The organism is Amorphus suaedae (assembly GCF_053629675.1).
This window is the reverse complement of the sequence record NZ_JBRJIT010000001.1, coordinates 2612568-2727244: the sequence shown is the minus strand read 5'-3', so window position 1 is coordinate 2727244 and position 114677 is coordinate 2612568. Positions and strand designations below refer to the sequence as shown.

At 69.0% G+C, this 114677-nt stretch carries 95 protein-coding genes, 1 tRNA gene and 2 pseudogenes (2 of these 98 cut by a window edge); 39 read left to right on the top strand and 59 right to left on the bottom strand.

The annotated features are described in order from the left end of the window. Positions 1–703 carry the end of a BCCT family transporter gene (locus tag AB7M35_RS12150; RefSeq protein ID WP_453960101.1) on the top strand. Its footprint begins 914 nt before the window's first position, so the window shows 703 of its 1617 coding nt (coding positions 915–1617); the start codon falls outside the window, past its left edge; the stop codon is at positions 701–703. A gap of 61 nt (positions 704–764) precedes the next feature. On the opposite strand, the gene AB7M35_RS12145 is transcribed toward AB7M35_RS12150, so the two are convergent. The 6 genes from AB7M35_RS12145 to AB7M35_RS12120 form a co-directional block, all read right to left on the bottom strand. Then, complete coding sequence (locus AB7M35_RS12145; RefSeq protein WP_453960099.1) at positions 765–2087, bottom strand: mechanosensitive ion channel family protein; 1323 nt, start codon at positions 2085–2087, stop codon at positions 765–767. Positions 2088–2251: 164 nt separating this feature from the next. Continuing rightward, the gene (locus AB7M35_RS12140) at positions 2252–2740 is read right to left on the bottom strand and encodes a DUF3237 domain-containing protein (RefSeq protein WP_453960097.1); all 489 of its coding nucleotides are present in this window, start codon (positions 2738–2740) and stop codon (positions 2252–2254) included. After that, positions 2737–4032 carry a TRAP transporter large permease gene (locus AB7M35_RS12135; RefSeq protein ID WP_453960095.1) on the bottom strand — a complete coding sequence of 432 codons (1296 nt, stop codon included), beginning with the start codon at positions 4030–4032 and terminating at the stop codon, positions 2737–2739. Before AB7M35_RS12135 ends, AB7M35_RS12140 begins: the two co-directional genes overlap by 4 nt. Further along, positions 4025–4558, bottom strand: a complete 534-nt coding sequence (locus tag AB7M35_RS12130; RefSeq protein ID WP_453960094.1) for a TRAP transporter small permease — start codon at positions 4556–4558, stop codon at positions 4025–4027. Before AB7M35_RS12130 ends, AB7M35_RS12135 begins: the two co-directional genes overlap by 8 nt. A 149-nt stretch (positions 4559–4707) precedes the next feature. After that, entirely contained in the window at positions 4708–5721 is a 1014-nt protein-coding gene (locus tag AB7M35_RS12125) for a TRAP transporter substrate-binding protein (protein ID WP_453960093.1), read from the bottom strand. Between the two features lie 310 nt (positions 5722–6031). Beyond that, complete coding sequence (locus AB7M35_RS12120; protein ID WP_453960091.1) at positions 6032–6361, bottom strand: hypothetical protein; 330 nt, start codon at positions 6359–6361, stop codon at positions 6032–6034. A gap of 472 nt (positions 6362–6833) precedes the next feature. Here AB7M35_RS12120 and ctrA point away from each other — a divergent pair, with 472 nt between their 5' ends. Beyond that, positions 6834–7535, top strand: a complete 702-nt coding sequence (ctrA, locus tag AB7M35_RS12115) for a response regulator transcription factor CtrA (protein WP_453960089.1) — start codon at positions 6834–6836, stop codon at positions 7533–7535. Positions 7536–7605: 70 nt separating this feature from the next. On the opposite strand, the gene AB7M35_RS12110 is transcribed toward ctrA, so the two are convergent. After that, positions 7606–8241, bottom strand: a complete 636-nt coding sequence (locus AB7M35_RS12110; protein ID WP_453960088.1) for a histidine phosphotransferase family protein — start codon at positions 8239–8241, stop codon at positions 7606–7608. 272 nt (positions 8242–8513) lie between these two features. Here AB7M35_RS12110 and AB7M35_RS12105 point away from each other — a divergent pair, with 272 nt between their 5' ends. The 3 genes from AB7M35_RS12105 to AB7M35_RS12095 all read left to right on the top strand — a co-directional run bounded on the left by AB7M35_RS12105 (position 8514) and on the right by AB7M35_RS12095 (position 12437). Then, positions 8514–9167, top strand: coding sequence for a DUF1134 domain-containing protein (locus AB7M35_RS12105; RefSeq protein ID WP_453960086.1), 654 nt, complete (start codon positions 8514–8516; stop codon positions 9165–9167). Between the two features lie 353 nt (positions 9168–9520). Further along, on the top strand, positions 9521–11293 hold the full coding sequence (locus tag AB7M35_RS12100) for a hypothetical protein (protein WP_453960084.1): 1773 nt from the start codon (positions 9521–9523) through the stop codon (positions 11291–11293). A 511-nt stretch (positions 11294–11804) separates the two neighbouring features. Continuing rightward, positions 11805–12437, top strand: coding sequence for an HD-GYP domain-containing protein (locus AB7M35_RS12095; RefSeq protein ID WP_453960082.1), 633 nt, complete (start codon positions 11805–11807; stop codon positions 12435–12437). Between the two features lie 176 nt (positions 12438–12613). Here the strand turns inward: AB7M35_RS12095 and AB7M35_RS12090 are convergent, their stop codons facing one another. The 8 genes from AB7M35_RS12090 to AB7M35_RS12055 all read right to left on the bottom strand — a co-directional run bounded on the left by AB7M35_RS12090 (position 12614) and on the right by AB7M35_RS12055 (position 20601). Further along, positions 12614–13099, bottom strand: coding sequence for a F0F1 ATP synthase subunit B (locus AB7M35_RS12090; protein ID WP_453960080.1), 486 nt, complete (start codon positions 13097–13099; stop codon positions 12614–12616). A gap of 4 nt (positions 13100–13103) precedes the next feature. Continuing rightward, on the bottom strand, positions 13104–13667 hold the full coding sequence (locus AB7M35_RS12085) for a F0F1 ATP synthase subunit B (protein ID WP_453960079.1): 564 nt from the start codon (positions 13665–13667) through the stop codon (positions 13104–13106). Positions 13668–13859: 192 nt separating this feature from the next. Continuing rightward, complete coding sequence (locus AB7M35_RS12080; protein ID WP_018700796.1) at positions 13860–14087, bottom strand: F0F1 ATP synthase subunit C; 228 nt, start codon at positions 14085–14087, stop codon at positions 13860–13862. 61 nt (positions 14088–14148) lie between these two features. After that, a complete protein-coding gene (locus tag AB7M35_RS12075) occupies positions 14149–14910 on the bottom strand; it encodes a F0F1 ATP synthase subunit A (protein ID WP_453960077.1) in 762 nt (253 codons plus the stop codon). Between the two features lie 35 nt (positions 14911–14945). Then, positions 14946–15329 (bottom strand): AtpZ/AtpI family protein, encoded by a 384-nt coding sequence (locus tag AB7M35_RS12070; protein ID WP_453960075.1) that lies wholly within the window; start codon positions 15327–15329, stop codon positions 14946–14948. Between the two features lie 387 nt (positions 15330–15716). After that, positions 15717–19175, bottom strand: coding sequence for a chromosome segregation SMC family protein (locus tag AB7M35_RS12065; protein ID WP_453960073.1), 3459 nt, complete (start codon positions 19173–19175; stop codon positions 15717–15719). A 96-nt stretch (positions 19176–19271) separates the two neighbouring features. Next, positions 19272–19919, bottom strand: a complete 648-nt coding sequence (locus tag AB7M35_RS12060; RefSeq protein ID WP_453960072.1) for a DsbA family protein — start codon at positions 19917–19919, stop codon at positions 19272–19274. A gap of 127 nt (positions 19920–20046) precedes the next feature. Then, positions 20047–20601 carry a DUF721 domain-containing protein gene (locus AB7M35_RS12055; protein ID WP_453960071.1) on the bottom strand — a complete coding sequence of 185 codons (555 nt, stop codon included), beginning with the start codon at positions 20599–20601 and terminating at the stop codon, positions 20047–20049. Positions 20602–20705: 104 nt separating this feature from the next. Between AB7M35_RS12055 and mutY the strand changes: the two genes are divergently transcribed. Beyond that, positions 20706–21797, top strand: coding sequence for an A/G-specific adenine glycosylase (gene mutY, locus AB7M35_RS12050; RefSeq protein ID WP_453960070.1), 1092 nt, complete (start codon positions 20706–20708; stop codon positions 21795–21797). Between the two features lie 184 nt (positions 21798–21981). Here mutY and AB7M35_RS12045 read toward each other — a convergent pair whose 3' ends face one another. Then, positions 21982–23124 (bottom strand): DNA methyltransferase, encoded by a 1143-nt coding sequence (locus tag AB7M35_RS12045; protein ID WP_453960068.1) that lies wholly within the window; start codon positions 23122–23124, stop codon positions 21982–21984. Between the two features lie 228 nt (positions 23125–23352). On the opposite strand from AB7M35_RS12045, the gene AB7M35_RS12040 reads away from it, so the two are divergent. The 3 genes from AB7M35_RS12040 (at position 23353) to AB7M35_RS12030 (ending at position 26446) form a co-directional block, all read left to right on the top strand. Continuing rightward, positions 23353–24864, top strand: a complete 1512-nt coding sequence (locus AB7M35_RS12040) for an AMP nucleosidase (protein WP_453960066.1) — start codon at positions 23353–23355, stop codon at positions 24862–24864. A gap of 288 nt (positions 24865–25152) precedes the next feature. After that, positions 25153–25524, top strand: coding sequence for a hypothetical protein (locus AB7M35_RS12035; protein WP_453960065.1), 372 nt, complete (start codon positions 25153–25155; stop codon positions 25522–25524). A gap of 148 nt (positions 25525–25672) precedes the next feature. Then, positions 25673–26446 carry a DUF2092 domain-containing protein gene (locus AB7M35_RS12030; protein WP_453960063.1) on the top strand — a complete coding sequence of 258 codons (774 nt, stop codon included), beginning with the start codon at positions 25673–25675 and terminating at the stop codon, positions 26444–26446. A gap of 115 nt (positions 26447–26561) precedes the next feature. Here the strand turns inward: AB7M35_RS12030 and AB7M35_RS12025 are convergent, their stop codons facing one another. Together AB7M35_RS12025 and AB7M35_RS12020 are read right to left on the bottom strand one after the other, a co-directional pair. After that, positions 26562–27197: a hypothetical protein gene (locus AB7M35_RS12025; protein ID WP_453960062.1), complete on the bottom strand. Its 636-nt coding sequence runs from the start codon at positions 27195–27197 to the stop codon at positions 26562–26564. A gap of 312 nt (positions 27198–27509) precedes the next feature. Next, positions 27510–32342, bottom strand: a complete 4833-nt coding sequence (locus AB7M35_RS12020; protein WP_453960060.1) for an NAD-glutamate dehydrogenase — start codon at positions 32340–32342, stop codon at positions 27510–27512. 393 nt (positions 32343–32735) lie between these two features. Between AB7M35_RS12020 and AB7M35_RS12015 the strand changes: the two genes are divergently transcribed. After that, positions 32736–33257 carry a peroxidase-related enzyme gene (locus AB7M35_RS12015; protein WP_453960716.1) on the top strand — a complete coding sequence of 174 codons (522 nt, stop codon included), beginning with the start codon at positions 32736–32738 and terminating at the stop codon, positions 33255–33257. 86 nt (positions 33258–33343) lie between these two features. Beyond that, positions 33344–33949, top strand: coding sequence for a 3-isopropylmalate dehydratase small subunit (gene leuD, locus AB7M35_RS12010; RefSeq protein WP_453960058.1), 606 nt, complete (start codon positions 33344–33346; stop codon positions 33947–33949). Positions 33950–33952: 3 nt separating this feature from the next. On the opposite strand, the gene AB7M35_RS12005 is transcribed toward leuD, so the two are convergent. From AB7M35_RS12005 to AB7M35_RS11980, 6 genes are all read right to left on the bottom strand, one after another. Next, the gene (locus AB7M35_RS12005) at positions 33953–34255 is read right to left on the bottom strand and encodes a type II toxin-antitoxin system RelE/ParE family toxin (RefSeq protein WP_453960056.1); all 303 of its coding nucleotides are present in this window, start codon (positions 34253–34255) and stop codon (positions 33953–33955) included. Continuing rightward, positions 34252–34482 carry a hypothetical protein gene (locus tag AB7M35_RS12000; protein WP_453960055.1) on the bottom strand — a complete coding sequence of 77 codons (231 nt, stop codon included), beginning with the start codon at positions 34480–34482 and terminating at the stop codon, positions 34252–34254. Before AB7M35_RS12000 ends, AB7M35_RS12005 begins: the two co-directional genes overlap by 4 nt. 120 nt (positions 34483–34602) lie before the next feature. Then, a complete protein-coding gene (gene leuB / locus AB7M35_RS11995; RefSeq protein ID WP_453960054.1) occupies positions 34603–35718 on the bottom strand; it encodes a 3-isopropylmalate dehydrogenase in 1116 nt (371 codons plus the stop codon). Between the two features lie 140 nt (positions 35719–35858). Then, entirely contained in the window at positions 35859–36812 is a 954-nt protein-coding gene (locus AB7M35_RS11990; protein ID WP_453960052.1) for a threonine/serine dehydratase, read from the bottom strand. A 40-nt stretch (positions 36813–36852) separates the two neighbouring features. Then, positions 36853–37620, bottom strand: a complete 768-nt coding sequence (locus AB7M35_RS11985) for a sulfite exporter TauE/SafE family protein (protein ID WP_453960050.1) — start codon at positions 37618–37620, stop codon at positions 36853–36855. Positions 37621–37676: 56 nt separating this feature from the next. Continuing rightward, positions 37677–38312, bottom strand: coding sequence for an arylesterase (locus AB7M35_RS11980; protein ID WP_453960048.1), 636 nt, complete (start codon positions 38310–38312; stop codon positions 37677–37679). Between the two features lie 119 nt (positions 38313–38431). Between AB7M35_RS11980 and AB7M35_RS11975 the strand changes: the two genes are divergently transcribed. Then, entirely contained in the window at positions 38432–39133 is a 702-nt protein-coding gene (locus tag AB7M35_RS11975; protein WP_453960047.1) for an ABC transporter ATP-binding protein, read from the top strand. Positions 39134–39137: 4 nt separating this feature from the next. Beyond that, positions 39138–41696 carry an ABC transporter permease gene (locus tag AB7M35_RS11970; RefSeq protein WP_453960046.1) on the top strand — a complete coding sequence of 853 codons (2559 nt, stop codon included), beginning with the start codon at positions 39138–39140 and terminating at the stop codon, positions 41694–41696. 211 nt (positions 41697–41907) lie between these two features. Here the strand turns inward: AB7M35_RS11970 and AB7M35_RS11965 are convergent, their stop codons facing one another. The 6 genes from AB7M35_RS11965 to AB7M35_RS11940 form a co-directional block, all read right to left on the bottom strand. After that, positions 41908–42324: a DUF302 domain-containing protein gene (locus AB7M35_RS11965; protein ID WP_453960045.1), complete on the bottom strand. Its 417-nt coding sequence runs from the start codon at positions 42322–42324 to the stop codon at positions 41908–41910. Continuing rightward, entirely contained in the window at positions 42321–42665 is a 345-nt protein-coding gene (locus AB7M35_RS11960; RefSeq protein ID WP_453960043.1) for a nitrile hydratase, read from the bottom strand. Before AB7M35_RS11960 ends, AB7M35_RS11965 begins: the two co-directional genes overlap by 4 nt. Next, positions 42662–43330, bottom strand: coding sequence for a nitrile hydratase subunit alpha (nthA, locus tag AB7M35_RS11955; protein ID WP_453960041.1), 669 nt, complete (start codon positions 43328–43330; stop codon positions 42662–42664). Before nthA ends, AB7M35_RS11960 begins: the two co-directional genes overlap by 4 nt. Continuing rightward, the gene (locus tag AB7M35_RS11950; RefSeq protein ID WP_453960039.1) at positions 43331–43672 is read right to left on the bottom strand and encodes an SH3-like domain-containing protein; all 342 of its coding nucleotides are present in this window, start codon (positions 43670–43672) and stop codon (positions 43331–43333) included. A 314-nt stretch (positions 43673–43986) separates the two neighbouring features. Next, positions 43987–47139 (bottom strand): efflux RND transporter permease subunit, encoded by a 3153-nt coding sequence (locus AB7M35_RS11945; protein WP_453960037.1) that lies wholly within the window; start codon positions 47137–47139, stop codon positions 43987–43989. A gap of 3 nt (positions 47140–47142) precedes the next feature. Next, complete coding sequence (locus tag AB7M35_RS11940) at positions 47143–48348, bottom strand: efflux RND transporter periplasmic adaptor subunit (RefSeq protein WP_453960036.1); 1206 nt, start codon at positions 48346–48348, stop codon at positions 47143–47145. A 398-nt stretch (positions 48349–48746) separates the two neighbouring features. Here AB7M35_RS11940 and pcaF point away from each other — a divergent pair, with 398 nt between their 5' ends. Next, positions 48747–49952, top strand: a complete 1206-nt coding sequence (gene pcaF / locus AB7M35_RS11935) for a 3-oxoadipyl-CoA thiolase (protein ID WP_453960034.1) — start codon at positions 48747–48749, stop codon at positions 49950–49952. Positions 49953–50067: 115 nt separating this feature from the next. On the opposite strand, the gene ggt is transcribed toward pcaF, so the two are convergent. After that, positions 50068–51813, bottom strand: coding sequence for a gamma-glutamyltransferase (ggt, locus tag AB7M35_RS11930; RefSeq protein ID WP_453960033.1), 1746 nt, complete (start codon positions 51811–51813; stop codon positions 50068–50070). 219 nt (positions 51814–52032) lie between these two features. Between ggt and AB7M35_RS11925 the strand changes: the two genes are divergently transcribed. After that, positions 52033–53415, top strand: a complete 1383-nt coding sequence (locus AB7M35_RS11925) for a mechanosensitive ion channel family protein (RefSeq protein ID WP_453960032.1) — start codon at positions 52033–52035, stop codon at positions 53413–53415. A gap of 209 nt (positions 53416–53624) precedes the next feature. On the opposite strand, the gene AB7M35_RS11920 is transcribed toward AB7M35_RS11925, so the two are convergent. The 7 genes and pseudogenes from AB7M35_RS11920 to lepA all read right to left on the bottom strand — a co-directional run bounded on the left by AB7M35_RS11920 (position 53625) and on the right by lepA (position 65953). Continuing rightward, a complete protein-coding gene (locus AB7M35_RS11920; protein WP_453960030.1) occupies positions 53625–54329 on the bottom strand; it encodes a DUF1194 domain-containing protein in 705 nt (234 codons plus the stop codon). A 614-nt stretch (positions 54330–54943) separates the two neighbouring features. Continuing rightward, a pseudogene (locus tag AB7M35_RS11915) lies at positions 54944–56458 on the bottom strand (helix-hairpin-helix domain-containing protein); the annotation flags it as partial. 237 nt (positions 56459–56695) lie between these two features. Then, positions 56696–58360 (bottom strand): annotated as a pseudogene (locus tag AB7M35_RS11910) (PHP domain-containing protein); the annotation flags it as partial. Positions 58361–58559: 199 nt separating this feature from the next. Then, the gene (locus tag AB7M35_RS11905) at positions 58560–60113 is read right to left on the bottom strand and encodes a Y-family DNA polymerase (RefSeq protein WP_453960029.1); all 1554 of its coding nucleotides are present in this window, start codon (positions 60111–60113) and stop codon (positions 58560–58562) included. Positions 60114–60129: 16 nt separating this feature from the next. Continuing rightward, positions 60130–61011 carry an ImuA family protein gene (locus AB7M35_RS11900; RefSeq protein ID WP_453960027.1) on the bottom strand — a complete coding sequence of 294 codons (882 nt, stop codon included), beginning with the start codon at positions 61009–61011 and terminating at the stop codon, positions 60130–60132. 762 nt (positions 61012–61773) lie between these two features. Beyond that, positions 61774–63753, bottom strand: coding sequence for an autotransporter outer membrane beta-barrel domain-containing protein (locus tag AB7M35_RS11895; protein ID WP_453960026.1), 1980 nt, complete (start codon positions 63751–63753; stop codon positions 61774–61776). Between the two features lie 394 nt (positions 63754–64147). After that, entirely contained in the window at positions 64148–65953 is a 1806-nt protein-coding gene (gene lepA / locus AB7M35_RS11890) for a translation elongation factor 4 (RefSeq protein ID WP_453960714.1), read from the bottom strand. 342 nt (positions 65954–66295) lie between these two features. Between lepA and AB7M35_RS11885 the strand changes: the two genes are divergently transcribed. Further along, a complete protein-coding gene (locus AB7M35_RS11885) occupies positions 66296–67111 on the top strand; it encodes a DUF2927 domain-containing protein (RefSeq protein WP_453960024.1) in 816 nt (271 codons plus the stop codon). Between the two features lie 239 nt (positions 67112–67350). Beyond that, a complete protein-coding gene (locus AB7M35_RS11880) occupies positions 67351–67992 on the top strand; it encodes a L,D-transpeptidase (protein WP_453960023.1) in 642 nt (213 codons plus the stop codon). 146 nt (positions 67993–68138) lie between these two features. Here the strand turns inward: AB7M35_RS11880 and AB7M35_RS11875 are convergent, their stop codons facing one another. The 3 genes from AB7M35_RS11875 to AB7M35_RS11865 all read right to left on the bottom strand — a co-directional run bounded on the left by AB7M35_RS11875 (position 68139) and on the right by AB7M35_RS11865 (position 70574). Beyond that, positions 68139–68780 (bottom strand): DUF2076 domain-containing protein, encoded by a 642-nt coding sequence (locus AB7M35_RS11875; RefSeq protein ID WP_453960021.1) that lies wholly within the window; start codon positions 68778–68780, stop codon positions 68139–68141. A gap of 123 nt (positions 68781–68903) precedes the next feature. Next, entirely contained in the window at positions 68904–69524 is a 621-nt protein-coding gene (locus tag AB7M35_RS11870) for an alpha/beta hydrolase (RefSeq protein WP_453960019.1), read from the bottom strand. A 120-nt stretch (positions 69525–69644) separates the two neighbouring features. Further along, on the bottom strand, positions 69645–70574 hold the full coding sequence (locus tag AB7M35_RS11865; RefSeq protein WP_453960018.1) for a ring-cleaving dioxygenase: 930 nt from the start codon (positions 70572–70574) through the stop codon (positions 69645–69647). Positions 70575–70905: 331 nt separating this feature from the next. On the opposite strand from AB7M35_RS11865, the gene AB7M35_RS11860 reads away from it, so the two are divergent. The 4 genes from AB7M35_RS11860 (at position 70906) to AB7M35_RS11845 (ending at position 74795) form a co-directional block, all read left to right on the top strand. After that, on the top strand, positions 70906–71952 hold the full coding sequence (locus AB7M35_RS11860) for a type III polyketide synthase (RefSeq protein ID WP_453960017.1): 1047 nt from the start codon (positions 70906–70908) through the stop codon (positions 71950–71952). Next, on the top strand, positions 71949–72455 hold the full coding sequence (locus AB7M35_RS11855) for an isoprenylcysteine carboxyl methyltransferase family protein (RefSeq protein ID WP_453960015.1): 507 nt from the start codon (positions 71949–71951) through the stop codon (positions 72453–72455). The genes AB7M35_RS11860 and AB7M35_RS11855 overlap by 4 nt, the downstream gene beginning before the upstream one ends. Positions 72456–72462: 7 nt before the next feature. Next, positions 72463–74001: a DHA2 family efflux MFS transporter permease subunit gene (locus AB7M35_RS11850; RefSeq protein WP_453960013.1), complete on the top strand. Its 1539-nt coding sequence runs from the start codon at positions 72463–72465 to the stop codon at positions 73999–74001. An 89-nt stretch (positions 74002–74090) separates the two neighbouring features. After that, positions 74091–74795: a Crp/Fnr family transcriptional regulator gene (locus AB7M35_RS11845; protein ID WP_453960011.1), complete on the top strand. Its 705-nt coding sequence runs from the start codon at positions 74091–74093 to the stop codon at positions 74793–74795. 131 nt (positions 74796–74926) lie between these two features. On the opposite strand, the gene AB7M35_RS11840 is transcribed toward AB7M35_RS11845, so the two are convergent. Then, positions 74927–76573, bottom strand: a complete 1647-nt coding sequence (locus tag AB7M35_RS11840) for a cisplatin damage response ATP-dependent DNA ligase (protein ID WP_453960009.1) — start codon at positions 76571–76573, stop codon at positions 74927–74929. A 125-nt stretch (positions 76574–76698) separates the two neighbouring features. After that, entirely contained in the window at positions 76699–77403 is a 705-nt protein-coding gene (locus tag AB7M35_RS11835) for an SAM-dependent methyltransferase (RefSeq protein ID WP_453960007.1), read from the bottom strand. A 195-nt stretch (positions 77404–77598) separates the two neighbouring features. On the opposite strand from AB7M35_RS11835, the gene AB7M35_RS11830 reads away from it, so the two are divergent. Then, positions 77599–77991, top strand: coding sequence for a DUF423 domain-containing protein (locus AB7M35_RS11830; protein ID WP_453960005.1), 393 nt, complete (start codon positions 77599–77601; stop codon positions 77989–77991). Positions 77992–77997: 6 nt separating this feature from the next. Here AB7M35_RS11830 and AB7M35_RS11825 read toward each other — a convergent pair whose 3' ends face one another. Further along, positions 77998–79011, bottom strand: coding sequence for a ligase-associated DNA damage response exonuclease (locus AB7M35_RS11825; RefSeq protein WP_453960003.1), 1014 nt, complete (start codon positions 79009–79011; stop codon positions 77998–78000). A 211-nt stretch (positions 79012–79222) separates the two neighbouring features. Between AB7M35_RS11825 and aceB the strand changes: the two genes are divergently transcribed. Further along, positions 79223–80833, top strand: a complete 1611-nt coding sequence (aceB, locus tag AB7M35_RS11820; RefSeq protein ID WP_453960001.1) for a malate synthase A — start codon at positions 79223–79225, stop codon at positions 80831–80833. 81 nt (positions 80834–80914) lie between these two features. Here the strand turns inward: aceB and AB7M35_RS11815 are convergent, their stop codons facing one another. From AB7M35_RS11815 to AB7M35_RS11790, 6 genes are all read right to left on the bottom strand, one after another. Next, positions 80915–81154, bottom strand: coding sequence for a hypothetical protein (locus AB7M35_RS11815; RefSeq protein ID WP_453959999.1), 240 nt, complete (start codon positions 81152–81154; stop codon positions 80915–80917). 183 nt (positions 81155–81337) lie between these two features. Next, entirely contained in the window at positions 81338–81580 is a 243-nt protein-coding gene (locus AB7M35_RS11810) for a cysteine rich repeat-containing protein (protein WP_453959997.1), read from the bottom strand. Positions 81581–81749: 169 nt separating this feature from the next. Further along, positions 81750–81998 (bottom strand): hypothetical protein, encoded by a 249-nt coding sequence (locus tag AB7M35_RS11805; RefSeq protein WP_453959995.1) that lies wholly within the window; start codon positions 81996–81998, stop codon positions 81750–81752. Positions 81999–82254: 256 nt separating this feature from the next. After that, on the bottom strand, positions 82255–82731 hold the full coding sequence (gene greA / locus AB7M35_RS11800) for a transcription elongation factor GreA (protein ID WP_453959993.1): 477 nt from the start codon (positions 82729–82731) through the stop codon (positions 82255–82257). 114 nt (positions 82732–82845) lie between these two features. Then, complete coding sequence (carB, locus tag AB7M35_RS11795; RefSeq protein WP_453959991.1) at positions 82846–86100, bottom strand: carbamoyl-phosphate synthase large subunit; 3255 nt, start codon at positions 86098–86100, stop codon at positions 82846–82848. 232 nt (positions 86101–86332) lie between these two features. Further along, positions 86333–86662, bottom strand: coding sequence for a helix-turn-helix domain-containing protein (locus AB7M35_RS11790; protein ID WP_453959989.1), 330 nt, complete (start codon positions 86660–86662; stop codon positions 86333–86335). Positions 86663–86991: 329 nt separating this feature from the next. Between AB7M35_RS11790 and ypfJ the strand changes: the two genes are divergently transcribed. After that, positions 86992–87915, top strand: coding sequence for a KPN_02809 family neutral zinc metallopeptidase (gene ypfJ / locus AB7M35_RS11785; RefSeq protein ID WP_453959987.1), 924 nt, complete (start codon positions 86992–86994; stop codon positions 87913–87915). Between the two features lie 60 nt (positions 87916–87975). Here the strand turns inward: ypfJ and AB7M35_RS11780 are convergent, their stop codons facing one another. After that, positions 87976–88257: a hypothetical protein gene (locus AB7M35_RS11780; protein ID WP_453959985.1), complete on the bottom strand. Its 282-nt coding sequence runs from the start codon at positions 88255–88257 to the stop codon at positions 87976–87978. A 150-nt stretch (positions 88258–88407) separates the two neighbouring features. After that, the gene (gene carA / locus AB7M35_RS11775; protein WP_453959984.1) at positions 88408–89631 is read right to left on the bottom strand and encodes a glutamine-hydrolyzing carbamoyl-phosphate synthase small subunit; all 1224 of its coding nucleotides are present in this window, start codon (positions 89629–89631) and stop codon (positions 88408–88410) included. Between the two features lie 271 nt (positions 89632–89902). Here carA and AB7M35_RS11770 point away from each other — a divergent pair, with 271 nt between their 5' ends. The 5 genes from AB7M35_RS11770 (at position 89903) to AB7M35_RS11750 (ending at position 97408) form a co-directional block, all read left to right on the top strand. After that, a complete protein-coding gene (locus AB7M35_RS11770; protein ID WP_453959982.1) occupies positions 89903–90352 on the top strand; it encodes a GatB/YqeY domain-containing protein in 450 nt (149 codons plus the stop codon). A gap of 371 nt (positions 90353–90723) precedes the next feature. Then, positions 90724–92679: a DNA primase gene (gene dnaG, locus AB7M35_RS11765; RefSeq protein WP_453959980.1), complete on the top strand. Its 1956-nt coding sequence runs from the start codon at positions 90724–90726 to the stop codon at positions 92677–92679. A 300-nt stretch (positions 92680–92979) separates the two neighbouring features. Next, a complete protein-coding gene (gene rpoD / locus AB7M35_RS11760) occupies positions 92980–94965 on the top strand; it encodes an RNA polymerase sigma factor RpoD (RefSeq protein WP_453959978.1) in 1986 nt (661 codons plus the stop codon). A gap of 266 nt (positions 94966–95231) precedes the next feature. After that, on the top strand, positions 95232–95819 hold the full coding sequence (locus AB7M35_RS11755) for a nucleoside 2-deoxyribosyltransferase (RefSeq protein ID WP_453959976.1): 588 nt from the start codon (positions 95232–95234) through the stop codon (positions 95817–95819). 254 nt (positions 95820–96073) lie between these two features. Further along, entirely contained in the window at positions 96074–97408 is a 1335-nt protein-coding gene (locus AB7M35_RS11750; protein WP_453959974.1) for an adenylate/guanylate cyclase domain-containing protein, read from the top strand. 77 nt (positions 97409–97485) lie between these two features. Here AB7M35_RS11750 and AB7M35_RS11745 read toward each other — a convergent pair whose 3' ends face one another. Then, positions 97486–98202, bottom strand: coding sequence for an SIMPL domain-containing protein (locus tag AB7M35_RS11745; RefSeq protein WP_453959972.1), 717 nt, complete (start codon positions 98200–98202; stop codon positions 97486–97488). Positions 98203–98358: 156 nt separating this feature from the next. On the opposite strand from AB7M35_RS11745, the gene AB7M35_RS11740 reads away from it, so the two are divergent. Further along, on the top strand, positions 98359–98970 hold the full coding sequence (locus AB7M35_RS11740; RefSeq protein ID WP_453959970.1) for a DsbA family protein: 612 nt from the start codon (positions 98359–98361) through the stop codon (positions 98968–98970). On the opposite strand, the gene AB7M35_RS11735 is transcribed toward AB7M35_RS11740, so the two are convergent. Then, complete coding sequence (locus AB7M35_RS11735) at positions 98971–100893, bottom strand: AMP-binding protein (RefSeq protein WP_453959967.1); 1923 nt, start codon at positions 100891–100893, stop codon at positions 98971–98973. Between the two features lie 105 nt (positions 100894–100998). Here AB7M35_RS11735 and AB7M35_RS11730 point away from each other — a divergent pair, with 105 nt between their 5' ends. The 9 genes from AB7M35_RS11730 (at position 100999) to AB7M35_RS11690 (ending at position 110234) form a co-directional block, all read left to right on the top strand. After that, entirely contained in the window at positions 100999–101949 is a 951-nt protein-coding gene (locus tag AB7M35_RS11730) for a LysR family transcriptional regulator (RefSeq protein ID WP_453959965.1), read from the top strand. Between the two features lie 325 nt (positions 101950–102274). Beyond that, the gene (locus AB7M35_RS11725) at positions 102275–103252 is read left to right on the top strand and encodes a TAXI family TRAP transporter solute-binding subunit (protein WP_453959962.1); all 978 of its coding nucleotides are present in this window, start codon (positions 102275–102277) and stop codon (positions 103250–103252) included. Between the two features lie 31 nt (positions 103253–103283). After that, entirely contained in the window at positions 103284–105242 is a 1959-nt protein-coding gene (locus tag AB7M35_RS11720) for a TRAP transporter permease (protein ID WP_453959960.1), read from the top strand. A gap of 152 nt (positions 105243–105394) precedes the next feature. Next, a tRNA-Ile gene (locus AB7M35_RS11715) sits at positions 105395–105470 on the top strand. Positions 105471–105767: 297 nt separating this feature from the next. Continuing rightward, complete coding sequence (locus tag AB7M35_RS11710) at positions 105768–106325, top strand: MarR family winged helix-turn-helix transcriptional regulator (protein ID WP_453959959.1); 558 nt, start codon at positions 105768–105770, stop codon at positions 106323–106325. Then, positions 106322–106879, top strand: a complete 558-nt coding sequence (locus tag AB7M35_RS11705) for a flavin reductase family protein (protein ID WP_453959958.1) — start codon at positions 106322–106324, stop codon at positions 106877–106879. The genes AB7M35_RS11710 and AB7M35_RS11705 overlap by 4 nt, the downstream gene beginning before the upstream one ends. Before the next feature lie 40 nt (positions 106880–106919). Then, positions 106920–108395, top strand: coding sequence for a 4-hydroxyphenylacetate 3-hydroxylase family protein (locus AB7M35_RS11700; RefSeq protein WP_453959955.1), 1476 nt, complete (start codon positions 106920–106922; stop codon positions 108393–108395). A 102-nt stretch (positions 108396–108497) separates the two neighbouring features. Beyond that, a complete protein-coding gene (locus AB7M35_RS11695; protein WP_453959954.1) occupies positions 108498–108878 on the top strand; it encodes a cupin domain-containing protein in 381 nt (126 codons plus the stop codon). Between the two features lie 9 nt (positions 108879–108887). Continuing rightward, the gene (locus AB7M35_RS11690) at positions 108888–110234 is read left to right on the top strand and encodes an amidase (RefSeq protein ID WP_453959951.1); all 1347 of its coding nucleotides are present in this window, start codon (positions 108888–108890) and stop codon (positions 110232–110234) included. 104 nt (positions 110235–110338) lie between these two features. On the opposite strand, the gene AB7M35_RS11685 is transcribed toward AB7M35_RS11690, so the two are convergent. The 5 genes from AB7M35_RS11685 to AB7M35_RS11665 form a co-directional block, all read right to left on the bottom strand. Next, a complete protein-coding gene (locus tag AB7M35_RS11685; protein ID WP_453959950.1) occupies positions 110339–111016 on the bottom strand; it encodes an ABC transporter ATP-binding protein in 678 nt (225 codons plus the stop codon). Then, complete coding sequence (locus tag AB7M35_RS11680) at positions 111016–111762, bottom strand: ABC transporter ATP-binding protein (RefSeq protein WP_453959948.1); 747 nt, start codon at positions 111760–111762, stop codon at positions 111016–111018. Before AB7M35_RS11680 ends, AB7M35_RS11685 begins: the two co-directional genes overlap by 1 nt. Then, on the bottom strand, positions 111759–112691 hold the full coding sequence (locus AB7M35_RS11675) for a branched-chain amino acid ABC transporter permease (RefSeq protein ID WP_453959945.1): 933 nt from the start codon (positions 112689–112691) through the stop codon (positions 111759–111761). Before AB7M35_RS11675 ends, AB7M35_RS11680 begins: the two co-directional genes overlap by 4 nt. Before the next feature lie 5 nt (positions 112692–112696). Beyond that, on the bottom strand, positions 112697–113593 hold the full coding sequence (locus AB7M35_RS11670) for a branched-chain amino acid ABC transporter permease (protein WP_453959943.1): 897 nt from the start codon (positions 113591–113593) through the stop codon (positions 112697–112699). A 102-nt stretch (positions 113594–113695) separates the two neighbouring features. Continuing rightward, on the bottom strand, positions 113696–114677 hold the 3' portion of the coding sequence (locus tag AB7M35_RS11665; protein ID WP_453959941.1) for an ABC transporter substrate-binding protein. The gene runs 302 nt beyond the window's last position; only the last 982 of its 1284 coding nucleotides appear in the window; its start codon lies off the right edge, out of view — the gene reads right to left on this strand; the stop codon is at positions 113696–113698.

Genomic DNA, 114677 nt, shown 5'->3' with positions numbered 1-114677 from the left:
GCTGGCCGCCCTGCTGCTGGCCTTCGTCATCGCCGTCGGCCCGACGCTGATCATCTTCAAGGGCTTCTTCGCCAACCTCCTCGCCTACGCCGAGTACATGCCAGCGCTCGCCAATCCGTTCGGGCGGTCCGACACCAACTTCAGCCAGGGCTGGACGTCGTTCTACTGGGCCTGGTGGATTTCCTGGTCGCCGTTCGTCGGCATGTTCATCGCCCGCATCAGCCGCGGCCGCACGGTGCGGGAGTTCATCCTGTGCGTGCTGCTCATCCCGTCGCTGGTCTCGGTGCTGTGGATGACGGCCTTCGGCGGCACGGCGATCACCATGCTGAATTCCGGCTACGCCGAGATCGCCGAGGCCGACCTGCCGCTCAAGCTGTTCACCATGCTGAACGACCTGCCGCTCGCCAGCATCACTTCGTTCATCGCCATCGTGCTGGTGATCGTGTTCTTCGTGACCTCGTCGGATTCCGGCTCGCTGGTGATCGACACCATCACCGCTGGCGGCAAGGTCGACGCGCCGGTGCCCCAGCGGGTGTTCTGGGCGACGTTCGAGGGGCTGGTGGCGATCGCGCTGCTGCTCGGCGGCGGGCTGACGGCGCTGCAGGCTGCGGCCGTCTCGACCGGCCTGCCATTCGCGCTCGTGCTGCTGCTTGGCTGCGTGGCGCTTGTGAAGGGGCTGCTGTCGGAGCCTCGCGGCGCCTAACGCCGCGGCTCATGCCCTTGCTCCGTCCCGGTGCAGCTGTGCCGGGACGGCGCGAGATGCCCTAGCCCGGCTGCTCGACGCCGACGATGCGCGAGCCGGCCGGCACCACGAGCTGGCGATGCGGGAACGGGATCTCGATCCCGTTCTCCTTCAGCACGTCCCACAGCGCCAGAAACACGTCGCCGCGCACGTTGGTCAGGCCGTTCTGGGCGTCGGGGATCCAGAAGCGCAGCACGAAATCGACGGAAGATTCGCCGAAGCCGGTGATGTGGCACACCGGCGGCGGGTCCTGCATGACGCGCGCGACCTTCGCCGCCGCCTCGCGGGCGATGACCCGCACCTGGTGGGGATCGCTCGTGTAGCTCACCCCGAACGTCACATCGAGCCGGGCGCGGGTGTCGGTGTAGTACCAGTTGACCACCCGCTCCTTCACGAAGTGATCGTTGGGCACCAGGATCTCGCGGCCGTCGCGCGCCACGATCGACACGAAGCGCGCCCGGAGCGAGCGCACCCAGCCCACCATGTCGCCCATCTCGACGACGTCGCCCGGCTTGATCGACTTGTCGACGAGGATGATCAGCCCGCTGATGAAGTTCGAGACGATCGTCTGCAGGCCGATGCCGATGCCGAGCCCGAGCGCGCCGGAGAACACGGTGAGCGCGGTCACGTCGATGCCGACGGCCGCCAGCGAGGCGAAGATCGCCACCGCCACGAAGGCGATGCGCACCAGCTTGCCGACCAGCACCTGCACCGACGGCGTCAGGTCGGCGGTCCGGTCGACCCGGCGCTGGATGCCCTCGGCCATCAGCTTCGACAGCCACAGCATCACCACCAGGATGATGATCCCCTTGGCCAGCGACAAGAGCGAGATCCGCGTCGAGCCCAGCGAGACGGCGCGAGCATCCAGGATCATCGACAGCGGGTCGAGGATGCCCAGCAGTTCCAGCGCGAGCAGGCTCCAGCCGATGAAGGCGACGGTTCGCGCGGCGGTGCGGTTGCGCACCACGCGCGAGGCGATCGAGATCACCACCCAGGCGCTGACCAGCGTCGCGGCGAGCCGCAGCAGGAACACCGCCTCGACGCCGCCGATGCGCAGCGCCGCCGCGTAGGCGATCCACAGCAGCACGGCCATCAGGATGAAGCGGGTCCGGCGCAGCACCAGCGCGAGAAAGCGCAGCAGCCGGGGCCGGTCGCGCACCCGCCGCAGCCGCGCCTCCAGCAGCGGCTCGATCAGCCGGCCGATGAGCAGGGCGAGCGGGACGGCGACGGCAAGCAGGACGAGCTGGAGAACGGCCTCCGGCTCGGTCGAGCGCGCGAGCAGCTGCTCGAGGGGGCGCTCGACGGCGTCGAGCATGCCGCTTGCGGTGTCTTGGATCTCATCCATCGGGAAGGGTTCGCCGGTTCACGGGTTGGGCCAACAGATCATCGGCGCCACCCGCCGGACGTTTCCGTCCCGCCGGCATGGCCTCCGCCGTCAATGCCCCCAAATCGGCAGCCCCAGGCGCAACAGTAGCGCGGCGCGCTGGCGGAGGAAACGCCGCCGTCGGCTCAGAGCACTTCGTAGACGGTCAGCACGACGGCGCTGGCCAGCCGCGCGCCGGTCCCCACCAGGATCATGCCCGACAGCCAGCCGTAGCGCGGGTCGGCGGTGATGAAGCGCGCCTTGGTGCGCATGTAGTAGTCGGCGGGGTCGACCGGCTCGCCGCGGGCCACCGCGGCCAGCACTTCGGGCGGCCCGTGGCGCAGCCCGAAATTCTGGATCTCGATTGTCGCGCCGTCGTCGGTCTCGAAGGCGTAGCGCGCGTCGAGCTCGGCGATGCCGTCGGTGCGCACCAGCTGCCAGTCGGCGCCGATCGGCAGGATTCGGCCGTTGAGCCGCGCGCCGCGCACCGTGCCGCCGACGATCGGAATGATCCGGTGCTTGCCCTTGGCGCCGTCGCCCATCTCGTGGGGCGGCGACAGCTCGATCCTGAGGTCGCAGAGGTGGCGCAGCCCGGGGGCCGGAAGCGTCGGAAAGTCGGTGATGGCGTCGCTCATTGCATCGTCTGCGGCAGGAACAGCACGATCGCCGGGAAGGCGACCAGCAGGATCAGGCGGAGGATGTCCACCAGCACGAACGGCATCACGCCCTTGTAGATCTGGTAGAGGCTGACCGTCGGCGTGATGGAGTTGATGACGAAGACGTTCATGCCCACCGGCGGGGTGATCAGGCCGAGCTCGACGGTCATCACCACGATGATGCCGAACCAGATCGGGTCGAAGCCCAGCGCCTGCACGACGGGGAAGACGATGGGCACCAGGAGGATGATCATCGCCATGGCGTCGAGGATGCAGCCGAGCAGCAGGAAGAACACCAGGATCAGCGCCAGCGTCGGATAGGCGCCGAGATCCAGCGAGACCAGGAACGTGGTGATCTTCTGGGGCGTCTGGGTGATCGTCAGAAAATAGCCGAACAGCAGCGCGCCGATCAGGATCGTGTAGATCGAGACGGAGGTCCGGAGCGCCTCGGCGAGGCTGGAGAGCAGCGCCTTCGGGCCGAGCCGGCCGCGCGCGATGCCGATGATGGCGGTCAGCGCGGCGCCGGCGGCGGCGGCCTCGGTCGGCGTCACAACGCCGGCGTAGATGCCGCCGATGATGGCGATGAACAGCAGCCCGACCGCCCATACGCCGCGCAGCGACGCAAACCGCTCGCCCAGGCTCTGGCGTTCGCCGGAGGGCAGCCGTCGGCCGTGCACGATCTGCACGGTCAGCATGTAGAAGACGATCGCCAGGATGCCGGGGATGATGCCGGCGACGAACAGCTTGCCGACGTCCTGGTTGGTGATGAAGGCGTAGACGGCGAGCACCACCGACGGCGGGATCAGGATGCCAAGCGTGCCGCCGGCGGCGATCACGCCGGTCGAGACGTCGTCCGGGTAGCCGAAGCGCTTCATCTCCGGCAGCGCGATGTTGGTCATCGTGGCGGCGGTGGCGACCGACGATCCGCAGATCGCGGCGAAGCCGGCGCAGGCGCCGATCGTCGCCAGCGCCAGGCCGCCGCGCAATTGCCCGAGCCAGGCGTTGCCGGCGCGGAACAGCTCCCGCGACAGGCCGGAGTTGGTGGCCAGCACGCCCATCAGCACGAACATCGGAACGAGGCTGAGGTTGGTGTCGGTGACGGTGCGGATCGGGGAGCTGGCGAGCAGGTTGAGCGCCGGGCCCCAGCCGACGATGGCGGCGAAGCCGCAGACGCCGACGACGCCCATGGCGATACCGACCGGCACCCGCACCGCCATCATGCCGAAGAGCGAGATGAAGCCGAGGACGGCGACGAGGTCGCGTTCACTCATATCCGGACTCCGCGGGCTGGTGGATGTCCGGATCGGCGGCGGGCTGCTCCGCGCCGGTCAGCAGATAGAGGAGCCGCGCCGCGACGGTGAAGATCGACACCACCACGCCGGCCCAGGCGAGCGCCAGCCACGGCCACACCGGCCAGCGCAGGTCGAAGGTGGATTCGTAGGAATTGTAGGCGCTGTCGACCCGCTCGAAGAGCTTGTAGGCGAGCGCGATGGTGAACACGAGCAGGACGGCCCAGCCGAACGCTTCCATGATCCGGGCGACGCGCGGCGGCACGATCTGGGCGACGATGTCGACGGCGATGTGGCCGCCGCGGAAGCCGATGGAGGCGAGCCCCCACATCACCGCGACGCCGAGCAGCAGCCGGGAGAGATCGAACGAATCCGGGATCGGGAAGGAGAACAGATACCGGCCGATCGCCGAGACGAAGACCAGCATCGTGACCACGCCGAGGCAGATTCCGGCGATCACGTCGACGCCCTTCGAAAAGCGTTCGAGGTTTCGGAAGATCGGTCGCATGGGTGCGGCTCGGGCTTGGGAGGGTGGGTCGGCGATGGCGATCGCCGGCGGGATCGCGGCGGTTGGGGCGGGATCCGGGCCTCAGGGCCCGCCCCGCCCTCCGGCAGGCGCGGTTGCCGCCGCGCGGTCGAAGCGCGGCGGCAGCGCGATCAGTAGGCGGAGTCGTTCTTCTTCAGCTCTTCGGTGAAGCTGTCGTAGATGGCGTTGGCGTCGTAGCCGCGGCCGTTCACGTCGGTCTTCCACTGTTCGAGCAGCGGCGCCGCCGCGTCCTTCCAGGCCTGCACCTCTTCCGGGGTCGGCTTGTCGACGAAGTGGTCGGAGGAGGCGAGCGCCTTCTCGCGGCCTTCGTCTTCCCAGTTGGCCCAGCCGGAGGCGACCTTCTCGGCCCAGTCGGGGGTGCAGTGGTCGTCGATGACCTTCTTGTCCTCGGGCGACATCGCGTCGTAGCGCGCCTTGTTCATGACGGTCACGAAGGTGGTCACGTACATGGGCATGTCGAGGTGGTGCTTGGTCACGTTGTCGATGCCGAACAGCCAGATCGAGTTCCACGGGAAGGTGATCGCGTCAGCCGCGCCCTTGGAGAGCGCGTCGCGGGCTTCCGGAGCGGACACCTGGACGTTGGAGCCGCCGAGCATCGTGACGAACCGGCCCATGGTGGCGTGCGCCGGGCGGATGTTCTTGCCCTTCACGTCGGTCGGCGAGGTCAGCTTCTCCTTCGAGTGGAAGGTGCCCGGCGAGTGCAGGTACGCCATGCAGAAGTGGACGTCGGCCATCTCCTTGCTGGCGTACTGCTCGTACCAGGCGTCGAACGCCTTGCTGCCGCGCGTGGCGTTGTCGATCTGGAACGGGATCTCGCCCAGCGCGATCACCGGGAAGCGGCCGGCCTGGTAGCCGGGGTTGATGTAGCCGAAGTCGGCGATGCCGTCGCGGACCATGTCGTAGTGGTCCGGCGCGGCGCCGAGCTGCTGGGCGGGATAGATGGTGATCTTGATCCGCCCGTCCGACGCTTTCGCGATCGATTCAGCCCACGGCTCGAGGCCGGTCGGCTGCAGCGGATGCTGGGCCGGAACCCAGGTCGAGAACGAATATTCCGTCTGTGCGTGCGCCTGCGTGGCGAAGACCATGCCGGCGGCGGCAGCTGCGGCGAGCCAAGTACCCTTCATCGGTCGCTATCCTCCCTGGTTTGCGACAGTCCCAACGGGCTTTCCGGCCAGGGGCGATGGATCCGCGGACGGCCTCTATGGGCCGCTTGTGGGTCGCGGATGTCGACCGAAGGACGTCAAATTCCCGTCGCTTGAACGAATGCGAGTTCGTTTGGGTCGCAACCATACCAGTCCGTACGGTGAACGCAATCGACCTTGGCGGCAGTCCTTCTCCATCGGCCTTCCGCACCGTCCGGGCGCGAAAAAAGCCCCGGCGCGGGCGCCAGGGCTTCTGCAGATCGGATCCGGTCGGGGGCCGGTCCCGCGGGCGTCAGGCCGCGTCGATCGCGCTGACCATCGACTGGTAGACGTCGTTGACGGCGGCCAGGTCGGCGGCGGTCGCCGCGCGGCGTTCCTCCAGCCCGGCGATCGACGACTCCAGCTTGTCGCGGCGCTGCCGCGCCGCGCGCGCCGCCGTCGAATAGGCGAAATGGGAGGGGTCCTGCACGCCGGTGCGTCGCTCCTCCGCTTCGATCTGCCGATCGAGATCGTCCGCGATGCGCCGGAAGTCGGCGATCATCATGTCGGACTGGGCAAGCTGGCGCTCCAGCTCCCTGACCTCGAATTCCTTATTTCGTACTGAACTCTCTCGCGGCTTCATGACGTACTCACTCCCCCGATGCCGGTAGCGGACCGTAAGGGCGAGTCCTTGCCAAAGCGTTCGCAAAATCGGGGAAATTCGGGATCGCCCGGTTACCTTTTCGCGACGGAGCCGTCCGCGAGGGCCTTTTCGGCGGTTTGGTAACACATCGTTTACGGCTCTTGTTCACCATGAGCCTCGCACCCGCCTGGCGTACTTTGCGCCCGTCGGAGGCCGCGACTTCCAGCGGGGTCGCGGAAACCGGTTCGTTCCGACCGCGACCCTATCCAGCTGTGGATGAAAGAATGCCTTTTTCGCAACGGCTTATAGTGAACCGTCAATCTGCGTATTTAAGGCCCTTGGGGTCCGTTTCGGCATTTGTTAACCATTATGGGTCAGTCTCTCGAATCGGGACACAGACCACGTCGACGCCGTCGTTTTCGGACCTGGCGGACATGACGAACCCGAGGGCGGGTGGCACGAGGGGATTGGCATGCGCGTACTGCTAATCGAAGACGACCGCGCGATGGCGCAGAGCATCGAGCTGATGCTCAATTCCGAGAAGTTCAATGTCTACATCACCGATCTCGGTGAGGAGGGCATCGACCTCGGCAAGCTCTACGACTACGACATCATCCTTCTCGACCTCAACCTTCCGGACGTGTCCGGCTACGAGGTCCTGCGGACGTTGCGTGTGTCGAAGGTGGCGACGCCGATCCTGATCCTGTCGGGTCTCGGCAACATCGAGGACAAGGTGCGTGGTCTCGGCTTCGGCGCCGACGACTACATGACCAAGCCGTTCCACAAGGACGAGCTGGTCGCCCGCATCAATGCCATCGTCCGGCGCTCGAAGGGCCATGCCCAGTCGATCATCCGGACCGGCGAACTTGCGGTGAACCTCGATACCAAGACCGTCGAGGTCGCCACCCAGCGGGTCCATCTGACCGGCAAGGAGTACCAGATGCTGGAGCTCCTTTCCCTGCGCAAGGGCACCACGCTCACCAAGGAGATGTTCCTCAACCATCTCTACGGCGGCATGGACGAGCCGGAGCTGAAGATCATCGACGTCTTCATCTGCAAGCTGCGGAAGAAGCTGTCGGCGGCGACCGGGGGCAAGAACTACATCGAGACCGTATGGGGTCGCGGGTATGTCCTTCGGGAACTCGAAGAGGAAGTGGCGAAGGAATCGGCCTGAGCCCCTTCGGGCCGGCCGACGCCACATCGCCGCGGACGACGCCTGTCCGGCGCCCGCGGCCTGCTCCAGTTCAGCGCGCGTCGAGGGTGAAGCGATCCTCGTCCAGGCTGGCGGTCACCGTCATGCCGATGTCGCGCGCCAGCAAACCTGTCAGGTAGGGCTGTATCGAATGCGGGTCGAGCGGGACATCCGAAGGCTCGCCGATCACGAAGGGCGTGGTGTCCGGGATCCGCGCCTTGACGCCTTCCGCGACGACCGTGAAGGCCGCCTTCTCGCCCTCCATTTCCGCCGTCACCGTCACCGTGCCGCCGCGGGGGATCGCCCGGATCGCGAAGATCGCGAGATTGAGCAGCACCTTGACCGCCGAGCGCGGGGCGATCGCCACCGGCAGCGTCACCGCCAGGTTGGCGCGCTCGTGCTCGAACTGCGCCTCCAGCATCCGGCCCGCGTCGGCGAGATCGATCATCGAGCCGGCCGAGCCGCCGGCGCCGAAGGCCAGCCGCATGAACTGCAGCGACGCCGACGCCTGCTGGGCGCTTCTGGCGACGAGTTGCATGGCGAGCTCGCGCGTCTCCGGCGAATCGTCGCTCTCCAGCAACTCCAGTCCGTTGATGATGGCGCCGACCGGGCCCACCACGTCGTGGCAGATCCGGCTGGAGACGAGGCTGGCAAGCTCGAGGGGGCCGAGGGGCTCTTCGGAAGACACGGAAGCGATGATCCCTGCAGGATGGCGGTTCGGCTCGCGCGGCTGCGCGAATCGGATGGTCGGCCGAGCGTTACACGGAGGCGTCATCGGTGCCAACTGCCGCGCCGGAGCCGCCATCGGGCGCTTCGGACGGCCTGATCGACCGGATCCGGGCCCACGGATTCGGGAGGGTGAACCCGTCGCCCGCCGTGCCGGTCTCAGCCGTCCGGACGGCATCGGTCCGGGGGACGACGAACCGGCGCGGGTGTCCCCGTCGCCAGGAGGAGAGTGAGATGACCGCAACGAAGCCGAGCCGACGCGGCGTGGCCGCGCCCATCTGGGCGATGCTCGCCGTGGCGCTGATGGTGCTGGCGATGCCGACCGCCGCCGCCGCGCAGCAGTCGCTCGCGCCATCGGGTGGCACGACCTATGGCGCACCCGCCCAGACAGGGGCGCCTCCCGGCAGCCAGACCTACAGCCCCGACGAGATCGCGACCACGGGCCACAAGTTCTTCGGTGAGGTGTCCGGCGGGCTGGCGTCGGTCATCGAGAACGCCTTCTCCAAGTACGGCGAGCCGAACGCCTACATCCTCGGCCAGGAGGGCTCCGGCGCCATCATCGGCGGCCTGCGCTACGGCGAGGGCACCCTCTACACCCGCCTCGGCCAGACCAAGGTCTACTGGCAGGGCCCGTCCGTCGGCTGGGACTTCGGCGGCGACGGCGCCCGGGTGATGATGCTCGTCTACGACCTGCCGACGGTGCAGGCGATCTTCCAGCGCTACGTCGGCGTCAACGGCTCGGCCTACCTGGTCGGCGGCTTCGGCATGACGCTGCTGGCCGCCGACACCACCTACGTGGTCCCGGTGCGCTCGGGCCTGGGGGCGCGCCTCGGCGTCAACCTCGGCTACCTGAAGTTCACGCCGAAGCCGACCTGGAACCCGTTCTGACCGACCTGCACCGGTCCCCGTTCATGGCGCGCGGACCGGTCGGCCCTTTCGCCGCCAAGCCATCGCGATCCCGCACCGTCTCCGATCGAGGCAGGCGCGGGATCGGTCACGACCGGCAGCGGATTCGATGAATCGCGCCGTTTCCGCGCCGATCGGGCGCGGATCGGCGGAAAATGCTCAGCAACCGTCCCGTCCGTCGCGTCATATCGTCTGACGCCGGCGCGGACGGCCGGCAGAGAAATCGTGAAGTGGCCCCGGACTGTCGTTCGCGCTAAAGACAGGTGTGCTGACCTGTCCGCGGTCGCGGTGGGTCGCTGGTGACTTACCGAGGTCCGCGGACCGCGGAGGATGATGTGGACGACCGGCTCTCCCTGCTTGTGACCTACGGCCCGATCGCGGGCTTCGTGCTGGCTTTCCTGCTGGCGCTTTACTGGCGCGCCGCCGCCCGCCGGGCGCGTCGCCGCGCCGAGCGGGCGCGGCCGATGGCGCTGGCGGAGGCGCGCGCCGAGCGCGACGTGCACCGCGCCGAGCATGCGGTGGAACTCCGCAGCCTGGAGCAGCAGCTCGAGGAGGCGAAGGCCCAGCTGGGCGTCGCCCGGCTCGCCGCCGCCCGCGACAACAAGCTCCAGCACGACCTCACCCGCGCGCTCGAACGCGCGGTGCAGGCGGAGACCGCCCAGAACCGGCTCGAGCGTGAGATCGCCGACGAGCGGGCGCGCGCCAGCGACCTCGCCTATCGGCTGGAGGACCGCGAGAAGGAAATGGCCGCCCAGGCGGCGCGCATCGCGGAAGCCGAACGGCAGGTCGAGGAGGCCCGCGCGGAGGTCCGGTCCGCCGGCGCCGACCGCGAAGCCGCCCGCGCCGAGCTGGAGACGCTGCGCCGGGAGAAGACCGAGGCCGCGACCCGCATTGAGGCCCTCTCCCTGCAGATTTCGGAGATACGGTCGGCCCAGGTGAGCGGCGAGGAAGTCGCCGCCCTGCGCTCCAGCCTGACCAAGGCGACCGAGGAGCACGCCGCCGAGAAGGCGCTCCGCATCGAGGCCGAACGGCGCTTCCACGAGCGCGAACGCGACCTGGAAGGACACTCGGCCGCCATCCGCGACGCGGAGAACCGTGCCGAGACGCTGCGCCTCGAGGCGGCCCGCACCGAGCGGGCCCTGTCGGAGAAGACCGCGGCGCTCCAGGAGGCCGAGGCGGCGCGCGAGACCGCCGAGCGGCAGCTCCGGACGATGATGAACGACGGCGACCACGACCGCGCCTCGGCGGCATCGGCCAAGGCGCGCATCGATCTCCTGTCCCAGGAACTCTCCGACCTGCGCGCGGCGCGGGTCAGCGGCGACGAGGTGGCCGAGCTCCGCCGGTCCCTCGGCGAGGCCAATGCGGCGCTCGCCGAGGAGCGCGCCCGCCGGGTGGAGCTGGACAGCACCGTCCGGCAGCTTCAGGCCGCCGCGCCGGCGAAGAAGACCTCCGCCAAGGCAGCGGCCGCTGCGGCCGCCGCCGCCGAGGCGGCTGCGGCGTCGGCGCCGGACGGGGTGGCCGAGGAACTGGCGCGGATCCGCCAGAGCCTGAACGAGGCGAACAACGCGCTCGCGGCGGAGAAGAGCCGGCGCATGGCGCTGGAATCCGATGTCGTCCGCCTGCAGCGGGAGGCGCTGGAGGCGCGCGCCACGGCGGACGCGGCGACCGAGGCGATGGCGCCCGCCGCGTCGTCCGCCATCGAGCCGAAGGCCAACGGCAGCGAGCAACCGGTCCAGAGGGCCGCCCAGGCGGCATCGGTCGTCCCGAGCGTCGCCGGCCCCCGCGCCGGGCCCGGTTACGGCCAGGACGAGATCGACGACCTGCGCCACGAGCTGGAACGGCTCAGGGCCGAGAACGCGGCGCTTGCCCGCCATGCCGACGGGCACGGCGAGATGGACCGTCTCGAAACGGCGGTGCTGCGCGAGCGCCTGCAGGACATCGCCGCCGAGATCGCGGTCGTGGTCGCGCGGGCGTCGGGCTCCAATGCGCTGCTTCAGGACGACGGCGCGCTTCCCGGCGAGAGCCCGGACGCCATCGGCTCCCCGGACCGCGACGGCCCGAGCCTCGCCTCGCGCGTGCGCGCGCTGAAGCGCCGGCGCGCCGTTTGAAGTGCGCCGGGCCGGAGCGGACCTCCCGCCCGACCCGCGCCCTCCGGCAGGCGGCGGCTAGCCGCTTCAGACAAATGCCTCGAAAGCCCCGGATCCGGCCAGAAGCTGCCGCTCGATCCTGCGTTCGTGCGCAGGTTGTGGCCGGCGCCCGGAAGCGCGCGCGGACCGTCGGCGGGCGGCTAAGCCAGCGTGACAATTCGATGAAAGTCTGGTCTGGTCGGATCAGAGATATGATCCAAAACAACAAAATATCTCACTGGGGGAGGATTGGCCCGATGCGGTCAATCGAACGATTGGCGGTTCGGTAGATCACCATATGAAGCGGCCGAAACCACCGCACGTACCGGCTCGGGATGATGCCCGTACCACCTGGTCGCCCGAGGAGGCGGCCGAACGCATCGGAGACGGGGCAGGGGGTTCCACCCGGTCCGGGGTTCAGGCCGACGCGGATGCGTGCACCAGGCTGCAGGTTCCGGTAGCCGGACGCCGCCGCCGGCAATCGCAGGGCGGCTTGCCGCCGCTTCCCGGAAATCCGGGGTCCGCCCCGTCCCGCGAGAGATCCGACCTCGACCCCCAAACCGCCTCCGAGCGGGCGGAAGGGCTTCTGCTGAGGCTCGCCGCCCACGACCCCGACACGGTCGGCCATCTGCGGCGCACCGCCGCCACGGTCGAGGCGGTGGCCACCCGGCTGGGCTGGGACGCGGCCCGGGTGCGCTGGACGACCTTCGGGGCGCTTCTCCACGACATCGGGAAGATGAAGGTGGCGCCCGAGGTCACCTTCAAGCCGGGTCCGCTGTCGGAGATCGAGCAGGCCGCCATGCGCGACCATGTGGTCTACGGCACCCGGCTCGTGTCGGAGGCCGGTTTTCCGCCGTTGGTGGCGCGCATCGTCCACGACCACCACGAACGGCTCGACGGCAGCGGCTACCCATCCCGGCTGCGCGGGCGCGAGATCGACGAGGAGGTCCGGCTGGTGATGCTGGCCGACATCGCCGATGCGATGCTGTCCCGCCGGCCCTACAAGAAGGCGATGCCCCTGAAGGTCGTCCGCGACGCGCTCCAGGCGGGCGCGGGCATCCTCTTCGATGCCGAGCTCATCGGCCCCGTGGTGGCCGAACTCGAGCGGCGCGAGGCCGCGACCTAGCGTCCGGCCCGGTTAGGCGGCCGCGCATCATCGATTCGCAACGGCCCCCTAGTCCACATCTCGCCCTGTCCGGCCGCCGCACGCGGGCACAAAAAAAGCGCCGGTCGCGGATGCGCCGGCGCTTCTTGATGTCTTGGTCGCGTCGGGCTCTTGGGTGAGTCCTCGTCGCGGCAGGCCTAGTTCAGGCGACCCTTCAGGTCATTCATGCTCTGGGCCAGGATCTCGTCGGCGACGGGTCCCTTCACCTTCTGCATCAGAACCCGCTCGGAAGCGGCGATCGCCAGATCGGCGGCGCGGGCGCGAACCTCGGCCACGGCCTGGTGTTCGGCCTGGGCGATCTTGTCCTCGGCCGACTTGGTCCGCCGCTCGATCATGTCCTCGAGCTTGGCGTTCGCCTCCTCGGTCATCCGCTCGGCTTCCGCCTTGGCGTCGGCGACGATCTGCTCAGCCTCTTCCTCGGCCTCGCGGCGCTTGCGCTGATATTCGGCCAGCAGCGCCTGGGCTTCCTCGCGAAGCTGGCGGGCCTCGTCGAGTTCCTTGCTGATGCGATCGGCGCGTCCGTCGAGGGCGCGGACGATCATGCCGGGAACGCCATAGTAGATGATGATGGCGATGAAGATGATCAGGCTGACGAGTGCCCAGAATGCGTCTGCGGTACCCATCGCGCTATTCCTTCACGGCCTTGACGGCTTCGGTGATCTCGGCGCGGTCGGCGGTCACCGAAGCCACGGTCGCCAGCACCGCCTCGGCGGCGTCGGCGGCAATGCCCTCGACTTCGCCAAGGGCCTTCGCCTTGATCTCGTTGATCTGGGTTTCCGCCTGGCGGACCTTCTCCGTCAGGCCTTCCTCGGCCTTCCGGCGCTTGGCGTCGTTGTCGGCCTTGATGTGCTCGCGCCTCTCGGCAGCGATCCCATGGGCCTTCTTGCGCGCTTCCGCGAGTTCGGTCTCGTAGGCCTCGATCGCGGCGTCGGTCTCCTCGCGAAGCCGGTCGGCCTCGCCCAGATCACCGGCGATGCGGTCGCGACGATCCTCCAGGATCCCGCCGAGCCGCGGCACGATCACCCGGATCATCAGGAAATAGAGGATGCCGAACGAGACCGTCAGCCAGAACAGATGCGACGGGAACGATGCCGCGTCGAACGCGGGAAACGCGCTCTCCGCCCCCATGGGAACGTCGACAGCTCCGTGGGCTGCATTGGCGGCCTGCTCGGCCAGGTGTTCGCTCGCCATCTCTTAACGTCCTTTCGCGCCGGCGTTCCCAGGATCGCGGTGGCGCCGAGTCGAGGGGACCCGAGGCCATGCACCGCGATCGCGTCTCAAGGTCAACCGCGGGATGCGAACGGAGACCCTGTCTCCGCCTGTCCGCATCCCGCTTTCGGGAACGCCAGCCATTCCGTTGCTACGGACGGGGTGCGTCTGAAATCAGACGGCGAACAGCAGCAGCAGGGCGATCAGCAGCGAGAAGATGCCCAGCGCTTCCGTCACGGCGAAGCCGAAGATCAGACGGCCGAACTGGCCATCGGCCGCGGACGGGTTGCGCAGGGCGCCGGCCAGGTAGTTGCCGAAGATGTGGCCGAGGCCGATGCCGGCGCCGCCGAGACCGAGGCAGGCAATACCGGCACCGATGAACTTCGCAGCTTCCGCTTCCATGAGGTGTGCTCCTTAGCGTGAACGGGTTTTTGGTTGCGAACGTGATGGAGTGCGCCGACCGTCAGTGCGACGGATGCAGCGCGTCGTTGAGGTAGAGGCAGGTCAGGACCGCAAACACGTAGGCCTGCAGGCCGGCGACCAGGAATTCCAGCGCGGTGATCGCCACCGTCATGATCAGCGGGAGAATCGCGCCGATGATGCCGATGAAGCCGAGTGCGCTGAGACCGGCGACGAAGGCGGCGAACACCTTCAGCGTGATGTGGCCGGCCAGCATGTTCGCGAACAGACGAACCGCGAGGCTCACCGGACGCGACACGAAGGAGATCACCTCGATCGCGCTGACCAGCGGCAGGATCGCAAGCGGCACTCCATCGGGCACGAACAGCTTGAAGAAGTGCAGTCCGTGGCGCCGGATACCGGAAATGATGACCGTCAGGATGACCAGCATGGAGAACGCGAAGGTCACGATCAGCTGGCTGGTGACGGTGTAGAAGTAGGGGAACATGCCGATCATGTTCGCCACCAGGATGAACATGAACAGCGAGAACACGAGCGGGAAGAACCGCATGCCCTCGGCGCCCGCCGAGCTTCTCAGCATCGAGGCGGAAAACTCGTAGCTCATCTCCGCCATCGACTGCCAGCGGCTGGGCACCAGGCCGCGTCCGCCGGTCGACAGGATGAGGAACAGCGCCACGACGGCCGTGGTGGCGAGCATGAACAGCGATGCGTTGGTGAACGACAGATCCATCCCGCCGACATGAATGTCGACGATCGGATGAACCTCGAACTGATGGATCGGATCGAGTCCGCCTGCTTCCGCCACCTGCTCCGCTGCTCCTGATTATGGGCGCCGGTCGCCTAGCGACCGTCGCTCCCGTCTTCGTCGACCCGCCTTTTGCCGGGTTCCGGGGTTTGGATCAACCCCGCCGATCGCATCAAATTCAGTACGCCCGCCGCAAAGCCGAGCATCAGAAAGACAATGAGCCCGAACGGCGTGGTGCCGAGCCAGGTATCGATGCCCCAGCCGATGGCCGCGCCGACGGCCACGCCACCCACGAACTCGGAGCTCAGCTTGAGCGCCTGACCCATCCCCGCGTAGTTGGAGGAGGCGGCCCGATCGGTCCCATCCCGCTTCCGACGAGCCGCGCGCTGGGCCTCGATCTTTCCGGACAGTCGGCTCAGCCGCGAGGAGAGGTCGCCCGTCCCTCCGGCAGTGCCGTGATGTTCGTCGTCGCCCGCCATCTTCGTTCGACCGCTGTTTGGGTCCGCGTCCCAGGAGGACGTCGAACCAGTCGCGTGCCTGCACGAAGGACCGGCACGAGCTGACGCCACCACCACCCCTGTCGGATGGCGCGCACGTTATGCAGTGCAATTTTCTGGAGTCAAGCGACCATTCGCGCGGACGGAGGCATTCGAAAGTCCCGGATGCCGGGCGAATCGGTGTTCCGGGCCGTCCTGCGCGAGGTCCGTGGCCGGCGACCGGAGGCGATGGCCCCGTCCGAACCTCTCCCGCGGTGCGAAACCGGGTGCCGCGGCCATGCTTTCCGGCGCTTCAACGGGCGTGGCGCCGGCGCTGATTCCTGTGGACATGTGCGCCGCTGCCGGCCCCGGAAGTGCCCGGAGGCCGGTCTAAACGGCCTCCAGGAAGCGCTCGGCCGTCTCCAGATCGACCGATACCAGCTGCGAGACGCCGCGCTCGCCCATCGTCACGCCGAACAGCCGGTGCATCCGCGCCATGGTGATCGGGTTGTGGGTGATGATCATGAAGCGCGTCTCGGTGCGGCGGGTCATCTCCTCGACGAGGTCGCAGAAGCGCTCGACGTTGGCGTCGTCCAGGGGCGCGTCCACCTCGTCCAGCACGCAGATCGGCGAGGGGTTTGTGAGGAACACCGCGAAGATCAGCGCCATCGCCGTCAGCGCCTGCTCGCCGCCCGACAGCAGGCTCAGCACCTGCGGCTTCTTGCCGGGGGGGCGGGCGATGATCTCCAGCCCTGCCTCAAGCGGGTCGTCGGCCTCCACCAGCGTCAGCTCCGCCTCGCCGCCGCCGAACAGGTGGATGAACAGCGTCTTGAAGTGGTCGTTGACGGTGTCGAAGGCGTCGGTCAGGCGGGCGCGGGCCTCGCGGTTCAGGTTGGAGATCGCCTGGCGGAACTGGGCGATGGCGTTGATGATGTCGTCGCGCTCCCGCGTCAGTGTGTCGCGTCGTTCCTCGAACTCGCGGACCTCCTCCTCGGCCCGCAGGTTGACGCCGCCCAGCCGCTCGCGCTCGGCCTTCAGGCGGTCGAGGCGGGTTTCGGCGCCGGTCATGTCGGGCAGCGGCGCGTCGGCCTGGATGCCGCCGATGCGGCCGGCTTCCTCCGGATCGCACTCCAGCGTCTCCAGGATCTCCTCGGTGATCGCGGCCTCGCGGTCGTGCGCGGCGGTGAGCCGCTCCTCGGCGCGGGCGAGGCCCTCGCGCGCCGTGCTCAGCGCCTCCAGCGCCGCCTTGGCGGCCCGGTCGGTCTCGGCCACGGTGGCCTCGGCCACGACGCGGGCGTCGGAGGCCTTGGCGAGTTCGGTCTCCGCGGTGGCGATCTCGCCGGCGATCGCCCGCCGCTTGCGGTCGTGATCCTCCGGCATCTCCATCAGCCGGGCGCGCTCCGCCTCGGCCTCGCCGTGCCGGCCGGCGAGCTCCTCGCGGTGGGCGGCGGCGGTGCCGACGCGGGTCCGCCAGCTCTCGATTTCCCGGGCGATCGCCGCCTTGCGGTTGGTGCGCAGCTCGTTCTCGCGCCGTTCGCCGTCGAGCCGGGCGCGCGCCTCGGCCGCCGAACGGCGCAGCGCCGACACCGAGGCGTCGGCCGCCTCGCGGTGGCGGGCGAGCTCGGTCAGGTCCGGCGCGGCCTCGAAGGCGCTGGCGGCCTCCGCGGCGGCGGCCTCGGCGGCGCCCACGCTCGTCTCGGCGCGCGTCGCCGCCTCGGTGAGCGCGCTGCGGCGGTTCTCCAGCTGCGCGGCTTCCTTCTCGGCGGCGGCCAGCCGCGTGCGGGCGTCGCGGCTCGCCTGGCTCGCCGCGCGGGCGGTCTCGCGGGCCGTCTTCTCGTCGGCCGCCGCCTGGGCGGACGCGGCGCGCGCGGCGTCGAGGGCGGCCCGGTCGATGGCGAGCGCCGCCTGCGCCGTCTCCAGCTCGCCGGCGAGTGCCTCCAGGCGGTTGCGCTGGGCGAGCCGCTGGGCCGCGGCGGTCGGCGCGTCGGCGCGGGCGACCAGCCCGTCCCAGCGCCAGAAGTCGCCGGATTTCGACACCAGCCGCTGGCCGGGTTTCAGGAGTTTCTGCAGCTCCGCGCCGCGCGCCGCGTCGACGACGCCGATCTGGGCGAGGCGGCGGGCGAGCTCGGCCGGGCCGCGCACGTGGGCGCCCAGTGATTCGGCGCCCTCGGGAAGCAGCGGGTCGTCGCCCTCGACGGCGCCGCCGCCCCAGAAGATCGCCGCCTCGGGATCGAGCGCCGCGTCGAGATCGTCGCCGAGGGCGGCGCCCAGCGCCACCTCGTAGCCGCGCGCCACCTTCAGCCGGTCGACGACCGGCGGGAAGCGGCTGTCGCCCAGCGTCGCCAGGATCGTCTCCAGCGTCCGCTTCTCGGTTTCCAGCGCCGAGATCTCCTTCTCCCGCTCGCCCACCGGAGCGCGGGCCTGGTCGGCGGCGTCGCGCGCCTCGCGGGCGCGGGCCTCGGCCGCCTCGCCGGCGCCGAGCGCGTCCAGCTCGGCCGCCTCCGCCGCCTCCAGCGCGGCGCGCGCCGCGGCGACGCCGCTGGTGCGGTCCAGCTCCGACTGGATGCGGGCGAGGTCGGCGCGGATCTTGTCGCGCTCGGCGGTGGCGCGGGAGACGTCCTGGGCGGTGCGGGCGCGATCCTGCTCGAGCCTTCGGCGCTCGGCGGTGGCGCCGGCCTCAGCGCGCGTCGCTTCGGCCTGCCGGGTCTCGGCTGCCGTCAGCGCCTCCTGTTCCTGGGCGAGGCGCGCCTCGGCGGCGGCGCGGCGGTCGGCGGCGCCGTCCTCCTCGGCGGTGAGCGTCGCGGCCTCCGCCTCCAGCCGCTCCACGGCCTCCTCGGCGTCGCGCAGCACCGCCGCCTCGCGCTCGATGTCGGCGGCGATCTGGCCGATGCGGCGCTCCAGCTCGCCGAGCCGCTCGCGCATCCGGCGCTCGTCGTCCTCCAGCGCGGTGGCGGCGTGGCGCAGGCGCTGCAGGGTGGCGCCGGCGGCGGCCTCGCGGTCGCGCAGCTGCGGCATGGCGCTGGCCGCCACCGCCTGGTCGCGGGCGGCGGTGGCCTGGGTCTCGGCGGCGCCCTGGGCGGCCGCCTTGGCGTCGGCGAGGGTGGTGCCGGCGGCGGTGGCCGCGGCGCGCGCCTCGCGCCAGCGCAGGTGCAGGACCAGCGCCTCGATCTTGCGGATCTCCGCCGACAGCCCCTTGTAGCGGTTCGCCTGGCGCGCCTGGCGCTTCAGGTTTTCCAGCTGCGTGCCGATCTCGCCGACCACGTCCTCGACCCGGTCGAGGTTCTGCTCGGCGGCGCGCAGCCGCAGCTCCGCCTCGTGGCGGCGGGCGTGCAGGCCGGAGATGCCGGCCGCCTCTTCCAGGATCTGCCGGCGCGCGGTGGGCTTGGAGCCGATCAGCTCGCCGATCTGCCCCTGGCGCACCATCGACGGTGAGCGCGACCCGGTGGAGGCGTCGGCGAACAGCAGCTGCACGTCGCGGGCGCGCACCTCGCGGCCGTTGACGCGGTAGACCGAGCCGCTCTCGCGCTCGATCCGCCGGGTGATTTCCAGGTTGTCTTCGGTGTTGAAGCCGACCGGCGCCGAGCGGTCGGAATTGTCGAGGACGACGGACACCTCGGCGACGTTGCGGGCCGGCCGCTTGCCGGATCCCGCGAAGATCACGTCGTCCATGCCGGAGGCGCGCATGGACTTGTACGAGCTTTCGCCCATCACCCAGCGCAGCGCCTCGACCAGGTTCGACTTGCCGCAGCCGTTCGGGCCGACGACGCCGGTCAGCCCCGGCTCGATCAGGAAATCGGTCGGGTCGACGAACGACTTGAAGCCGGAGAGGCGGAGGCTGGAGAACTTCATGGCGCTACCGGCCGCCGCCCGTCCGGGCGGCGGTCTGTCAGGCGGGCCGGGGCGCGCCCGGTGGGACGCGCGCCGGAGCGCTCAGCGCTGGCGGCGCTAGCCGTTGAGTTCCGGATCGATGACTTTCGAGAACTCGTCAATCCCGCGGGCTCCCCGCAACATGCGACCGTTGATGAAGAAGGTCGGGGTCGACGTCACGCCGAAGTCCTTCACGCCCTTGTCCTTCACCTCGTTCACTGCGTCGAGAAGCTCCTGATTCGTCAAGCACTCCTCGAAGCTTTCCTGTGTGAATCCGGCCTGTTTGGCGAGGTTCAGCAGCGCCGTCACCGGATCCTGCGCGTAGGCCCACTGACGCTGCTTGGCGAACAACAGGTCGACCATGTCGAAATATTGGTCGGCGGGGCGGCAGCGGGCGAGCATGAATCCGGCCGCGGCGAGCGGGTCGAGCGGAAACTCGCGGAACACCAGCCGCACCTTGCCGGTGTCGATGTATTTCTCTTTCAGCTGCGGCAGCGTGGTCTCGTGGAAGTCGGCGCAGTGCGGGCAGGTCATCGAGGCGTACTCGACGATGGTGACCGGCGCGTCCTCGGACCCCATGAACATCTCGTCGAGCGGGCCCTTGGCCATCAGCTTGTCGACGTCGACGGACTTCTCCGCCTCCTGGGCGAAGCTCGGGGCGCCCATCGCCACGAGGGCAAAGGCACACACGCCGGCGGCGAGTACGGTCCTGCGGGTAAGCGTCACTTCGGTATCCTCCTGAGCTCCTGTGCTCCCGAACGGGGACGCATCTCGTTCCCTACGTGCCGATCGTGGCGGAACATGGCAAGCGCGAACACATGGGCGAATGGCGTCGCGGGGGCGTCTTCGTGCCCTATCGGGCGTCCGGCCCGCGCGCCGGGCGCGATGACAGCACGGCGCGGCCGAGCCGCTCCAGCGCCGCCTTCAGCGGCGATTCCTCCAGCGCGGCGAGGCGTTCGGCCAGCGCCGCCTCGTCCTCGGCCGACAGCGGAGGCAGCGGCGCGCGCGGCGCCTCGCGTGCGGGAATCGGCCGCTGCACGATCTTCAGCCGCTCCACGGCGCGCCAGCCGAAGAAGGTGTTCAGCCGGTCGATCAGCAGCGGCGCGGTGTGCTGCAGCACCATCGCCGAGGCGCCGTTGGTGGCAACCACCAGGGTGGCGCCGCCGCCGGCTTCCTCCTCGCCGGCGCGCCGGCGCGGCCAGATCAATCTTTCGGGAAGTGCCGTCAGCGCCGTTTCGGCGTCCACGATGGAATCCCAGTGCGTGAGGATCGCGGCGGAGGCGAATCCCCGCTTGCGGGCCGCGGGCGTCAGCGCGTCGCCGATCAGGTCGGCGAGCGGCACCGCCCGGCGCCGTTTGGCGAACGGCGGGGCGCGGTGGCTGTCCTTGGGTGTGCTCCCGCGAGCCATGGGAGTCCTTGCATCGGGAGGAAAAGCGGAAGGCGGCAGTCTAATCGAGTGGCCGGGCCCGCGCGAGGCTTGATCTTCCCGCAGCCATGGGCGACACGCGATCGATGCCGAGCCCCGCTTCGTCCCCCTCCCGTCTCCGCGAGCGCGCCCCGGCGCTGCTCGCCTGGTACGACGCGCACGCCCGCCGCCTGCCGTGGCGCATCGGGCCGGCGGCGCGCAAGGCGGGCGAGCGGCCCGACCCGTACCGCGTCTGGCTGTCGGAGATCATGCTGCAGCAGACCACGGTGGCGGCCGTCGGCCCCTATTTCGGCCGCTTCGTCGCGCGCTGGCCCACCGTGGCCGATCTCGCGGCGGCCGAAAGCGACTCCGTCATGCAGGAGTGGGCCGGACTCGGCTACTACAGCCGCGCCCGGAACCTGAAGCGCTGCGCCGAGATCGTCGCCGCCGAGCACGGCGGCCGCTTTCCCGAGACCGCCGCCGGCCTGTCGATGCTGCCGGGCATCGGCCCTTACACGGCCGGCGCCATCGCGGCGATCGCCTTCGACGAGCAGGTGCCGGTGGTGGACGGCAACGTCGAGCGCGTCGTCACCCGGCTGGAGCGCATCGCCACGCCGCTGCCGAAGGCGAAGGCCGAGGTCCGCGACGCGGTCGCGGCGATGACGCCGGCGTCGCGGCCCGGCTGCTTCGCCCAGGCGATGATGGATCTCGGCGCCACCATCTGCACGCCGAAGCGGCCTGCCTGCGCGCTCTGTCCGCTGATGGAAGGCTGCGCCGCGCGCATCGCCGGCGATCAGGAGCTCTATCCGGTCAAGGCGCCGAAGAAGGACAAGCCGACCCGCACCGGCGTCGCCTACGTGGCGGTGCGCGCCGACGGCGCCGTGCTGCTGCGCCGGCGGCCCGAGCGCGGGCTGCTCGGCGGCATGGCCGAGGTTCCGGGTGCTGGATGGGCGGCGGGAAAGGGCGAGATCGAGGACGACGAGCCGCCGCTCAGGGCGACGTGGCGGCGGCTGCCGGCGCCGGTGCGGCACACCTTCACGCACTTCCACCTGACCCTCGACGTCTACCGGGCGGAGGTGGGCAGGGACATCGCGGCGCCGGCCGATGCGTGGTGGTCGCCGCCCGACCGTCTCGACGGCGAGGCACTCCCCACCGTCATGCGCAAGGTCGTTGCGGCGGCGCTGGAGACGGCCGGCTAGGCAGCGCCGTTCTTTCCTGAAGTTGCCCCCACCAGCGCGCGACTGCGCGCCGGCCGGTCAGGCCGCGCTCGCGTGAGCGGACCGGAGTCCCCCAAGCGCGCGACCGCGCGCCGGCCGGTCAGGCCGCCCACCCGGAGCCGGTGAGCGAAGCGAACCCGGCGTGAGGGGAAAGCGAACGCCGGGTTCAGGCCGCCTGTGCGGCGGCCGCCGTTGTCGCGCGGATCGCTTCGCGCAGCGCGTCGATGGGCTGGCGGTTGCCGCGCCGCTCGAAGTGCCAGAACGTCCAGCCGTTGCACGCATCCAGGCCCTGCACCGCGGCGCCCACCTTGTGGATCGAGCCGACGTGGCCGTCCGCCTCCAGCGAGGAATCGGCGCGGACGATCGCCCTGTGCCGGTTCTTCGGGCAGGTGAGCACCTCGCCGGGCCGCATCAGGCCGGCTTCCAGCAGCGTGCCGAAGGGGATGCGCGGCGCGGCGCGCTTGCTGAGCACGGTCCGCAGACCCTCGTCCGGCGCGGCGTGCACGCTGGCGATGCGCTCGCGGGCGGCGGCGGCGTACGTCGCGTCGCGCTCGATACCGATGTAGTGGCGGCCGAGCGCCTTGGCGACGGCGGCGGTGGTGCCGGAACCGAGGAAGGGATCGCAGACGATGTCGCCCGGATTGGTGCTGGCCAAAAGCGCCCGGTAGAGCAGCGCCTCCGGCTTCTGGGTGGGATGCAGTTTGTGCCCGTCATCCCCCTTCAGCCGCTCCTGGCCGGTGCACAGCGGCAGCGTCCAGTCGGAGCGCATCTGCAGGCCGTCGTTGAAGGTCTTCAGGGCGTCGTAATTGAAGGTGTAGCGGGTCTCGTGGCTGTCGCGCACCGCCCAGATCATCGTCTCGTGGGCATTGGTGAAGCGCCGGCCGCGGAAATTCGGCATCGGGTTCGACTTGACCCACACGACGTCGTTCAGGATCCAGTAGTCGAGGTCCTGCAGCGCCGTGCCGACGCGGAAGATGTTGTGATAGGAGCCGATCACCCACAGCGTTCCGCCGGGCCGGAGCACGCGCTTCGCAGCGGTCAGCCAGGCACGGGTGAACGTGTCGTACGCCTCGAACGAGGCGAACTTGTCCCACGCGTCATCCACCCCATCCACCTTCGACTGGTCCGGCCGCGTCAGCTGGCCTTCAAGCTGAAGGTTGTAGGGAGGATCCGCGAAGACCACGTCCACCGACGCTTCGGGGAGACGGTTCAGGATCTCGACGGTGTCGCCCACGTGAACGCGGTCGAGACTGTCGGCGAGGGAGAGAGACCGGGACGCCCGAGCGGACGCCCCGGTTTTACTGCTCATCATTGCGACGCATTACCTCACGCAATTGGCAGGACCGTTATGCGTCGCGGTTGGTAAAGACGGCGTTAATTCCGTAATTTTTTCAAAAGGTTAACCAAACCTTTCCGTCAAGGTTGCGGTCCGTCGCGCTTTCGCCCTCGACGCGGGAGCGGTCTATCCTGAATAGTGGGCCGTGCCTTCCGGCACGCACCGCCGGCAGGTCCGGCCGCACAGCAACGGAGGCGCTCAATGACCGGCTTCGAGCCACGCGACCCGCCCGCCGCGGCGCGGATCGACCATCCGCCGGCGTGGCCGGCCGAAGCCTTTCGCGATCCCCGCGCCGCGGTCGCCCGCATCGCTGCAATCTACGAGCGCAACACCGGCTTCCTGCGCGACCGCTTCGAGGCGGTGGTCCGCGAGGGCCGCATCCCCGAGCGCGGCGCCCGCGCCGTCTATCCGGAGATCGGCATCACCACCCAGTCGTTCGGCCGGGTGGATTCGCGGCTTGCCTACGGCTTCGTGCCGGGCCCCGGCACCCACACCACCACCATCACCCGGCCGGATCTCTTCACCGACTACCTGATCGAGCAGATCGGCCTGCTCGTCGCCAACCACGGCGCCGCCGTGACGGTGGGCGAGTCCACCGTGCCGATCCCCATCCACTTCGCCTATCCGGAGGGCATGAACGTCGAGGGGGCGCTCGGGCCGGGCATGGCCTGGCCGCTGCGCGACCGCTTCGACGTGCCGGATCTCACCCACATGGACGACGCCATCGTCAACGGCACGCTGGAGCGGGTGCCGGGATCGGTGCATCCGCTGGCGCCGTTCACCGCGCCGCGCATCGATTACTCGCTGCACCGGCTGCGCCACTACACCGCCACCAGCGCCCGCCATTTCCAGAACTACGTGCTGTTCACCAACTACGCCTTCTACGTCGATGCCTTCATCGCCCATGCCCGCCGGGTGATGGAGGAGGGCGGCGGCGGCTACGACGCCTTCGTGGAGCCGGGCGACTGCGTCACCCCGCCGGGCGCGCGCGGGCCCGAGAGCGGCCAGACGCCCGACCGGATGCCGCAGATGCCGGCCTACCACCTGGTGCGCGGCGACCATGCCGGCATCACGCTGGTCAACATCGGCGTCGGCCCGTCCAACGCCAAGACCATCACCGACCACGTGGCGGTGCTCCGGCCGCACGCCTGGCTGATGCTCGGCCACTGCGCGGGCCTCAGGAACACCCAGCGGCTCGGCGACTACGTGCTGGCCCACGGCTACGTGCGCGAGGACCACGTGCTCGACGCCGACCTGCCGGCCTGGGTGCCGATCCCGCCGCTGGCGGAGGTGCAGGTGGCCATCGAGCAGGCGGTCGCCGCGATCACCGGCCTGTCGGGCTACGAGCTGAAGCGGGTGATGCGCACCGGCACGGTCGCCACCATCGACGACCGCAACTGGGAGCTTCGCGACCCGCGCGAGCCGCTCCGGCGCTTCTCCCAGTCCCGCGCCATCGCGCTCGACATGGAATCGGCGACGATCGCCGCCAACGGCTTCCGCTTCCGGGTGCCCTACGGCACGCTGCTGTGCGTCTCCGACAAGCCGCTGCACGGCGAGATCAAGCTGCCCGGCATGGCGAGCGCCTTCTACCGGCGCCAGGTCGACCAGCACCTGGCCATCGGCATTGCCGCGCTGGAGAGCCTGCGCTCGATGCCGCGCGAGCGGCTCCATTCGCGCAAGCTTCGCTCGTTCGAGGAGGTCGCGTTCCAGTAGCCGGCCCGCCTTGCCGTCGCCCATGCGCAGCAAAAACGTTGCATGTTCAAGCGCTTGCCTCAATCGCGGCGATCGTCCGGGTCGCCCCGATTCGCGGAATCGCATAGATTGGGAGGACCGGGGCGAAAACCCGAATCACGGCTTCCATGCGGACGGGCAGTTCGCGCGGGCGTCGTGACACGCGCACGGGATGGCTGACCGGGGCCCGGGCTTCCGTCCGCATCCCGCACGCCCGTGATCGATGGGCGCCGCCATGGCCGGCGGCGGGACAAGGAGGACTACGGCTTCATGACCTCGACAGACATCCGACAGGCAGACACGCGACAGGCGGATTTCCGCCAGCGCCCCGCGTTCCGGCGGCTCGCCCGCATCGCGGTGCTGGCCTCCATCGCCTCGATGGTCGGCACCGACATCGCCGCCGCCGCGCAGGTGACCGTCTACACCCAGTCCGGCGCCCAGGTGGTGATCGACACCAACACCATCGCCCAGCCGATGATGTACTACACCGCCGTGGGCGCGCCCTACTGGGTCTACCCGGCGCACCCGGCCTACGTGCCGGGTCCGGTGCGCGTGGCCCCGGTCTACGGCCCGGCCGGCGTCAACGGCGTCGCCCGCCGCACCGCGCGGCGCACCACGCGCCGGGTCGATCGCCGCTGGTGATCCCGTCCGCCGCGCCGCCGCCAGTCGGGCGCTGCGCCCCGGCCGGCCGCGCGGCACCGCTTCGACAAGCCCGGGTGGCATCGCCGTCAGGCGGCGCCCGGCCCGGACGTCCGATCAGCCATCTTCGATACCGAGGAAATCCACGCACATGAGGTTCCATCTGACCTTCGCCCGCGGGCTCGGCCCGTGGGTCGCGGCCGCCGTGCTCGCCGGCTCCGTCGGCACCGCCGCCGCCCAGAGCGGCGCCGCCGACCAGGCCCCCACCGACGGCGACGCCGTCGCCGCCGTGCAGGCCATGACCGACCATCTCGCCGGCATGTCGAGCTTCGCCTTCGACGCCACCACCCTGTTCGACGAGCCCGCCCTCGAGGGCACGCCCAGCAAGCGGGCGGCCAGCATCCACGTCGCCGTCAAGCGGCCGAACAAGCTGTTCTTCGAGGCGAAGTTCGACGACGGCAGCGACCGCAAGGTCTGGTTCGACGGCAAGACGGTGACGCTCGCCAACATCGTCGACAAGACCTACATCGCGCTGCCGTTCGAGGGCGACACCGACGGGCTGATCGAGGCGATCGAGACGCGGCTCGGGCTCAACCTGCCGGTGCTGATGTTCGCCCGCTCCAAACCGTTCGACGACATCGCCGACAACGTGCTCGACATCTCGCTCGTCGGCACCCGCACGCTCGGCGACGCCGCCAGCACGCTGGTCGACATCGACACCATCGACGCCGCCAGCCAGCTGTGGATCGCCGAGGGCGACGCGCCGCTGCCGGAGCGCCTGGTGGTCACCTACGTCCGCCAGGTCGGCGATCCGGAGTACATCCTGAGCTTCGCCGGCTTCTCCGAGGCGGACCAGCCGGACGCGATGTTCGAGGCCAACATCCCGGACGGCTGGACGGCCATGGAGCTTCCCTCGGACAACTGACGCCTTCGGCCGTAGGGCGGCCTGTTGGCCGTGCCGGGCCGCGGACATGAAAAAGGCCGGGATCGTCGATCCCGGCCTTCGTCGTTTCAGGCGGTCTGTCGGCCGGAGAGGCCGATCAGGTGTTGCTGATGGAGATGCCGACGCCCTCGTAGAAGGTCAGGTCGACGAGGTCGCCGTCCTTCACGTCGAGGGTCTTCAGCATTTCCGGGTGCAGCAGCGCCACGGTGCGCTTCTCGCCGCTCGGGGCCTCGAAGGTCACCGTGCCGGCCTTGCGGTCGATCTTCTCGATCTGGATCGTCAGCGTCACGCTGCGGATGGTCAGGCCTTCCGGCAGCTTGTCGGTGTCGGTCAGGTCGACGTCGTCGACGTTGTAGGTGACGCCCGGCTGGTCGGCGCTGCTCTTCTCGACGTCGAGGATCAGGCCCTGCAGGTTCTCGATGGTGACGAACTGGTTCTCGCGCACCTCGGCGAGGTCGAATCCGACCGGCACCGGCACGGCGTACTGGTTGCCGTTGCGCAGTTTGACGACGACCTGGTTTTCCATCTCGTTCGTCGTGGCGACCTGCGCCTTGAAGGTCGTCACCGTGGCGTCGCCGAACACGTCGACGAAGCTCTGGGACGGCGTCGTGGTGGCCGTCGCGGTGGTCTTGGTCGTGGTCGTCGCCGTCTGCGCGACGGCCGGGGCGACCGCGAACGCGGACAGGGCGAGGGCTGCGGCGACGCCGCGCAGGGACGTGTTGAATGCGGTCATTCTGGTAGGTCCTCCTTGTCACCGGCCGAAGGGTGCCGGTGTGGCTTCCCGGCGTCTGCCGGGGCCGTTTAGTTGATCGTTCAATGCCGTAGTCGCCCGGTAGTTCCGCCGGATCGCGCGAAGGCCCTGTTCGATGCGGCGGGCAGGCACCCGATCCGCCCGAAATGGCCGCGGATCGAATGCCCGTTCCCTGGCGTCGTCGGAGGGCCGGTGCGCCGACGCTGATAGCACCGCGCCGCGGTCCGGGCCATGGCCTGCGCACGCCCGGCGCATGAACTTTTGTCCATGTCGCCGACGCCGCCGACCGCCGGCTCAGCTGCCCGCCACGTCGGCCAGCAGGCTCGCCGCCACCGACAGCCGGGAGACCGTGATCGTCTCGGTCTCGCCCAGCCGGGTAACCGTCGTCAGCGCGCGTTCCACCTGGTGCGCGCGCTCGGCGATCCAGGCCTCCACCGCCATGTCGGGATCGTCGGTCCCGCCCGACGACAGCACCTCCTGGGTGATCCGCCGGTGCGCCTCCGCCAGCGTCCGGCGGGCCCGGTCCAGCGCCAGGCCGTCGAAGTAGTCGCCGACGATCATGGTGCGGGCCAGCGCCTCGATCTGGCCGATGCGGAAGCGGCCGTCGATGGCGAAGTAGGCCTCCGCGGCGCGCTCCAGCGGCGCCCCGGTCTCCTCCGACACCACGATGATGTCCGGCACCGCCGCGGTGATCGCCAGACGCGAGATCCGGTGGGCGAGCGGGGCGGGCACGCCGGCCTCGATCCATCCCGCCGCGGTCTCCTCGGTCGCCTCGCGCAGGTGCTGCGGCATCACCCCGTTGAGCTTCGGCTCGATCGCCTCGATGCCGGTCCGGAAGCGGCTCACCACCGCCTCGATGCCCTCGTCGTAGCGCACGTTGCGGATGAACCAGACCGTCGCGTCGAGCACGAGGTCCTGGATCGCCCGGTAGAGCGCCAGCTGCACGTCGCCGGGCACCAGCGTGTCCAGCGCGTCGATCTCGCCGTTCAGGCTGGTGAGCGAGAACGAATCACGGCAGGTGGCGAAGGCCTGGGCGATGCGCTCCACCTCGGCGCCGGTCTGGTCGCTCATGCGCACCACGAAGGTCGGGCCGCCGCGGTTGATCATCGAGTTGGCGAGCACCGTGGCGATGATCTCCCGGCGCAGCGGATGCGCCTCGATCTGGTCGCCGAACTCCTCCTGCATCAGCCCCGGGAAATAGCGCCGGAGCTCGCGGCCGAGATAGGTGTCGTCGGGCACGCTGGAGGACAAGAGCGCGTCGTAGAGCGTGATCTTGGCGTAGGCGAGCAGCACGCCCACCTCCGGCCGCGACAGCGCCTCGCCGCGCGAGGCCCGGCTGGTCAGCTCCTGGTCGGTCGGCAGCGTCTCCAGCTCGCGGTCGAGCACGCCGCGCTCGCCGAGCAGCTGCATCATGCGCATCTCGAAGCCGACGTCCTCCAGGCCGAGGTCGCGTGTCAGCGAGATCGCCAGCGTCTGCAGGTAGTTGTTGCGCAGCACGATCGCGGCGACCTCCTCGGTCATCGCGGCGAGCACCTCGTTGCGCCGGGTCCGGTCGATCAGGCCCTGGCCCTCGGCGGCGCGCAGGGCGATCTTGATGTTCACCTCGACGTCGGAGGTGTTGACGCCGGCCGAGTTGTCGATCGCATCGGAGTTGCAGCGGCCGCCCGAGCGGGCGAACGCGATGCGCGCCTTCTGGGTCACGCCCAGGTTGGCACCCTCGCCGATCACCCGGACGCGCAGCTCCTCCGCCGTCACCCGGATGGCGTCGTTGGCGCGGTCGCCCACGTCCAGGTTGGTTTCCGAGGCGGCGCGCACGTAGGTGCCGATGCCGCCGAACCACAGAAGGTCGGCCTGCGTCTTCAGGATGGCGCGCATCACCTCCAGCGGCGTGGCGCTCGCCTTGTCGATGCCGAGCAGCGCCTGGATCTCCGCCGACAGCGTGATCGACTTCGCCGAGCGCGAGAACACGCCGCCGCCCTTGGAGATCAGCGCGGTGTCGTAGTCCTGCCAGCTCGAGCGCGGCTTGTCGAAGAGGCGCTTGCGCTCCTCCCATGAGGTGGCCGGATCGGGATCGGGATCGATGAAGATGTCGCGATGGTCGAAGGCCGCCAGAAGCCGGATCGCCTTCGACAGCAGCATGCCGTTGCCGAACACGTCGCCCGACATGTCGCCGACGCCGACCACCGAGAACGGCGTGGTCTGGATGTCGGTGTCCATCTCGCGGAAGTGCCGCTTCACGGCCTCCCAGGCGCCGCGCGCGGTGATGCCCATGGCCTTGTGGTCGTAGCCCTGGGAGCCGCCGGAGGCGAACGCGTCGCCCAGCCAGAAGTCTCGCGACTCGGCGATGGCGTTGGCCGTGTCGGAGAAGGTGGCGGTGCCCTTGTCGGCCGCCACCACCAGGTAGGTGTCGTCGCCGTCGTGGCGCACCACGCCGGGCGGCGGCGCGACCTGGCCGTCGATCAGGTTGTCGGTGACGCTCAGCAGCGCGTTGATGAAGATCTTGTAGGCCGCGGTGCCCTCGGCGAACACCGCCTCGCGCCCGCCAGTCTCCGGCAGCTGCTTCGGCAGGAAGCCGCCCTTGGCGCCCACCGGCACGATCACCGCGTTCTTGACCTGCTGCGCCTTCACCAGCCCCAGCACCTCGGTGCGGAAGTCCTGGGCGCGGTCGGACCAGCGCAGTCCGCCGCGCGCCACCTCGCCGAAGCGCAGGTGCACGCCCTCGACCCGCGGACTGTAGACCCAGATCTCGCGGAACGGCCGCGGCGCCGGCAGCACGTCGATGGCGCCCGGGAACAGCTTGAAGGCGAAGGTGTCGGGGACGCTGCCGTCCTCGTCCAGCTTGAAGAAGTTGGTCCGCAGCATCGCGTAGAGCAGGTTGGTGAAGCGGCGGATGATGGTGTCGTCGTCGAGGTTGGAGACCTGCTCGAGCTCGGCGTCGATCTGCTCCTGCAGGCGCGCGGCGGCCAGCGACCGATCGATGGTGTCGTCGCGCGGGTCGAAGCGCACGTGGAACAGCTCGACCAGCAGCCGCGCTACCGCCGGATAGCGGGTCAGCGCCCCCCAGATGTAGTCCTGGGAATAGGGCACGCCGGCCTGGCGCAGATAGCGCGCCAGCGCGCGCAGCATGGCGATGTCGCGCCAGGCGAGCCCGGCGGTCACCAGGAGCGCGTTGAAGCCGTCGCTCTCGGCCCGCCGCGTCCACACGGCCATGAACATCGCTTCCAGCGCCGCGCCCTGGCTGTCCAGGTCGATCGACCCGGCGCCGGTGCGCGCCAGCGACATGTCGTGGATGTAGACGTTCTCCTCGCCCTCCAGGTCGATCCGGAAGGTGCGCTCGTTGATGACGCGGAAGCCCATCTGCTCGAGGATCGGCACCCGGTCCGACAGCGGCGTCGGCGATTGGTGCGAGAACAGCTTCAGCGAGCAGCGGTTTTCCGCGTCGCCGGGCCGCCGGAAGAACACGATGGCCGTCGGCCGGTCGGCGTTCACCCGCTCGATCATGCCGATGTCGCGCACGGCGGTCTCGACGGAGTAGGTGGCCTCGTAGCCGCCGTCGAAGGCTTCCCCGTAGCGGGCGAGCAGGCGGTCGGTGGTCTCCCAGCCGTGCTGGTCGGAGAGCGCCTCGGCGAGGTCGTCGGCCCAGGTGCGCACGAGCTTGGCGACCGCCGCCTCCATCGTCTCGCGGGAGGGCTGCGGCGTCGGGCCGGCGTGGCGGCCGATGATGAAGTGGATGCGCGCCAGCGGCCCCTCGGGATAGTCCACGTAGGCGGCCGAAACCCGGCCGTCGTACAGCCGGGCGAGATAGTCGCCGATCTCGGTCGACTGCTCGGTGGTGTAGGTGCGGGTCGGCACGAAGACGAGGATCGAGACGAACCGCTCGTAGGAATCGGTGCGCGCCAGCACCCGGATGCGCGGCCGCTCGCCGAGCTCCAGCACCGCCGTCGCGAACTGGTAGAGCAGGTCGGCGTCGATCTGGAACAGCTCGTCGCGCGGGTAGGATTCCAGCACGTTCAGCAGCGCCTTGCCGGAATGGCTGTCGGCGTCGTAGCCGGCGCGGTCGAGCACCGCCCGAACCTTCTCGCGGATGTAGGGGATCTCGAGGACCGACTTGGTGTAGGCGCGCGACGAGAACAGCCCGACCAGCCGCACCTCGCCCTTCAGCGCGCCGTCCTTGCCGTAGTCCTTGATGCCCACGAAATCGAGGTGCACCCGGCGGTGCACGCGGGTCTGGGCGTTGGCCTTGGTGACGATCAGCGGCGGCGGCTGGCGCAGGAACTCGCGGATCTCCGGCGTCATCACCACGAACTCGGTGCCCCGGCGCAGCACCCTCAGCTCCGGGTCGCGCAGCAGGCCCATCCCGGTGTCGAGCTCAGGCTCCAGCTCGCCGGTCTCCACGTCGCCTTCCAGCCGGTACTCGCGCAGGCCCAGGAAGATGAAGTCGTCCTCGGTCAGCCACTCCAGGAACGACACCGCCTTGGTGAGCTCGGCCTCGTCGATGGGCAGCTCCGCCTTGCGGTAGCGCTTGATGATCTCCTTCACCCGCGCGCGCATCGGCTTCCAGTCGGCCACCGCGACGCGGACGTCGGAGAGGGTCTGGTCGAGGCGCTGGACCAGCTCGGCGCGGCGTTCCGCGCTTTCGATCCGGCCGATGTGGATGTGGATCAGGCTTTCCCGCCCGGCCTTGCCGTCGCCCGGGGCCTCGCCGAGAAACTCGACGAGCTTGCCCGCCTCGTCGCGCCGGCAGGCATAGATCGGATGCAGCACGAGCGAGACGTCGGCGCCGAAGTCGTAGAGCTCGTTCATCACCGAATCGAACAGGAACGGCATGTTGTCGTTCACGATGTCGATGACGGTGAGGCCCAGATGGTCGTGCCCGGCCGTCTCCAGCGACGGATTGACGACGGAGATCTGGTGCTCGCCCGCCTTGCGCTCCTGCACCACCGACCAGGCGTGGTCGGCGTGGGCAGAGAGCTCGTCGGCGCTGCACTTCACCAGGTCCTCGGCGGACCCGCGCGCGTAGAGCAGCGCGGTGAAGCGCTTGCGGTCGGATGCCTCGTCCTCGGCGGCGATCCGCCCGACGGCGGCGGCGATCCTGTCGGCCTTTTCGGCTTCGTAGCGATCGAGCATGGCGATCTCCGATCGTTTCTCCCGCTTCGGTGGTAGCGGGGCCGCCGACGTGCGGCAAGGGGAAGGGCCGGCGCGGCCGCGCGGAATGGCGCCCGGCGGATGGGTCTCACGGGAAGTTCACCGGTTGATGACCGTCGGGGGCGGGGGTGTTCGGGCGATGATGCGGGGCCGGCGGACGTGCTACGCTTGCCCGCCGGGTGCGGGATGGCTGTGCACAGGCAACGCGCGAGGCGGCGTATGTTTCCGTCCGCGCCCGTCCCGGGCCCGCCGCCTTGCCGCGGACGCAGGGCGCCCAGAAAAGGCTGAGAGGGAAACGCCATGACCGACGCGCGCGCTGAGAGCCCCGACTTCGACGACCCCGCCATCGCGCTGCATCTGGAGCCGTCCGAGCCCATGAGCCCGGCGACAGAGACCTATTTCGCCAAGTGCGAGGAGAAGCTCGGCCTGGTCCCCAACGTGCTCAAGGCCTACGCCTTCGACGAGAAGAAGCTGCGCGCCTTCACCGACATGTACAACGACCTGATGCTCGCCGACTCCGGCCTGTCGAAGCTGGAGCGGGAGATGATCGCCGTCGTCGTCTCCAGCGTGAACCGCTGCTACTACTGCCTGGTCGCCCACGGCGCCGCGGTGCGCGAGCTGTCGGGCGATCCGGTGCTCGGCGAGCTGATGGTGATGAACTACCGCGCCGCCCGGCTGCCGGCGCGCCAGCGCGCCATGCTCGACTTCGCCTGGAAGCTCACCGCCGAGCCGTTCGGCGTCGGCGAGGAGGACCGCGAGGCGCTGCGCGCCGCCGGCTTCTCCGACCGCGACATCTGGGACATCGCGGCGGTGATCGGCTTCTACAACATGTCCAACCGCGTCGCCGCCGCCACCGACATGCGCCCCAACGCCGACTATCACGCCCGCGGGCGCTGACGCCCGGCGGTCACGACCGCTTGCCTTTCCGGTGGTCGGGGGGCTAGGAGTAGCGCCACTCTGGAACAACTTGGAAAAGTGCCGCCATGGAGAAGTTCACGGTCCTCACGGGCGTCGCCGCGCCGCTGCCGATGATCAACGTCGACACCGACATGATCATCCCGAAGCAGTACCTGAAGACGATCAAGCGCACCGGCCTCGGCACCGGCCTCTTCTCGGAGCTGCGCTACAACGACGACGGCACGCCGAACCCGGATTTCGTGCTGAACAAGCCGGCCTACCAGAACGCCGAGATCCTCGTCGCCGGCGACAATTTCGGCTGCGGGTCCAGCCGCGAGCACGCGCCGTGGGCGCTGCTCGACTACGGCATCCGCTGCGTGATCTCGACCTCGTTCGCCGACATCTTCTTCAACAACTGCTCGAAGAACGGCATCCTGGCGATCAAGGTGTCCGAGGACGAGCTGGCGCTGCTGATGGACGACGCCGAGCGCGGCGCCAACGCCCGCCTGACCGTCGACCTGGAAGCCCAGGAGATCCGCGGCCCCGACGGCGGCGTCATCAAGTTCGACATCCACCCGTGGACCAAGCACTGCCTGCTCAACGGCCTCGACGACATCGCCCTCACGCTCGAGAAGGCGCCGACCATCGGCGGCTACGAGGACGAGGTCGCCAAGGACCGCCCCTGGATCTAGGGCTTACGACCCGGCATCGTCCTCGCCCGGCACTTCGGGTTTCCGCGAGGTGTGGAAGATGCTCTCGATGCTCAGCGTCTCTCCCAGGATCCGGTAGAAGATCCGGTAGCGGAAGCGCGCGAGCGTGAACATGTAGACCCCGGGGAGATCGGTTTCGCGTCCGATCCGGGGATAGCGCTCGAGGCTGCGGATGGCGATTTCCAGCGCGTCCGCAAAGCCTCGCGCGGCGGCGGGGTTCTCGTCCAGCAGATAGGCGACGGCGTCGGCGAGTTCGCGATCGGCTCGGCGGCTGAGCCGTGCCTTCATGCCGACCGCAGTCGGTCCAGATGCGCCTGCAGGGCGCCCTCGTCCGCATACCGCCCGGCGTCGCTGTCGGCGATTCCCGCCTCGACCGCACGTCGCTCGTCCGCGCTCAGCGTCAGCGGTCCGCCCTCTGGCCCGATCTGATCGAGGATCAGCCGCGCCAGGGCATCCTGCCGATCGGCCGGCAGCTTCGACAGCGCGCGGATGGCGTCTTCCATGAGCTTCGTCATGAAGCCAAGTCTAGCACGGCTTGCCGGGGTGCGCCCGGTTTCGCGGGGCCGCGCCGCGCGCGCATAAAAAAGGGGCCGCGCGGCCCCTTTTTCGTGTCGTGTGTCCGGCGGTGCCGGTGCTCAGGCGTCGAGGCCGTCCAGCGCGTCGAGGATGGCGCGGGTCATCTCCTCGGTGCCGACGGTGTCGGCGCCTTCAGGCGCGATGTCGGCGGTGCGCGCGCCGCTGTCGAGGGCGGCGGAGATCGCCTTGTCGAGCAGGTCGGCCTCCTCGATCATGCCGAACGAGTAGCGCAGCGCCATGCCGAACGAGGCGATCATCGCGATCGGGTTGGCGCGGCCGGTGCCGGTGATGTCCGGGGCCGAGCCGTGCACCGGCTCGTAGAGCGCCTTGCGGCGGCCGGTGACGGCGTCCGGCGCGCCCAGCGAGGCCGACGGCAGCATGCCGAGCGAACCGGTCAGCATCGCCGCCACGTCCGACAGCATGTCGCCGAACAGGTTGTCGCAGACGATCACGTCGAACTGCTTCGGCCGGCGCACCAGCTGCATGCCGCAGTTGTCGGCCAGCATGTGGTCGAGCTCCACGTCCGGATAGTCGGCGGCGTGCACCTGCTCGACGACTTCCTTCCACAGCACGCCCGTCTTCATGACGTTGCGCTTTTCCGACGACGTCACCTTGTTGCGGCGGGTGCGGGCGAGATCGAAGGCGACGCGGGCGATGCGCTCGATCTCGAAGGTGTCGTAGACCTGGGTGTCGACGCCGCGCTTCTGGCCGTTGCCGAGGTCGGTGATCTGCTTCGGCTCGCCGAAGTAGACGCCGCCGGTGAGCTCGCGGATGATCAGGATGTCGAGGCCGTCGACCAGCTCCTTCTTCAGGCTGGAGGCGTCGGCCAGAGCCGGGTAGCAGATCGCCGGGCGCAGGTTGGCGAACAGCTGCAGGTCCTTGCGCAGGCGCAAAAGGCCGGCCTCGGGGCGCACGTCGTAGCCGACGTCGTCCCACTTCGGGCCGCCCACCGCGCCGAACAGCACGGCGTCGGCGGCCAGCGCCTTCTCCATGGTCGCGTCGGTGACGGCGACGCCGTGGGCGTCGTAGGCGGAGCCGCCGACCAGGTCGGTCTCGGTGGTGAACAGCTCGGTGCCGGCGCGCTTGTTGAACCAGCCGATGACCTCGACCGCCGCCGCCATGATCTCCGGACCGATGCCGTCACCGGGAAGCAGCAGAAGCGAATGGGTCGTCATCGGGGGAGCCTTTCCTGAAAGCCTTCGTATCGGCGGGCTGATTGATGGGCGCCGGGAGACCGGCGCAGCGTGCTGCGTATCGGCTTCCCCGGGTCAAGGCAAGTATCGGCGGCCGCCTCCGGCCGCCGGCGCGCCGTCGCTCAGGCCGAAAGCCCGGCCAGCACGGCGAGGTCGACGTTGGCGCCGCAGGCGAGCACGCCGACGCGTTCGCCCGGCGCCGGCCGGTAGGCGCCCGACAGCAGCGCCGCCAGCGCGGTGGCGCCGCCCGGCTCGGTGGCGAGGTTGAGGTCGCGCCACAACAGCGCCTGCGCCGCGGTGATCGCCGCGTCCGGCACGACCACGGCCGCGTCCACGAACGCCCGGGTCTGCCGGAACGGCAGCTCGCCGATTCGCCGGGCGCCCAGCGAGTCCGCCGCCACCCCCTCCACGTCGACGTCCACCGGCGCGCCCGCGTCGCGCGCCGCCTTCAGGCAGCACGAGGTCTCCGGCTCCACCGCCACGACCTTCACCCGGTTCTCGTACCAGGTGGCGACGCCGGCGATCAGCCCGCCGCCGCCGACCGCGACCAGCACGGTGTCGAGGTCGGGGGACTGCTGCTCCCATTCCAGCCCGACGGTCCCCTGGCCGGCGATGGTGGTCGCCGCGTCGTAGGGGTGGATGTCGATGGCGCCGGTGCGCGCCCGGAACTCCGCGCAGGCGGCCGCCGCGTCGGCGTAGCGCGCCCCGCCGATGTGCACCTCGGCGCCGGCCTGGCGGATCCTGGCGACCTTCACCGGCGAGGAGATCTCCGGCACGAAGATCGTCGCCTTGTGGCCGAGACGGGCGGCCGCATGGGCGACGGCGGCGCCGTGGTTGCCGCCGGAGGCCGCCGCCACGCCCGCCGCCGGCACGTCGGCCGACAGCAGCGAGTTGAACGCGCCGCGCGGCTTGAACGAGCCCATGTGCTGCAGGCATTCCAGCTTCAGCACCAGGTCGAGGCCGAGCCCGAAGGCGCCGCGGCCGGGCGCGATCACCGGGGTGCGGCGCACGTGGGAGACGATGCGGCCGTGGGCGGCCTCGATGTCGGAGCGGGTCACGGGGAGGGCGTCGGTCACGGGCGGAAACCTCTCGTCGTCGGGTCGGCTGCGGCGCGGTTCAGCCGAGCAGCCGGGGAAGGGCGGTCAGGACCAGCTCGAGGCCGATCAGCGTCAGCACGATCTTCAGCGCGATCCGGAAGATGCGCTCGGGCAGCCGGCGCAGCACCCGGGTGCCGATCACCGTTCCGGCGAAGCCGGAGACGATCATCACGGCGGCCAGCGGCAGCCACTCGCCGAAGGCGAAGCCGAGCGCGCCGAAGGCCAGCACCTTCAGGCAGTGCTGCATCACCATCGACCCGGCGAACGTGGCGACCAGTTCCTCCTTGGTCAGCTTCGCGTGGGCGTAGAGCGCCATCACGAACGGCCCGGTGGCGCCGACGAACATCGACAGCAGCGTCGACATCGCCCCGCCGATCGGCAGCAGCACGCGGTTGCCGTCGCCGATCGACGGCATCCGGCCCCACACCGACCACAGCACGAACAGCCCCACGCCCAGCTTCAGCGCGACGTCGGGCACGTCCACCACCACCATCCCGCCGATCAGCGCGCCGACCACGGCGCCGATGGCGAACAGCGCCAGGATGTCCCAGCGGGCGTGGCGCACCTGCAGGATGGCGCGGCCGGAGTTGGAGCCCAGCTGCACCAGCCCGTGCACCGGCACCAGCGCCTGGATCGGCACCAGCGGGATCATCACGGCGATCAGCGTCAGCCCGCCGCCGATCCCGAACGCGGCCGTCATCGCCGAGGTCAGGCAGGACATGACGATCAGCAGGGCGGACGACCAGCCGGACAGGCCTTCGGGCGTCAGCAGCGACAGGAGATCCAAAGGTGGTGGTCCTTACCGGTCGGCAGGGCGGGGCGGGAGCGCCGCGGAGAGCGGCGTCAGGAGGGCGAGCGGCGATCGATCCGTGCGATCAGCTTTTCCACCGAAGGAAGGATCTTGTCCACGATCACGTCGACGCCCTTGGCGTTCGGGTGGATGCCGTCGCCAAGCCCGTACTCCGGATTGCCGGCCACGCCGTCCAGGAAGAACGGGTAGTAGATCGCGTCGTGGCGGCTGGCGAGGCGCTTGAAGATCGGGTTGAACGCCGCCTCGTAGTCCGGGCCCATGTTCGGCGGCGCCAGCATGCCGGCCAGCAGCACCGGGACGGCGCGCTCGGAAAGCTGCGTCAGCATCTTGTCCAGGTTGGCCTCGGTGGTGCCCGGATCGATGCCGCGCAGGGCGTCGTTGCCGCCGAGCTCCAGGATCACGCCGTCGGCGTCGGGCGGCACCGACCAGTCGAGGCGGGCGAGGCCGCCGGAGGTGGTGTCGCCGGAAACCCCCGCGTTGACGATCCTCACGTCCTGGCCGCGCTCGGCGAGCTTGGCCTGCAGGCGCTCGGCAAATCCCTCGTCGGGACCGAGCTGGTAGCCGGCCGTCAGGCTGTCGCCGAACGCGACGATGGTGATCGGTTTCTGCGCCTGCCCCGGTGTCGGGGCGAGGAGGAGGGCGAGGGCTGCGACAATGATGATCCGCATGGGCGTCCGCTTCTGCTGGATATGAGGGCGGCGAAGACCATATGCCCGGAAGGCCCGTAACCATCGCACGGGCAGAGCCTGCTGCGGATACTTCACGATATCGACGAAAGGGGGGCGATTTGGCCGAACCAGCAATCGCACTCGACGACGTTCATCTCAGTCTGGGGTCGGGGGCGGCCCGCGTCCATATCCTCAAGGGCGTTTCGCTGCGGATCGCGGCCGGCGAGTCCGTCGGCATCGTCGGACCGTCGGGGTCCGGCAAGTCCACCCTGCTGATGGTGCTGGGCGGGCTGGAGCGCGCCGATGCCGGCACCGTCGCGGTCGCGGGCAACGAGCTCACCGGCCTCAGCGAGGATCAGCTGGCGCGGTTCCGCGGCCGTTCGGTCGGCATCGTCTTCCAGGCGTTTCACCTCATCCCAACCATGACGGCGCTGGAAAACGTCGCGGTGCCGCTGGAACTCGCCGGGGTCGCCGGCGCCTTCGAGCGGGCGCGCGCCGAGCTCGCGGCCGTCGGGCTCGCCGATCGCACCAACCACTATCCGACCGAGCTGTCGGGCGGCGAGCAGCAGCGCGTGGCCATCGCCCGGGCGCTGGCGCCGGAACCGGCGCTGCTTCTGGCCGACGAGCCCACCGGCAACCTCGACGAGGACACCGGCGCCACCATCGTCGATCTGATGTTCGAGGCCTGTGCCAGCCGCGGCATGACGCTGGTGATCGTCACCCACGATCCCGAGCTCGCCCGCCGCTGCGACCGCACGGTGCGCATGCGCGCCGGCGAGGTCGACCACGCCCCCGTCGCCGCCGCCGTGCACGCGGTCTGAGCGGATGGCGCGCAACAGTCAGGGCCTCGCGACGGCCGTCCGGTTCGCCCTGCGCGAGATGCGCGGCGGGCTCGCCGGCTTCTACATCTTCATCGCCTGCATCGCGATCGGCGTCGGCACCATCGCCGGCGTCGGCTCGCTCGCCAGTGCCCTGACGCAGGGAATCGTGGCCGAGGGCCAGACGATCCTCGGCGGCGATCTCGACGTCTCGCTGATCCACCGCCGGCTGGAGGGCGACGAGCGCGCCTTCCTCGCCGACCAGGGCCGCCTGTCGGAAGTCGCCGACATGCGCGCCATGGTGCGCCGGCCGGACATCTCCGACCAGACGCTGGTGGAGCTCAAGGCCGTCGACGGCGCCTATCCCCTCTACGGCTCGGTCGCGCTTCAGGGCGGCGAGGTGCTCGACGCGGCGCTCGCCGACCGCGATGGCCAGCACACGGCGGTGGCCGACGCCACGCTGCTCGCCCGGCTCGGCGTCGACGTCGGATCGGTCCTCGACCTCGGCCGCACCCGGGTCCGCATCGTCGACACCATCGACAGCGAGCCGGACCGGCTCTCCGGCGGCGTCGAGTTCGGGCCCCGGCTGATGATCTCCTCGGCCGCGCTGGCCGACACCGGGCTGGTGCAGCCCGGCAGCCTGGTGCGCTGGCACTACCGCGTCGCCGGCGAGGACGGGCCGCTGTCGGAGACCCGCATCCAGCAGATCACCGAGGCCGCCAACGCGGCGTTCCCCCAGGCCGGCTGGCGCATCCGCTCGCGCACCGAGGCGGCGCCGGGTCTGCGCGATTCCATCGACCGCTTCGCCCAGTTCCTGACGCTGGTCGGCCTAACCGCGCTGGTGGTTGGCGGCGTCGGGGTCGCCAACGCGGTCCGCTCCTACTTGGAGCGCAAGCGCTCGGTGATCGCCACCTTCCGCTGCCTCGGCGCCGACGGCGGCTTCGTGTTCCGGGTCTACCTGGTGCAGATCCTGATGCTCGCCGGCATCGGCGTGGCCATCGGCCTGGTCATCGGCGCGCTGATCCCGCCGATCTCGGCGATGCTGCTGGACGGCATCCTGCCGGTGTCCGCCCTCGGCCGGCTCTATCCGGGCCAGCTGGCGCTGTCGGTGGTCTACGGTCTCCTGACGGCGCTCGCCTTCGCGCTCTGGCCGCTCGGCCGGGCCCACGACGTGCCGCCCACGGCGCTGTTCCGCGAGCGCTCGGGCGGCGAGGGCGGCCTGCCGCGGCGGCGCTACCTGGCCGCCACCGCGGCGGTGACGCTGCTGCTCGCCGCCGTCGCCGTGCTGCTCGCCCACGACCGCTTCCTCGCCTTCGTCTACGTGGTCGCCGTGGTGATCGCCTTCGCGCTGCTGCGGGTCGTCGCCTGGCTGATCATGGCGCTTGCCCGCATCAGCCCGCGCCCGCGCGCCACCGGCGCCCGGCTGGCGCTGGGCAACATCCACCGGCGCGGCGCGCTCACCCCCACGGTGGTGCTGTCGCTCGGGCTGGGGCTCGCCCTGCTGGTCACCCTGGCGCTGATCGACGGCAACCTGCGCAACACGCTGACGTCGCGGCTGCCGGAGGAGGCGCCGAGCTTCTTCTTCGTCGACATCCAGGACGCGGAGAAGGCGGATTTCCTGAAGACGCTGCACGCCGAGGCGCCCGACGCGGTGATCGAGACCCAGCCGATGCTGCGCGGCCGCATCGTCGCGCTGAAGGGCATCCCGGCGGCCGACTATCCCGCCCCGCCCGAGGCCCAATGGGTGCTGCGCGGCGATCGCGGCATCACCTATTCCGTCGGCGGGCCTGAAAACTCGACGGTCGTGCAGGGGGCGTGGTGGCCGGAGGGATATAGCGGTGTGCCGCTGGTCTCCTTCGCCGAGGAGCTGGGCACCGAGCTGGGCCTCAAGGTCGGCGACAGCGTCACGGTCAACGTGCTCGGCCGCGAGATCGAGACGAAGGTCGCCAACTTCCGCACGGTGGCCTGGGAAAGTCTCTCCATCAACTTCGTGATGGTGTTCTCGCCCAACACCTTCGCCGGCGCGCCGCACGCCCATCTGGCGACGCTCACCTATCCCGACGGCGGCACCACGGAGGAGGAGGTCGGCCTGCTCCGGACCCTCGCGCAGACCTTCCCGACCGTCACGGCGGTGCGGGTGAAGGACGCCCTCGACACCGTCAACGGTGTGGTCGCGAAGATCGCCCTGGCGATACGGGCGGCGGCCAGCGTCACGCTGGTCGCCAGCATCCTGGTGCTCGCCGGCGCGCTCGCGGCCAGCCACCGCACCCGGATCTACGATGCGGTGGTCCTGAAGACCCTCGGGGCGACGCGGGCGCGGCTGGTCGGGGCCTATGCGCTGGAATACGCCATCATCGGCGCGGCGACGGCGGTGTTCGCCATCCTCACCGGGTCGCTGGCGGCCTGGTACGTGCTCACCGCGATCATGGACATCGAGTTCCAGATGATGCCGCTGACGGCGGTTGGCGCGGTGCTGGTGGCGCTGGCGGTGACCGTCGGGCTGGGGCTGGTCGGGACCTGGCGCGCGCTCGGCGAGAAGCCGGCGGCGATCCTCCGCAACCAGTAGGGCGCGCCCCGCGGGGGCGGCCGGACAGGGGATGGCGTGCCGGACTGTTCGAAGATCCGACACGCCGCCACCATCTGCGTCCCGCTCTCGTTCCGTCAGGTCGTCGGACCGAGAGAGTTGGGCAAGGAGGTCGGGACAAGGATGACCCTACCTCCGGGTTATTAATCGTTTCCGAACGCGCGGACGAATTTTACCAAAATTTTGCCACGTTTCAGACGGCCCCGGCGGCCTGCCCGCAGGCCTCCTCGGCCACCGCCGCCAGGGCGCGGCCCAGGAGGGCGATGGTCTGGTCGGAGCCGGGGCCGACCCCGTGGCGCTGCGCGATCCACGCCGGGTCGTTGTAGCCGAGCCAGGTCCGCCCGTCGGCGTCCTGCCAGACCAGCGCCTTCAGCGGCAGGTCGATCGCCGCCGCCTGGACGTCCTGCATCAGCGGCGTCCCGGCCTTCGCGTTGCCGAACAGGATCACCCGGGTCGGCCGCAGATCGAGCCCCGCGGCGGCGGCCGCCCTGGCGTGATCGATGTCGGCGAGGACGGTGATGCCGCGCGCCTCGACGGCCGCGATCAGACGCTCGGCGGTCCGGTCGGGATCGTGGGCGCTCGGGAGAACAGTCAGCCCGTCCACGCTCATGCGCCCGCGCCCGTGTCGCCGCTGTAGCGGGCTTCTACCTCGTCCATCTTCCGGGCGAGTTCCTCCGGCGTCAGGATCCCCTTCTCGAACAGGATGTTGCCGAACGCGGCGATCCAGCGCTCGTAGTAGCTGAGCTTGCCGATGATCTCGGCCCCCAGCGCCTCCACGCCGCGTCGCTTCTCCTCCGTGTTGATGATCTTGTGGAAGTCCAGCACGTCGGCGAGCGCGTGGCAGCGCTTCTCCCACGGCTCGAGCGCGTGCTCGACCTGCTCGATCGGACCGGCGCCGTCGCCGCCGATGTCGTTGGGCAGCCGCTTCAGGAGCTGTTCGGTGCCGCTCATGCCGCAAGTCCTTCTTCGGGAACGGTGACCGGGATGACGCCGATCATCGCGTCGCGGGTCACCAGCGCGGCGAGCTGGTCCTCGGAGAAGCCCTCCGTGCCGTCCGGCCGGCGTGGCAGCACCAGATAGCGCACCATCGCGGTGGAATCGGAGACCCGGATCTCGACGTCGTCGGGGACGGTGGTGCCGAACTCGGCCAGCACCTTGCGCGGCTCGCTCACCGCCCGCGCCCGGTAGGGCTTCAGCTTGTACCAGTCCGGCGGCAGGCCGAGGACGGCGCGGGGATAGCAGGAGCACAGCGTGCAGACGATCAGGTTGTGAACGGTTTCGGTGTTCTCCAGCACGATCAGCTGGGTGTCGTCGTAGAAGCTGATGCCGAGCTCCTCGCAGGCCGTCCTGCCGTTCTCCAGCAGCCGCGCCTTGAAGGCGGGATCGACCCAGGCCCGAGCCACGACCTTGGCGCCGAGGGCGGGCGAGCGGGAATCCAGCACCTCGATCTGGCGGCGGATTTCGTCGGGGCCGATGAGCCCCTTCTCCACCAGCAGTTCGCGAACCGCGGTCTCCATCATGTCGTAGTAGCCGGGCTTCTCGTCCTGGCTGATCGGGGCGTGCGGATGATCGTGGTCGTGTTCGTGATGGTCGTGGTCGTGATCCGTGGTGCTCATTCAGCAACTCTCCAGCCAGGTCTCGTAGACCTCGATGCGAAGCCCGTCCGTGGCGGCGCCGGCGTAGCCGGGCCAGAGCTCGGCCATCGGAATGGCGAGGCGGTAGTAGTGGCGCCTGGAGCCGGCGTTGCGGCCGTAGGCCTCCTGCTCGTTGTCGACCCCGGCGGCCATCACCGCCTCCACCGTGGCAGTCTTGCCGCGGACGTAGGTCGGGACGCGGTAGTGGCCGATCGGCGAGCGGGTGAGGATGCGGACCTTGTCCCCGGGTGCGAACGCCGGGGCCTCTCCCTCGGCCCGGACGATGCCGGGCAGGGCCTTCGCCGCGGATGGTTTCGTGATCATCGAGACATCCCCTGACAACCTCGCGGCGGCCCCGCCGGGCGCCGCGCCGATGGTCACACCATCGCCCCTGTCTTTGACTTTCTGAAGTCAGAAAATCCACGGGTTGATGTGCGAGCCGCCCCCCCCTTCCGCGGGGGGCGGGGCGATGCGCGATGCGCGGTGCGCGCGCGCAATTTCGCGCAGAAACGCGCAAGAACGCGCAGAAACGCGCAGGCCCGGTCATGGCTGCGCGCGGCGGGCTCCGGACGTGAAAACGGGCGCCCGAAGCGCCCGTTTCCTCAGTCTTTCCCGAGGCGTTCCCGCCCGCCCGCCCGTCAGGCGAGGGGGTCCGAAACGTGCTCCGGCTCGGCGTGGTCGACCCGCTTGCCGCCGCAGAAATCGCCGATGTACTGGAACATCACGTAGAGGCCCGGGATCAGGATGATGCCCACCACGGTGGCCGCCAGCATGCCGCCGAGCACCGTGATGCCGAGCACCACGCGGCTGACCGCGCCCGCCCCCGTCGCGGTGACCAGCGGGATCAGGCCGAGGATGAACGCGAAGGCGGTCATCAGCACGGCGCGGAACCGCATGTGGGCGCCCTGGAGGGCAGCTCCGTAGCGGGTGTGTCCCGCCTCGCGTTCCTCCTTGGAGAACTCGACGATCAGGATCGCGTTCTTGGCGGCCAGTCCGATGAGCAGCACCAGGCCGATCTGGACGTAGACGTTCAGCGCGATGCCGAAGACGGTCACCGCTCCGACCGCGCCCAGCACGGCCACCGCGACCGACGTCAGCACCGCGAACGGGATCGCCCAGCTCTCGTACTGCGCCACCAGGAACAGGTAGCCGAACAGCAGCGCCATGCCGAACAGCGCGGCGATCGAGCCGCTCTGGTTGGCCTCCTGGTACGACAGGCTCGACCACTCGAACGCGTAGCCCTCGGGCAGCGTCTTCGCCGAAATCTCCTCCATCGCCTTCATGGCGTCGCCGGAGGCGTAACCCGCGGCGGCGGACCCGTTCACCTGGGCCGACATGAACTGGTTGTAGCGGTAGGCGAGGCTCGGTCCGAAATCGAACGTGGTCGTCGCCAGCGTCGACACCGGCACCATGTCGCCCGACGCCGAGCGGACATACAGCCGGTTGATGTCGTCGATCTGGTTCCGGAACTGCTGGTCGGCCTGGATGTTCACCTGGAAGATGCGGTCCAGGTAGGTGAAGTTGTTGACGAACATCGAGCCCAGCTGCGCCTGCAGCGTGTTGTAGAGGCTCGACACCGAGACCTGGAGGGCCTGGGCCTTGGTCCGGTCGACGTTCAGGTACACGCGCGGCACGTCGGCGTTGTAGCTCGAGTAGGCCGAGGCGATGCGCGGATCGGCGTTGGCCGCGATGATGAGGGCACGCAGCGCCGACGACATGTCGCTGGGCGACTGGCCGCCGATCGCCTCGAGCCGGTAGTCGAAGCCGGCGGCGCTGCCGAGGCCGGGAATGGCCGGCGGCGGGAACGCGAAGACGTTGGCGGCCGGAATGGCCGCGTACTCGGCAGAGAGGTTCTCGTAGATCGCCTTCAGCGACGTCTCCGGGGTCGTCCGCTCGTCCCACGGGTTCATCACGATGATCGCGAGGCCGTTGTTGGAGCCGGGCGCGCCGGAGAGCAGGCTGTAGCCCGAGACGGTCACCACGTTGGCGACGCCCGCCTGCTTGCGGGCGATCTTCTCGACCTGGTCCATGATGCGCTCGGTCTGCGGCAGCGCGGCGCTGGATTCCAGGCTCACGTCGACGAACAGCACGCCCTGGTCCTCGTTCGGAATGAACGCGCCGGGAAGACGCCCGAGCAGGAAGAAGGCGACGCCGCCGACCACCAGGATCAGGATGCCGGCGATGGCGGACCGGCGGGCGATCACGCCGACGACGCTGACGTAGCCGCTACGGGTCTTGTCGAGGCCCTTGTTGAAGTAGCGGAAGAAGACGTTCTTGCGCTCCTTGGGCGGCCGGAGAACCAGCGAGCAGAGCGCCGGCGACAGCGTCAGCGCGTTCACCATCGAGATGAACACCGCCATCGAGATGGTCACGGCGAACTGACGGAACAGCTCGCCGGTGATGCCGGGGAAGAACGAGACCGGGCCGAACACCGCGAACAGCACCAGCGTGGTGGAGACGATCGGGCCGGTGACCTGCTTCATCGCCTTGATGGTCGCCTCGCGGGCATCGAGGCCTTCTTCCTCCATCACGCGCGTGACGTTCTCCACCACCACGATGGCGTCGTCGACGACGAGGCCGATGGCCAGCACCACCGCGAACATCGAGATCGTGTTGAGCGAGAACCCGAACAACATGAGGAAGACGAACACGCCGATCAGCGAGACCGGGATGGTGATCGCCGGAATGATCGTCGCGCGCACGCTCTCCAGGAAGATGAACACCACCAGCAGCACGATCACGCCGGTGATCGCCAGCGTCATGGTGATTTCCTCGATGGAGGCGGACACGAACAGCGTGGAATCGTAGACGGTCTGGACGTCGATGCCCTCGGGGAAGCGGCTCTTCAGATCGGCGAGCTGGGCCTGGACGCCCTTGGCGACGGCGAGCGCGTTGGCGCCCGGCGCCTGATAGATCGCCAGCGTCGCCGCCGGCGCGCCGTTGAGCCGCGAGACCGACGAGTAGGTCTGGGCGCCGAGCTCGACGCGGCCGATGTCGCCGACGCGGACGACCGCGCCATCGTTGCCGGTGCGGACGATGATCTGCTCGAATTCGGCCGGCGATTCGAGCTGGCCGACGGCGGTGATCGTGTACTGGTTGACCTGATCGTCGCCGATCGGCGGGCCGCCGATCTGGCCGAGCGCGGCCTGGATGTTCTGCGCCTGGATGGCGCTCACCACGTCCTGGGGCGACAGGCCGATCGCGGACATCTTGTCCGGGTTCAGCCAGATGCGCATCGAATAGTCGAGTTCGCCCAGCAGGTTGGCGGCGCCGACGCCTTCAACGCGCGCCAGCGGGTCGCGGATGTTGATGGAGGTGTAGTTGGACAGATAGACGGGATCGAAGCTGCCGTCGGGCGAAAAGACGTTGATGACCAACAGCATGTTGGTCGACTGCGCCTGCACGACGACGCCCTGCTCGATCACCGAGGAGGGCAGCTTCGAGGTCGCCTGGGACACGCGGTTCTGGACGTTGACCTGCGCGATGTCCGGATCGGTGCCGATGTCGAACGAGACCGACAGGGTGTAGGTGCCGGCCGAGGACGAGACCGAGGACATGTAGATCATGTCCTCGACGCCGTTGACCTGCTCCTCGATCGGGCCGCCAACGGTGTTGGCGATGGTGGCGGCGTCGGCGCCCGGGTAGGTCGCGGTGACCTGGACCACCGGCGGGGTGATCTCGGGATACTGGGCGATCGGGATCGACAGCAGCGCCAGAATGCCGGCGACGGTCAATACGATGGAGATGACCGCGGCGAGGCGCGGCCTGCGTACGCAGATCTCGGAGATCATGCTCTAGTTCCCCGAGCCGGAGGAGGACGGTGTCCCGCTCGCACCCGAGGATCCGGCCGGGGCGGCCTTGCCGTCGGCGGGCTTCGCATCGGACGACTTGGCGTCGGCGGTCTCTGAACTCTGCGACGGACCGGCCTGGGAGGCGTTCTTGAAGGAGACCGAGGTGGGTGTGACCTCCATGCCCGGCTGGATCTTCTGCACGCCCTGGACGACGACGGTGTCGCCGTCCTGCAGGCCCGAGGTGACGGCCCAGCCGTCCTGGACCTGGATGGACGTCTCGATCCGGCGCTCCTGCACCTTGTTGGAGGTATCGAGGATGAACACGTAGCGGCCCTGACGGTCCTGCTGGACCGCGGAGAGCGGCACGATCGGCAGCTTCTCCTGCTCCGCCTTGCGCAGGATTGCCGTCACGTAACCGCCCGGGAGCAGGGCGCCGTCCGGGTTGGGGAAGTTCGCGTAGACGGCGACGGTGCCGGTCGTCTGGTCGACCGTGTTGCTGACGAAGGCGAGCTTGCCGGCCTTGTCGTAGCTCTTGCCGTTGGGCAGCGTGATCGACGGCACGAAGGTCTGGCCTTCGGCGGATGCGGCGCTGAGACCCTTCTCCTGGGCGAACTCGATCCAGTAGGTTTCCGGGATCGAGAAGACCATCCGGATCGGGTCAAGCTGCACCACGGTGGCGAGGGTGCCGGACTGGGTGTTGACCAGATTGCCCTGGGTGACGTTGGTGGCGCCGATCCGGCCGTCGATGGGCGAGCTGATCGTGGTGTAGCCGAGATTGATCTGGGCGGTCTGGATGGCGGCGTTGGCGGATTCGATCGACGCCTGGCCGCTCTGGACGTTGGCGGCGGCCTCGTCACGCTCGGCCTGGGCCTGGTCGACCACGGACTGGGAGACGGTCTGCTTTTCCAGCAGCGTCTGCTGGCGGTCGAGGTTGACCTGGGCGTTCTTGAGGCTGGCTTCGGCGCCGGATTTCTGGGCCTTGGCGGTGGCGAGCTGGGCCTGGGCGGAGGCGAGCTGCGCCTGATACTGGTTCTGCTCGATCTGGTAGAGCAGTTCGCCCTTCTTGACGAAATCGCCTTCCTTGAAGGCAACCTCGTTCAGGAAGCCCTCGACCCGGGCAACCACGTCGACCTGCTGGATCGCCTGGATGCGGCCGAGGAACTGGGCGGAGGCCGCGACCTCCTCCGACTGGATGGAGGTCACCACCACGGCGGGAGGCGCCTTGCTGCCGCCTCCGGGGGCCTGGGCCAGGGCTGGTGCCGTTGCGGCGATGCAAACCGCGACCGCGAGAGCCGCCGAGTGGCGCATCCTCTTGGACCGCACGCTGGACACGCGTTCGCCGCAGCACACACCCATACTCAACCCTCCCGAACCCGCTGCACCACATGTCAGCCACTTTGGCTTTAGCACTCAAAGGGACGCAGTTGAAAGGACCTGAACCACCTTAGGCGGCCCCATTTCTCGCCATTGTGACCGCGCTGCATCGCCCTCCCCGGTCCCGCGAGCACTTGACACCGGGCGCCGCCGGTTCGAAATCGCACCCACACATCGGCCGCGGCCGCTTCCGGCGCCGCCCGTCACAAGATCCACGAAAGGACCGAAAGCCCATGCGCGAGGCCTATATCGTCGACTACGTCCGCACCCCGATCGGCCGGTTCGGCGGCAGCCTGTCGTCCGTCCGCGCCGACGACCTGGGCGCGCTGCCGCTCAAGGCGTTGGTCGCGCGCAACGGCAGCGTCGACTTCGCCGCCGTCGACGACGTGATCTTCGGCAATGCCAACCAGGCCGGCGAGGACAACCGCAACGTCGCCCGCATGGCGGTGCTGCTCGCGGGGCTGCCGGAGAACGTCTCCGGCACCACCATCAACCGCCTGTGCGGCTCCGGGATGGACGCCACCGCCATGGCGGCGCGCATGATCAAGACCGGCGAGGCCGACCTGGTGATCGCCGGCGGCGTGGAGTCCATGTCGCGCGCGCCGTTCGTGATGCCGAAGGCCGACACGGCGTTCTCCCGCAAGGCCGAGATCTACGACACCACCATCGGCTGGCGGTTCATCAATCCGTTGATGAAGAAGCAGTACGGCGTCGATTCCATGCCGGAGACCGGCGAGAACGTCGCCGAGGAGTTCCAGATCAACCGCGCCGACCAGGACGCCTTCGCTGCCCGCTCCCAGCAGCGCGCCGTGGCGGCTCAGGAGGCCGGCCGGCTGGGTGAGGAAATCATCCCGGTGACGATCCCGCAGCGCAAGGCCGACCCGATCGTCGTCGACATCGACGAGCACCCGCGCGCCGGCACCACGGCGGAGAAGCTCGCCAAGCTGCCGACGCCGTTCCGGGAAAACGGCACGGTGACGGCGGGCAACGCGTCCGGCGTCAACGACGGCGCCGCGGCGCTGCTGCTCGCTTCCGCCGAGGCGGTCGAGAAGTATGGCCTGACGCCCATCGCCAAGGTGATCGGCGGGGCCACCGCCGGCGTGCCGCCGCGCATCATGGGCATCGGCCCGGCGCCGGCGACCCAGAAGCTGATGGAGCGCTACGGCCTGAAGATCAGCGACTTCGACGTGGTCGAGCTGAACGAGGCGTTCGCCAGCCAGTCGCTGGCGGTGCTGCGCCAGCTGGGCCTCCCCGACGACGCCGAGCACGTGAACCCGAACGGCGGCGCCATCGCGCTCGGCCATCCGCTCGGCATGTCCGGCGCGCGCATCGTCGGCACCGCCATGCGGGAGATGCAGCGGCGCGGAGGCAAGAAGGCGCTCGCCACCATGTGCATCGGCGTCGGCCAGGGAATCGCGCTGGCGATCGAGGCGGCGTAGGCAGACCCGAAGCCCCAGGCCGGCATATGCCGGCTCCGGTTCCGAGCGCGACGTCCAATCACGCGCCCGGCAGCTTCCGCTGCCGGGCGTTTCTCGTTCGGGTCGGGGATCGGAACTAGTAGCCCGCCGCCAGATCTCCGGCGGTCCGCGGGTCGGCGGCGCCGTAGAGGGTGCCGTCCGGCCCGACCTGGATCGACTGGGTCGATCCCATGGCGTCCTTCAGGACGACGGTGTGGCCCATCTCCTCCAGGATTCGCACGGTGTCCGGGCTGATGCCCTGCTCGATGCGGATCTCGTCCGGCAACCACTGGTCGTGGATGCGCGGCGCCGCCGTCGCGCTGGCGATGTCGAGGCCGTGGGTGACGGTGTTCAGGATGACCTCCAGTACCGTGGTGATGATGCGGCTGCCGCCCGGCGAGCCGGTCACCAGGAACACCTTGCCGTCCTTGAAGACGATCGTCGGCGTCATCGACGACAGCGGCCGCTTGTTGGCCTCCACCGCGTTGGCGTCGCCGCCGATCAGCCCGTAGGCGTTGGGCACGCCCTTCTTCGCCGAGAAGTCGTCGAGCTCGTTGTTGAGCAGGATGCCGGTGCCGTCGGCGACCAGGCCGACGCCGTAGGAGAAGTTGAGCGTGTAGGTGTTGGAGACCGCGTTGCCGGCGGCGTCGACGATGGAGAAGTGGGTCGTCTCGTTGCTCTCGTGGCCGCCCGGTGCCTCGCCCGGCTTGATCTGCGAGGCCGGCGTCGCGTGGTCCGGATTGATCTTTGCGCGCACCTCGGCCGCGTATTCCGGCGAGGTGAGCCAGTCGCCCGGAACGGTCACGAAGTCCGGGTCGCCCAGATATTTCGAGCGGTCGGCGTAGGCGTAGCTCATCGCCTCGCTCATCAGGTGGATGGTCTTCGCCGAGTTGAGGCCGCTTTCGGCGATCGGCAGGCCCTCGAGGATTCCTAGGATCTGGATGAGGTGGATGCCGCCCGAGCTCGGCGGCGGCATCGAGGCGATCGTGTAGCCCTGATAGCTGCCGGTCACCGGCTGGCGCACCTTCGCCTCGTAGTCCGCGAAGTCTTTGGCGGTCATACGTCCGCCGGCACCGTTCACCTTGGCGACGATCGCCTCGGCGATGGGGCCCTCGTAGAAGGCGTCCGGGCCCTTCTCGGCGATGGTTTGCAGAGTGGCGGCGAGATCGGGGCGCTTCATGATGGAGCCGGCCGCCGGCGCGCCGCCGGTGGCGCCGTAGAAGACCCGGCTCGCCTCCGCGTCGCGGCCGAGGTGCAGCTTCGTCCAGTTGGAGGCGAGCGAGGAGGCAAGGTCGTCGCTGACCGGGAAGCCGTCGCGGGCAAGCGTGATGGCGGGCGCGATGAGGTCGGCCCAGGACAGCGCGCCGGAGCCGTAGCGGTCGTGGGCCAGCGCCATGCCGCGCACGGTGCCCGGCACGCCGACGCCGAGGCCGGAGAAGCGCGACTTCACCGGATCGGCCTCGCCGGCCTCGTTGAGGAACATGTCCTCGGTGGCGGCCTCCGGCGCCTCCTCGCGGTAGTCGATCGCCGAAGTCTCGCCGGTGGCGGCCTGGTGGACCATCATGAATCCGCCGCCGCCGATGTTGCCGGCGCGCGGCAGGGTGACGGAAAGCGCGAAGGCGACGGCCACCGCGGCGTCGACCGCGTTGCCGCCGGAGCGCAGGATGTCGACGCCGACGAGGGTCGCCAGCGCCTCCTGGCTCGAGACCATGCCGTGCTCGGCGACCACCGGGTGGAAGCGTGGCGTGGCTGACAGGATCGCCGTGTCCTGGGCGCTGGCCTGGCCGATCCACAGGGTGGCGATGGCAACGGCGGTGAAGCGGAAAAAGGGACGAACCGACATCGCAGGCTCCTGGGGCGCGTGGGCGGGTGCGTTTGCCGGAAGTGTCGCGCGGCGGCGGCGATCTGACCACCCGTGCGCGACGGATTTTCCGGCGCGGGGCAGCGGACCGCGCGGCGCGGCTTGGCGCGGGCGGGTTGAGCGGCTACCACTCCAGGGCATGGGGAGACCGGTCGGGAGGCGGCGGGGCATGAGAGCGACGTTCGAGACCGGAGGCGCGCGATGACGCCCGAGGAGGTCGCGGCCCGGCTGAAGCAGGCGTTCCCGCAGGCGATGGGCGCCTGGACCGACGCCCAGTCGGCGCTGGACCAGGAGACGCTGGGCTTCCCGCTCGACCGGATCCTGGCCGCGCTCGTGGTGTTCGGGGTGTTCCTGCTGCTGCGGCGGCCGTTGCGCTTTGTTTTCCTGGCGCTGGCGGCGCGGATCGCCGGGCTGCGGCGGGACGATCTGCGCGGCGAGGTGCGCGATGCCCTGCGCGGGCCGGCGGGCATCCTGCCGGTGGCGTTCGGCGCCTTCCTGGCCTTCGAGATCCTGCAGGTGGACGCGAACGGCCGCACCGCCGTGCTGTTCGACCACCTCGTGGCGAGCCTGATCCTCATCGCCCTATTCTGGGGGCTGGTCGGACTGGTGGGGCCGCTGGTGGATTCCCTCCAGCCGGTGAAGCGCGCGCTCAGCCGGACCATGACCGACTGGGTCAAGCGGGTGATCAAGGGCATCGTCGCCTTCCTCGGCGGCGCGGCGATCCTGCAGGAATGGGGCGTGCAGGTGGGCCCGTTGCTGGCCGGCATGGGCATCGTCGGCGCGGCGGTGGCGCTGGGCGCGCAGGACCTGTTCAAGAACCTGATCGCCGGATTCCTGATCCTGATCGAGAAGCGCTTCCAGTACGGCGACTGGATCAAGGTCGACGGCATCGTCGACGGGACGGTGGAATATATCGGCTTCCGCTCGACGCGGATCCGCAACTTCGACGACACTCTGGCGCAGGTGCCGAACGCCGCGCTGTCGGAGAACGCCGTCACCAACTACACGGCGATGCGGCGGCGGCGGATCTACTGGACGATCGGCGTCGGCTACACCAAGAGCGTCGACCAGCTGAAGGAGATCCGCGACGGCATCGAGCGCTACATCCTCGACTGCGGCGACTTCGCCTCGCCGCAGCAGGCCTCGACCTTCGTCCGCATCGATTCCTTCGGCGGCTCGTCGATCAACATCATGGTCTACTGCTTCACCAAGACGACCATCTGGGGCGAGTGGCTGCAGGCCAAGGAGCGGCTCGCCTACAAGCTCATCGACATCGTCTACGGGGCGGGGTCCAGCTTCGCCTTCCCGTCTACGTCGCTCTACGTGGAGAAGCTGCCGGAGGGCGTGCCGGAGCTGTTCCTGCCGCCGGGCGAGGACGGCAAGCCGCGGTTTCAGTCGGCGGTCGCGCATCCGGAAGGAGCCGGCGAGAAGGGCGACGCAGTGTCCTCTGGTAAGGACGATGCCGCCAACGACCGCGGCGCCGGCGGGGCCGTGTACAGCACCCGCTCCGGCCAGGCGGGCACCACCGAGTCAGGCCCGCCCGATGGCGGCGAGAGCGGCGAGGACGGCGGTCAGGGGACCTGAGGGAGGGAAATCAGGGCTGGTCGTGGAAGGCTGCGGCTCGTCGTCCTGGATTCCCGCTTTCGCCGGAATGAGCGGAGTTTGGAGTGGCGCGTAAATCCACCCGCAGCCACCTGTCCCGACGGCACCATCAGCGCGTGACCGCGCGCCGGCCGGAGGCCGCGCCCGTGCAGCCGGTGCGCAACGCGCACTCGGCATGAGCGCTAGAAAGATCACCCCACCGCCGGCAGGATCTCGCGCAGCAGCTTGATGCGGATGGCGCGCCCGAAGTCGTCGTAGTCGTTGGCGGTTTCCACGAAGGCCCCCGGCCCGCCGATCATGCGGTTCCGGAGGTAGTGGTGGAGGTAGTCGACCTCGTCCTGGATGGCGAGGCCGTTGACCGTAATGCCGCGGGCGACGACCGCGTCTCGGGCGTCCTTCAGCCAGGGGCCGAGATTGTTGATGCCGTCGGTGGCGACGTCGATGACGCGCTTGTCGGCGGCAAAGGGCGGGCTGGCCAGCAGGCCGGCGCTGTAGAGGATCGCCGCCGAGATCGAGGTGGAGCCGGGCGGCGCCAGGCGCGGCATCCGGCCGATGCGGTCGGCCAGCTCGGCGGCGGCCACCGGACCGTCGACGACGTGCCAGGGGACGGCGACGGTCTGGATGTCGTCGGCCGACCACTGCACCACGGTCACGGCGATACGGCCGTTCGGCCCGGCCTGCAGGGCGGTCACGATCTCCGGGTCGAGGAAGGCCCGGGCGATCCCCCGGCGCTGCAGGTCGTATTCGCGGGCATCGACGGAGTAGGAGCAGTCGAAGGCGAGCACCAGGGCGATGTCGACCCGGGTGTCCTGAGCCTCGGCATGGGGCGCGCGGCCCGCCAGAGCCAGGAGAGCGACGCTGAGGAGCGCGGCGGCGTGCGTGCGGAGTCTGCGCATCGGCTTTCCCTTGCTTCGCCTCCTCCAGCCTATCCGACTGCGCACGGATTGCACCCCCGCTGGCGCATTTGCCGGGCGTGAGCGCGGTGGGGGAGCCGGACGTCGGTGGGCAGGTCCGTTTTCCCCGTCGCAACGCCGGATGGCGAACCGGTCGGCGCTTCCCTGCTTTCTCAGTGAAAGTTCCGCCCCTTGGGGAGCGCCTTGCGCGTCTCGGCCGCCTTGGCGCGGGCGTCGGCGTGACGGCCGATGCCGGCGGTGTCGCTGGCCGCGCGGCGCGGCGTGAACCAGGTGGATCTGGGCGCGAGCGGCGGTGCGTCGGGCGTGGCCTCGCCCCTATCGGGATCGACCGGTTTCGCGGACGCGGGCCCGGAGACCGGGGGGCGGCGGGCCTCGGAGGCGGCCTTCAGCCGCGCCGCGTCGGCGGCGAGTTCGGGCATGTCGTTCAGCAGGCTGGCGATCCGAGCCGACGGCTTCGGCTTGTCGCGGGCGTCCTCGCTCTGGGTCTTCACCTCGTCGGCATGGGCCATCGCGGCTTCCACCTCCGGCAGGACGGGCCCCTTGCGGTGTGGCGCGCCGCCCGGAAGGGCGATGCCGGTGGCAACCGGCTCGCCCCGCAGGGCGGCGAGGTCGGCGGTGCGGTCGACCAGCCGGTCTGCGACGATGTGGATGACGCCGTCCTGCACCTGCAGGCGGCCGGTCACCAGGGTGAAGCGGCTGCCGAGCACGACGGCGCGGAACTGCTCGAAGGTCTTCGGCCAGACGATGATGTTGGCGACCCCGGTCTCGTCCTCCAGCGTCATGAAGATCACGCCCTTGGCCGATCCCGGGCGCTGCCGCACCAGCACCAGACCCGCCACCGAGACGCGCCGGTTGTTGGGCACTTCCGACAGCCGTTCGGCCGGCAGCACGCGTTCGGCGTTGAGCCGGTCGCGCACGAAGGCGGCCGGGTGGGCCTTCAGGGACAGCGCCAGCGTGCGGTAGTCGTGGATCACCTCCTCGCCGGGCGGCATCGGCGGCAGGTGGGCATCGGGCTCTTCCCGCAGCGCACGGGTGTCGGCGGCGGCAAACAGCGGCAGCGTTTCCACCGCCGCTCCCGCATCGAGGCCGCGCGCCGCCCACAGGGCGTCGCGGCGGGTGAGGCCGAGACCCGCGAAGGCGTCGGCCTCGGCCAGCCGCTCGACCACGTGGCGGGGCAGGCCGGTGCGCAGCCAGAGGTCGCGGACGGAATCGTAGCCGGCGCCGCGGGCCGCCACGAGGGTGGCGACGGCGTCGGCGGAGAGGCCGCGGATCTGGCGCAACCCGAGGCGCACGGCCCGGTTGGAGCGGATCGCGCCGTGCATGTCGGCATGGTCGCGGTGGAGCCGGTCGCGCGCCACCGGGCCGGGCTCCAGCGTGGAATCCCAGTCGGAGCGGTTGACGCAGGCGGGGCGGACCGCGACGCCGTGGCGCTGGGCGTCGCGCACGATCTGGGAGGGGGCGTAGAAGCCCATCGGCTGGCTGTTGAGCAGCGCCGCGCAGAAGACGTCCGGGTAGTGGCACTTGAGCCAGCAGGAAGCGTAGACGAGGAGCGCGAAGCTGGCCGCGTGGCTTTCCGGGAAGCCGTATTCGCCGAACCCCTCGATCTGCTGGAAGCAGCGCTCGGCGAAGGCCCGCTCGTAGCCGCGCCGCGCCATGCCCTCCACCATCTTTTCCTGGAAGGTGTGGATGGTGCCGACCTTGCGGAAGGTCGCCATGGCGCGGCGCAGCCGGTCGGCCTCCGACGGCGTGAACCCTGCGGCGACGATGGCGATCTTCATCGCCTGCTCCTGGAACAGCGGCACGCCGAGGGTCTTGCCGAGCACCTGCCTGAGCTCGTCCGGGGGGCCGAATTCGGGCGCCGGGGCGGGATAGTTCACCCGTTCCTTGCCCTGGCGGCGGCGCAGATAGGGGTGGACCATGTCGCCCTGGATCGGGCCCGGCCGGACGATCGCGACCTCGATGACGAGGTCGTAGAATTCGCGGGGGCGGAGCCGCGGCAGCATGGTCATCTGGGCGCGGCTTTCGATCTGGAAGACGCCCAGCGTGTCGGCCCGGCAGATCATGTCGTAGACGGCCTTGTCGCCCTCGGGGATGGAGGCAAGGGTCACCGGCCACGGATCGGTGAGGGCAGTGGCGGCCTGGGCTTCGGGACCTGATCCGTTCTCCATTCCGCCCGGCGCGGGAATGAGTGGAGTGAAGGGAGAGGCCCCCGCCGGGCCGAAGGCCGGCAGGTTGCGCGGGTCGACGGCGATGGAGGGTGCGGCGGGGCCGGCTCCGTCCCACTCGCCGTCCCGCATCGGGTGGAAGCGCGGATAGGCGGAGGGCGCGGCGGCGTCGCTGGCGGCAAGCTCTTCGGCGTAGTGGCGGCCGAGCAGCGCGAACGCCTTGCGGATGCAGGTCAGCATGCCGAGCGCCAGGATGTCGATCTTCAGGATGCCGAGCGCGTCGAGATCGTCCTTGTCCCACTCCACCATGGTGCGGTCGTCCATCGCCGCCTTGGTGATGGGCACCACCTCGTCGAGCCGGCCGCGGGTGATGACGAAGCCGCCGACGTGCTGGGAGAGGTGGCGAGGAAAGCCCATGATCTCGCGGGACAGCCGGACCAGATGGGCGATCCGCGCATCGCCGGGATCGAGGCCGGCGCGCCTGGCGTCTTCCGGGCTGATGCCGGCCGAGGTGTGGCCCCAGATGGTGCCGGACAGAGCCGAGACGGCGTCCTCCGACAGGCCGAGCGCCTTGCCGATCTCGCGGGCGGCGGAGCGGCTGCGGTAGGAAATCACCGTGGCGGCGAGGCCGGCGCGGTCGCGCCCGTACTTCGCGTAGACGTACTGGATCACCTCCTCGCGCCGCTCGTGCTCGAAGTCGACGTCGATGTCGGGCGGCTCGCGGCGTTCCGCCGAGATGAAGCGCTCGAACAGGAGGTCGGTGCGCTCCGGATCGACCTCGGTGATGCCCAGGCAGAAGCAGACGGCGGAGTTGGCCGCCGAGCCACGCCCCTGGGCGAGAATGGCACGGGAGCGGGCAAAGCGGACGATGTCGTGCACGGTGAGGAAATAGGGGGCGTAGTCCAGCTCGCCGATCAGCTGGAGCTCATGGGCGATGGCGCGCTCGACCTTCTCCGGCACGCCGGCCGGATAGCGGGCGCGGGCGCCTTCCCGGGCCAGCCGTTCCAGCGTCTGCTGGGGCGTGGAGCCGGGGTCGGTGACCTCCTCCGGATAGTCGTAGCGCAGCTCGTCGAGGGAGAAGGCGAGGCGCTCGAACAGCCGCACCGTCTCGGCGACGGCGCCGGGATGGTCCCGGAACAGGCGTTCGACCTCTTGCGGGGGTTTCAGGTGGCGCTCGGCGTTGGCCTCGAGCCGGGTGCCGGCGGCATCGACCGGTACGTGGGCGGAAATCGCGGTGAGCACGTCCTGCAGGATGCGCCGCTCCGGCGCGTGGTAGAGCGGCATCAGGCTGGCGAGCAGCGGCAACCCCAGGCGCGCGGCAAGCCGCGCGGCCTCGGCCTGGCGGCGCCGGTCGGCGCGGCCGTAGGAGGCGGTGATGACCATGCGCACCGGCTCGGCGGTGGCGTCGGCCAGGAGCGCCACGGTGTCCGCCACGGCGGCGTCGGGCGCGGTGCCGGGCAGGACCGCGAACACCAGTCCCTCGGCGTAAGCGGAAAGGTCGGCGCGCAGGAGCCGGCAGTCGGCCTTGGCGCCGCGCATGTTGCCGGCGGTCAGCAGGCGGCAGAGCCGGCCGTAGGCGGCGCGGTCGGTGGGCCAGGCGAGAAGGTCCGGCGTGTCGTCGGTGAAGACGAGCCGGCAGCCCACCGCGAACGGCAGGGAGGCCTGCCTGGCCGCCGCATGGGCCCGCACCACGCCGGCGAGTGTGTTGCGATCGGCGACCGCGAGGCCGGAAAGCCCCAGCTCGGCGGCGCGCACCGCCATCTCCTCCGGATGCGAGGCACCGGCGAGGAAGGAGAAGTTGGTGGCGGCGGCCAGTTCGACGAAGCGGGGGGGCGCGGGCTCAGTCATGGGGCGCTTTCTTACCGTTCACGCCGAGTTCGCTTGCGCTCACCGGCTGCGCGGGCGCGGCCTGACCCGCTTTCTCGCAATCGCGGACGGAAAACCGCTCCGCACTTTTCCTGCGATTGCTTTGCCGGCGCGCGGTCGCGCGCTGTGGGAGGCCGCCCGACCGGACATTCTTTTTGGGAACGGCTTTCCTTTCTCCCGCTCATGCAAACACCCCATGGAGGTACCAGCGCGGGGCGGTGGTCTCGCGCGCGTACAGGCCCTCGCGGAACAGCCAGAAGCGGCGGCCGTCGGTGTCCTCGACGCGGAAATAGTCGCGGGTCGGGCCGATGGCGCCGCCGTGCCACCACTCCGCGGCGATGCGCTCCGGCCCCTCGGCGCGGGCGACGACGTAAGCGAGCTTGCGCCAGCGGAAGCGCACCGGCGGACCATCGGGCACGGCGGCCACCGTTTCGATGGGCTCGGGGCGGGGAAACAGCCGCAGCGGCCGCTCGGGGGGCTCGGGCACTGCCGCCTGCAGAGGAGAGGCCTCGACTGCCAGCCCCGCCGAGGCGCTGCCGCGGCTTCGCAGGGGCTGGCCAGCCCTTTCCCGCGAGGCCGGGCGGAAAGCCGGTCCTCCGTTCTCCCGGGCCTGGTTGCCGACCCGCTGGGCGGGCAGGGCCGCGCCGGCGAGCTCGGGGATGTGGCTGTCGCCGGCGACGAGCCGGGTGACGGCGGCGGCCCCCAGCCGGGCGCTGAGCACGTCGATCAGCCGGGCGAGATCGGCCTCGGCCGTCCCGTGGCCGTCGAGGTCACCCTGGTGGGCCGTGAGCGGGGCCGTCTCGAAGGCCATCAGACGGATCAGGTCGATGCCGCTGTCGATCTGCCGGGCGGCCGCCAGCGCGTCGAGCTTCGGCGCGAAGACCGAGGCGATGCGGGCGGGATCGCGCACCGGCCCGGTGGTGGCGATCTCGGTGCCGGAGACGGCGCCGTCGGCGTGGAAGAGGGCGAGCACCAGCCGCCGGGCGCCCTCGCCCCGCGCTTCCAGCCGGGTCTCCAGCAGGGCGGCGAGGCGGGCGAGATAGGTGGCGACCACGTCCCACTGGAAGACCGGCTCGGCGAGCCGGCGCTCCACCACCAGGAGCGGCATCGTCCGGCGCGGCGTGATCGGCTCGTCCTCGGCGCCCAGCGCCTGGTCGAGGCGGCGCAGCAGCAGCGGCCCGAAGCGGGCGGCGATCGGTGCGCGGGGCTGGGCGGCGAGCTGGGCGATGGTCCGGAGGCCGAGGCTGCCGAGCGACCGCGCCGTCTCCGGGGCGAGCCGCAGGGCCGCGACCGGCAGCCGGGCGAGCGCTTCGGGGATCTCCGCGTCGGCAAGGATCGGCGCCTGGCCGTAGCGGGCCATGGCCCAGGCGGCGCCGGCGGTGCCGGCGATGGCGGCGCGGGCGGCGATCTCCGCCCCGGCCAAGCGGGCGAGGAGATCGTCGCGGAGGCCGGTCTCGCCGCCGAACAGGTGGGCGCAGCCGGTGATGTCGAGGAACAGGCCGTCGTGCGGATCGAGCGCGACCAGCGGGGTGTAGCGGTCGCAGGCGGTGGCGAGGCCGGCCAGCAGGGCGGCGTCGGCTTCCGGGTCGTGAGGGTCGATGGCGAGCTCGGGCACCAGCGCGCGCGCCTCCGCGAGGCCGAGGCCGGGTTCCAGGCCGGCGGCCTCGGCGCGCGCGTCGACGGCGGCGAGAATGCGCGCCGCGCCGACCTTGGCGACGGTGGCGCGGGGCGGCACGGCGGCCGCCTGCGGCTCAGGACACGCGGCGAAGGGCGACGATCTCCGCCGGTCCCGGGCGCGCCGGTCGGTCGAGAGCCTCGGCAGCCAGAGGCTGAGAATCCGTCGACGATCGGGGCCGGAAACGGTGGTCATGCGGGCAGAACTCCACGTCGGCGGTGCCGGTCGGGCCGCCGCGGTTGCGGGTGAGGTGGACGGCGAAGCCGGGCCGCCCGAGGACGGCGAGGCCATGGGGATCGGGGCCGGAGGGGCGCGGCGCGATGGCGAAGCGCAGCCGGGCCGCCGAGGCGATGGCGGGGCCGGCGGGGCGCAGCAGCAGCACCGGCGTGCCGCAACGCTCCGCCCGCAGCGCCAGCCGACGGGTGGCGGTGAGGTCGAGGGCGCGGGGGGCGCCGCCGATCTCGCCGACGATCGCCGCCAGCCCGCCCACCGACAGCGCCTCCTCGATCGCCCACAGGGCTTCGGCGGCGCTTCGGGCGGTGACCTGCAGCAGCCGGGCGGGATCGATGCCGAAGGCGGCGAGGCCGGGCCCGTAGAGGCTGCCGGTCTCTCCCGCCGTCACGGCGTCGGCGACCCACACGACGGGGCCTGCCGCCGCTCCCATCCGGGCAACCAGGGCGGCGGCGAAGCCGGTGAGGGCGCCGGCGTCGCGGTGGCCCTCGGACGTCACGTCGTGCACGGTGCCGGCGGGCCGGGCGCCCAGGGGATAGAGCTGTTCCAGCAGCGCCACGCCGAAGCGGCGCGCGGGGGCGCCTGGACCGGCCGCGGGACTGCCCAGGGCGCCGGATACCCGGGCCGCGGATGGCGCGGAGGACGGCTCGCCGCCGCGCGAAGCCGGCGCGCGCCCTTCCAGGGCGGCGATGCGGGCGCGCAGGTCGGAAAGCGGGACGGCGGCCATGAGACACGGGCTCCACGGCGGGTCGGGGGCGGTGTATGTTCCTGATATGTTCTCATAGATTCCGGAGCGGGCCAGATGAGTCAAGCGGGCTTTTCCGGCGGCTTCGGCGCGCCCGGCGGAAAAGCCAAGGCGAGCAAGGGGTTCCCTCCCGGAGGGAAAATTTGCTTGCGGCGCACCATCCTCCTGCGCGCCGCAGCAACGAATTTTCTGTCGAAGGGGGCCCGAACGGTGTATGGTTAAGGTTCGGTAATCGTGCCACAGGGAGGTGCGTCATGGCCTATGCCCGACGTATGAACGTGGTCTTCTTCGGGGCGGCTTTCGTCTTTATCGCCGCTATTGTGATGGGGATCGTCTGATCCCCGGCGTATTCGGATCGCCTGATCCCGGCAGGACGGGATCATCTGATCACGACAAGCGTTTCCATCGCGGCGATCGATCGCCGCGATGCCGAATACCGACAGGCTGATCTCACGTCGTTCCATGAATACACGGAGCGGTGCCGGTGCTCATCCGGTGCCCTCCTCATTCATGGTGTGTTCCGCCGAGGAGTGTTTCGCGGAATGCGAGGCCTGTTCCGGGAGGCATCTCCGCTTCCGGAAGCGCTTTCCGCGCAGAGGGGCACCGCCGCGGGACGCCGGGCGTTGCGATCCGGCCACGCCCGGAATGGGAGAGCCCTTGGCGAAGGATGGACGTCCTTGCCGGGCATCCTGACCCCGTTCCGAAGGTCGCCGTTGACGGCATCAGGCAGTCAGGCGGGGCCGCTCAAAGCTCGAAGGTCAGGCGCAGCGAGCCGAGCTGGTTCAGGTAGCCGGACGGGTTTGCCTGCACGTCATAGTTCACTCCGAGCGTGAAGTTCGCCGTCGCCCGCGACGCGAGCCCGATGCCGCCCGTGAACAGCCACCGCGAGGCCTCCGGCCCGGTGGTGACGAAGGAATCGCCCCCGCCGGCAAAGCTCGCCGTCACCTCGCTCGTCGTGTCGAGCGGATTGTATCCGGCCGTGCCGCGCGCCGTCAGGTCCAGGCTGCCCGTCAAGTGATGGCGGAGCGCGAGTTCGGCGCTGACGAACAGTTCCTGGTAGCTGTGGGACTCCACGGAGAGGTCGAGGGGCCCGGCGCCGGATTCGTCGTAATCGCCCGAATTGACGGTGAGAAAGTCCAGTCGCGCGCCGGGCGTGAGGCTCAGCGCCTCGTTCACGGCAAAGGTCTTGTGCAGGCCCGCGCCGGCCGCGAGGACGAGGCTCTGATAGCTGGCGTCCGCGACGCTTCCCATGAAGGAGATCGACCGCGAGGTGGAGGTGTCCACGAGCCCGCCATTGAGGGAGAAGGTGAGGTCGAGGCCCGGCGCCAGCTGCTGGGCGCCGTAGAGGCCGAAGACATAGGACTGGAGATCGGCGGAGCCCTGGGCGAGGTTCGCCGTGTCCGCATCGATGCTGGAGTCGATGGAGTTGGCCGCGATGGCGAACAGCCCGCCCAGCCTGGTTCCCGATCCGAACGTGCCGTCCGCCCCCAGGGCGAAGCCGCCGCCGCTCATCGTGTAGCCGGGCACGCCGTCGACGGCGTTCTGGTAGCCGCCGCCGCCCAGCGGCTGCATCCAGACGTTCCGGCCGAAGGCGGCGTCCGCATCCGCCAGACGGTTGGCGATGACCTGCTCCAGCATGCGCTGGGTGTTGGCGGTCGCCTGCGCGGCGGCGCCCGAGAGCACCGGCACGGTCTGGCTCAGGGCGGCCGACAGCGACGAACCGGAGAGATCGTTCAGCACGCTGGTGACCGGCGCCATGGCCCCGAACAGGCCGTCGGTCGTTCCCGCGACCTCGTAAAGCACCTCAGCCGCGCCAACCGCTGAAGCGGTGCCGGTCGCCTGCGCCGTCTCCTGATAGGGGCGCACGACGTTGACGTAGGTGAGGTCACCGGTGAACAGCGCCGACTCCGTGTAGGCGCCAAGCAGCATTTGCGCGGTCGAGGCGTCGCCCTCGATGCCGCCGTAGAGGCTGGCGAGCGTGCCGTCGGTGATGGTGTTGAAGAGCACGCGGCCCTCCGGCGTGATGGAGCCCAGAAGGGTGAACCGCGTTCCGTCCGGGCGCAGGCCCTCGCCCCAGAAATAGCCGCTCTTGTAGCCGGTGATGACGAAGGTGCCGGGCTTGGTGGTGCCGAAGGCGGCAGGGCTGGTGATCCGCCACGGCGTGCCCTCCGACCAGGCCCATTGCGGGGAGAGGTTGCTGGGCACCGCCCGCGGCGCCGGCGGCGTGAAGGTCGCCGGATCGTAGGGCACCATGTAGGCCCAATGGCTCACCAGCAGGTCGGTGCCGGTGATCATCTGCATTTCCATGGTGGTGATGTCGCCTTCCGGCTGCATCACGCCGATGCCGATGGTGGTCGGACCGCCGGTGGTCGGGGTGAACACCATCGTCACCTGACCGTCGGGGGTCACGGTTCCCTGAATATTCAGCTCGGACACGGAGATGGCCGGGCCGATCTTCAGCGTGCCGGTGCTCAGGCCGGTGAAGCTGCCGTTGACGGAGGCGCCGAGCGTCCACAGCGTCTGGTCGCCGATCGGGATCGGATTGGCGAAGCTGGTGCTCGGCGCGGCATAGGCCAGCATCTGCGGCACGGTCACGTACCAGTAGGTGTTGCTGATCACCGGGTCCCAGACCGATTGAGCCCGTGCCGTCCCCATTCCCAAGGCGCAGACCAGCAGCGCAAGCGTCGCCCGCTTGCCACTGCGCGCAAACTCACGTCGATGCATCGAAGTCGTATTCCCCCACTGCCACCGACGCGGATTGAACTGCGTTACTCGCCTGATTTCAATCCGATTTTCGATGACAATCCACGACTTGCATGCCTCGCGAAAGCTTCGGCGCGACCAGGGTTTGAATCGCCCCAGATGCGCACTCGGAGACTGCAGGAAAGGGCGTGCGACGGAGGGGCGTTGCCGGGAGAGGTCACCCGGAACGCCTCGCGCTCAAGCCTGTCCAGGCCATGCGAGGGAATGGCTGATGCGCCCGTCGAGGCGCGAACACGGCCCGTCCAGGGGCGCCGTGCCTTGCGGCGCAAGGCGCGGAGGTTTCCGCGCGCCGATGCGATCGCGCGATTTCGCGCGACCAAGAGAATGAACGGCGGATGAGGCCGCCGCGGAGGGCCTAGGTGTCCACCTTCAGCGCGGCGATGAAGGCATCCTGCGGGATCTCGACCTTGCCGAACTGCCGCATGCGCTTCTTGCCTTCCTTCTGCTTGTCCAGAAGCTTGCGCTTGCGCGAGGCGTCACCGCCGTAGCACTTGGCCGTCACGTCCTTGCGGAGCGCGCGGATCGTCTCGCGGGCGATGACGCGCCCACCGATCGCCGCCTGGATCGGAATCTGGAACATGTGCTGGGGGATCAGCTCCTTGAGCTTCTCGCACATGGCCCGCCCGCGCCGTTCGGCCTGGGAGCGGTGGACGAGCATCGACAGCGCGTCGACCGGCTCGGCGTTGACCAGTACCTGCATCTTCACCAGGTCGCCCGGCTGGTAGCCGGTGATCGCATAGTCGAACGAGGCATAGCCCTTCGAGACCGACTTCAGCCGGTCGTAGAAGTCGAACACCACCTCGTTGAGCGGCAGGTCGTAGGTCGCCATGGCGCGGCTGCCGACATAGTTGAGGTCGACCTGCACGCCGCGCCGCTCCTGGCAAAGCTTCAGGATGTTCCCGAGATAGTCGTCGGGGGTCATGATCGTGGCACGGATCCACGGCTCCTGGATCTCGGTGATCTTCACCGGATCGGGCATGTCGGCCGGATTGTGAAGCTCGAGCTCCGATCCGTCGGTGAGACCGAGCTTGTAGACCACCGACGGCGCCGTCGCGATCAGCTCCAGATTGAACTCGCGCGACAGGCGCTCCTGGATGATTTCCAGGTGCAGCAGCCCGAGGAAGCCGCAGCGGAAACCGAAGCCGAGTGCTGCGCTCGTCTCCATCTCGTAGGAGAAGCTGGCGTCGTTGAGACGCAGCTTGCCCATCGCGCTGCGCAGATCCTCGAAGTCGGCGGCGTCGACCGGGAACAGTCCGCAGAAGACGACCGGGATCGACGGGCGGAAACCGGCAAGCGGTTCGGACGCGGGCTTGGCGGCGTCGGTGATGGTATCGCCAACCTGGGTGTCCGCGACTTCCTTGATGGCGCCCATCACGAAGCCGATCTCGCCGGGGCCGAGGGACTCGGTCTCCAGGAGCTTCGGCGTGAACACGCCGACCTTGTCGATGTCGTACTGGGCTCCGGTGCGCATCATGCGGATGCGCTGGCCCTTCTTAAGGCGGCCGTCGATGACCCGCACGAGGACGATGACGCCGAGATAGGTGTCGTACCACGAATCGACGAGAAGCGCCTTCAGCCGGGCGTTCTCCTCGCCGATCGGCGGGGGCAGCCGGGTGACGATCGCTTCCAGTACGTTCTCGATGCCGAGACCGGTCTTGGCGGAAATTTCCACCGCATTGGAGGCGTCGAGGCCGATCACGTCCTCGATCTGCGCCTTGATGCGCTCCGGCTCGGCGGCCGGAAGGTCGATCTTGTTGAGGACCGGAACGATCTCGTGGTTGTTCTCGATGGCCTGATAGACGTTGGCCAGCGTCTGGGCCTCGACGCCCTGGCTGGCGTCGACCACGAGGAGCGAACCCTCGCACGCGGCCAGCGACCGGTTCACCTCGTAGGCGAAGTCGACGTGGCCGGGAGTGTCGATCAGGTTCAGCTTGTAGGTCTTGCCGTCCTTGGCCGTGTAGATCAGCCGGACCGTCTGGGCCTTGATCGTGATGCCGCGCTCGCGCTCGATGTCCATCGAGTCGAGGATCTGCTCCTTCATATCCCGTTCGGTCACGGTGCCTGTCGCCTGGATCAGGCGATCGGCAAGCGTCGACTTCCCGTGGTCGATGTGGGCCACGATCGAGAAATTGCGGATGTCCGAGATCGGTTCGGCACCCACGGAGGCCTGGCTGGCCTGGGTCGCTAATGTGGATTCGCTCATGAGGTTCAGATAGCACTCACCCAGGGTCGCGGGAAGATGGGCACGACGGCAAAGACTCACGCGGTGCGGGCCGTCTCCTGCCGGCGTGCCTGCCCCGCGTCGTGGCGGGTGTCCGCCGCCGACGGATCGGCAGGGGCCGGGGCGCGGCGATCTGGTGATTCCACTCGGTCGGAAAAGTCTCTAGGCTGCTCGTGATCGTGGGCGGATGCCCGGATCAAGATGGTCTGGAGGGGGAGGCTGGTGGTCGCCGGCACCCGCCTTTCCTCATCCCGATCCGGTGAGCAGTGAGTGAGGGGCGCCATGCGGGCCTGTGTGTATGTCGTCGTCGCGCTGCTTGCTTTCCTGCCGGCCCTCCCGGCGCGTGCCCAGGAGACGCGCGAGCCGCTGACCATCGACCGCGTCGTCAACGCGTTCTCGGACGCCGAGCTGATCCGCGGCTTTCTCGGCACGGTGTTCGGCGCGGAGGTGATGCGCGGCAACCAGGATCCGAGCTCCTACACCACGGTGAAGAAGTATTCCGGCCCGGTGAAGGTGTTCATCGTCAACAAGGCCGAGCGCGACCAGTCGCGGCAGGTGGTGGAGTTTCTCAGGATCCTGAACCAGACCGTCAGCGGCCTGTCGATCCGGGCGGTTTCCAAGGAAGACCAGGCGAACATGACGGTGTTCCTGGTCGACCGGGCCTATTATCGCAAGACCATCCGCGACACGCTGCCCGACGGCTTCGACAGCAGCTTCCTGCGGGCCAACGACTGCTCCGCCGTCACTGGCGGAAGGCAGGGAAAGGGCCTGGAACGGGCATTCGTCTACATCGTCGCGAACGAGGGGCGGCGGCGGTTTCGCCACTGCATGATCGAGGAGATCACCCAGAGCCTCGGGCCGGTGAACGACGATGTGAAGCTCACCCACTCGATCTACAACGACAGCTCCGACGTGCAGGGATTCAGCGTGTTCGACTGGTTCATCCTGTCGATGCTCTACGACCGGCGGGTCAAGAACGGCATGACGGTGGACGAGGTGCTGCCGGTGCTGCCGGCGGTGATCAAGACGGCGCGCGGGCGTCTGGGCGGCGTGCTCCGCAGCCGCAAGCTGATCTCGCCCAACGCGGCGGCGCGCTGACCGCGCTGCCACACATGGGGCAGCGCGGCTGTTGCACGATCACCTCATGTTTACTCGAATCGCGAAAAACCGGGCCTCGCGGGCTTCTTGCGCAGTCATTTTTCAGCCATAAAAGCGCCGGATGCGGGGAACCTACGCAGATTCGGCGCGTTGCCTGCCGTGAGCAAGACTTTCGACTGGATGCGAGTGGGCGTCGACACATGAACCTTTGCAAAACTCTTCTGAAATTTGCCCTTCCGATGGCCATCGGGATCGCCGTGACGGGTCAGGCTTCCGCGCTGACGTTTCAGGGCAACGATCGCTCCGACTGGCTGAAGTATCTGAACGAGCGTGCCGACGCCGAACGCGGGATGACCGCGGAAGAGCGTCGCCAGGCCCGCCAGACGGAAGTCGCGGCGCTCGCCGCCGGCACGGCCGGCGCGTCCTACAAGCTCGATCCGAAGTTCCTGCCGACGGTGATCGACTACACCGGCCCGTACGGTCCGGGGACGATCGTCATCGATACCGAGGATCGCTTCCTCTACCTGATCGAGCCCGGCAACAAGGCGCGCCGCTACGGCGTCGGCGTCGGTCGCCCCGGCTTCGAGTGGGCCGGCGCCCACAAAGTGACCCGCAAGGCCGAGTGGCCGGGCTGGACCCCGCCGCCGCAGATGCGCAAGCGGCAGCCGGACCTGCCGGCGCACATGGAAGGTGGGCCGAACAACCCGCTCGGCGCCCGCGCCATGTATCTGGGCTCCACCCTCTACCGCATTCACGGCTCCAACGCCCCCTGGACCATCGGCCAGGCGGTCTCCTCGGGCTGCATCCGCATGCGCAACGAGGACGTGATCGAGCTGTACGAGCGGGTTCCGGTCGGCACCAAGGTGGTCGTCAGCCGCTAGTCCGGCTGTCGAGACGGCCAGACGGGCAGCCCGAGACGATCGGGCGCCATCAGATCGCAAGGACTTCGGGAAAGGGTCGGCAGTGCCGGCCCTTTTTCTTGTCAGGCATCCCGTCGCTTCTTGTCAGGCGTCCCGTCGCGGCCGGCTCACCACTCGTCGAACAGGCCGTCCAGGAAGCCGCCGCCGTCGCCGGAATCCACGCCGGCGCTGTCCCAGCCGCCCGCATCCCCCGTGTCGTTGAGGTCGCCGGCTTGGTCCGCGCCCGCATCGGCGGAGGTGTCGGCCGCCGGATCGGTTGCGGCGGGATCGGTTCCGGCCGCCTGCGCGGCGCCATCGTCACCCATCAGGCCGCGAATGCCCTCCATCAGCAGGCTGCCGCCGACGATGCCCAGCGCCACCTGACCGGCGCCGGCAAGAAAGCCGCCGCCGAAGCCCGCCGGGCGCGCGCCCGCGGACGGGACGCTGGATCGCCGGCCCGAGGACGCCGCGGCTGCCGTCGCCTCGGCGGCCAGTCCGCCGGACCGGGGCGCCAGACCGGAGCGCGCCATGTCGCCATTGGCCGGAATCTGGGCGGTGTCCGTGGATTCGAGCAGCCGGATCCGTTCCTCGGCGCGCTTCAGCGCCTCGTCCTGCACGGCAATCGTCTGGGCCATGCGGTACGGAGCGCCCGGATTGGCCGCCACCCGCTCGCGGATCAGCGCCTCGGCCTCGGCGTCGCGGGGGCCGTCGGAGGCGGCGTCGATGCGGTCGAAAAGCCGGTCCAGAAGGTCGCGTTCGCTCGGTGTCATCGTGTTCCTCTCAAGATGGCCTGCTGAAGGGCCGGACGAGAGGGATATGGGAACGCCCGGCCGGCGCGTCACTGACAAAACCGTGAGCGCGCCGGCCGGATGGAGGCGGGAGAGGACGAACCCTCAGGCGACGGGCAGCGTCAGCCAGTCGCGAATGGTGGCGATCTCCCGGTCGCCGACCTCGTGGCCGCCGGGCGTGGCGGCCAGCTGGACATCGGCGCCGGCGCGGCGGAGGCCGTCCACCAGCCGGTCGGTCAGCGCCCAGGGCGCGATGGGATCCTGACGTCCTGCCGTGACGAGGATGTCCACACCGGCCAGATCCACGGCGTCGGAGATCTCGAACGGGATGAGCGGGTGCATCAGCACCGCGCGGCGGATCTTGTCCGGATGCGCGAGCAGCGTCGCGGCGATCAGGTTGGCGCCGTTGGAGAAGCCCACATAGGTGGCAGCGGCCGGATCCCGACCCGCAGCCTCGATGGCGTTCGGACCGGCGGCGGCGAGCTTCGTGACCGCGCGGGCGACGTCGTCCATGTCGTAGACGCCCTCGCGCAGCCGGCGGAAGAAGCGCGGCATGCCGTGCTCCAGGACGTCGCCCTGCAGCGAGATCGCATGGGCGCCGGGAGCAACGGCCCGCGCGATGCCGGCGAAGCTGCGCGCATCGCCGCCCGTGCCATGAAGGAGAATGAGGGTGCGGGGGTCGGCCGGATCTCCGGCGACCTTCACCGTGTCGTAGAGGTCTGCCATGTCGTGCCTCGTGCGTGCGCCGGCCGGATCGTGACGACCCGACCGAACGGGAATGGGTGAACGCGGAGCCAACCGGCTCTCCGGCCGGGCAGGGAGCCCGGCCGGAGGCGGTTTGGGACGTCAGACCGCCAGCGCCGGCAGCTTCTTTTCGAGCACCGAACGCAGGTGCTCATGCTGGCGCGGCAGGCGCAGGGCTTCGCCGAGGTGGTCGACATCCTCGTCGGTGGCAAAGCCCGGCTCGTCGGTGGCGATCTCGAACAGCACGCCGCCGGGCGAGCGGAAATAGATCGCGTAGAAGTAAGACCGGTCGATCTGCGGGGTCACCTGGAAGCCCTCCTTGGTGAGGGTTTCCCGGATCGCCGCCTGGGCCGCGCGGTCAGGCACGCGGAAGGCGATGTGATGGATCCGGCCCGCGCCCTGGGTCGCGTGACGACGCTCCGGGGCCTCCAGGATGTCGACGACGCCGGCTTCCGCCGTCGGGCTGACGAGCCTCGTGAGCGCGCCTTCGCTGGCCTCTTCCCGGTAGCCCATCAGCCCGGTCAGAAGGTCACGCGTGGCGGCCCCATCGGCGAGCGTCAAGGTGACGCCGCGGAAGCCCTTGATGGACGCGGCCTGCTCGATGCCGTCGATGGAATTACCGGGCCGGTCGTCGCCCGGCGCCTCGACCAGCGCGAAGGCGAAGCCGTCCGGATCGGCGGACACGAGGCGCGACGCACCGAACACCGTCTCGTCCACCACCGGTGCCACGCCGGCGGCCTGAAGCCGCTCGCGCCAGAAGTCGAGGGTGCCCGGCGCGACGGCGAACTGGGTGAGGCCGGTCTCGCCGGTTCCGGCGATGCCCTTCGGCACGCCCGCCCACGGAAAGAAGGTTAGCACCGATCCGGGCGTTCCGACGCGGTCCGCGAAATAGAGGTGATAGGTTCCCGGATCGTCGAAGTTCACGGTCTTCTTGACGAGGCGCAGTCCGAGACGCTTGCCGAAAAAGTCAACGTTGCCCTGCGCCGACGACGAAATGGCCGTGATATGATGAAGGCCGATAACGGGAGACATTCGTCTGCTCCTTTGCTGCAACAGTGGCCGCAGTTCTTGTCGGCCATCCCGCCAGATGATGGCGGCTGTTGATGTTCCTCCCCAAGATGGGATGGGTCGGCTTGTATAGAACGGGCGAAACCGGCTTGAGAGCCGCCGAAAGGGGTGACGGATTGTTCAACGTTTCGGGACGGATGGCGTTTCGCCTCGGCCTTCGCCCCGCGCGGCCGAACCGATCGGCGTGCACGTGCGTATTCTCGACAAACATTCGGAGTGTCTGTGCGTTAGCCTAGACTGCAGACGTCCCGGTCATCTCGACTGCCCACCTCCCTCGATACGAGCACCGCAGACGATGTCCGCCCAGCTGGTTTCCCTGTCGACCGCGGTTCCCGCCATCGTTCTCGACCAGGGCGACGCCGAAGCCGCGGCGCGCGCGGCATTCGGCCCGCGGTTCGACGCGTTCGAACGGCTGGCGAAGGTGTTCGCCAACGCCGGGATCCGGCAGCGCCACGTGGCCCGTCCGTTGGACTGGTATTTCGGCACGCTCGGCTGGCCGGAACGCACGGAGGCGTTTCTGGAGGTGGCGGGCGACCTGTTCGTCGAGGCGGCCAGCCGGGCGCTCGAGGACGCTGGGCTTAGCGCACGCGAGGTCGATACCGTTGTCACCGTCTGCTCGACCGGGATCGCCACCCCCAGCCTGGAGGCGCGGGCCGCCGGGCGGCTCGGGTTCCGCGACGACGTGGAACGGGTGCCGGTGTTCGGGCTGGGCTGTGCGGGTGGCGTGACAGGTCTCTCGATCGCCTCCAGGCTGGCGGAGTCGCGGCCGGGGAGCGTCGTGCTGATGGTGACCATCGAGCTCTGCTCGCTGGCTTTCCGCCACGACCAGCTGACCAAGGCGAACATCGTCGCCACCGCGCTGTTCGGCGATGGCGCGGCCGCCTGCGTGGTGCGCGCCGGCGCCCCCGGCATTGCCGAGGTGGAGGCCTCCGGGCAGAAGACCTGGCCCGACACCCTCGACATCATGGGCTGGAGCATCGATCCGCAGGGCTTCGGCGTGATCTTCGACCGGGCGATCCCGCCGTTCGCCGAGGAGCACCTCGGCAGCGCGGTGACGGAAATCCTCGGCCGGTCGGAGCTGACCCTCGGCGACATCGACCGCTTCGTCTGCCATCCCGGCGGCACCAAGGTGATCGCGGCCCTGGAGCGCGCCCTACAGATCGGCCAGGGCGCGCTCGACCACGAGCGGGCGGTGCTGCGGGACCACGGCAACATGTCGGCGCCGACGGTGCTGTTCGTGCTCGACCGGGTCATCCGCGCCGGCCTTCCCGGACGCACACTGCTCACCGCGCTTGGGCCCGGATTCACGGCGAGCTGCGTGTCGCTGAAGCGCGCCGCGTGACCTGGGCGATCCTCCTTCTCGCGCTGGTGACGGCGGAACGGCTGGCCGAACTCTGGCTGGCGCGGCGCAACACGGCCGCGCTGCTTGCCCGCGGTGCCGTGGAGCATGCGGCCGGCCACTACCGGCTGATCGTGCTGCTGCACGCCGTCTGGCTCGCGGGTCTCTGGGTCTTGGGCTGGGCGAACCCGGTGTTGCCCGGATGGCTGGCGGTGTTCCTGGTGCTGCAGGGGCTGCGTATCTGGGTGCTGGCGACGCTCGGCGCGCGCTGGACGACACGCATTATCGTGGTGCCCGGCGAAACGCTGGTGGCACGGGGGCCATACCGCCTGCTGTCCCATCCGAACTACGCGGTGGTTGTCGGCGAGATCGCGGTGCTGCCGCTGTGCCTCGGCCTGCCGTGGTACGCGCTGGTCTTCTCGATCGCCAACGCCGCGGTTCTGACGATCCGCATTCGCGCCGAGAACCGCGCACTCGCAGGCGTCCGCCCGGCCGGGAAGGGCTGAAGCGGCGATGCAGGCGCAGGCGGGCATAAGGGTCTGGATCGGCTTCTGCGCCATGTGCGTGGGCATGTTCATGGCGATCCTGGACATCCAGGTCGTCGCCACGTCGCTTCCGACCATCCAGGCGGCGCTTCACATCGCACCCGACCAGATGAGCTGGGTGCAGACGGCCTATCTGATCGCCGAGATCATCGCGATCCCGCTCACCGGCCTTCTCACCCGCGTGCTGACCATGCGCTGGCTGTTCGTTTCGGCGGTGACGGTGTTCACGCTCGCCTCCGCCGGCTGCGCCGCCAGCGGAAGCTTCACCGAGCTGATCGCCTGGCGGGTCCTGCAGGGGTTTTCCGGCGGCACCCTCATCCCGGCGGTCTTCTCCGCCGTGTTCCTGCTGTTTCCCGAACGCCGCCAGGGGCTGGCCACCACGATTGCCGGGGTGCTGGCCGTGCTGGCGCCCACCGTCGGCCCGGTGGTCGGGGGCTGGATCACCTCGACCTATTCCTGGCACTGGCTGTTCCTGATCAATGTCATCCCGGGCATCGTCTGCGCCGTCACCGCGGCATGGCTGCTGCCCCGCGACGAGACCCGTCTTGCCGAGGTGCGCCGCCTCGACGTCGCGTCGCTGCTGCTGATGGCGGCGGCTCTGGCGGCGCTCGAGGTAGGCCTGAAGGAGGCGCCGCAGCGCGGCTGGGCGTCCGGGCTGGTGATCGCGCTGCTGGTGCTGTCGGTGGCCTGCGCCGCGGGGTTCGTGCGCCGGACGCTGGGGGCGCAGCACCCGGTGGTCGAACTGCGCAACTTCGCCGATCGGAACTTCGCGATCGGCTGTGTGCTCTCGTTCGTGCTGGGCATCGGGCTGTTCGGCTCGGTCTATCTGATGCCGGTGTTCCTGGCCTTCGTGCGCGATCACGACGCGCTGGAGATCGGCCGGATCATGCTGGTAACCGGCGTCGCCCAGCTTCTGATGGCGCCGATCGCGGTGGCGCTGGAACCGCGCTTCGATCCGCGCCTGCTGACGGCGCTGGGCTTCGCCGCGTTCGCCGCCGGCCTCGGCATGAGCGCCTTCGATACCCCGGCCACCGATTTCGACGGCATGTTCTGGCCGCAGGCGGTCCGCGGGCTCGCCATCATGTTCTGCCTGCTGCCGCCCACGCGGCTGGCGCTCGGCCATCTTGAGGCGGCGCGCGTGCCTGACGCGAGCGGTCTGTTCAACCTGATGCGCAATCTTGGCGGCGCCATCGGCCTGGCGCTGATCGACACCGTGATCTACGGGCGGGCGCCGGTGCATGCGGAGGCGATCCAGGACGCGCTCGGGGCCGGCGATACGCACATGGCGGCCTTTGTCGGCATTCCTCTGGATGTCTTCCAGGCGCAGGCAGGTGCCCCGCTGGATCCGGACACGGCGGCGATGCTGGCCCCGCTGGTGGAGAAGGCCGCGCTGACCTGGGCCATCGACGAGGCGTGGGCGCTGGTCGCGTTGCTGACGCTTGCCGCGCTCGCCTGCGTGGCGTTCGTGAAGGCCCCGGCCGCGAAGACCGCCGGACCCGCCAGCTGACCCACTCCGCGCTCCTGTGACATGCGGCGAGCTGTGCTAACCTTGCCGTCGGCCTGTGGCCATCGGGCCGACCGGGGTGGAGACGCGAGATGACCGAAGCGAAGGCGACGATCGCCAAGACGATCCTTGATCACTCCTTTTCACTCGAGGGGCTCGATCCCGGCCTCGCCGCCGGCCTTGCGGCGGTGGCGCGCACCGTGAAGCTCGATCCGGGCCGGACGCTGTTTCGCGCCGGGGATCCGGGCAACGGCTTCTATGCCGTCCTCGACGGATCGCTGAAGGTTTGCGTCACCTCGTGCTCGGGCTCAGAACAGCTTCTCGCCATGCTCGGCGTCGGTTCGATGGTCGGCGAGCTGTCGATCTTCGACGGGCGGCCCCGCTCGGCGACGGTGGTCGCCGTCAAGCAGGCGCGCCTCGCCTTCGTGGAGCGATCCGCCTTCGAGCGCTTCGCCGACGACAACCCCGCCGTCTACCGGCACATGCTGCAGATCGTCGGCCAGCGGCTGCGCCAGTCTAACGACGCGCTGGCGGCGCGCTCGTTCCTGCCGCTTCCCGGGCGGGTCGCCCAGACGCTGCTGCAGCTGTCCGCCAGCTTCGGCCGCCCGCTGGATAACGACCGGCTGCTGATCCACTACAAGATCAGCCAGTCCGACATCGCCTCGATGGCCGGCGGGGCCCGCGAGAACGTCAGCCGCGTCCTCAACGACTGGAAGCGCGTCGGCACCATCAGCCGTATCTCAGGCTACTACTGCATCGAGGACAGGCCCACGCTGGAAGCGGCGTCGACGCTGTAGGGCCGCTCGCGCCGGGTTCGCTTCGCCCACCGGTTCCGGGTGGGCGGCCTTCGGCCGGCGCGCGGTCGCGCGCTGGTGGGAGCGATCCCGGAAAGCTGTCATGGGTCGGGTTCGGAGCCCTGCATCTTCCCTCATCCCTTCGGCAGCAGCGCCTCCAGCGTTTCGATGCGGTCGGCCTCGGACGGCGGCTTGTCCCAGCGCAGGCGGGCGACGCGGGGAAAACGCATGGCCACACCGGACTTGTGGCGCGGCGAGCGGTTGAGGCCTTCGAAGGCGATTTCCAGCACCAGCCCGTCGGTGGCGTCGTGCACGACCTCGCGCACCGGGCCGAAGCGGTTGAGGGTGTTCTTGCGCACGAAGGCGTCGATCTTCTTCAGCTCCTCGTCGGTGAAGCCGAAATAGGCCTTGCCGACGGGCACCAGCTCCTCGCCGCGCTCCTCGGCATTCCGCCAGACCCCGAAGGTGTAGTCGGAATAGAACGACGAGCGCTTCCCGTGGCCGCGCTGGGCGTACATCAGCACCGCGTCGACGGTGAACGGGTCGCGCTTCCACTTGAACCACAGGCCCTTGGGCCGGCCGGGCACGTAGGGGCTGTCTGCCCGCTTGATCATCACGCCTTCGACGGCATCAGCATCCGCGCCGGCTCCCGCCGAGGCCGGGTCGGCCCGGGCGGCGGCGATATCCTCCCAGGTGCGGAACGGGACCAGCGGCGACAGATCGATGCGCGGATCCGGTCGGGCGGCCACGAACGCCTCCAGCCGCCGGCGGCGCTCGGCGAACGGTAGCGGCCGCAGATCCTCGCCGTCCAGCGCCAGCAGGTCGTAGAGCCGGATCCGCGGCGGAAACGCAGCCTGCATCTTCGGCGTCACGGTCTTCCGATTGAGGCGCTGCTGGAGCACGTTGAACGGTTCGACGGCGTCTTCGCGCACGATCAGCAGCTCGCCGTCGACGGCGCCGTCGAACTCCAGCGCCTCGAGGAGGTCGGGGAAGGCGGGGGAGATGTCCTCGCCGGTGCGCGAGAACAGCCGGGCGACGCGGCGTCCCTCGCGATCGAGACCCGCGGCGGCCTGGACGCGGATGCCGTCCCACTTCCACTCGACCATGAAGGCTTCCGGGTCGAGGCCGGGGAAGTCGGTCGCCTCGATCGGGTGGGAAAGCATGGCCGGCCGGAACGGCGCCGGATCGTCGATTTCCGGCAGCGGCGCATGTCCCTCCAGCCAGGCGAACAGCGGCTCGTAGGGAGCGGCAATGCCATGCCAGACCTCCTCGACCTGGTTTGGCTCGACGCCGCCGAGCTGGGCCACCGCGGTCTTGGCGAGACGGGCGGAAACGCCCACCCTGAGGCCGCCGGTGATCAATTTCAGCAGCGCCCAGCGACCGATTTCGTCGAGGCCGTCGAGCCAGCGGGCGAGCTGGCCTGGCAGATCTGCCTTGGAGAGCGTGCTCAGCGCGGCCACGACCTCCGACAACGCGGGCGGCGGCGGGTGTCCGCCGTCGGGCGCGGCGCGGGCCGGCCACATCAGGGCGGCGGTCTCCGACAGGTCGCCAACGTAGTCGTAGGAGAGCGCAAACAGCGTCGGATCGGTCCGCTCGGCAACGAGGGCCCGGATGAGGCCGGCCTTGGCGTGCCGGAAGCTGAGGGCGCCGGTGAGGGCGGCCAGCGCGAAGCCCCGCTCGGGATCGGGAGCGGCGCGGAAATAGGCCTCCATCAGCCGCAGCTTGCCGAGGCGGCGCGGCTCGTAGGAGAGGCGGTCGAGGAGATGGGCGAAAGCCTGCATGACGCCCTGTTACATGGGAGTGCGGGGTGGAAAGCCTATCCTGCGGGACCAGAAAGCGTCTGGACGAAACGCCCCAGCGCGATTCCCGTTCGGATCCTCTCGATCCGGACGGGAACGCACCGGCGCTAAAGGCGCGTACAGATCCATGCGCCCCAGAACAGGCTGGAGAAGAACCGCTTCGGGTGACCGAACCCGGCATCCGCGAGCAGCGCCTCCACGGCTTCCTCCGAGGCCGGCGGGTCCGCCCCCTGCAGGATCTTCCCGAGCTTGGCGTCGATCTCGTCCCCGGAGGCGCCGTTCATGCGCCAGCGGTTCCCCCATGCAGCCATCAGCAGCGGCTCGGCGGCGTAGGCCCGGCAGTTGCCGGCAAGGATCAGCGGCGCACCGGGCGGCAGGCGCTCGGCGATGTCCCGCAGGATGGCGGCCTTTGCCTCGGCGCCGGGAAGGTGATGCAGAACGCCGATCAGGGTGGCGGCATCGAACGTCTGGCCGGACGGCAGGTCGGCGACCGCCCCCAGCACCGCTTCGGCCCGATCGGCCAGGCCGGCCTCGGCAATCCGCCCCATCGCCAGATCGAGCATCGGCGCCGACGGATCGACGACCAGGAACGTCCAGTCCGGTTCGAGGCGGCCCGCCGTCAGGACTTCGCTGCCCGTTCCGCCACCGCCGGCAACAAGGATCCGGGCGCGGGCGCCGGAGCCGAGCGTGGCCGCCAGCAGGCAGGCTGCCAGGTCGTGGCAGGCGTCGTAGCCGGCGAGGCCGATGCGGCTCTGGCGTTCGTATTCGGCGGCGCGGGACGGGTCGAACTTGGCGGCGCTGGCGGCTGTCATGGCTGGCCTTCAACGATGGGCCGGAGGGGTTGGTCCGTCAACGTAGCAAATGCCTGTCGGGTCCTGCCAGATTGTCACGACGACGAAACCCGCGACCGCGACGGCGCGTCCCCTTGGCACCGGTCCGTCCGGTGGGCGAGGGTGGGCATCGGAACCGCCCGCCGCCGGCGGCGGCAGACAACGAGGACCAACCCCATGCGGACCTGGATCGTCATCGGCGCCCTGAACGCCTTCGTCGCCGTGGCGATGGGCGCGTTTGCCACCCACGGCCTGCGCGGCAGCGTGCCCGACGCGGATCTGGCGATCTTCACCACCGGGGCGCAGTACCACATCGTCCATTCGCTCGCGCTGGTCGCCGTCGGGCTGCTGGCGGGCTACGCGGCCTCGTGGCGGACGACCGCCGCCGGGGTGCTGTTCTTCGCCGGCACCGTGTTGTTTTCCGGCAGCCTCTATTTTCTCGGCATGACGGGCAGTCGGGCGATGGTGATGGTGACGCCGATGGGTGGTCTGGCGTTCCTCCTCGGCTGGCTCATGGTGGCGCTGGCCGCGCTCGGAATGCGGCCGGCTGCGGCTCCGGATCGGGCCTAGCCGCGATCAGGCGGCGGCCTCGTCCTCGTCGCCGTAGCCGACGAGACGGAGCGGTCTCGCCCGGATCTGACGGGTTTCGCACCAGTGGACGAGGGCGTCCTCCTGGCCGTGGGTGACCCACACCTCGCGCGCCCCGGTCTCCACGATGGTGGTGCACAGATCTTCCCAGTCGCCGTGATCCGAGATGACCAGCGGCAGCTCCACGCCGCGCTGGCGTGCCCGCGCCCGCACCCGCATCCAGCCCGATGCGAAGGCCGTCACCGGATCGCCGAAGCGGCGCGACCACAGATCGGCGAGCGCGCCCGGCGGACACATCACGATTTCGCCGCCGAGCGCGGCACGGTCGACGTCCTTTACCGGTCGGAGGTCGCCGAGCGGAACGCCGAGGGATTCGTAGAGCGAGCAGAGCCTTTCCATCGCACCGTGGAGATAGATGGGCCGATCGTGCCCCGCCGCCCGCAGCAGCGCGATCACCCGCTGGGCCTTGCCGAGCGAATAGGCGCCGACGAGATGGGCGCGGTCGGGAAACAGCGCCAGCGAGGCGATCAGCCGGGCAATCTCGCCGCTGGCGTCGGGATGCCGGAACACCGGCAGCGCAAAGGTCGCCTCGGTCACGAACAGATCGCACGCCACCGTCTCGAACGGCGCGCAGGTGGGATCCTCCTGGCGCTTGTAGTCGCCCGAGACGACGGCGCGTCCGTCGGAGGTTTCGATCAGCACCTGGGCGGAGCCGATGACGTGGCCGGCCGGATGCAGGCTGAAGCGGTAGGGTCCGAGATCGACGGTCTCGCCATAGGGCAGGGGGCGGGGATTCTCCGTAAACGCCTCGCCGTAGCGGGCCGCCATCACCGCGAGCGTCTCCGGCGTCGCGTAGACGGTGCCGTGGCCGGCACGGGCGTGATCGGCATGGCCGTGGGTGATGATGGCGGTCTCGACCGGGCGGACCGGGTCGATGAAGAGGCCCGCCGCGGCAACCGCAAGCCCCTCGGCCTGCGGCCGCAGATGTGTGTCCCAGCCCATGCGGTCTCCTCTTTCCCGGCCGTCGAGATGGTCTGCGATCGACGGTTTTCGCGCCGTTCCCCGGCCTGCATATAGGGGCCGCAGGCGCGCCCCGCTTTCGCACGGAGCGAAAGACCTATTCCATCACGGATCAAATGGTGCCTGCGTTGTTCGCCCAGACCGTGATACGCACGAGCAAACCGGTCCATTCAGAAACATGCAGGGAGGCACCATGGCCAACGCAGAACACGCGCAGTCGCCGGTCGAGGGCGTTGAACTGAAGGCGCCGCTCGGCCCCCGCTTCGACGAAGTGCTGACGCCGGAGGCGCTCGCCTTCCTGGCGGACCTTCACCGTACCTTCGACCACACCCGCCGCGCACTGCTGGAGGCGCGCGCACTTCGCCAGCGCGAGTTCGACGCCGGAACGCTGCCGGACTTCCTGCCCGAGACCAAGGAGATCCGCGACGGCGCCTGGCGCATCACCAGCATTCCGGACGACCTGATGGACCGGCGGGTGGAGATCACCGGGCCGGTCGACCGCAAGATGGTCATCAATGCGCTGAACTCCGGCGCGAAGGTGTTCATGGCGGACTTCGAGGACGCGACGTCGCCTACTTGGGCGAACGCGATCGAGGGCCAGATCAACATGATCGACCGCTGGGCCGACCGCATCGACTTCACCGACGAGACGACAGGCAAGCGCTATGCGATCGGTCCGAACCCGGCGGTGCTGCTGGTGCGGCCACGCGGCTGGCACCTGCCGGAGGTCCACATCGAGGTCGACGGCCGCCCGATGTCCGGCTCGCTGGTCGATTTCGGGCTCTACGTCTTCCACAACGCGAAGACGATGATCGCCCGGGGCACGGGGCCGTATTTCTATCTGCCGAAGCTGGAGAGCCACAAGGAAGCCCGGCTCTGGAACGACGTCTTCGTCCACGCCCAGAACGCCCTCGACATCCCGGTCGGCACCATCAAGGTGACGGTGCTGATCGAGACGCTGCCGGCGGCGTTCGAGATGGACGAGATCCTGTACGAGCTGCGCGACCACATCGTCGGCTGCAACGCGGGGCGCTGGGACTACATCTTTTCGTTCATCAAGACGCTGCGCCGGAACCAGGGCTATGTGCTGCCGGACCGCAGCCAGGTGGTGATGGGCAAGGCGTTCCTGCGGGCCTATTCGCTGCTGCTCATCAAGACCTGCCACAAGCGCGGCGCCTTCGCGATGGGTGGCATGGCCGCGCAGATCCCGAACCGCCGCGATCCGGAGGCGAACGAGGCGGCGCTGGCCAAGGTGCGCGCCGACAAGGAGCGCGAGGCTGGCGACGGGCATGACGGCACCTGGGTCGCGCATCCGGATCTCGTGCCGGTGGCGATGGAGGTGTTCGACCGCCTGATGCCCGAACCGAACCAGATCGGCCGCCAGCGCGACGATGTGATGGTCGGCCAGCGCGAACTGCTCGAGGTTCATCCGGGCAGCAAGACGGAAGCGGGGCTGCGCGACAACATCCGTGTCGGCGTGCAGTACATCGAGGCCTGGCTGCGCGGGAAGGGGGCGGTGCCGCTCTACAACCTGATGGAGGACGCCGCCACGGCCGAGATCTCGCGCTCGCAGATCTGGCAGTGGCTGACATTCGGCGCCCAGCTCGACGACGGCCAGACCGTGACCGGCCCGCTGTTCGCGAAGCTGCTCGAGGAGGAGATGGCGGGCGTGCGGGACGAGATCGGGGCGGAGGCCTACGACGCAGGCCGCTTCCCGGAGGCGATCGACCTGTTCCGGACGCTGTCCACCGCGGACGATCTGGTGCCGTTCCTGACGCTGCCGGCCTACGAGCTGATTGCCTGAGGCGGCAGCACACCTCTGACGATCGATCGGGCGGGGGCCGAAGATTTCGTCCCCGCCCGAGCCTGGGCTAGCCCGGGCAGATCAGTCGTGGTTCTCGTTTTCCTTGGCGATATCGCCAAGGGTCGCCTTGCAGCGCTCCGACACCTGGTCGGCGTTCTGCTCGAGGCAGAGCTGCACTTCGATCGGCGGAACGCCGCTGCACAGGCGCTCGGCGTCCTGACGGCAGGCGGCGCGCGCCTCCTGAACTTCCGGGCCGGACTGGGCGAGGGCGGCGGTGGCGAAGCAGGCGGCAAGGCCTGCGGCCAGAACGGTTCTGAACATTGGAAACCTCACGAGATGGCGGCCTGCCCCCCGGGGCGGGCCGGACATGAAAACGGCGCTGTTCCAGCGCCGTCCTTGACCCTGATCGCCTCCTTCGACGAATGCAAACCCCAAGAATGCAGACCGGGCGTCCGGTCGCACGATGGAGCCGTCCCGGCAGGCCGGCGCGGCCTCGTCCCAGCCTCAGTCGTGGTTCTGGTCTTCGGCGCGGACGTCCTTGACGGTGGTCTTGCAGCCTTCCGACACCTGCTCGATGTTCTCCTGCAGGCACTCGGCGGCCTGGATGGGCTCGACGTTGCTGCACAGCCGCTGGATGTCCTCGCGGCAGGCGGCGCGCATGTCCTCGAATTCCGGTCCGGACTGGGCGAAGACGGCACCCGCAGTGAAACACGTCACCAGGCCTGCGGCCAAAACGGTTCTGATCATCTGAAGCCTCCCACATCGGCCGGTGTTCGAGCCGGCACGGAACAGAAAAACGGCGCCGGTGGTTCCGGCGCCGTCGTCTACCCTGAGCGCGCTCCGCGCGCGATGCAAACCGAATGTTGGGCCGCACGAACACCAATGTGTGGTCGCGCAACCTTTCGGGTGCGCGCCGTCAGTCGTGACCTTTGCTCTGATCGCTCACGGACTGGACCGCTTCCTTGCACGCCGCGGACACCTGTCCGACGCGCTCCCGCAGGCAGGCGGACACGCTGTCGTCGTTTGACTTCGCGTCACCGCAGAGGGTGGCGATGTCGCTGTTGCAGGCCGACCGGATCTGCTGCATCTGCGGGCCGGACTGGGCCAGGGCGGGTCCGGCGAAGAGGGCGGCCGCTAGGCCGGCGGTGGCGATAACTCGGATCATCGAACAACTCCCTTGGGTTCTTGTTTCCATCCGTCGACCCATCCCCACGGCCTGCGTGGCCGTGGCTTCGGCGAAGGGTCTTCAGCGCCCCATTCCCACGATCCCTGAAACTGAGAACGCGGCGATTTGTTCGATCGCTCGGCCTAAAAGGCGGAAAGCCGGCGGTTCCAGCGCTTCCAGCGGCACCAAGCCTGGCACAAACGAAAAACGGCGGGCCAAGGCCCGCCGTCCGGAAACATGCGACGTGAGGATCGCGTCAGGCGAGGAAGATCACCTTGATGATCTCGTAGGAACGGGCGCCGCCGGGCGCGGCAACCTCGACCGTGTCCCCGACCGTCTTGCCGATCAGCGCGCGGGCGATCGGCGAGGAGATCGACACCTTGCCGGCCTTGGCATCCGCCTCGACGTCGCCGACGATCTTGTAGGTCTTCTCCTCGTCGGTGTCCTCGTCGACCAGGGTCACCGTCGCGCCGAACTTGACGGAATCGCCGGACAGCTTGGCGACGTCGATCACCTCGGCGCGCGAGATCTGGTCCTCGATCTCGAGGACCCGGCCCTCGTTGTGGCTCTGCGCTTCCTTGGCGGCGTGGTATTCGGCATTTTCCGAAAGATCACCATGAGCGCGCGCCTCGGAGATCGCCTGGATGATTCGCGGGCGCTCCACGGAGGTCCGACGCTTCAGCTCGACTTCGAGCGCAGCGTAGCCTTCCGGGGTCATCGGTACCTTTTCCATCGGGACGAAATCCCCTTCCGTTAGTCCGGGCCACGGCCCGGACGAAACCACACATGCACACACCAATGCCGCGCGTGGCAGCGGATACCCGCCGGCCGCGCCCGTGCCTGGCCGTTACTCAGCCGGAGCGAAATAGGATTGCAGCGGCCGCACCTCAAGAACGCCGGTGCTGTAGGCCTCGATCCCCTTAGCCGCAGCGATCGCACCTGCGACGGTCGTGTAGTAGGGCACCTTCTGTATCAACGCGGCGCGCCTCAGAGACCGGCTGTCGGCAAGAGCCTGAGCGCCTTCCGTCGTGTTGAAGACCAGCTGCACCTCTCCATTCTTGATAGCATCGACGATGTGCGGTCGACCTTCAAGCACCTTGTTGATCTTGCGGGCGGGAATTCCCTCCTCCGCCAGATAGCGCTGGGTGCCGGACGTCGCGATCACCTGGAAACCCAAACGCACGAGCGTGCGAACAGTTTCAAGGATCTTCGGCTTGTCGGCGTCGCGGACGGAGATGAACACGGTTCCGCTGGTGGGCACGCGGGTGCCGCCGCCGAGCTGCGACTTGGCGAAGGCGGTGGCGAAGGCGCGGTCGAGGCCCATGACCTCGCCGGTCGAACGCATCTCCGGGCCGAGCACCGTGTCGACGCCGGGGAAGCGGGCGAAGGGGAACACGGCTTCCTTGACGGCGACGTGGTCGAGCTGGCGGCGCTTCAGCCCGAACGTGGCGAGCTTCTCGCCCGCCATCACGCGGGCGGCGATCTTGGCGATCTGCACGCCGATGGTCTTGGCGACGAACGGGACGGTGCGCGAGGCGCGCGGGTTCACCTCGAGGACGTAGATCTCGCCCTCGCGGATGGCGAACTGCACGTTCATCAGCCCGACCACGTCGAGACCGCGTGCGAGCTTGCGCGTCTGCTCCTCCAGCGCCGCGATTGCGGCGTCGGAGAGCGAGTGCGCCGGCAGCGAGCAGGCGGAGTCGCCCGAGTGGATGCCGGCTTCCTCGATGTGCTCCATGATGCCGCAGACGAACACGTCGGTGCCGTCGGAGATCGCGTCGACATCGACCTCGATCGCGTCGGCGAGGTAGCCGTCGATCAGCACCGGGCTGGTGCCGGAGACAACCACGGCCTGGGTGACGTAGCGCTCGAACTGGGATTCGTCGCGCACGATCTCCATGGCGCGTCCGCCGAGGACGTAGGACGGCCGCACCACGACGGGGAAGCCGATCTCGGCGACGATGGCGCGGGCCTGGTCCAGCGAGCGGGCGATGCCGTTCTTCGGCTGCTTCAGGTCGAGATTGACCAGCAGGCGCTGGAACCGGTCGCGGTCCTCGGCCAGGTCGATCTTGTCGGGGTCGGTCCCCAGGATCGGGATGCCGGCGTCCTTCAGGCCCTGGGCGAGCTTGAGCGGCGTCTGGCCGCCATACTGCACGATCACGCCGTGCAGGCGGCCGTTGGTCATCTCCGTTTCGAGCACCGCGAGGACATCCTCGACCGTAAGCGGCTCGAAATAGAGGCGATCGGAGGTGTCGTAGTCCGTCGACACGGTCTCCGGATTGCAGTTGACCATGATGGCTTCGTAGCCGGCCTCGCGCAGCGCGAACGCGGCATGGCAGCAGCAGTAGTCGAACTCGATGCCCTGGCCGATCCGGTTCGGTCCGCCGCCGAGGATGACGACCTTGTCGCGGTCGGTCGGGCGGGCCTCGTCGCTTTCCATGCCGGCGGTCGCCGGCTCGTAGCTGGAGTACATGTAGGCCGTGGGCGCGGCGAACTCGGCCGCGCAGGTATCGATGCGCTTGAACACCGGGCGCACGTCGAGCTCCATGCGGAGCGCCCGCACGGCATCCTCGGTGAGATCGGCGAGCTTCGCGAGACGGGCATCGGAGAAGCCCATCGCCTTGAGATCGCGCAGCACGCTCGCGGTCTTCGGCAGGCCGTGCTTGCGGATCTTCTCCTCGGTCTCGACGATCTCGGCGATCTGCTCGATGAACCACGGGTCGATCTTGCACGACTCGTGGACCTGATCCGGCTCGAAGCCGAGGCGCAGGGCCTGGGCTACCTTCAGGAGGCGGTCCGGGGTCGGCGTGCCGAGGGCGGCGCGGATGGCGTTCTTGTCGTCGCCGACGCCCAGTCCCTCAATCTCGACCTCGTCGAGGCCGGTGAGGTCGGTCTCCAGGCCGCGCAGCGCCTTCTGCAGGGATTCCGCGAAGGTGCGGCCGATCGCCATGACCTCGCCGACCGACTTCATCGAGGTGGTCAGGATCGGACTGGCGCCCGGGAACTTCTCGAAGGCGAAGCGGGGGATCTTGGTGACGACGTAGTCGATCGTCGGCTCGAAGGAGGCCGGCGTGGCGCCGCCGGTGATGTCGTTCTCGAGTTCGTCGAGGGTGTAGCCGACGGCGAGCTTGGCGGCGACCTTGGCGATCGGGAAGCCGGTGGCCTTGGAGGCGAGCGCCGACGACCGCGACACGCGCGGGTTCATCTCGATCACCACCATGCGCCCGTCTTCGGGGTTCACGGCGAACTGGACGTTGGAACCGCCGGTCTCGACGCCGATCTCGCGCAGCACCGCCAGCGAGGCGTCGCGCATGCGCTGGTATTCCTTGTCGGTCAGCGTCAGCGCGGGGGCCACGGTGATGGAGTCGCCCGTGTGCACGCCCATCGGATCGATGTTCTCGATCGAGCAGATGATGATGCAGTTGTCGTCCCGGTCGCGGACGACTTCCATCTCGTACTCTTTCCAGCCGAGGACGGATTCCTCGATCAGCACCTCGTTGGTGGGCGAGGCGTCGACGCCGCGCTCGACGATCTCGAGGAATTCCTCGCGATTGTAGGCGATGCCGCCGCCGGTGCCGCCCATGGTGAACGAGGGGCGGATGATCGCCGGCAGGCCGATGTCCTCCAGCGCCGCCAGCGCTTCCGACAGCGAATGGGCGAGCTTGGAGCGGGGGCTTTCGAGACCGATGTCGGTCATCGCCTCGCGGAAGAGTTCGCGGTCCTCGGCCTTGTCGATGGCCTCGGCCGTGGCACCGATCATCTCGACGCCGTACTTCTCCAGGATGCCCATCTTGCGCAGCGACAGCGCGCAGTTGAGGGCCGTCTGGCCGCCCATGGTCGGCAGGAGCGCATCCGGGCGCTCCTTTTCGATCACCTTGGCGACGAGTTCCGGCGTGATCGGCTCGATGTAGGTGGCATCGGCGAGATCCGGATCGGTCATGATGGTCGCCGGATTGGAGTTGACCAGAACGATCCGGTACCCCTCTTCCTTCAGCGCCTTGACCGCCTGGGCCCCGGAATAGTCGAATTCGCATGCCTGGCCGATAATGATCGGCCCGGCTCCGATGATCAGGATGGTTTTGATATCTGTTCTTTTCGGCATCCGGGCTCGCAGGCCGACCGCCGGAGGCCGACTGGCGGTCCGGGGGTCGATCGATCGCGGGAATTATGTGAGGGGCTGGTGAAATGCCCCGACGAGGATCGATCCGCCCCCGCTAACGCACCGCGCCGGTCTGTCGAGCGTTCCGGCGGGTTCCGGATCCGACCCAAAAGCTCGCGGGCTTATAGAAGACTTCGCGTGGGCAGGGAAGGCCCGAGACGCGCTTAAGGCGTTGTTACTCCCCCGCGGCCGCCTCGGCATGCTCCATCGGCATCTGGATCGGGGTGCCCTCGGTCGGGACCACCGCGCCCGACGAAACCTGTTCGCCGTCGAAATCGAGGATGCCGTGCGACAGCGCGTAGCAGGCGAGGCGGACCGTCTTGGGGATCCGGACAGCCTTCCCGTCGCGATTTCCCTTCTCGTAATACTGGATCATCCGCTTCTTGAGACCGAGCCGGTCGGCGGCTTCCTTCTGCTTCAGCCCCAGGGATTTCCGCCATGCCCGGAATTGCTCCGGGCCCATTTCAAAGGCCTCGTCAATGCTTTTCGTCTTCAGGTCGGGCACCGGAATCGCTCCTTGGGACAACGCCTTGTAAATGGCCTTGCGGCCGGGCGCCTGGAGACGGCGGCCTGTCGCCGTCTATGCGGGCGCACTAAGTGCAGAAATTCGGATAGCTCTCCCGCCACCTTTACGCAAGAGCGAAGCGGTCGGCGGGGGGCTGCCGCGACTGGATCTTCTCCAAGCCTATGAAGAAATTATGGTGTCGTGACGAAGAGGCGGGCCGGGCGAAGGGCATTTTGGTGGTTCCAGCCGAGCAAGGGGCGCCTCGGCGACGGCCAGGAGCGGAACCGCGGCCGAAGCCGCGCGTTCCGTGAAGGAACATGGAGAGCGGGATGCGGTGGCGGGGCAGGCGCGAAAGCGCGAATATCGAAGATCGTCGTGGCAGCGGGGCGTCATATGGACGGGGCGGCTTCCGCTTGCCGCCGATGGGCGGCGGGCGGCGCGGCGGCGGGCGCCTGAGCGGCGGTAGCATCGGGCTCCTCGTTGTCTTCGTGCTGGTGATGTGGGCGCTCGGCGTCAATCCGCTGGAATTGCTGCAGGGATCGATGGGCCAGGGCGGCAGCCGCGAGGCGCCGACCCCGTCGGCCACCTCCCAGACCGCCAGCACCGGTACCTCTGACGAAATGAAGCGCTTCGTGTCGGTGGTGCTTGCCGACACCGAAGACGTGTGGTCGACGCAGTTCGAGGAGAGCGGCCAGCAATATGTGGAGCCGACGTTGGTGCTGTTCACCGACCGGGTCCAGTCGGCCTGCGGGCTGGCAGGTGCGGCCACCGGCCCCTTCTATTGTCCGGGAGACCAGAAGCTCTACATCGACCTCGGCTTCTACAAGCAGCTTGCCGACCGCTTCGGGGCCCCGGGCGATTTCGCTGAGGCCTACGTGATCGCGCACGAGGTGGGCCATCACGTGCAGAACCTCTTGGGCATCCTGCCGAAATTCCACGAGCTCCAGCAGAACATGAGCAAGCGCGAAGCGAACGCCATGTCGGTGCGGGTGGAGCTGCAGGCTGACTGCTTCGCCGGCATCTGGGCGCACTACGAGCAGGAGAAGGGCGTTCTGGAAGCGGGGGACACGCAGGAGGCGCTGAGAGCGGCGGCGGCCGTCGGTGACGATGCGATCCAGCGGGCGACCCAGGGCTACGTCGTGCCGGACAGCTTCAACCACGGCACGTCGGAACAGCGTCAGAAGTGGTTCCAAACCGGCTTCGACAGCGGCCAGGTCAGCGCGTGCGATACCTTCTCGCCGCAGGAGCCCTGACCGCGTCCGTCGGTGATCGTCAGCCTCGGGGGCGGGCTACCCTGTCCCCGTTCGATGAGGTCAGGGGCGCTTCGAGATCATCAGCAGGAAGGGAATTTCGCCGCCGCGCTCCAGCATCATCGAACCCATCGCGGTGACGACGCCGAGCTGGCGGTTCTTGATGGCGGCGTTCAGCTCGTAGTCGATGTGTTCCTTCGGCAGAAGGTCGCGGTCGACGATTTCCATGAAGTGCCGCACGACCCGGACCGGCGTCCGGTCGAGCAGATCGTCCGGACCCTCGAAATCGTACCGGTTGTCGCTTCCGGTCTCCGCATCGATCATGTTGGCGATGAAAGTGGCCATTGCGCCCCTGCCTGTTGCCGAATTCCGGGTCACGCAGAACGCCCGTCGGCGGGGGCGGTGACGCGATGAAGGTTCGCGCCGGCCGCGCGTGCGACCGACCCGACTCCAAAGCGGCCACCTATCAGACCACTATAACGCTTCGATGACCTGTCAGCCGCGCTCGGCGACGGCGGGATCGCCCTTGCGTTCCCGGATGTAGTTGACGAAGCGCTTGAACAGATAGTGGCTGTCCTGGGGGCCGGGCGAGGCCTCCGGATGATACTGCACCGAGAAGACCGGCCGGTCCTTGAGCCGGATGCCGCAGTTCGATCCGTCGAAGAGCGAGACATGCGTCTGTTCGACGGTGTCCGGCAGGCTGTCCGCGTCGACGGCGAAGCCGTGGTTCATCGAGGTGATCTCGACCTTGCCGGTGGTGTAGTCCTTCACGGGGTGATTCGCGCCGTGGTGCCCCTGATGCATCTTCGAGGTCTTGCCGCCCAGCGCGAGGCCGAGCAGCTGGTGCCCGAGGCAGATGCCGAACACCGGCACGTCCTTGTCGATGAGCGTCTTGAGGGCCGGCAGGGTGAACTCGCCCGTGGCCGCCGGATCGCCCGGACCGTTCGACAGGAACACGCCGTCCGGCTCGTAGGCGAGGATGTCATCGGCCGTCGCGGTGGCCGGCACCACCGTCACCTTGCAGCCTTCGTTGGCGAGCAGCCGCAGGATGGTGCGCTTGATGCCGTAGTCGATGGCGACCACGTGGTAGCGCGGCTCGGTCTGGCGCCCGTAGGAGTTGGTCCGGAAGTCCCAGATGGTCTCGTCCCACACGAACGTCTGACCGCCGGTGACGTCGCGGGTCAGGTCCATGCCTTCAAGGCCGGGCCAGGCGCGGGCTTCCTCGGCGAGCGCGGCGGTGTCGAAGCGGCCGGCGCGATCATGGGCGATGACCGCATTCACGTAGCCCTGTTCGCGGATACGGGCGGTGAGGGCGCGGGTGTCGATGCCGGTGATGCCGATGATGCCGCGAGCGGCGAGCCAGCGATCCAGGTCGCGCGTCGACCGGTAGTTGGAAGGCTCGGTGATCGGTGCCCTGAACACGCAGCCCAGCACGCCCGAGCGCGCGGCCATGTTCACGGTCTCGATATCGTCGTCGTTGGTGCCGACGTTGCCGATATGGGGGAACGTGAAGGTGACGATCTGTCCCGCGTAGGAGGGATCGGTCAGGATCTCCTGATATCCCGTCATCGCGGTGTTGAAGCACACCTCACCAACCGCGTGCCCGGTTGCGCCGACGCCATAGCCGGCCATCTCGGTCCCATCCGCAAAGATGAGCCGAGCCGTCGTGAGGGGGGCTGCCCAAGCATCCGCTTCGGCAAGCTCTTGTAGACCTGTCATGAACCAACTACCTCTTGCATCGTTGGAACGGGCGCGATACACGCGCCGCGTTCGACGACAGCGACCAGGCGGTCGTTGTCGGATCGCGAACACCGACGATGTCGAGGCGATCAAGGTCCGGACGCTAGGCCATGACGAGGCGTGCGTCAACTTGCGATCTGCGTTCCAAATACGTTCGTTATCAACAACTTATGCCAGTCGGGACGTATTGTCGCCGATGGGAGCAACAGCTATCGTGCACCATCCGTCATTCTCTCTGACGAGACCGGTCATGCGGGAAGAAATCAACCGAGCCCTGAAATCGGCTGTCGTGGATCACGACAAGCGCCGCGCCTGTACGCTGCGTTTGATCCAGACCGCGATAAAGGACCGCGATCAGGCGGCTCGGGACCGCGGACTTGAAGGGATCGGAGACCGCGAGGTTCTCGATCTTCTCGTTAAAATGATCGAACAGCGCCGGGAATCGGCCTCGAACTTCGAATCAGCCGGCCGGATCGATCTGGCCGAGCAGGAGCGCCAGGAAATCGGGATCATCAAGTCCCTGCTGCCGGCGCAACTGGACGACACCGAGATGCGCTCGGTCTGCGTGGAAGTCGTCGAGGACATCGGCGCCCACGGCCTGCGCGATGTCGGTCGCGCCATGGCGGCGCTCAAGCAGCGGTATCCCGGCAAGATGGATTTCGGGCGCGCAAGCTGCGTCGTGAAGGACCTGCTGCGCTGAGGAGCGCTTCGACGCTCCCGTTTTCCCCATAGTTGTCCACCGAAATCGCACCGCGTGACCTGACGGCGCGATCGCCGGCCGCTGGTGCGGCTTGGCTGTGGACCCCGGGGAGCAGTTGACGCACTGTGAGGTAATTCTCGACGGCGTGCACCATGCGGGGCACGCCGCGGCGCAGGCGTGCCGCTGTTGGATCCGTGCCCTCGGTGCCAGGAGAGCGGCGCTCCGGCGATCTCGATGATACGATGTCGGGTGGCGCCGCCTGCCGGGCACGGAAGCGCCGGAACGCGCCTCGGATTCGATGCCTCTCGCAACTTTTCGCCGTCCGGTGCGCTTCGTCCCGGACGGGACATGTTCTAGCAGACCGGGTTTCGATGAGATTTCCGCCTGAGTTCCTGGACGAACTGCGCAATCGGCTGCCGCTGTCGGAAGTGGTCGGGAAGCGTGTGACCTGGGACAGGCGCAAGTCGCAATACGGCAAGGGCGACTACTGGGCCTGCTGTCCCTTTCACGAGGAAAAGTCGCCCTCCTTCCACGTCGACGATCGCAAGGGCTTCTACCACTGCTTCGGCTGCGGCGCCTCGGGCGACCACATCCGCTTCCTTACCGACGCCGAGGGAATGAGCTTTCCCGAGGCCGTCGAACGGCTGGCCGAACAGGCCGGCGTGCCGCTGCCGACTCCGGATCCGGCCCAGGCGCGGCGCGACCAGGTGCGCGCCAGCCTGACCGACGTGGTGGCGCTGGCCGCCCGCTTCTATTCCGAGAGCTTTGCCTCGGACGTCGGGCGCGAGGCGCGCGCCTATGCGGAACGGCGCGGCCTCGACCGGGAGACCATCGCGACCTTCGGCATCGGTTATGCGCCGGGCGGGCGCGATGCCCTCAAGCGCTACCTGATCGGCCACAAGGTCGAGGAAGGGCAGATGCTGGAGGCGGGGCTGGTGATCCGCCCCGAGGACGGGCGCGCCACCTACGACCGCTTTCGCAACCGGCTGATGATCCCCATCCACGACCAGCGCGGCCGTATTGTCGCCTTCGGCGGGCGGGCGCTGGGAGTCGACCAGGAGCCCAAGTACCTGAACTCGCCGGAGACGCCGCTGTTTCACAAGAGCGCCGTGCTGTTCAATGCGCATCGTGCCCGCGCCGCCGCGCATCAGGCCGAGGCGGCAATCGTGGTGGAGGGCTATCTCGACGCCATCGCCGTCTACAAGGCCGGCATCCAGCACGTGGTGGCGAGCCTCGGCACGGCATTCACCGAGGAGCAGATCAGCGCCATGTGGCGCCTGGCGCCCGAGCCGGTGATCTGCTTCGACGGCGACAAGGCCGGCACCGCGGCAGCCCGGCGCGCCGTCGACCGCATTCTGCCGCTGATCGAAAGTGGCCGCTCGTTCAATTTCTGCTTCCTGCCCGACGGCAAGGATCCCGACGACCTGATCGCGATTTCGGGGCGCGAGGGCTTCCTCGCCGAGGTGCAGCGCGCCAAGCCGCTGGTCGACGTGCTGTGGGAGCGCGAACTTGTGGGCGCCCGCGTCGACACGCCGGAACGCAAGGCGGCGCTGGAAGCGCGCCTGGAAGGCCTCATCGAGGCGGTGAAGGATACCCGGGTGCGCCGGCGCTACCACTTCGACATCCGCTCGCGCCTGTCGGAGCTGTTCCGGGGCAACGACCGCCGGACCAACGACCGGCGGCCCGGGGGCAAGGGTGGGCCCCGCGATCCCGCGACGCCGGGTTCGGTCATGCTGGCGGGCGCCGGGCCGAGCGACACCGATCTCGCGGAGCTGGAGCGGATCGTCCTCGGGCTCTGCGTCGCCTTTCCGCGCTTTGTCGACGCGCACTGGGAGTGGATCGACCGGGTGCGCTTCTCGTTCGATCCGCACGAGCGCTTCAAGCGCACGTTGCTGTCGCTTGCCATCGACGAGGGCGAATTGTCACCGACACGGGTGCGCGTGGCGCTTGAGCCGGGGCTCGATACGCTGCTGACCGAGGTCTACGGGCGGCCGGGCGGACGGGGCGAGCGGCTGTTCCATCGCTTTCCGATCCTGACGTTCGATCCGCCCGACGGATTCGTGGAGCGCTGCCTGCTGCACTTCCTGGATCGGCTGGAGCTTCGGGTGCTCGAAGGCGACCTCGACGTGGACATCGCCCAGGCCGACCAGCACCTGACCGCGGAGGGGGAGGCCCGGATCCTGGCACTTTCGCGCGAACTGGTGCGCCGCAAGCAGGTGTTCCAGGACGAAGACCGCGATCTCGCCGACCAGGCGAAGGAAATTCGCGGCGCCCACGTTCCAGGCGAGGCCGGGCGCGACCCCCTCGCGCCGGCTGCGGGGCTCTGAATTTTGCCCGGCGATTCGCAACAACTGATTCAGTCTGCTTGCGAAATTGCTGGGCGACGCTATGTAAACGGTTCCGATCAGGGTCGGATCTCGAGGATCGACGGATATTGTCAGTCCGGAAACCGAATCGCGGCACTCTTGTGCCGCCGACCGTTCCGGACGGCGACGCAATCACGGATCGACGAGGCGATGGACCGGCTGCGACCCCGCGGACGGACCCCTCGGTCGATGTAACGAATGGCACCCTTTGCAGGGGGCGGCGGGCAACGCCTGCGGCCGGCAAGGCAAGGAGAACTCGGCATGGCGACCAAGACGACGGAATCCGAAGCGACCCCGGACGCCCCGCCGGAGACGAGCGATGGCCCGCTTCTGGATCTGTCCGACGCCGCCGTCAAGAAGATGATCAAGACCGCGAAAAAGCGCGGTTACGTCACCTATGACGAGCTGAACGAAGTCCTGCCTTCCAACGAGGTGACCTCCGAGCAGATCGAGGACACGATGGCCATGTTGAGCGACATGGGCATCAACGTGGTGGAGCAGGAAGAGGCCGACAGCGACGATTCCTCCGACGACGAAGAGTCCAGCGACCTGGTCGAGGTCGGCTCCCAGGCGGTCGCCAAGACCACCACGACGCGCGAGCCGGCGGAGCGCACCGACGATCCGGTGCGCATGTACCTGCGCGAGATGGGCTCGGTCGAGCTCCTGTCGCGCGAGGGCGAAATCGCCATCGCCAAGCGCATCGAGGCCGGCCGCGAGGCGATGATCGAGGGCCTCTGCGAGAGCCCGCTCACCTTCCAGGCGATCATCATCTGGCGCGACGAGCTTAACGAAGGAAAGATCCTCCTTCGCGACATCATCGATCTGGAGGCGACCTACGCCGATCCCGAGGGCAAGGGTGCCCCGGAGGCGGGCGCGTCGAATGGCGATGCCGAAGGCAGCGACGGCGACGACAAGACCGAAAGCGGCGACAGCGATAGCGACAACGACGAGGACGGCGACGACGATTTCGAATCCAACGTGTCGCTGTCGGCCATGGAGGCCGAGCTGAAGCCGAAGGTCCTGGAGACCTTCGACGCCATCGCCGACAACTACAAGAAGCTGCGCCGCCTGCAGGACCAGAAGGTCGAGAACCGGCTGCAGCAGAACAAGTCGCTGACGCCCAGCCAGGAAAAGCGATTCAAGAAGTTCCGCGAAGACATCATCGTCGACGTGAAGAGCCTGTCGCTCAACCAGAACCGCATCGATTCCCTGGTCGAGCAGCTCTACGAGATCAACAAGCGGCTGATGGGCCATGAGGGCCGGCTGATGCGTCTCGCCGACAGCTACGGCGTGAAGCGCGAGGACTTCCTCCAGCAGTACCAGGGCTCCGAGCTGGATCCGAACTGGATCCGCCGCGTGGCGAGCCTCGCCAGCAAGGGCTGGCGTCCGTTCGTCCAGGCCGAGAAGGACGGCATCCGCCAGCTGCGCCAGGACATCCACACGCTGGCCACCGAGACCGGGCTGGAGATCACCGAGTTCCGCAAGATCGTCTCGAAGGTCCAGAAGGGCGAGCGCGAGGCCCGCATCGCCAAGAAGGAAATGGTCGAGGCGAACCTGCGCCTGGTGATCTCGATCGCCAAGAAATACACCAACCGCGGCCTGCAGTTCCTGGACCTGATCCAGGAGGGCAACATCGGCCTGATGAAGGCCGTCGACAAGTTCGAGTACCGCCGCGGCTACAAGTTCTCCACCTACGCGACGTGGTGGATCCGGCAGGCGATCACGCGTTCGATCGCCGACCAGGCCCGCACCATCCGCATCCCGGTCCACATGATCGAGACGATCAACAAGATCGTGCGGACCTCGCGCCAGATGCTGCACGAGATCGGCCGCGAGCCGACCCCGGAGGAGTTGGCGGAAAAGCTGCAGATGCCGCTGGAGAAGGTCCGCAAGGTCCTCAAGATCGCCAAGGAGCCGATTTCGCTCGAGACCCCGATCGGCGACGAGGAGGACAGCCACCTCGGCGACTTCATCGAGGACAAGAATGCGGTCCTGCCCATCGATGCGGCGATCCAGTCGAACCTGCGCGAGACCACGACCCGGGTGCTGGCCTCGCTGACGCCGCGCGAGGAGCGCGTGCTGCGCATGCGTTTCGGCATCGGCATGAACACCGACCACACGCTGGAAGAGGTCGGCCAGCAGTTCTCGGTCACCCGCGAACGCATCCGCCAGATCGAGGCGAAGGCGCTGCGCAAGCTGAAGCATCCGTCGCGCTCGCGGAAGCTGCGGTCGTTCCTCGACAGCTAGGTTTGCCCCTCGCGCCGAGGTCGCTCCCCGACCCGGCTCCGGGTGGGTGCCTGACCGGCCGGCGCGCGATCGCGCATTGGCTTTGGAAGGCCCAGGAATAGTGTGAACCATCAGAAGCCCGCTTCCGTACGGAGGCGGGCTTTTGTTTTGCCTGCCGCGGCTCATCTCTTGCCGATGATCCGGCTGATCGCTCGCCCCTTCGGGTTGACTTGGGTCTGGCCGAAAGGGATAGCGGGAGCACCTGCCATCGGAGCGTCGATCGTCTCATGACCCCCATCCCCCGCGTCTATCTCGCCGGACCTGACGTGTTTCTGGCCGATGCGGTCGAGGTGCTTGCCGCCAAGAAGGCGATGTGTGCCGAGGCGGGGCTGGAGGGCGTGTCGCCTCTGGACGCGGAGATTGGGCCACTGATGGACGGGTCGGCGGAGGCGGCACGGGCGATCTTCGCCGCGAACCGCGATGCCATGCTGAGCTGTGGGTTCGCGATCGCCAACCTGACGCCGTTCCGCGGCGTGTCGGTGGATGCCGGCACCGCATTCGAGGTGGGCTTTCTGGCCGCCCAGGGCGCCGTCGTGTTCGGCTACACCAACGAACCGTCCGCCTACCACATGCGGGTGGCCGGCCACGCGCCGTCGAACCCGGCCATCGCCGCCCATGCGAGCGGCGGCTGGAGCGTGGAGAATTTCGGGCTGGTGGAGAACCTGATGCTGCCGTTCGGAATCGCGGAGACCGGCGGCGTGCTGGTCGAGCATGCCGTCGCCGACGCGCACCGGCTGTTTCACGATCTGACGGCGTTCCAGGACTGCGTGCGCCGGATCGCCGGGATCGCTGCCGCCCGAGCCGACAGGGCCTGAAGCGCCCGCTGTTGCCGCGCTGCCTCGGATCGGTGGGTTCGGAGCGATCCCTCTGGATCGGAGCCGGCAAAGAACCATATGCAGGCGAACAGGAGGGCGGGTCGTGGCGCGGCCGCGAGGCTTTCGCCCGACGGCAGCGTCGTTAGGCGGTGCTGGTCGATCCCTCCGCCCGACGATCTTGCATGGCGATGCCGCCCCCTTTTCGACCCCTTGTGCTGATGCGCGGAGGTCTCCGTTCCGGACGACATGATCTGATGAGCGACAATCCCCCCGCACCCGCTTCCCAACGGCCCAAGGCGGAGATGGCGCCGCAGGAGATCGTCAACTGGCTGGTGGCGGATGCGCCGCGGCTGGAGATGGGCGCGTTCGTGGACGGTCTTGGCTGGCGCATGCGCCGGGCCGGCATGCCGCTCGACCGCCTGATGATCTCGCTCCGGATGCTGAGCCCCAACCTGCTGGCGGCCGGGATCACATGGCGCCCCTACGATCCGATCGCCTATTTCTCCTTCGACTATGCCGACCGCGACAAGGGCATCTACGAGCGCAGCCCGTTCAAGGTGGTTCACGAGACCAACGAATGGCTCGAGCTGGACCTCGCCGCCACGCCGGACGACCAGTTTGCCATCATTCCCGATCTGAAGAAGGAAGGGATGTGCCACTATCTGGTGGTGCCGCTGTGGTTCTCCGCCGGACTGCCCAACTCGCTCAGCTTCGCCACCAAGGACCCGGCCGGCTTCAGCAAGGCAGACCGGGAACTCGTCGCCGCGGTGATCCCGGCGCTGGCGAACGTGCTGGAAATCAAGCGGCTGCGGCGCACCCTCGGCGAACTGCTGGCCACCTACGTCGGGCGCGGGCCGACGGCCCAGATCATGGAAGGCGTCGTTCACCGCGGCGAGGTCACCCGCATCGACGCCGCCATGCTGATGGCCGACCTGCGCGGCTTCACCGCGCTTTCGACCCGGCTTCCGGTGGAGGAAACGGCGGAGCTTTTGAACCGCTATTACGATGCGGTGGTGCCGGGGATTTTCGCCGAGGGCGGCGAGGTGCTGAAGTTCATCGGCGACGCGGTCTTGGCGATCTTTCCGGCCGAGCCGGCCGGTGCCCGCGATGCCTGCGCCCGGGCGCTGCGCGCCGCCGAGGCAGCCATGGCGACCCAGATCGCCCCGACGATCGTCGACGGCGTGCCTCTTCCGGTCCGCTTCGGCATCGGACTGCATTTCGGCGAGGCGGTCTACGGCAACGTCGGCTCGGCCAACCGTCTCGATTTCACCGCCGTCGGCCGCGACGTGAACGTGCTGTCGCGCATCTCGCAGCTGTGCAGCGTGCTGGAGCGGCCGCTGCTCATGTCGGAGGAATTCGTCGGTGCGCTCGGCACGCCGAAGCAGGGCTTCGTCTCGCTTGGCGGCCATGCGGCGCGCGGCCTGAGCGACCCGCTCTTCGTGTTCGAGCCGGCGACGGACGACCCGGGTGTTGCGACGACCGCAGAGAAACCGGCCCCCGCCGTTCAGGCCATCGAGCCCATCATCGAGGAGCCGCAGGTGACGGACACGGAAACTGTTTCGGAGCGGGTTTCCGCCGTCGGTATCTGACCCGCACGGATCGCCGCCGTTCCGATCGACGTGACGGGAACGGCGAGGATCAAGGTGCGGGCGGCGCCCGGAGGCGGCTATTTGTCGGCGGGGAGGATCTCGTAGACCACCCGCACGGTCGCCGAAAGCGTCTGCTCTCCGGCCTCGATCGGTGCGGAGTCGGCTTCCATCGCCTTCATGCGCATCATCGTCTGGGGCACCGGATACGCGCCGCCGCTTTCGTCGATCGACCGGATCTGTCCGAGGCGAACGCCGGCGGCCTCGGCATAGAGCTCGGCCTTGTGGCGGGCATCGGCGATCGCCGCGATGCGGGCGGTGTCCTGGAACTTGTCCGCCTCGGAAATCCCGAAGCTGATGCCGCCGATGTCGTTGGCGCCGGCCTTGACGAGCGTGTCGAGTAGGCTTCCCAGCGTGTCGAGCTTGCGCACCCGCACCACCACGGAATTGGTCACGCGGTAGCCGTCAATCCTCGGTGCGGTGTTGGCCTCGCGGGTGTTGACGTAGCGCGGCGAGACCGAGAAGCCCGTGGTCTGGATGTCGCGCGCCTCGATGCCGTCCGCCTTCAGGGCGTCGATGGCGGCAGAGACCTGCTTGGAATTCTGGGCGAGAGCGTCGCTGGCGGTGTCGGCCTCGGAGACGGCGCCGACGGTGATGGTCGCCATGTCCGGGGCGGCATGGGCCTCGCCCTGGCCCGTGACGGTGAGGATGGAGCGGTTGTCGGCAAGGCTCGGCGACGACGCGGTAGCGGCAAGCGCCAGGATCGCGATCGCGGCGGCTAAGGTTTTGCGGCGCATGAAAAGTCCTCCCGATCGGCCCGTGCGGCCTTCCACATTCGTTGTGACCGCATCTCATGGGATTGCGACGCCAATGCGACGTGGTATCAGGCGCCACCCGGCCATCCGAGCGCGGCCGACCGAGCCTCGGGCAGACAGTCGCGAATGTCAGCTGCCATGACCGCCCAGCCCATCGAGTTTTATTTCGATTTCATTTCGCCGTTCGGCTATTTCGCCAGCCTGCGCATCGACGACCTCGCCGCGCGCCACGGGCGGACCGCCGACTGGAGCTCGATGCTCGTGGGTGTCAGCATCCTGAAGGTGATGGGGCTCAAGCCGATCCCGCAGACGCCGTTGAAGGGCGAGTATGCCCGGCGCGACGCCGAGCGCTACTGCCGGCGGCACGGGATTGCGCTGGGCCGGTCGCTGGGCCAGCCGCCGGCCAATCCGCTGCCCGCCGGACGCACCTTCCACTGGCTGAAGACCCACGACCCGGATCGGGCGAAGCCGATCGCCCGGGCGCTGCTCGATGCCTATTGGGTCAAGGACGTCGATATCGGCGCGCTGGAGACGGTGCTCGACATCGCCAGCGACTGCGGTGCCGACCGAGCCCTCCTCGCGGACGCCCACGCGGGCAGGGAGGCTGCGGACCTGCTGCGGGTCGCGGTCGACGCGTCGCTTGCGAAGGGGGTCTTCGGGTCACCCTTCGTGATCGTCGACGGCGAGCCGTTCTTCGGGGTGGAGAAGCTCGAACTGATGGAAGAGTGGCTGGCGACGGGCGGCTGGTAGCTACTCGACGATCAGCTCGGCGGCGTAGGTGAAGCGCGCCATGTGCGCCAGAACCGCTTCCCGGGTCGGCTGATCTGCGTGATCCGCGGAAAGCCGGATCCGTGCCGTACGTCCGGCGCCCGTCTCCACACACTCGACGCCGAGAATTCCATCCGGGGCGATTTCGTTGAGCTGGTCGGCGAACGCGCGCTCGGCGGCAAGCAGGCGGAGCGCTGGCTTGAAGATCTTTCCCGTGGTCGTCAGCGGAAGCGCATCGAGGAGGTGGATGCGCTTGGGGATGGCGGCGCGTTCGGGGATCAAGGCCGCGGTGGCGGCGAGTATGTCGTCGCCGGAGGGCGCGGTGCCGGGCTTCGGCTGGACGAACGCGACCGGCAGTTCGCCAGCGTGGGCGTCGGGCTGGCCGACGGCCGCGCAGAGCTGCACGTCCGGGTGCCGCATGAGAGCTTCCTCGATCCCGGCCGGATCGATGTTGTGGCCGCCGCGAATGATGACGTCCTTCGCCCGACCCGTCACGAAGATCTGGCCATCGTCGGCGATGTGGCCGAGATCGCCGGTCACCACCCACCCGTCACGCTCGAAGGTGCCGGCATCCAAGGCGGGGTCGGTGTAGCCGGGGCTGAGGTTCGGGCCGCGGATGGCGATGCCGCCAGTCTCACCGGGTGGGAGCGGGCGGTCGAGGTCGGGAGCGCCGGACGGCAGGAGGCCGAAGACGGCGATCTCTCCGAACGGCAGCCGCCATCCGGAGGCACCGGGCACCCGCTCGGCCAGGCGCGGGACGATGCTGATGAGGCCCGCCGCCTCGGTCATCCCGTAGATGCTGCGGAGCGGAATCGAGAAGGCCGCCTCGAAGTTGCGGGCGAGTTCGTTCGGCATCGGCGCACCGCCGCCGACCAGCGCCTTGATGCGGCCGGCCGCGGAGGGGGCATCCGTTCCGGCACGCTCGAGCAACGTCGACACGAAGGTCGGTCCGCCGGAGAGCAGGGTGACGTGATGGCGTTCGGCGACCTGCCAGAACTCGTCGACGAACACCTTGCTGCGCATGCCCAGCCGGGAGGGGATGATGGTGTTGGCGCCAGCGGCGAACGCGCTGCCGCCCAGCACGAAGGCGCCGGCCACGTGGAACAGCGGGAAGCCGTTGACCACCACATCGTCGGGTCCGATCCCGTAGAACAGCCCGCCGAACCAGCTGGTGTGGACCTCGTTGCCGTGGGTGTGGCGCACCAGCTTCGGCGACCCGGTGGTGCCGCCGGTGTGGTAGGTGGCGGCGATGTCGTCGCGGCCGATGTCGCGGCTGAACTCGGGCTCGACCGGGGCCGCGTCGATCAGATCGGCCAGCTTCGGCAGCCCGTCGATCCCGGCATCGCCGATGGTGACGACATGGGTGAGTTGGGGCGACAGCGATCTGATCTGGGCGATCTTCGACGCGATCGGCAGGCTGTCGTCGGCGCCGAGCGTCACCAGTACCTTCGCGCCGGCATGGGCCAGGAGGCCGGCGATCTTCTCCGGTGCAAGCATGTAGTTGATGGGGCAGGCCCGCCCGCCCGCCTGCGCCGCGAACAGCGTGACGAAGGTGTCGGGCAGCGTCGGCGCCAGAAACGCCACCGCGTCGTCCGGGCCGACGCCGAGACGGCGAAAGGCATTCGCCGCCCGGGTGACGCGGTCGAAGAAGGCCCGATAGCTGAGGATCTCCGGGGTGTCGCGGACCGAACCGGTGGGCAGGAAGGTGAGCGCGGGCCTGTCGCCAAACAGGATCGCCGAGCGTTCCAGAAGCTGCAGCGTGCTGCGCACGGGTACCACTGCGTCGTAAGGCAGGCCTTCGACGCGGCGGATGTCGTCGAGGCCGTGGATGGTCTCGCGCCATCCCATGAGGTCCGGATCGATCCGGCCGGCCGACGGGGGCTTGGACAGGGTTTGAAGCGACAAGGCGGTCCCCTTCGTGCCGATCGGGACGTTCGCCCGCATTGCCCGCCAGCATATTTCCCGCCGCGCGATTGACTAGCCGACCCCGCTGAACACAGAGTTCCGGAAATGGAACACCAAGCGACACACATTGTCCGGGGCGAGCGCGGCGGCCGGCGGCCGGCGAGCCCCCGCACCGACCTCAACGCCCTGCTCCTGTTCTACGACACGGTGAACGCCGGCAGCATCAACAAGGCCGCGCAGCAGCTCGGCGTACCGAAGTCGACGATCAGCCGGAAGCTGGCCCTCCTGGAAGGGCAGTTCGGCTCGACGCTGCTCAAGCGCGGACCGCGGGCGCTGGGCCTCACCGAAATCGGGGCCGCGCTCTACGAGCGCTGCGAGCGGATCGTGGCGGAGCTGCAGGACGCCGACGTCGAGGCTTCGGAGATGCAAAGCGGCGTCACCGGGCTGCTGCGCGTCAGCATGCCGGTCTTCTTCATGAGCTGGATGGCGGAGGCGATCGCGGATTTCGCCCGCGAGAACCCGTCCCTCCGGCTGGAGATCGAGGCACACAACCGCTGGGTCGACGTGGGCGAGGAGCCGTTCGACGTCGCCGTCCAGTTCGGCACGCCACGGGACACTTCAGTGCCGATGCGGCGCCTCGCCAAGCTGTCGCGCGGCCTCTACGCCAGCCCCGATTACCTGGCCGCGCGGGGCACGCCCACCGTCGCCGCCGACCTCGCGGCCCACGAGCTCATTCCCCATCAGTACCAGCATCGGGACCGGGCGTGGCCGGAGATTCCCGACCGCGACGGGGGCAAGTCCGACGTGCTCGGGCGGGTCATGGTGAACCATGCCGTCCTCGTCCACGAACTTGTCCGGCGCGGGCTGGGGATCGGGCTGATGCTGGACATCATGTGCCGGACGGACATGGAAGAAGGGAGGCTGGTGCGGCTTCCGATCGACTGGGAGGCGGCCCCGCTGCTCGTCTATGCCACCTTCCTTGCGCCCCGCTATGCGCCCCGCAAGACGCGCGCCTTCCTCGACCGCATCGCCACGCACATCCGCGAGCGTGGGTGACGGGGCTCGCTTCGGCCGAGTTGGACGCCACCTCAGCCGATGTGGCATTGCCGCCCCCAGGAGTGATGGCAATTTTGATTGAGAAGGAGGGGCCCCCCGGATCACCGAAGGTGGCCCAAGGTGGCCGGAGAGGTGCCACAAGGTGTTCCATTGAGAGAACACCCTGTTCTCGTTTTGAAAGCTATCCTTCGGCCGATGGGGCGTATTAGGGTCCCTGATGAAGGGGCGCGAAAAGCCCTGTCCGCAATAAAGAACACGAGCGGACCCGGCGGTGGAGCGGCACGTCAAGCCGCCAGCGTGCTCCGGGCCGATCAGGGAGGATCCCATGAAGAAGATGCTTTTCGCGCTTTCCGCGCTGATGTTCGCGCTGCCTCTGCAGTCTGCGTCCGCCCAGATGGTGACCGTCGGCACGGCCACGCCGGGCTCGCTGTTCCATTCGGCCGGGACCGCGGTCGCCAAGGTGATCAACGGCCAGGACGGGCTGCGCGCCACTCTGCAGCCGTTCGCGAGCGCCAACGTCTACATTCCGGCGGTGAGCGAGGGCGACATCGATTTCGGCGTTGCGACCGTGCAGGAAGTCGGTGTCGCGCTGGCCGGCAAGGAGCACTTCGAAGGGCGGCCCCAGGAGGGGCTGCGTGCCGTGGGGATCATGTTCCCGCTGCGCTTCGCGGTGTTCGTCCGTGAGGATTCCGACATCCGCACGATCGCCGACCTGAAGGGCAAGTCGGTGCCCACCGGCTATTCCAGCCAGCAGATCGCGGCCACCATGATGGATGCGATTTATGCCGCCGGCGGCTTGACCGAGGCAGACGTGAAGGGCGTGACGGTCGCCAATACGGTTGCCGGCGCCGACGACTTCGCCACCGGCAAGGTCGATGCCTTCTTCTTTGCGCTCGGTGCGGCGAAGGTCAGCGAGGTCGAGGCCTCGGTCGGCGGAATCCGCGCGCTGCCGTTCGACAAGTCCGACGCGACGCTGGCTGCGGTCCGCCGCTACCTGCCGCAGGCCTACTTCGTGGACGTCGAGCCCGGCAAGGCGCTCGCCGGCGTGAAGGAGCCGACCACCATCCTGGCCTTCGACGCGCTTGCCTTCGCCAGCGCCAAGACCAGCGACGACACCGTCTACAAGGTGACCAAGGCGCTGCATGACGGCAAGGATGCGCTGGTCGCCACCTTCCCGGCGTTCCGCGGCTTCGATCCGGCGATGATGGCGAAGGACATCGCGCCGATCGAGTACCATCCCGGCGCCATCCGCTACTTCAAGGAAGCCGGCGTCGCCTTCCCCGAGGGCGGCAAGGCCAACTGAGCATCAGCACGTCGGCGGATAGAGGCAGGCCATGACGGTTGAGCCACAGCAGGCGGCCGGGGGCGGCGAAAGCGGTGCCCCCGCCGCGGTCGGCGTCGTGAAGGCGGTGCTCGCCTGCGCCATCACGCTGGGTGCGCTGACGTGGGGGGCGGATCTGTTCCGCAGCGTCGGCGTCAACATCCTGACCCAGCAGTTCGCTGCCGGCATGCTGGCGCTTTCCCTCTGCCTCGCCTTCCTGCATTTCTCCGCGCGACGCTACGACCGGCGGACGCGGGTGCCCTGGTTCGACTGGGTGCTGGCGCTGACGGGCCTTGCAGCCGGGCTCTACCTCGCGGTGGCGCTCCCGGACCTGGTGGATCTGGTGCTGATGCGTCCGACCGACGGCGTGATCGCGGGCGGCCTGGTGATCCTGCTGACCATTGAGGCCCTGCGGCGCGCCAGCGGCTGGGCGCTTCCGATCATCATCGTCCTGTTCATCCTCTACGGACTGTTCGGCGACTACGTGCCGGGGATCATGGCTGGCCGCGCTTCCGACGTCGAGCGGCTGTCGGCCTATCTGGCCATCGACTTCAACGGCATGCTCGGGATGCCCATCGTCGTGGCATCCACGGTGGTGGTGTCCTTCCTGCTGTTCGGCGCGCTGCTTGCCGCGACCGGCGGCGCCGCCTTCCTGTCGGACCTTTCGCTGGCGCTGATGGGGCGGTTCCGCGGCGGCCCGGGCAAGATCGCGGTTCTGGCGTCGTGCCTGTTCGGGTCCATCTCGGGCAGCGCGGTCGCCAACGTCGTCGCCTCCGGCGTGATCACCATCCCGATGATGAAGAAGGCCGGCTATTCGCCGGCGCGGGCAGGCGGCATCGAGGCCATCGCCTCCACCGGCGGTCAGCTGATGCCCCCGGTGATGGGCGCCTCGGCGTTCCTCATCGCCGAGTTCCTGCAGATCTCCTTCGCCGATGTCCTGCTCGCGGCGCTGATCCCGGCGGTGCTCTATTATCTCGCCCTCTTTATCCAGGTCGATCTGGAAGCCGGGCGCGCCAACATCGCCGCCCTGCCGGAGGAGATGATCCCCGCGGCGGGCGCGGTGATGCGCAAGGGCTGGCACTTCCTGCTGCCGTTCGTGGTGCTGATGGTCGGCCTGTTCACGTTCAACTGGCAGCCACAGATGGCGGTGGTCGGTGCCATCCTGACCTTGCTGGTGACGGCGGTGCTGTTCGGCTATGGCGGCGAGCGGCCGCGGCTGATGCAGCTCGTTTCCACCATCTATCAGACGGGCCTCGGCGCGCTCGACATCATCCTTATCTGCGCGGGGGCGGGCGTGGTGATCGGCGTGCTGTCGCTGTCCGGGCTCGGCTTCAACCTGACCCTCGCCCTGGTCGCCGTCGGCTCCGGCAGCCTGCTGCTCCTGCTCCTGATCGCGGCGGTGGTCTGCATCGTGCTGGGCATGGGTCTGCCGACGGTGGGGGTCTACGTGCTGCTCGCCGCCCTGGTCGCGCCCGCCATGGTGGAAATGGGCGTGCTTCCCATCACCGCGCATCTCTACGTCATGTACTTCGGGCTGCTGTCCTTTGTGACGCCGCCCGTGGCCGTCGCGGCCTTCGCGGCCGCCGCCATCGCCAAGGCCGACCCTGTCGCCACCGCCTTCCAGGCGATGCGGCTCGGCTGGACCGCCTATCTGGTGCCGCTCCTGTTCGTCGCCTCGCCGGCGCTTGCCATGCAGGGCAGTGCCCCCGAAGTAACCCTGGCCGTGGTCACGGCGGTGGCGGGCGTCTTCTTCGGCTCCGTGGGAATGGTCGGCTTCCTGGTGCGGCCGATCCGGATCCCGGGCCGGCTCCTGTTCTTCGGGGCGGGCGTCCTCGCGCTGGTGCCGAGCGGGGCGTTCGACCACGCCGTCTACACCGACGTTATCGGTCTCGCCCTCGGCGCCGGTCTGGTGGCGCTGGAGCTCTGGCGGCGAGCGCCGGTGACGCAGGGCGTCTCGTCGGCGCGGAGCTGATACCGTCCTCGAGCCGGACGGTGCGGACGCGACCGGGTCCATGGCCGGCGCTGGACAGGCCGCCATGCCTGCCGATATAGACGGCTTGGTCGAGACGTCTTGGGCAGGATGCGGACACCCGGTCGACGGCCGGACCCGCCGAGCCGCCCGAAGGGCCCGTAGCTCAATGGTTAGAGCCGACCGCTCATAACGGTCTGGTTGCAGGTTCGAGTCCTGCCGGGCCTACCAACCGTTCAATCGATGACCTCCTGGATCAGCACTCGCAGGCTTGCGAAAGCCTGACGGGCCAGCACTTTCCGTGTGCTTTGGCCGGTGGCGCTCACCGGACAACGGGCGCTGGAACGGCTTGCTCTTGGGTGATCCTCCGGACATGCCCGTCATTTATAGCTCCCGGTTCCCGGCATCGCGGCTTACCGACGTTCCCCGACAACCTCGCAACGTGACTATTGACAGCTTCATATAGCTTTGTAAGTTAGCTATATGACAAATCGAGCTCACGCTGATCCCGACCTTGAGCAGGCTTCCGTGTCCGTTTCGCAGCGGCCGGCAAAGCGGCTGCCGACGGCTGGCCGACCGGCTCTTCTGCGCGATGGGCAGGACGCGGCGTTCCGTACCTTCGTCCACGGTCTCCTCGCCTTCACGGCTCGGCTGGAGGCGACGCGGAGCGGGCTGGCGGAGCTCGTGGGCCTGTCCGGGCCGCAGTACACGATCCTCATTTCGGTCTCCCATCTGGAGGAGGCCGGCGATGTCAGCGTCTCCACGGTGGCCGAGCACCTCCACTACAGCGGCGCCTTCGTGACGCTCGAGGTGGGGCGGCTGGTGAAGAAGGGGTTGCTCTCAAAACGCCCCAGCACACGTGACCGTCGCCGGGTGCGGCTCGCCGTCACCGACGCCGGCCGGGACCTCCTGGCGGAGCTCGCGGCGACACAGGCGCGGGTGAACGACACGCTGTTTTCGGCGCTCGAGGCGTCCGATCTGGACCGGATTCTCGACCTGCTGCCCGGGCTCATCGAAGGGGGCGACGCGGCGACGGCCCTGCTGAGCTACGAAATTGTCACGTCCGCCCGGGGGACAGAGACATGACCGCCGCCTCCGCGAACCCCGGCGCGCAAATGGACCCGCGCGCCTTCCGCAACGCTCTTGGCGCCTTCGCCACCGGCGTCTGCGTGGTCACCGCCGTGACCGGTGACGGCGAACGCCTCGGCATGACGGTCAACTCGTTCAGCTCGGTCTCGCTGGACCCGCCGCTGATCCTCTTTTCGGTGGCCAATGCGGCAAAGGGGATCGAGGCCTGGCGCGGCGTCGAGCACTACGCGGTGAACATGCTGGCCTGGAACCAGCAGGACGTCTCCAACCGCTTCGCGCGGGCGATGACCGACAAGTGGAGTGGCCTTGAGATCGACACGGGCGAGCATGGCCAGCCGCTGATCCGCAACGCGCTCGCCCGCTTCGAGTGCCGCGGCGAACACCAGTACCCCGGCGGCGACCACCTGATCCTCGTCGGCCGGGTCCTGAATTTCGAGGTGCTCCGGCCCGATGCCGAGCCGCTCGTCTTCCATCGCGGCCGCTACCGCGAACTCACCCACGAACACGACATCACGGTCCCCGCCGATGCCATGTGGCTTCTCGGCTGGTGATCCTCTTGCTCTTGCGCCTCAGGACCACGGAGTCTTCGACATGATCAAAACCGGCGAACAGCACCTTCAGAGCCTTCGGGACGGCCGGACCGTCTATTACGACGGCCATCTCGTCAGCGAGCCCGTCGACGATCCGGCGTTCCGCAACGCGGTGCGCTCTTACGCCTCGCTCTACGACTATCAGGCCGCCAACCCGGACCTGATGACCTACACGACCGACACCGGCCGTCAGGTCAACCGCATGTGGTCGCTGCCGTCGAACTACGACGATCTGGTCGAGCGCCGGCGCGCGCTGGAGGCCTGGTCGGAGCAGCATTTCGGCTTCCTCGGCCGCTCGCCCGACCATGTCGCCTCCTGCATTTCCGGCATGTACATGGGCCTGCCGGTCTTCGAGGCCTACGATCCGAACCGGGCGAAGGCGCTGGCGGACTATTACCACTACGCCCGCGACAACGACCTGTTCCTCACCTACGTGATCATCAATCCGCAGGCCGACCGCTCGAAGGCGGCCCACGAGCAGGCCGATCCGTACCTGACCACGGGCGTCGTGGACGAGGATTCCGAAGGCATCACCGTGCGCGGCGCCAAGATGCTGGCGACCTCCGGCATCATGGCCAACGAGGTGTTCGTCACCTGCATCCAACCGCTGCGCGACGGCGACGAGATCTATGCGCTGTCGTTTGTCATCCCGATGAATTCGAAGGGGCTCAGGATCGTCTCGCGCAAGTCCTACGAGGCGGCGGCGGGATCGATGTTCGACAGCCCGCTTGCGAGCCGGTTCGACGAGAACGATGCCGTTCTCTACTTCGAGGACGTGAAGGTGCCGTGGGACCGCGTGTTCGTGAACAAGAACGTGCAGATGGTCGCCAAGCAGTTCCACGCGACGCCGGCGCACGTCTACCAGAACTATCAGTGCCAGATCCGCCTGATGGTGAAGATGAAATTCCTCGCCGGCCTCGCCCGCGGCATCACCGACACCAACGGCACCGCGGCCTTCCCGCAGGTGCGCGAAATGCTCGGCCAGATCGCGGCGGAAGCCCAGATGGTCGATGCGCTCGTTCACTCCATGGAGGTGAAGGGCCGCCAGGAAGGGGCATACTTCGTGCCCGACCGGCACACCCTGTACGCCTCGCAGGTGCTGACCCAGCAGCTCTATGGCAAGGTGGTCACCACGCTTCGCGATCTTGCCGGCGGTGGCGTCATCATGCTGCCGTCCAGCATCGAGGATTTCGCCGATCCCTACATCGCGTCGATCATCGACAAGACCCAGCAGTCCCCCGTGCGCTCCTCGCGCGAGCGGGTGAAGTTCTTCAAGCTGGTCTGGGACGCCATCGGCTCGGAGTTCGGATCGCGCCACACCCAGTACGAAATGTTCTATGCAGGGGCGACCTTCGTGACCAAGGGCCACTCGTTCCGCACCTACGACTGGGAAGGGTCGGGCAAGCTCGTGGACACCTGCCTCTCCAGCTACTCGCTGGAGGATGAACTGCAGCAGATCCGCACCGCGGCTGAATAGATGCAGGCTGCTGCCCGCGATCCCGACGCGCGGGACCCGGGCGGCAACCGACATCATCGAGACCACCACATCGCACGACCATCACGGAACGGGAGCGCACGCATGGCCATCGATAAGGCCCATCTGGAATTCCACCCCATCGACATGTCGGAAGGCTTCGCGAGCCCTCCCGGCTATCCGGCCGGCATCCAGCAGAAGATCCTCGCCGGGCATCTGGACGAGGAGAAGAAGGTCGGCAACCGGACGCGTCTCCTGCGCTTCGAGCCGGGCGTCTACACGACGAAGCCGTTCGTCCATGACTATTACGAAGAGGTCTATCTCGTGTCGGGCGACCTGACGGTCGGCAACGACGAGAACGGCGAGGGCGGCGAATCCTTCCAGCCGAACACCTACGCGTGCCGTCCTCCGGGAGCCGTTCATGGCCCCTTCAAGTCGGAGAAGGGCTGCCTGCTGCTCGAGATCCACTATTACCCCGAGAGCTGACCAGCGCCCATGACAGGTCCTTCGACTGTGCTTGCGACGGGCGAACGCCTCGATCGCGGTGAAACGTCGGCCGTCGCGGAAGCGGAGCGCTGCCTGACGGCGGCGCTCGATCCCGCGGGTGAGGGCGCCCGCGCGTTCACGCTGATCGATGCGGACCGTACCCGGGCGGAGGCGCAGGCGAGCGATCTCCTGCGCGCCCAGGGCGTCGTGCCGTCGCCGCTTGCGGGCGTTCCAATTTCGGTCAAGGACCTGTTCGACATTGTCGGACAGGTCACCCGGGCGGGCTCGACGGCGCTCTCGGATGCACCGCCGGCTGCGGCCGATGCAACGGCGATCGCCCGGCTGCGGGCCGCTGGTGCGGTCATCGTCGGTCGCACCAACATGACGGAGTTTGCCTTCTCAGGTGTCGGCATCAATCCGCACCTCGGAACGCCCGCCTCCCCCTGGCGTCGCGACGAGCGGCGCATTCCGGGAGGGTCGACCTCCGGCGGCGCTGTCTCCGTTGCCGACGGGATGGCGCTTGCCGCCATCGGCACCGACACCGGCGGCTCCTGCCGCATTCCGGCTGTCTGCTGCGGCCTCGTCGGATTCAAGCCGACGGCGCGGCGGGTTCCGCAGACCGGATGTTTCCCGCTGGCGCCCTCACTCGATTCCATCGGCTCGCTCGCCCGCTCCGTCACGTGCGTTGCGGTCGTCGACGCGGTGATGGCCGGCGAGGCGCCGGAAGCACCGGAGGCCATGGACCTTTCCGCGCTGCGCATCGCGGTGCCGACGAACTACGTGCACGAGCGCATGGACGAGACGGTGGCTGCTGCCTTCCAGGCGGCGTTGTCCCGGCTGTCCGCGGCCGGCGCACGCATTGTCGAGATGGTGCTTCCGGTGCTCGATCGCCTGCCCGAGCTCGCGGCGGGGGGCGGCATCGCGGCTGCCGAGGCCCATCACGGCCACCGCGACCTGATTGCGTCGCGGGGCGACGCTTACGATCCGCGCGTTCTGACCCGCATCATGGGTGGACGGCAGCTGTCGTCCGACGCCTACCTCACGATGATGGATCTGCGGCGCGCCTTCATCTCCGAGGCGGATGACGCCCTTGCGGACTTCGACGCGCTCGCGATGCCGACCATTCCGATCGTGCCGCCGAAGATCTCCGACTTTGACGACGACGACACCTTCGGCGACCTGAACCGGCTGCTGTTGCGCAACCCGAGCACCGTGAACCTGCTGGACCGCTGCGCCGTCAGCCTGCCGGTGACCGGTGCCGGGGATGCTCCGGTGGGCATCAGTTTCGTCGGGCCGGCCATGGGTGACAGACGACTGCTGGCGATCGCTCGGGCGGCGGAACTGGTCCTCCGCTGACCTCGATCCAGGTCTGGACATGAAAAGAGCGCCGGGTGGAGAGACCGCCCGGCGCTTTTCCTGTGTCTGGAAGGGCGCCAGGCGCCGACGGACCCGGCCTGGCGTCAGTGAGCCGTCGCCGTCAGCGTCGTCTCGCTCACCTCGCCGCGTTCGATCTTCAGCGCCGTGTCGGTGACCTCGCCGAGAAGCTGCGGGCTCGATTCGGTGACCAGAACGGCGAGATCCGGGCGCTGTTCGCGCACCTTCTTCAGCGTGCGCGCATAATTGAGCGCGAGCGCCGGGGCGAGGCCCTGGAACGGCTCGTCGAGCAGCAGCACGTCGGTGGCGACCATGAGCGCGCGGCCGAGCGCGACCATTTTCCCCTGTCCGCCGGACAGCGTGCCGCCGGAGCGGTTGCGCAGCTCGGAGAGTTCCGGCATCAGCGCGAACGCGGCGTCCAGCCGTTCGCGCTTGAGGGCGTCGGAGAAGCGCAGCGCAATGGCGGGGAGCAGCAGGTTCTCCTGAACCGAAAGGCTCGGGATCATGCGACGGTCCTCCGGCGCGTAACCGATGCCGAGCGACGGCCGCATGTAGGTTGGCACGTCCGCCAGATCCCGGGACCCCACCAGGATGCGGCCTTCCGTCAGGGGCAGGAGGCCCATGATCGCCCGCAACGTGGTCGTCTTGCCGGCGCCGTTGCGGCCGATCAGGACGGTCGTCTCGCCCTTGCGCAGGGCGAAGGAGACGCCGCGCAGGACCGTGTTGCCCGCGACCGCGACGCGAATGGTGTCCACCGTCAGCATCAGATCACTCCCACGACGTCGCGCAGTACAGCCGGATCGGTCAGGACCTGTTCCGGCGGGCCGCTGGCGGCGACCTTGCCCTGGCTCCACACGGCGACCCGGTCGGCGTAGCGGCGCACGAGGTCCATGTCGTGCTCGACGAACACGGTGGTGACCTGCTGCTTGCGAAGGACTTCGGTGAGGCGGTCCATCAGGGGAAATTTCTCGTCACCGCTGACGCCCGCGGTCGGCTCGTCGAGCAGCAGCAGGCGCGGTTTCAGGGCCAGCGCGATGGCAATGTCAGTCAGCTTCCGCTGGCCTTCCGGCAGCGTGGCCGCGTTGGAGCCCGCAATGTCCGCGAGCCCCACCATTTCCAGAAGGCGCAGGGCCTCTTCCCGGTAGGCCGGGCGATCGAGCGGGCGCCACGCATCCCAGAAGCCCCGATTGGCCGCGACCGCGAGGGTCAGGTTCTCGATGACGGAATGCTCGCCGAACAGCTGCGGGATCTGGAAGGCGCGGGCGATGCCGAGCTTCGTGATGTCGCGCGGCTTGCGGCTGGTGATGTCGCGGCCGTCGAGGCGGATCGTTCCCGAGCGGGGCTTCACGTAGCCCGTGCAGAGATTGATCAGCGTCGTCTTGCCGGACCCGTTCGGGCCGATGATGGCAAGGAACTCGCCCGGCATGACGTCGATGCTTGCGCCCGCCGCGGCCCGCACGCCGCCGAACGCGACCTCGACATTGGAGACGGAAAGAAGCGGCTCGGTCATTTCACGCTCCTGCGGGCGGCAAGCCGGTCGAGAAGGCCGTAGAGCCCGACGGGAAGGAAGAAGATGACGATCAGCAGCCCGCCGCCGACGATCAGGTTCCAGGTGTCGGCCACGTAGATGACGGCGAAGGAACGGACCATCTCCAGGAAGAACGAGCCGATGAAGGGGCCAACGACCCCGCCGATCCCGCCCAGCACCGCGACCAGCACGAGCTGGCCCGAGGTCGTCCAGTAGGCGAGTTCGGGGACGACATGGCCGACCAGAAGCGCGTGCATGCCGCCGCCCAACCCGGCGAGCGCCGCGGAGAGCGTATAGGCGGAGAGAAGCACCCGAGGCACCGAAACGCCGAGATATTCCAGACGGATCTCGTTGGTCTCAACCGCGGAGAGGGCCTCGCCCATCGGGCTCTTGAGGTAGCGGTGGACGAGGAGGCACACGACCACCACCAGCGCCAGACCTCCGTAGAGCAGCAGCGGCTCCAGCGTCGAGCGCTCCAGCTGGGCACCGAACAGGGTGGGCGTGTCGACGCGCATGCCGTCGGTGCCGCCGGTCAGGTTGTAGAGCTTCGACAGCAGCGTGAAGAAGACCATCGAGACGGCCAGGTTCAGCATGGCGAAGAAGATGCCGCGATAGCGAACCATGAAGAGGCCGATGAGCGCTCCGGCGAGGCCGCAGACCAGGATGGTGGCGATGAGCTGAAGCGCCAGATCGGTGACCGCGCTGCCCGAGAGGGTGGCCACCACATAGGCGCCGAGGGCGTAGAAGGCGGCGTGGCCGATGGAGATCAGCCCGGCGCGCAGCAGGATGGCGACGCCGAGAGCCGCGAGGCCCTTGGCCAGCACCACCGTGAACACGAAGCCGAGCCAGGGGAACAGCAGGGGGACGATGGCGAATATGGCCGCCAGCGCGATGTGGATCGCGATCCGCATGATGGTCAGATCCTTCTCGCCTGGGCCGCGCCGAACAGTCCGTAGGGCCGGACGAGCAACACGGCGAGCATCACGAGGTAGGGCACCACGGGCTCGAGGGCGGGGGCGAAATAGATGGCGAGGACACGGGTCAGGCCGACGATGACGGCCGCGATGGCGGCGCCCTCGATCTGGCCGAGCCCTCCGATGGCGGCGACTGCAAAGCCCAGCACGATCGCGTCGGCGCCGAGGCCGGGGGCGACGCCGGAGGTCGGGGTGGCCAGCGCGCCGCCGAGGGCCGCCAGGAACACCCCGATGGTGAAGGCCGCGGAATAGACGCGGCGCGCGTTGATGCCGAGCGTCTGGGAGATCTCGGGGTCCGCGACGACGGCGACGATCAGCTTGCCGAGGCGGGTGTGGCTGAGCATGAGGCGCAGGCCGACGATGGTCAGCACGGCGAGCGCGATCATGAGCAGCTGGTAGTTCAGGTAGATGATGCCACCGATCTCGGAGACGCCGAGCACCTGCATGGCGGCGTCCTGATAGAAGGACTGCACGCCGAAGACGAGCTTCTGCAGGTCCTCGAACACCAGGAACAGCGCGAAGGTCACCAGGATCTGCACCGCCTCGGGCTTCCCGTAGGTCCAGCGGATGAACGTCGCTTCGATGAACGGCCCAAGGAGAGCGGCCACCAGGACGGCGCTGAAGAGCAGGATCGGGAACGACAGCCACGGGCTCAGTCCGGCGCTGGCCGCGACGCCGCCGATGGAGACCGCGATGTAGGCGCCGATCGAATAGAAGCTGCCGTGGGCGACGTTGAGGACGCGCAGCACGCTGAAGACCAGCGTCAGTCCGACGGCGATAAAGAAAATGGTGGCCGAAGCCGCCAGGCCGTCCACCAGCATGGGAATGATGACGTCCATGACCCGTCCGGTTCTTCTCGTTGCGCTGGCATCAATCCGGACGGGGCGACCGTGTCGTCCCCGTCCGGTGCTTGGGTGTGACCAAAGGGCCGGTGGGCCGGCCTACTTGTAGGAACCGGCCTTCGGCAGGGACGCCGCGAAGTCCGGCGTCAGCGTGCCGATCCACTCCATCGGGTCTTCGCCGACCGGCGGCGTGATCTTTGCGGCCGGATACCGGGCCATGTCGGCGATGACGGGGAAGTCGTAGTCATCGGTCTTCTTGGTGACGCCGACGATCTGGTCGACCAGTCCGTCATGGTCCTCGCGCACCGTCACCGTGCCGGTGAGGTTGGTCACCTCGAGGCCTTCGAGGGCGTCGCGCAGGTCGTCGCGCGTCGGCCAGCCGTCGCTCGCCGCGATCGCCTTCTCGTAGGCGGCCTTCACCGCGAGGATGGTGTTGGCCATCTTCATGGACGGGAAGACCGGATACTCACCGAACTTCTCCTTGTAGTCGGCGACGAACTTCTTCGTCTCCTCGTTGGCCTGGGCGTCCGGCGACATCCACCAGCCGTCACCCAGCACGCCGACGATCACGCCGTCCGGCAGCTCGGTGCGCTGCAGGGCCGACTCACCCAGCGCCAGCACGACCTTGGAGGTCTTGAACAGGCCGCGGGCGCTTGCCTGCCGGATGAAGTTCTCCAGATCGGCGCCCCAGAGGTTGGAGAAGATCACGTCAGGCCGCGCCGCTGCGATGCGCGAGATCTCGGTGTTGAAGCTCGGCGAGCCGAGTTTCGGGAACAGCTCGGCGACGATCTCGGTCTTCGGGTTGAAGGCCTTCATGGCACCGGTGAAGATCTGCGCGGCATCGTGCCCGAACGCGTAGTCGGGGTTGATGATGGCAATCCGGGTGGCCTCCGGATCGCTCTCGGCGAGATAGGCGGCATAGGCCACGAATTCCGGGATGGTCGAGGAGTTCGGCCGGAAGACGTAGTCGTGCTTCTCTTTCAGGAAAAGCTGATGGGTGTCGCAGTTCCAGGTGACCATCGGCATCTTGAGCTGGTCGGCCACCGGGGCGAGCGCCATGCAGTTGCCGCTCGAAAGCGCG

Coding starts and splice junctions, on each gene's coding strand:
- AB7M35_RS12145 (WP_453960099.1), bottom strand. CDS start 2,087: ATGGATGAGATCCAAGACACCGCAAGCGGCATGCTCGACGCCGTCGAG.
- AB7M35_RS12140 (WP_453960097.1), bottom strand. CDS start 2,740: ATGAGCGACGCCATCACCGACTTTCCGACGCTTCCGGCCCCCGGGCTG.
- AB7M35_RS12135 (WP_453960095.1), bottom strand. CDS start 4,032: ATGAGTGAACGCGACCTCGTCGCCGTCCTCGGCTTCATCTCGCTCTTC.
- AB7M35_RS12130 (WP_453960094.1), bottom strand. CDS start 4,558: ATGCGACCGATCTTCCGAAACCTCGAACGCTTTTCGAAGGGCGTCGAC.
- AB7M35_RS12125 (WP_453960093.1), bottom strand. CDS start 5,721: ATGAAGGGTACTTGGCTCGCCGCAGCTGCCGCCGCCGGCATGGTCTTC.
- AB7M35_RS12120 (WP_453960091.1), bottom strand. CDS start 6,361: ATGAAGCCGCGAGAGAGTTCAGTACGAAATAAGGAATTCGAGGTCAGG.
- ctrA (WP_453960089.1), top strand. CDS start 6,834: ATGCGCGTACTGCTAATCGAAGACGACCGCGCGATGGCGCAGAGCATC.
- AB7M35_RS12105 (WP_453960086.1), top strand. CDS start 8,514: ATGACCGCAACGAAGCCGAGCCGACGCGGCGTGGCCGCGCCCATCTGG.
- AB7M35_RS12090 (WP_453960080.1), bottom strand. CDS start 13,099: ATGGGTACCGCAGACGCATTCTGGGCACTCGTCAGCCTGATCATCTTC.
- AB7M35_RS12085 (WP_453960079.1), bottom strand. CDS start 13,667: ATGGCGAGCGAACACCTGGCCGAGCAGGCCGCCAATGCAGCCCACGGA.
- AB7M35_RS12080 (WP_018700796.1), bottom strand. CDS start 14,087: ATGGAAGCGGAAGCTGCGAAGTTCATCGGTGCCGGTATTGCCTGCCTC.
- AB7M35_RS12070 (WP_453960075.1), bottom strand. CDS start 15,329: ATGGCGGGCGACGACGAACATCACGGCACTGCCGGAGGGACGGGCGAC.
- AB7M35_RS12065 (WP_453960073.1), bottom strand. CDS start 19,175: ATGAAGTTCTCCAGCCTCCGCCTCTCCGGCTTCAAGTCGTTCGTCGAC.
- AB7M35_RS12055 (WP_453960071.1), bottom strand. CDS start 20,601: ATGGCTCGCGGGAGCACACCCAAGGACAGCCACCGCGCCCCGCCGTTC.
- mutY (WP_453960070.1), top strand. CDS start 20,706: ATGCCGAGCCCCGCTTCGTCCCCCTCCCGTCTCCGCGAGCGCGCCCCG.
- AB7M35_RS12045 (WP_453960068.1), bottom strand. CDS start 23,124: ATGAGCAGTAAAACCGGGGCGTCCGCTCGGGCGTCCCGGTCTCTCTCC.
- AB7M35_RS12040 (WP_453960066.1), top strand. CDS start 23,353: ATGACCGGCTTCGAGCCACGCGACCCGCCCGCCGCGGCGCGGATCGAC.
- AB7M35_RS12035 (WP_453960065.1), top strand. CDS start 25,153: ATGACCTCGACAGACATCCGACAGGCAGACACGCGACAGGCGGATTTC.
- AB7M35_RS12030 (WP_453960063.1), top strand. CDS start 25,673: ATGAGGTTCCATCTGACCTTCGCCCGCGGGCTCGGCCCGTGGGTCGCG.
- AB7M35_RS12025 (WP_453960062.1), bottom strand. CDS start 27,197: ATGACCGCATTCAACACGTCCCTGCGCGGCGTCGCCGCAGCCCTCGCC.
- AB7M35_RS12020 (WP_453960060.1), bottom strand. CDS start 32,342: ATGCTCGATCGCTACGAAGCCGAAAAGGCCGACAGGATCGCCGCCGCC.
- AB7M35_RS12015 (WP_453960716.1), top strand. CDS start 32,736: ATGAGCCCGGCGACAGAGACCTATTTCGCCAAGTGCGAGGAGAAGCTC.
- leuD (WP_453960058.1), top strand. CDS start 33,344: ATGGAGAAGTTCACGGTCCTCACGGGCGTCGCCGCGCCGCTGCCGATG.
- AB7M35_RS12005 (WP_453960056.1), bottom strand. CDS start 34,255: ATGAAGGCACGGCTCAGCCGCCGAGCCGATCGCGAACTCGCCGACGCC.
- AB7M35_RS12000 (WP_453960055.1), bottom strand. CDS start 34,482: ATGACGAAGCTCATGGAAGACGCCATCCGCGCGCTGTCGAAGCTGCCG.
- leuB (WP_453960054.1), bottom strand. CDS start 35,718: ATGACGACCCATTCGCTTCTGCTGCTTCCCGGTGACGGCATCGGTCCG.
- AB7M35_RS11980 (WP_453960048.1), bottom strand. CDS start 38,312: ATGCGGATCATCATTGTCGCAGCCCTCGCCCTCCTCCTCGCCCCGACA.
- AB7M35_RS11970 (WP_453960046.1), top strand. CDS start 39,138: ATGGCGCGCAACAGTCAGGGCCTCGCGACGGCCGTCCGGTTCGCCCTG.
- AB7M35_RS11965 (WP_453960045.1), bottom strand. CDS start 42,324: ATGAGCGTGGACGGGCTGACTGTTCTCCCGAGCGCCCACGATCCCGAC.
- AB7M35_RS11960 (WP_453960043.1), bottom strand. CDS start 42,665: ATGAGCGGCACCGAACAGCTCCTGAAGCGGCTGCCCAACGACATCGGC.
- nthA (WP_453960041.1), bottom strand. CDS start 43,330: ATGAGCACCACGGATCACGACCACGACCATCACGAACACGACCACGAT.
- AB7M35_RS11950 (WP_453960039.1), bottom strand. CDS start 43,672: ATGATCACGAAACCATCCGCGGCGAAGGCCCTGCCCGGCATCGTCCGG.
- AB7M35_RS11945 (WP_453960037.1), bottom strand. CDS start 47,139: ATGATCTCCGAGATCTGCGTACGCAGGCCGCGCCTCGCCGCGGTCATC.
- pcaF (WP_453960034.1), top strand. CDS start 48,747: ATGCGCGAGGCCTATATCGTCGACTACGTCCGCACCCCGATCGGCCGG.
- ggt (WP_453960033.1), bottom strand. CDS start 51,813: ATGTCGGTTCGTCCCTTTTTCCGCTTCACCGCCGTTGCCATCGCCACC.
- AB7M35_RS11925 (WP_453960032.1), top strand. CDS start 52,033: ATGACGCCCGAGGAGGTCGCGGCCCGGCTGAAGCAGGCGTTCCCGCAG.
- AB7M35_RS11920 (WP_453960030.1), bottom strand. CDS start 54,329: ATGCGCAGACTCCGCACGCACGCCGCCGCGCTCCTCAGCGTCGCTCTC.
- AB7M35_RS11900 (WP_453960027.1), bottom strand. CDS start 61,011: ATGGCCGCCGTCCCGCTTTCCGACCTGCGCGCCCGCATCGCCGCCCTG.
- AB7M35_RS11895 (WP_453960026.1), bottom strand. CDS start 63,753: ATGCATCGACGTGAGTTTGCGCGCAGTGGCAAGCGGGCGACGCTTGCG.
- AB7M35_RS11885 (WP_453960024.1), top strand. CDS start 66,296: ATGCGGGCCTGTGTGTATGTCGTCGTCGCGCTGCTTGCTTTCCTGCCG.
- AB7M35_RS11880 (WP_453960023.1), top strand. CDS start 67,351: ATGGCCATCGGGATCGCCGTGACGGGTCAGGCTTCCGCGCTGACGTTT.
- AB7M35_RS11875 (WP_453960021.1), bottom strand. CDS start 68,780: ATGACACCGAGCGAACGCGACCTTCTGGACCGGCTTTTCGACCGCATC.
- AB7M35_RS11870 (WP_453960019.1), bottom strand. CDS start 69,524: ATGGCAGACCTCTACGACACGGTGAAGGTCGCCGGAGATCCGGCCGAC.
- AB7M35_RS11865 (WP_453960018.1), bottom strand. CDS start 70,574: ATGTCTCCCGTTATCGGCCTTCATCATATCACGGCCATTTCGTCGTCG.
- AB7M35_RS11860 (WP_453960017.1), top strand. CDS start 70,906: ATGTCCGCCCAGCTGGTTTCCCTGTCGACCGCGGTTCCCGCCATCGTT.
- AB7M35_RS11850 (WP_453960013.1), top strand. CDS start 72,463: ATGCAGGCGCAGGCGGGCATAAGGGTCTGGATCGGCTTCTGCGCCATG.
- AB7M35_RS11845 (WP_453960011.1), top strand. CDS start 74,091: ATGACCGAAGCGAAGGCGACGATCGCCAAGACGATCCTTGATCACTCC.
- AB7M35_RS11840 (WP_453960009.1), bottom strand. CDS start 76,573: ATGCAGGCTTTCGCCCATCTCCTCGACCGCCTCTCCTACGAGCCGCGC.
- AB7M35_RS11835 (WP_453960007.1), bottom strand. CDS start 77,403: ATGACAGCCGCCAGCGCCGCCAAGTTCGACCCGTCCCGCGCCGCCGAA.
- AB7M35_RS11830 (WP_453960005.1), top strand. CDS start 77,599: ATGCGGACCTGGATCGTCATCGGCGCCCTGAACGCCTTCGTCGCCGTG.
- AB7M35_RS11825 (WP_453960003.1), bottom strand. CDS start 79,011: ATGGGCTGGGACACACATCTGCGGCCGCAGGCCGAGGGGCTTGCGGTT.
- aceB (WP_453960001.1), top strand. CDS start 79,223: ATGGCCAACGCAGAACACGCGCAGTCGCCGGTCGAGGGCGTTGAACTG.
- AB7M35_RS11815 (WP_453959999.1), bottom strand. CDS start 81,154: ATGTTCAGAACCGTTCTGGCCGCAGGCCTTGCCGCCTGCTTCGCCACC.
- AB7M35_RS11810 (WP_453959997.1), bottom strand. CDS start 81,580: ATGATCAGAACCGTTTTGGCCGCAGGCCTGGTGACGTGTTTCACTGCG.
- AB7M35_RS11805 (WP_453959995.1), bottom strand. CDS start 81,998: ATGATCCGAGTTATCGCCACCGCCGGCCTAGCGGCCGCCCTCTTCGCC.
- greA (WP_453959993.1), bottom strand. CDS start 82,731: ATGGAAAAGGTACCGATGACCCCGGAAGGCTACGCTGCGCTCGAAGTC.
- carB (WP_453959991.1), bottom strand. CDS start 86,100: ATGCCGAAAAGAACAGATATCAAAACCATCCTGATCATCGGAGCCGGG.
- ypfJ (WP_453959987.1), top strand. CDS start 86,992: ATGCGGTGGCGGGGCAGGCGCGAAAGCGCGAATATCGAAGATCGTCGT.
- AB7M35_RS11780 (WP_453959985.1), bottom strand. CDS start 88,257: ATGGCCACTTTCATCGCCAACATGATCGATGCGGAGACCGGAAGCGAC.
- carA (WP_453959984.1), bottom strand. CDS start 89,631: ATGACAGGTCTACAAGAGCTTGCCGAAGCGGATGCTTGGGCAGCCCCC.
- AB7M35_RS11770 (WP_453959982.1), top strand. CDS start 89,903: ATGCGGGAAGAAATCAACCGAGCCCTGAAATCGGCTGTCGTGGATCAC.
- dnaG (WP_453959980.1), top strand. CDS start 90,724: ATGAGATTTCCGCCTGAGTTCCTGGACGAACTGCGCAATCGGCTGCCG.
- rpoD (WP_453959978.1), top strand. CDS start 92,980: ATGGCGACCAAGACGACGGAATCCGAAGCGACCCCGGACGCCCCGCCG.
- AB7M35_RS11755 (WP_453959976.1), top strand. CDS start 95,232: ATGACCCCCATCCCCCGCGTCTATCTCGCCGGACCTGACGTGTTTCTG.
- AB7M35_RS11750 (WP_453959974.1), top strand. CDS start 96,074: ATGAGCGACAATCCCCCCGCACCCGCTTCCCAACGGCCCAAGGCGGAG.
- AB7M35_RS11745 (WP_453959972.1), bottom strand. CDS start 98,202: ATGCGCCGCAAAACCTTAGCCGCCGCGATCGCGATCCTGGCGCTTGCC.
- AB7M35_RS11740 (WP_453959970.1), top strand. CDS start 98,359: ATGACCGCCCAGCCCATCGAGTTTTATTTCGATTTCATTTCGCCGTTC.
- AB7M35_RS11730 (WP_453959965.1), top strand. CDS start 100,999: ATGGAACACCAAGCGACACACATTGTCCGGGGCGAGCGCGGCGGCCGG.
- AB7M35_RS11725 (WP_453959962.1), top strand. CDS start 102,275: ATGAAGAAGATGCTTTTCGCGCTTTCCGCGCTGATGTTCGCGCTGCCT.
- AB7M35_RS11720 (WP_453959960.1), top strand. CDS start 103,284: ATGACGGTTGAGCCACAGCAGGCGGCCGGGGGCGGCGAAAGCGGTGCC.
- AB7M35_RS11705 (WP_453959958.1), top strand. CDS start 106,322: ATGACCGCCGCCTCCGCGAACCCCGGCGCGCAAATGGACCCGCGCGCC.
- AB7M35_RS11700 (WP_453959955.1), top strand. CDS start 106,920: ATGATCAAAACCGGCGAACAGCACCTTCAGAGCCTTCGGGACGGCCGG.
- AB7M35_RS11695 (WP_453959954.1), top strand. CDS start 108,498: ATGGCCATCGATAAGGCCCATCTGGAATTCCACCCCATCGACATGTCG.
- AB7M35_RS11690 (WP_453959951.1), top strand. CDS start 108,888: ATGACAGGTCCTTCGACTGTGCTTGCGACGGGCGAACGCCTCGATCGC.
- AB7M35_RS11685 (WP_453959950.1), bottom strand. CDS start 111,016: ATGCTGACGGTGGACACCATTCGCGTCGCGGTCGCGGGCAACACGGTC.
- AB7M35_RS11680 (WP_453959948.1), bottom strand. CDS start 111,762: ATGACCGAGCCGCTTCTTTCCGTCTCCAATGTCGAGGTCGCGTTCGGC.
- AB7M35_RS11675 (WP_453959945.1), bottom strand. CDS start 112,691: ATGCGGATCGCGATCCACATCGCGCTGGCGGCCATATTCGCCATCGTC.
- AB7M35_RS11670 (WP_453959943.1), bottom strand. CDS start 113,593: ATGGACGTCATCATTCCCATGCTGGTGGACGGCCTGGCGGCTTCGGCC.